The organism is Metabacillus dongyingensis (assembly GCF_019933155.2).
GTDB classification, from domain to species: Bacteria; Bacillota; Bacilli; order Bacillales; family Bacillaceae; genus Bacillus_P; species Bacillus_P dongyingensis.
The window spans coordinates 2,683,038-2,798,380 of record NZ_CP082944.1 but is presented as its reverse complement, the minus strand read 5'-3'; the positions used below and the strand labels follow the sequence as shown (position 1 = coordinate 2,798,380).

Annotated in this window: 109 protein-coding genes, 1 pseudogene, 5 riboswitches and 1 other annotated feature (2 of these 116 cut by a window edge); of the genes and pseudogenes, 94 read left to right on the top strand and 16 right to left on the bottom strand. The window is 38.3% G+C overall.

Features of this window, described 5'->3' with window-relative positions; genetic code table 11:
• The 4 genes from K8L98_RS13865 to K8L98_RS13850 form a co-directional block, all read left to right on the top strand.
• Nucleotides 1-94 carry the 3' portion of an STAS domain-containing protein gene (locus K8L98_RS13865; protein ID WP_223435525.1) on the top strand. Its footprint begins 689 nt before the window's first position, so only the last 94 of its 783 coding nucleotides appear in the window; the start codon falls outside the window, past its left edge; it ends in the stop codon at nt 92-94.
• A 177-nt stretch (nt 95-271) separates the two neighbouring features.
• Complete coding sequence (locus tag K8L98_RS13860; protein WP_223435523.1) at nt 272-2,059, top strand: S9 family peptidase; 1,788 nt, start codon at nt 272-274, stop codon at nt 2,057-2,059.
• 14 nt (nt 2,060-2,073) lie between these two features.
• A complete protein-coding gene (locus tag K8L98_RS13855; RefSeq protein ID WP_223435521.1) occupies nt 2,074-2,844 on the top strand; it encodes an SDR family oxidoreductase in 771 nt (256 codons plus the stop codon).
• A gap of 53 nt (nt 2,845-2,897) precedes the next feature.
• Entirely contained in the window at nt 2,898-4,055 is a 1,158-nt protein-coding gene (locus tag K8L98_RS13850) for a GNAT family N-acetyltransferase (RefSeq protein ID WP_223435519.1), read from the top strand.
• A gap of 44 nt (nt 4,056-4,099) precedes the next feature.
• On the opposite strand, the gene K8L98_RS13845 is transcribed toward K8L98_RS13850, so the two are convergent.
• Nucleotides 4,100-5,965: a terpene cyclase/mutase family protein gene (locus K8L98_RS13845; protein ID WP_223443431.1), complete on the bottom strand. Its 1,866-nt coding sequence runs from the start codon at nt 5,963-5,965 to the stop codon at nt 4,100-4,102.
• Between the two features lie 128 nt (nt 5,966-6,093).
• Here K8L98_RS13845 and K8L98_RS13840 point away from each other — a divergent pair, with 128 nt between their 5' ends.
• A complete protein-coding gene (locus K8L98_RS13840; protein ID WP_223435517.1) occupies nt 6,094-6,297 on the top strand; it encodes a DUF6501 family protein in 204 nt (67 codons plus the stop codon).
• A 200-nt stretch (nt 6,298-6,497) separates the two neighbouring features.
• On the opposite strand, the gene K8L98_RS13835 is transcribed toward K8L98_RS13840, so the two are convergent.
• Nucleotides 6,498-7,985: an aldehyde dehydrogenase family protein gene (locus K8L98_RS13835; protein WP_223435516.1), complete on the bottom strand. Its 1,488-nt coding sequence runs from the start codon at nt 7,983-7,985 to the stop codon at nt 6,498-6,500.
• A 204-nt stretch (nt 7,986-8,189) separates the two neighbouring features.
• Here K8L98_RS13835 and K8L98_RS13830 point away from each other — a divergent pair, with 204 nt between their 5' ends.
• The 8 genes from K8L98_RS13830 to K8L98_RS13795 all read left to right on the top strand — a co-directional run bounded on the left by K8L98_RS13830 (nt 8,190) and on the right by K8L98_RS13795 (nt 16,810).
• On the top strand, nt 8,190-8,954 hold the full coding sequence (locus K8L98_RS13830) for an aminoglycoside adenylyltransferase domain-containing protein (RefSeq protein WP_223435513.1): 765 nt from the start codon (nt 8,190-8,192) through the stop codon (nt 8,952-8,954).
• A 432-nt stretch (nt 8,955-9,386) separates the two neighbouring features.
• Nucleotides 9,387-10,238, top strand: coding sequence for a GRP family sugar transporter (locus K8L98_RS13825; RefSeq protein ID WP_223443429.1), 852 nt, complete (start codon nt 9,387-9,389; stop codon nt 10,236-10,238).
• A gap of 12 nt (nt 10,239-10,250) precedes the next feature.
• Entirely contained in the window at nt 10,251-11,036 is a 786-nt protein-coding gene (locus K8L98_RS13820; RefSeq protein WP_223435512.1) for a glucose-1-dehydrogenase, read from the top strand.
• Between the two features lie 302 nt (nt 11,037-11,338).
• A complete protein-coding gene (locus tag K8L98_RS13815; protein WP_223435511.1) occupies nt 11,339-11,827 on the top strand; it encodes a YhcN/YlaJ family sporulation lipoprotein in 489 nt (162 codons plus the stop codon).
• Between the two features lie 120 nt (nt 11,828-11,947).
• The gene (locus K8L98_RS13810) at nt 11,948-13,387 is read left to right on the top strand and encodes a phospholipase D family protein (protein ID WP_223435510.1); all 1,440 of its coding nucleotides are present in this window, start codon (nt 11,948-11,950) and stop codon (nt 13,385-13,387) included.
• A gap of 87 nt (nt 13,388-13,474) precedes the next feature.
• Nucleotides 13,475-14,323 carry a GNAT family N-acetyltransferase gene (locus tag K8L98_RS13805; RefSeq protein WP_223435509.1) on the top strand — a complete coding sequence of 283 codons (849 nt, stop codon included), beginning with the start codon at nt 13,475-13,477 and terminating at the stop codon, nt 14,321-14,323.
• Nucleotides 14,324-14,495: 172 nt separating this feature from the next.
• Nucleotides 14,496-15,815, top strand: a complete 1,320-nt coding sequence (locus tag K8L98_RS13800; RefSeq protein WP_223435507.1) for an FAD-dependent oxidoreductase — start codon at nt 14,496-14,498, stop codon at nt 15,813-15,815.
• Nucleotides 15,815-16,810 (top strand): class I SAM-dependent methyltransferase, encoded by a 996-nt coding sequence (locus K8L98_RS13795; protein WP_223435505.1) that lies wholly within the window; start codon nt 15,815-15,817, stop codon nt 16,808-16,810. The genes K8L98_RS13800 and K8L98_RS13795 overlap by 1 nt, the downstream gene beginning before the upstream one ends.
• A 143-nt stretch (nt 16,811-16,953) precedes the next feature.
• Here the strand turns inward: K8L98_RS13795 and K8L98_RS13790 are convergent, their stop codons facing one another.
• Nucleotides 16,954-18,126, bottom strand: coding sequence for an alanyl-tRNA editing protein (locus K8L98_RS13790; protein WP_223435504.1), 1,173 nt, complete (start codon nt 18,124-18,126; stop codon nt 16,954-16,956).
• Between the two features lie 259 nt (nt 18,127-18,385).
• Here K8L98_RS13790 and K8L98_RS13785 point away from each other — a divergent pair, with 259 nt between their 5' ends.
• The 3 genes from K8L98_RS13785 (at nt 18,386) to K8L98_RS13775 (ending at nt 20,633) form a co-directional block, all read left to right on the top strand.
• Nucleotides 18,386-19,051, top strand: a complete 666-nt coding sequence (locus K8L98_RS13785; RefSeq protein ID WP_223435502.1) for a cobalamin B12-binding domain-containing protein — start codon at nt 18,386-18,388, stop codon at nt 19,049-19,051.
• The gene (locus K8L98_RS13780) at nt 19,026-20,138 is read left to right on the top strand and encodes an ATP-binding protein (protein WP_223435499.1); all 1,113 of its coding nucleotides are present in this window, start codon (nt 19,026-19,028) and stop codon (nt 20,136-20,138) included. The genes K8L98_RS13785 and K8L98_RS13780 overlap by 26 nt, the downstream gene beginning before the upstream one ends.
• Nucleotides 20,139-20,423: 285 nt before the next feature.
• Nucleotides 20,424-20,633, top strand: a complete 210-nt coding sequence (locus K8L98_RS13775; protein ID WP_223435497.1) for a cold-inducible protein YdjO-related protein — start codon at nt 20,424-20,426, stop codon at nt 20,631-20,633.
• 16 nt (nt 20,634-20,649) lie between these two features.
• Here the strand turns inward: K8L98_RS13775 and K8L98_RS13770 are convergent, their stop codons facing one another.
• On the bottom strand, nt 20,650-21,303 hold the full coding sequence (locus K8L98_RS13770) for a hypothetical protein (protein WP_223435495.1): 654 nt from the start codon (nt 21,301-21,303) through the stop codon (nt 20,650-20,652).
• A gap of 255 nt (nt 21,304-21,558) precedes the next feature.
• Here K8L98_RS13770 and K8L98_RS13765 point away from each other — a divergent pair, with 255 nt between their 5' ends.
• Both K8L98_RS13765 and recQ read left to right on the top strand, forming a co-directional pair.
• Nucleotides 21,559-21,756 (top strand): cold-inducible protein YdjO-related protein, encoded by a 198-nt coding sequence (locus K8L98_RS13765; protein WP_223435494.1) that lies wholly within the window; start codon nt 21,559-21,561, stop codon nt 21,754-21,756.
• A 117-nt stretch (nt 21,757-21,873) separates the two neighbouring features.
• Nucleotides 21,874-23,997 carry a DNA helicase RecQ gene (gene recQ / locus K8L98_RS13760; RefSeq protein WP_223443425.1) on the top strand — a complete coding sequence of 708 codons (2,124 nt, stop codon included), beginning with the start codon at nt 21,874-21,876 and terminating at the stop codon, nt 23,995-23,997.
• 376 nt (nt 23,998-24,373) lie between these two features.
• Here the strand turns inward: recQ and pepF are convergent, their stop codons facing one another.
• Nucleotides 24,374-26,188: an oligoendopeptidase F gene (gene pepF, locus K8L98_RS13755; RefSeq protein ID WP_223435493.1), complete on the bottom strand. Its 1,815-nt coding sequence runs from the start codon at nt 26,186-26,188 to the stop codon at nt 24,374-24,376.
• Between the two features lie 191 nt (nt 26,189-26,379).
• Here pepF and K8L98_RS13750 point away from each other — a divergent pair, with 191 nt between their 5' ends.
• From K8L98_RS13750 to K8L98_RS13730, 5 genes are all read left to right on the top strand, one after another.
• Nucleotides 26,380-26,964 carry a YtxH domain-containing protein gene (locus K8L98_RS13750; RefSeq protein ID WP_223435488.1) on the top strand — a complete coding sequence of 195 codons (585 nt, stop codon included), beginning with the start codon at nt 26,380-26,382 and terminating at the stop codon, nt 26,962-26,964.
• 142 nt (nt 26,965-27,106) lie between these two features.
• The gene (locus K8L98_RS13745; RefSeq protein ID WP_223435486.1) at nt 27,107-27,880 is read left to right on the top strand and encodes an SDR family NAD(P)-dependent oxidoreductase; all 774 of its coding nucleotides are present in this window, start codon (nt 27,107-27,109) and stop codon (nt 27,878-27,880) included.
• Nucleotides 27,881-27,896: 16 nt separating this feature from the next.
• Complete coding sequence (locus tag K8L98_RS13740; RefSeq protein ID WP_223435485.1) at nt 27,897-28,205, top strand: antibiotic biosynthesis monooxygenase family protein; 309 nt, start codon at nt 27,897-27,899, stop codon at nt 28,203-28,205.
• Nucleotides 28,206-28,357: 152 nt separating this feature from the next.
• Entirely contained in the window at nt 28,358-29,179 is an 822-nt protein-coding gene (locus K8L98_RS13735; RefSeq protein ID WP_223435483.1) for a helix-turn-helix domain-containing protein, read from the top strand.
• 18 nt (nt 29,180-29,197) lie between these two features.
• Nucleotides 29,198-29,656, top strand: a complete 459-nt coding sequence (locus K8L98_RS13730) for a DinB family protein (protein ID WP_223435481.1) — start codon at nt 29,198-29,200, stop codon at nt 29,654-29,656.
• A gap of 88 nt (nt 29,657-29,744) precedes the next feature.
• Here the strand turns inward: K8L98_RS13730 and K8L98_RS13725 are convergent, their stop codons facing one another.
• From K8L98_RS13725 to K8L98_RS13710, 4 genes are read right to left on the bottom strand one after another with little or no spacing between them, the layout of a single operon-like run.
• Complete coding sequence (locus K8L98_RS13725; protein ID WP_243550969.1) at nt 29,745-30,617, bottom strand: energy-coupling factor ABC transporter ATP-binding protein; 873 nt, start codon at nt 30,615-30,617, stop codon at nt 29,745-29,747.
• Complete coding sequence (gene cbiQ / locus K8L98_RS13720; protein ID WP_223435474.1) at nt 30,610-31,395, bottom strand: cobalt ECF transporter T component CbiQ; 786 nt, start codon at nt 31,393-31,395, stop codon at nt 30,610-30,612. The genes K8L98_RS13725 and cbiQ overlap by 8 nt, the downstream gene beginning before the upstream one ends.
• A gap of 25 nt (nt 31,396-31,420) precedes the next feature.
• The gene (locus K8L98_RS13715; RefSeq protein ID WP_223435472.1) at nt 31,421-31,696 is read right to left on the bottom strand and encodes an energy-coupling factor ABC transporter substrate-binding protein; all 276 of its coding nucleotides are present in this window, start codon (nt 31,694-31,696) and stop codon (nt 31,421-31,423) included.
• Nucleotides 31,697-32,455, bottom strand: coding sequence for an energy-coupling factor ABC transporter permease (locus tag K8L98_RS13710; protein WP_223435471.1), 759 nt, complete (start codon nt 32,453-32,455; stop codon nt 31,697-31,699).
• A 147-nt stretch (nt 32,456-32,602) separates the two neighbouring features.
• A riboswitch (cobalamin riboswitch) is annotated at nt 32,603-32,794 on the bottom strand.
• 474 nt (nt 32,795-33,268) lie between these two features.
• Nucleotides 33,269-33,457, top strand: a riboswitch (cobalamin riboswitch).
• A gap of 125 nt (nt 33,458-33,582) precedes the next feature.
• Here K8L98_RS13710 and K8L98_RS13705 point away from each other — a divergent pair.
• The 37 genes from K8L98_RS13705 (at nt 33,583) to K8L98_RS13525 (ending at nt 71,312) form a co-directional block, all read left to right on the top strand.
• Nucleotides 33,583-33,957, top strand: a complete 375-nt coding sequence (locus K8L98_RS13705) for a (2Fe-2S) ferredoxin domain-containing protein (RefSeq protein WP_223435469.1) — start codon at nt 33,583-33,585, stop codon at nt 33,955-33,957.
• A gap of 346 nt (nt 33,958-34,303) precedes the next feature.
• A complete protein-coding gene (cobJ, locus tag K8L98_RS13700) occupies nt 34,304-35,926 on the top strand; it encodes a precorrin-3B C(17)-methyltransferase (RefSeq protein WP_223435467.1) in 1,623 nt (540 codons plus the stop codon).
• A gap of 22 nt (nt 35,927-35,948) precedes the next feature.
• On the top strand, nt 35,949-36,851 hold the full coding sequence (locus tag K8L98_RS13695; protein ID WP_223435465.1) for a sirohydrochlorin chelatase: 903 nt from the start codon (nt 35,949-35,951) through the stop codon (nt 36,849-36,851).
• The gene (cobK, locus tag K8L98_RS13690; protein ID WP_223435464.1) at nt 36,848-37,669 is read left to right on the top strand and encodes a precorrin-6A reductase; all 822 of its coding nucleotides are present in this window, start codon (nt 36,848-36,850) and stop codon (nt 37,667-37,669) included. The genes K8L98_RS13695 and cobK overlap by 4 nt, the downstream gene beginning before the upstream one ends.
• On the top strand, nt 37,647-38,294 hold the full coding sequence (locus K8L98_RS13685; RefSeq protein WP_223435463.1) for a precorrin-8X methylmutase: 648 nt from the start codon (nt 37,647-37,649) through the stop codon (nt 38,292-38,294). The genes cobK and K8L98_RS13685 overlap by 23 nt, the downstream gene beginning before the upstream one ends.
• A 3-nt stretch (nt 38,295-38,297) precedes the next feature.
• A complete protein-coding gene (locus K8L98_RS13680) occupies nt 38,298-39,416 on the top strand; it encodes a cobalt-precorrin-5B (C(1))-methyltransferase (protein ID WP_223435461.1) in 1,119 nt (372 codons plus the stop codon).
• Nucleotides 39,400-40,614 carry a precorrin-6y C5,15-methyltransferase (decarboxylating) subunit CbiE gene (gene cbiE / locus K8L98_RS13675; RefSeq protein ID WP_223435458.1) on the top strand — a complete coding sequence of 405 codons (1,215 nt, stop codon included), beginning with the start codon at nt 39,400-39,402 and terminating at the stop codon, nt 40,612-40,614. Before K8L98_RS13680 ends, cbiE begins: the two co-directional genes overlap by 17 nt.
• Nucleotides 40,611-41,312 (top strand): precorrin-2 C(20)-methyltransferase, encoded by a 702-nt coding sequence (gene cobI / locus K8L98_RS13670; RefSeq protein ID WP_223435457.1) that lies wholly within the window; start codon nt 40,611-40,613, stop codon nt 41,310-41,312. Before cbiE ends, cobI begins: the two co-directional genes overlap by 4 nt.
• Nucleotides 41,312-42,085 carry a precorrin-4 C(11)-methyltransferase gene (gene cobM / locus K8L98_RS13665; RefSeq protein ID WP_223435455.1) on the top strand — a complete coding sequence of 258 codons (774 nt, stop codon included), beginning with the start codon at nt 41,312-41,314 and terminating at the stop codon, nt 42,083-42,085. The genes cobI and cobM overlap by 1 nt, the downstream gene beginning before the upstream one ends.
• The gene (locus K8L98_RS13660; protein ID WP_223435454.1) at nt 42,082-43,206 is read left to right on the top strand and encodes a cobalt-precorrin 5A hydrolase; all 1,125 of its coding nucleotides are present in this window, start codon (nt 42,082-42,084) and stop codon (nt 43,204-43,206) included. Before cobM ends, K8L98_RS13660 begins: the two co-directional genes overlap by 4 nt.
• Before the next feature lie 15 nt (nt 43,207-43,221).
• On the top strand, nt 43,222-44,616 hold the full coding sequence (locus K8L98_RS13655; protein ID WP_223435452.1) for a cobyrinic acid a,c-diamide synthase CobB: 1,395 nt from the start codon (nt 43,222-43,224) through the stop codon (nt 44,614-44,616).
• Between the two features lie 252 nt (nt 44,617-44,868).
• Entirely contained in the window at nt 44,869-45,672 is an 804-nt protein-coding gene (cobA, locus tag K8L98_RS13650; RefSeq protein WP_223435451.1) for a uroporphyrinogen-III C-methyltransferase, read from the top strand.
• A complete protein-coding gene (locus K8L98_RS13645; RefSeq protein WP_223435450.1) occupies nt 45,660-46,229 on the top strand; it encodes a nitroreductase family protein in 570 nt (189 codons plus the stop codon). Before cobA ends, K8L98_RS13645 begins: the two co-directional genes overlap by 13 nt.
• Before the next feature lie 170 nt (nt 46,230-46,399).
• Nucleotides 46,400-47,266, top strand: a complete 867-nt coding sequence (locus K8L98_RS13640; protein ID WP_223435449.1) for a GHMP family kinase ATP-binding protein — start codon at nt 46,400-46,402, stop codon at nt 47,264-47,266.
• 94 nt (nt 47,267-47,360) lie between these two features.
• Nucleotides 47,361-48,017, top strand: a complete 657-nt coding sequence (bluB, locus tag K8L98_RS13635; protein WP_223435448.1) for a 5,6-dimethylbenzimidazole synthase — start codon at nt 47,361-47,363, stop codon at nt 48,015-48,017.
• 5 nt (nt 48,018-48,022) lie between these two features.
• A riboswitch (cobalamin riboswitch) is annotated at nt 48,023-48,183 on the top strand.
• A 126-nt stretch (nt 48,184-48,309) separates the two neighbouring features.
• A complete protein-coding gene (locus K8L98_RS13630; RefSeq protein WP_223435446.1) occupies nt 48,310-49,398 on the top strand; it encodes a FecCD family ABC transporter permease in 1,089 nt (362 codons plus the stop codon).
• 2 nt (nt 49,399-49,400) lie between these two features.
• The gene (locus tag K8L98_RS13625) at nt 49,401-50,183 is read left to right on the top strand and encodes a heme ABC transporter ATP-binding protein (protein ID WP_223435445.1); all 783 of its coding nucleotides are present in this window, start codon (nt 49,401-49,403) and stop codon (nt 50,181-50,183) included.
• Between the two features lie 41 nt (nt 50,184-50,224).
• Nucleotides 50,225-51,226 (top strand): ABC transporter substrate-binding protein, encoded by a 1,002-nt coding sequence (locus tag K8L98_RS13620; protein ID WP_223435444.1) that lies wholly within the window; start codon nt 50,225-50,227, stop codon nt 51,224-51,226.
• 121 nt (nt 51,227-51,347) lie between these two features.
• Entirely contained in the window at nt 51,348-51,707 is a 360-nt protein-coding gene (locus K8L98_RS13615) for a hypothetical protein (RefSeq protein ID WP_223435443.1), read from the top strand.
• On the top strand, nt 51,656-52,477 hold the full coding sequence (gene yidC / locus K8L98_RS13610) for a membrane protein insertase YidC (RefSeq protein ID WP_223435442.1): 822 nt from the start codon (nt 51,656-51,658) through the stop codon (nt 52,475-52,477). Before K8L98_RS13615 ends, yidC begins: the two co-directional genes overlap by 52 nt.
• Before the next feature lie 117 nt (nt 52,478-52,594).
• The gene (locus K8L98_RS13605; protein WP_223435441.1) at nt 52,595-53,254 is read left to right on the top strand and encodes a carboxylesterase family protein; all 660 of its coding nucleotides are present in this window, start codon (nt 52,595-52,597) and stop codon (nt 53,252-53,254) included.
• A 195-nt stretch (nt 53,255-53,449) separates the two neighbouring features.
• Nucleotides 53,450-53,716 (top strand): hypothetical protein, encoded by a 267-nt coding sequence (locus tag K8L98_RS13600; RefSeq protein ID WP_223435439.1) that lies wholly within the window; start codon nt 53,450-53,452, stop codon nt 53,714-53,716.
• 126 nt (nt 53,717-53,842) lie between these two features.
• Nucleotides 53,843-54,063, top strand: a binding site (T-box leader).
• Nucleotides 54,064-54,126: 63 nt separating this feature from the next.
• Entirely contained in the window at nt 54,127-55,485 is a 1,359-nt protein-coding gene (locus K8L98_RS13595) for a sodium-dependent transporter (RefSeq protein ID WP_223435435.1), read from the top strand.
• A gap of 68 nt (nt 55,486-55,553) precedes the next feature.
• The gene (locus tag K8L98_RS13590) at nt 55,554-56,177 is read left to right on the top strand and encodes a LysE family translocator (protein ID WP_223435434.1); all 624 of its coding nucleotides are present in this window, start codon (nt 55,554-55,556) and stop codon (nt 56,175-56,177) included.
• A 471-nt stretch (nt 56,178-56,648) separates the two neighbouring features.
• A riboswitch (TPP riboswitch) is annotated at nt 56,649-56,757 on the top strand.
• Between the two features lie 51 nt (nt 56,758-56,808).
• Nucleotides 56,809-57,627, top strand: a complete 819-nt coding sequence (gene thiM / locus K8L98_RS13585) for a hydroxyethylthiazole kinase (protein ID WP_223435433.1) — start codon at nt 56,809-56,811, stop codon at nt 57,625-57,627.
• A complete protein-coding gene (gene thiD / locus K8L98_RS13580; protein ID WP_223435432.1) occupies nt 57,614-58,435 on the top strand; it encodes a bifunctional hydroxymethylpyrimidine kinase/phosphomethylpyrimidine kinase in 822 nt (273 codons plus the stop codon). Before thiM ends, thiD begins: the two co-directional genes overlap by 14 nt.
• A complete protein-coding gene (thiE, locus tag K8L98_RS13575) occupies nt 58,425-59,069 on the top strand; it encodes a thiamine phosphate synthase (protein ID WP_223435430.1) in 645 nt (214 codons plus the stop codon). The genes thiD and thiE overlap by 11 nt, the downstream gene beginning before the upstream one ends.
• Before the next feature lie 465 nt (nt 59,070-59,534).
• A complete protein-coding gene (locus tag K8L98_RS13570) occupies nt 59,535-60,206 on the top strand; it encodes a GNAT family N-acetyltransferase (protein WP_338037043.1) in 672 nt (223 codons plus the stop codon).
• A complete protein-coding gene (locus K8L98_RS13565) occupies nt 60,184-61,146 on the top strand; it encodes an alpha/beta hydrolase (protein WP_223435429.1) in 963 nt (320 codons plus the stop codon). The genes K8L98_RS13570 and K8L98_RS13565 overlap by 23 nt, the downstream gene beginning before the upstream one ends.
• A 51-nt stretch (nt 61,147-61,197) precedes the next feature.
• Nucleotides 61,198-62,550, top strand: a complete 1,353-nt coding sequence (locus K8L98_RS13560; protein WP_223435428.1) for an aspartate aminotransferase family protein — start codon at nt 61,198-61,200, stop codon at nt 62,548-62,550.
• Nucleotides 62,551-62,553: 3 nt separating this feature from the next.
• Nucleotides 62,554-64,077 carry a pyridoxal phosphate-dependent decarboxylase family protein gene (locus K8L98_RS13555; protein WP_420828788.1) on the top strand — a complete coding sequence of 508 codons (1,524 nt, stop codon included), beginning with the start codon at nt 62,554-62,556 and terminating at the stop codon, nt 64,075-64,077.
• Nucleotides 64,064-65,854, top strand: a complete 1,791-nt coding sequence (locus K8L98_RS13550; RefSeq protein ID WP_223435424.1) for an IucA/IucC family protein — start codon at nt 64,064-64,066, stop codon at nt 65,852-65,854. Before K8L98_RS13555 ends, K8L98_RS13550 begins: the two co-directional genes overlap by 14 nt.
• Complete coding sequence (locus K8L98_RS13545; protein ID WP_223435423.1) at nt 65,851-66,402, top strand: GNAT family N-acetyltransferase; 552 nt, start codon at nt 65,851-65,853, stop codon at nt 66,400-66,402. Before K8L98_RS13550 ends, K8L98_RS13545 begins: the two co-directional genes overlap by 4 nt.
• Nucleotides 66,392-67,702: a lysine N(6)-hydroxylase/L-ornithine N(5)-oxygenase family protein gene (locus tag K8L98_RS13540; protein WP_223435422.1), complete on the top strand. Its 1,311-nt coding sequence runs from the start codon at nt 66,392-66,394 to the stop codon at nt 67,700-67,702. Before K8L98_RS13545 ends, K8L98_RS13540 begins: the two co-directional genes overlap by 11 nt.
• A gap of 13 nt (nt 67,703-67,715) precedes the next feature.
• A complete protein-coding gene (locus K8L98_RS13535; protein ID WP_223435421.1) occupies nt 67,716-69,500 on the top strand; it encodes an IucA/IucC family protein in 1,785 nt (594 codons plus the stop codon).
• A gap of 172 nt (nt 69,501-69,672) precedes the next feature.
• Nucleotides 69,673-70,443: a transcriptional regulator GlcR gene (locus tag K8L98_RS13530; RefSeq protein ID WP_223435420.1), complete on the top strand. Its 771-nt coding sequence runs from the start codon at nt 69,673-69,675 to the stop codon at nt 70,441-70,443.
• Nucleotides 70,443-71,312, top strand: a complete 870-nt coding sequence (locus K8L98_RS13525) for a Cof-type HAD-IIB family hydrolase (RefSeq protein ID WP_223443418.1) — start codon at nt 70,443-70,445, stop codon at nt 71,310-71,312. Before K8L98_RS13530 ends, K8L98_RS13525 begins: the two co-directional genes overlap by 1 nt.
• Nucleotides 71,313-71,349: 37 nt before the next feature.
• Here K8L98_RS13525 and K8L98_RS13520 read toward each other — a convergent pair whose 3' ends face one another.
• A complete protein-coding gene (locus K8L98_RS13520) occupies nt 71,350-71,910 on the bottom strand; it encodes a GNAT family N-acetyltransferase (RefSeq protein WP_223435419.1) in 561 nt (186 codons plus the stop codon).
• Between the two features lie 283 nt (nt 71,911-72,193).
• On the bottom strand, nt 72,194-73,462 hold the full coding sequence (locus K8L98_RS13515; RefSeq protein ID WP_223435417.1) for an ATP-binding protein: 1,269 nt from the start codon (nt 73,460-73,462) through the stop codon (nt 72,194-72,196).
• A 121-nt stretch (nt 73,463-73,583) separates the two neighbouring features.
• On the opposite strand from K8L98_RS13515, the gene K8L98_RS13510 reads away from it, so the two are divergent.
• Nucleotides 73,584-74,387 (top strand): GNAT family N-acetyltransferase, encoded by an 804-nt coding sequence (locus K8L98_RS13510; RefSeq protein WP_223435416.1) that lies wholly within the window; start codon nt 73,584-73,586, stop codon nt 74,385-74,387.
• Nucleotides 74,388-74,457: 70 nt separating this feature from the next.
• Nucleotides 74,458-74,661: riboswitch (cobalamin riboswitch) on the top strand.
• A gap of 150 nt (nt 74,662-74,811) precedes the next feature.
• The gene (gene metE / locus K8L98_RS13505; RefSeq protein ID WP_223435412.1) at nt 74,812-77,091 is read left to right on the top strand and encodes a 5-methyltetrahydropteroyltriglutamate--homocysteine S-methyltransferase; all 2,280 of its coding nucleotides are present in this window, start codon (nt 74,812-74,814) and stop codon (nt 77,089-77,091) included.
• 63 nt (nt 77,092-77,154) lie between these two features.
• On the opposite strand, the gene K8L98_RS13500 is transcribed toward metE, so the two are convergent.
• Nucleotides 77,155-78,648, bottom strand: a complete 1,494-nt coding sequence (locus K8L98_RS13500) for a peptide MFS transporter (RefSeq protein WP_223435411.1) — start codon at nt 78,646-78,648, stop codon at nt 77,155-77,157.
• A gap of 340 nt (nt 78,649-78,988) precedes the next feature.
• Between K8L98_RS13500 and K8L98_RS13495 the strand changes: the two genes are divergently transcribed.
• On the top strand, nt 78,989-79,597 hold the full coding sequence (locus K8L98_RS13495; protein WP_223435410.1) for a TetR/AcrR family transcriptional regulator: 609 nt from the start codon (nt 78,989-78,991) through the stop codon (nt 79,595-79,597).
• Between the two features lie 110 nt (nt 79,598-79,707).
• Here K8L98_RS13495 and K8L98_RS13490 read toward each other — a convergent pair whose 3' ends face one another.
• Complete coding sequence (locus K8L98_RS13490) at nt 79,708-80,970, bottom strand: 3D domain-containing protein (RefSeq protein ID WP_223435409.1); 1,263 nt, start codon at nt 80,968-80,970, stop codon at nt 79,708-79,710.
• A gap of 130 nt (nt 80,971-81,100) precedes the next feature.
• Nucleotides 81,101-82,327 (bottom strand): MFS transporter, encoded by a 1,227-nt coding sequence (locus K8L98_RS13485; protein WP_223435407.1) that lies wholly within the window; start codon nt 82,325-82,327, stop codon nt 81,101-81,103.
• Nucleotides 82,328-82,514: 187 nt separating this feature from the next.
• Between K8L98_RS13485 and K8L98_RS13480 the strand changes: the two genes are divergently transcribed.
• The 10 genes and pseudogenes from K8L98_RS13480 to K8L98_RS13440 all read left to right on the top strand — a co-directional run bounded on the left by K8L98_RS13480 (nt 82,515) and on the right by K8L98_RS13440 (nt 91,860).
• On the top strand, nt 82,515-83,876 hold the full coding sequence (locus tag K8L98_RS13480; protein ID WP_223435405.1) for an aspartate kinase: 1,362 nt from the start codon (nt 82,515-82,517) through the stop codon (nt 83,874-83,876).
• A 239-nt stretch (nt 83,877-84,115) separates the two neighbouring features.
• Complete coding sequence (locus K8L98_RS13475) at nt 84,116-85,036, top strand: 3-hydroxyacyl-CoA dehydrogenase family protein (RefSeq protein WP_223435404.1); 921 nt, start codon at nt 84,116-84,118, stop codon at nt 85,034-85,036.
• Nucleotides 85,037-85,080: 44 nt separating this feature from the next.
• Nucleotides 85,081-85,215 (top strand): annotated as a pseudogene (locus K8L98_RS26875) (iron-containing alcohol dehydrogenase); the annotation flags it as partial.
• A gap of 158 nt (nt 85,216-85,373) precedes the next feature.
• Nucleotides 85,374-87,596, top strand: a complete 2,223-nt coding sequence (locus tag K8L98_RS13470) for an AAA domain-containing protein (RefSeq protein WP_223435402.1) — start codon at nt 85,374-85,376, stop codon at nt 87,594-87,596.
• A 67-nt stretch (nt 87,597-87,663) separates the two neighbouring features.
• Entirely contained in the window at nt 87,664-87,813 is a 150-nt protein-coding gene (locus K8L98_RS13465) for a hypothetical protein (RefSeq protein ID WP_223435401.1), read from the top strand.
• A gap of 113 nt (nt 87,814-87,926) precedes the next feature.
• Nucleotides 87,927-89,351 carry an iron-containing alcohol dehydrogenase gene (locus tag K8L98_RS13460; RefSeq protein WP_223435400.1) on the top strand — a complete coding sequence of 475 codons (1,425 nt, stop codon included), beginning with the start codon at nt 87,927-87,929 and terminating at the stop codon, nt 89,349-89,351.
• Nucleotides 89,332-89,730, top strand: coding sequence for an acyl-CoA thioesterase (locus K8L98_RS13455; protein WP_223435399.1), 399 nt, complete (start codon nt 89,332-89,334; stop codon nt 89,728-89,730). The genes K8L98_RS13460 and K8L98_RS13455 overlap by 20 nt, the downstream gene beginning before the upstream one ends.
• Before the next feature lie 92 nt (nt 89,731-89,822).
• A complete protein-coding gene (locus tag K8L98_RS13450; RefSeq protein WP_223435398.1) occupies nt 89,823-90,998 on the top strand; it encodes an acyl-CoA dehydrogenase family protein in 1,176 nt (391 codons plus the stop codon).
• A 17-nt stretch (nt 90,999-91,015) separates the two neighbouring features.
• On the top strand, nt 91,016-91,465 hold the full coding sequence (locus K8L98_RS13445; protein ID WP_223435397.1) for a MaoC family dehydratase N-terminal domain-containing protein: 450 nt from the start codon (nt 91,016-91,018) through the stop codon (nt 91,463-91,465).
• Entirely contained in the window at nt 91,462-91,860 is a 399-nt protein-coding gene (locus K8L98_RS13440) for a MaoC/PaaZ C-terminal domain-containing protein (protein WP_223435395.1), read from the top strand. Before K8L98_RS13445 ends, K8L98_RS13440 begins: the two co-directional genes overlap by 4 nt.
• Nucleotides 91,861-91,922: 62 nt before the next feature.
• Here the strand turns inward: K8L98_RS13440 and K8L98_RS13435 are convergent, their stop codons facing one another.
• Nucleotides 91,923-92,303 (bottom strand): helix-turn-helix domain-containing protein, encoded by a 381-nt coding sequence (locus K8L98_RS13435; RefSeq protein WP_223435394.1) that lies wholly within the window; start codon nt 92,301-92,303, stop codon nt 91,923-91,925.
• Nucleotides 92,304-92,722: 419 nt separating this feature from the next.
• Here K8L98_RS13435 and K8L98_RS13430 point away from each other — a divergent pair, with 419 nt between their 5' ends.
• The 20 genes from K8L98_RS13430 (at nt 92,723) to K8L98_RS13335 (ending at nt 112,000) form a co-directional block, all read left to right on the top strand.
• The gene (locus tag K8L98_RS13430; protein WP_223435393.1) at nt 92,723-93,463 is read left to right on the top strand and encodes a YveK family protein; all 741 of its coding nucleotides are present in this window, start codon (nt 92,723-92,725) and stop codon (nt 93,461-93,463) included.
• Nucleotides 93,435-94,103: a CpsD/CapB family tyrosine-protein kinase gene (locus K8L98_RS13425; RefSeq protein ID WP_420828787.1), complete on the top strand. Its 669-nt coding sequence runs from the start codon at nt 93,435-93,437 to the stop codon at nt 94,101-94,103. Before K8L98_RS13430 ends, K8L98_RS13425 begins: the two co-directional genes overlap by 29 nt.
• 228 nt (nt 94,104-94,331) lie before the next feature.
• On the top strand, nt 94,332-94,508 hold the full coding sequence (locus K8L98_RS13420) for a hypothetical protein (protein ID WP_223435390.1): 177 nt from the start codon (nt 94,332-94,334) through the stop codon (nt 94,506-94,508).
• 4 nt (nt 94,509-94,512) lie between these two features.
• The gene (locus tag K8L98_RS13415; RefSeq protein WP_223435389.1) at nt 94,513-96,339 is read left to right on the top strand and encodes a polysaccharide biosynthesis protein; all 1,827 of its coding nucleotides are present in this window, start codon (nt 94,513-94,515) and stop codon (nt 96,337-96,339) included.
• 13 nt (nt 96,340-96,352) lie between these two features.
• On the top strand, nt 96,353-97,234 hold the full coding sequence (galU, locus tag K8L98_RS13410) for a UTP--glucose-1-phosphate uridylyltransferase GalU (RefSeq protein WP_223435388.1): 882 nt from the start codon (nt 96,353-96,355) through the stop codon (nt 97,232-97,234).
• A gap of 54 nt (nt 97,235-97,288) precedes the next feature.
• The gene (locus K8L98_RS13405) at nt 97,289-98,455 is read left to right on the top strand and encodes a glycosyltransferase family 4 protein (RefSeq protein WP_223435386.1); all 1,167 of its coding nucleotides are present in this window, start codon (nt 97,289-97,291) and stop codon (nt 98,453-98,455) included.
• Entirely contained in the window at nt 98,418-99,485 is a 1,068-nt protein-coding gene (locus K8L98_RS13400) for a glycosyltransferase (protein WP_223435385.1), read from the top strand. Before K8L98_RS13405 ends, K8L98_RS13400 begins: the two co-directional genes overlap by 38 nt.
• An 11-nt stretch (nt 99,486-99,496) precedes the next feature.
• Nucleotides 99,497-100,606, top strand: coding sequence for a glycosyltransferase family 1 protein (locus tag K8L98_RS13395; protein WP_223435384.1), 1,110 nt, complete (start codon nt 99,497-99,499; stop codon nt 100,604-100,606).
• Between the two features lie 3 nt (nt 100,607-100,609).
• Nucleotides 100,610-101,524, top strand: coding sequence for a glycosyltransferase family 2 protein (locus tag K8L98_RS13390; protein WP_223435383.1), 915 nt, complete (start codon nt 100,610-100,612; stop codon nt 101,522-101,524).
• Between the two features lie 13 nt (nt 101,525-101,537).
• The gene (locus K8L98_RS13385) at nt 101,538-102,608 is read left to right on the top strand and encodes an EpsG family protein (protein WP_223435381.1); all 1,071 of its coding nucleotides are present in this window, start codon (nt 101,538-101,540) and stop codon (nt 102,606-102,608) included.
• A gap of 136 nt (nt 102,609-102,744) precedes the next feature.
• On the top strand, nt 102,745-103,353 hold the full coding sequence (locus K8L98_RS13380) for a sugar transferase (protein WP_223435380.1): 609 nt from the start codon (nt 102,745-102,747) through the stop codon (nt 103,351-103,353).
• Entirely contained in the window at nt 103,350-103,967 is a 618-nt protein-coding gene (locus K8L98_RS13375) for an acetyltransferase (protein WP_223435379.1), read from the top strand. Before K8L98_RS13380 ends, K8L98_RS13375 begins: the two co-directional genes overlap by 4 nt.
• Nucleotides 103,968-103,985: 18 nt before the next feature.
• Nucleotides 103,986-105,152 (top strand): DegT/DnrJ/EryC1/StrS family aminotransferase, encoded by a 1,167-nt coding sequence (locus K8L98_RS13370; RefSeq protein ID WP_223435378.1) that lies wholly within the window; start codon nt 103,986-103,988, stop codon nt 105,150-105,152.
• The gene (locus tag K8L98_RS13365; protein ID WP_223435377.1) at nt 105,149-105,889 is read left to right on the top strand and encodes a glycosyltransferase family 32 protein; all 741 of its coding nucleotides are present in this window, start codon (nt 105,149-105,151) and stop codon (nt 105,887-105,889) included. The genes K8L98_RS13370 and K8L98_RS13365 overlap by 4 nt, the downstream gene beginning before the upstream one ends.
• 12 nt (nt 105,890-105,901) lie before the next feature.
• Entirely contained in the window at nt 105,902-106,855 is a 954-nt protein-coding gene (locus K8L98_RS13360; RefSeq protein WP_223435376.1) for a glycosyltransferase family 8 protein, read from the top strand.
• 24 nt (nt 106,856-106,879) lie between these two features.
• Nucleotides 106,880-108,112, top strand: coding sequence for a glycosyltransferase (locus tag K8L98_RS13355; protein WP_223435375.1), 1,233 nt, complete (start codon nt 106,880-106,882; stop codon nt 108,110-108,112).
• Nucleotides 108,109-108,429, top strand: coding sequence for a glycosyltransferase family protein (locus K8L98_RS13350; RefSeq protein WP_223435373.1), 321 nt, complete (start codon nt 108,109-108,111; stop codon nt 108,427-108,429). Before K8L98_RS13355 ends, K8L98_RS13350 begins: the two co-directional genes overlap by 4 nt.
• On the top strand, nt 108,384-109,238 hold the full coding sequence (locus K8L98_RS13345; RefSeq protein WP_338037042.1) for a polysaccharide pyruvyl transferase family protein: 855 nt from the start codon (nt 108,384-108,386) through the stop codon (nt 109,236-109,238). Before K8L98_RS13350 ends, K8L98_RS13345 begins: the two co-directional genes overlap by 46 nt.
• A complete protein-coding gene (locus K8L98_RS13340) occupies nt 109,235-110,416 on the top strand; it encodes a glycosyltransferase (RefSeq protein WP_338036972.1) in 1,182 nt (393 codons plus the stop codon). The genes K8L98_RS13345 and K8L98_RS13340 overlap by 4 nt, the downstream gene beginning before the upstream one ends.
• Nucleotides 110,417-110,761: 345 nt before the next feature.
• Nucleotides 110,762-112,000 (top strand): lipopolysaccharide biosynthesis protein, encoded by a 1,239-nt coding sequence (locus tag K8L98_RS13335; protein WP_223435371.1) that lies wholly within the window; start codon nt 110,762-110,764, stop codon nt 111,998-112,000.
• A gap of 113 nt (nt 112,001-112,113) precedes the next feature.
• Here the strand turns inward: K8L98_RS13335 and K8L98_RS13330 are convergent, their stop codons facing one another.
• Entirely contained in the window at nt 112,114-114,231 is a 2,118-nt protein-coding gene (locus K8L98_RS13330) for a right-handed parallel beta-helix repeat-containing protein (RefSeq protein ID WP_223435370.1), read from the bottom strand.
• A 297-nt stretch (nt 114,232-114,528) separates the two neighbouring features.
• Here K8L98_RS13330 and galE point away from each other — a divergent pair, with 297 nt between their 5' ends.
• Nucleotides 114,529-115,343 carry the 5' portion of a UDP-glucose 4-epimerase GalE gene (gene galE, locus K8L98_RS13325; protein ID WP_223435369.1) on the top strand. The gene runs 250 nt beyond the window's last position, so the window shows 815 of its 1,065 coding nt (coding positions 1-815); the start codon lies at nt 114,529-114,531; its stop codon lies beyond the right edge, outside the window.

The following is a 115,343-nucleotide window of genomic DNA, read 5'->3' as shown; positions in this document are numbered from 1 at the left end:
CGGCATATCGATTGACAATATTCAAACATTCTCTAACCTTCATACAGGTATTCAGTATGTAACAAAGAATGATCAGAAAGAACAGCGTCCATGACGCTGTTCTTTTATGTGAAACAAGTTAACATAATATTATTATGTTTTATTTTAGGTTAAAAAGCATATAAACTAGCTGTATCATTGGGGAATACCTATCTTTTTTAACTGAAAGAACAGGGAATTTCCTATTTCTGTAGAATAGGGTAATAGAATCAGTAAAAAAGGGGTGTTATACATGATTACATTTCAAAAGCCGGATGTCGAGCAGTTTTTAAAGGTGCTGACGATTCAGGATTTTACGGTTTCTCCAGATAAAAAACAGCTGGTGTTCAGCACAAATATCGGCGGCCATTTTAACTTATGGGCAATGGATTTGCCAAATCAGTATCCTTACCCGTTAACATCCATTAATCAAGCATGCGACAGTCTTTTATATAATAAAAAATCTAAATTTATTATGGCAGGATTTGATCAGGACGGAGATGAAAATTCGCAGCTGTATGCGCTTTCACCTAAAGGAGGTTCACAGGTTGCGGTGCGGTATGAAAAAGGTGAGCGTCACATGTTCCCGTTCTTTTCAAAAAATGGTGAATCCCTGTATTATACATCCACTAAAGATGGACACGATACCTATCTTGCAGCCTATCGGTATAATCTTACGGATGAATCCGAAGAAATTTTAATAGAGGGGACGGATACATCAGTCTATCTAATGGCCGTATCTCCTGAAGAGAAAAGCTTTGTTTATTCTAAAAACTACGGCAATACTTCTTCGTTATTGTTTGTGAAAATAGACGGGGAAGATGTTCTGGCTACACCTGAAAGTGCTCAGCAATTTACTCAAAGCGATCCTGTTTATACTTCTGAGCAAGAAATCTATTTTATTACAAACTATGAATCTGACTTTTCCTATTTGGCAAAATTTGATTTGGTCAAGCGGGAGTTTTCGAAGGTGCTTGATCTGAAAGGGAAAGATGCAAGTGCGCTAAAGTATGATGATGCTTTGCAAAAGATTTATGTGATAGCGGCTAAAGGGGTTAAAGATGTATTGATTTCTTATGATTTAATAGATCAATCACCTGAATTCATCGAGGTTCCAATTGACAGGATAAACAAAATTGAAGTAACAGAAGCTGGAGAACTTTTCATTCTCGGGCAATCAGCAACAATCCCTTTAAATATTTTCAGCAGAACCCCTTCGCAAAGCTGGGTGCAAATCACGAATCATGGTGTCACTGGAATGAGACCTGAAGATTTAGTTGAACCCGAAACGGTTACATATGCGTCGTTTGACGGACTGGAAATTGAAGCTTCCTTGTTTAGAGCTCATGCTGAAACAAGCAACGGGCATATGATTATCTGGCCCCATGGTGGTCCGCAGTCTGCTGAAACAAACTCATTCCGGGCTCTTTTTCAGTTTTTGCTGAACAGCGGCTGCAGTATTTTCGCACCTAACTTCAGAGGATCAACCCGTTACGGGCTTTCTTTCATGAAAATGGTAGAGGGAGAATGGGGGAATGGTCCGCGCCATGATATGATAGCGGGAATTGACTGGCTAATCGAACAAGGAATGGCCGATAAAGAGAAGCTTTTCTTGATGGGCGGAAGTTTTGGAGGGTATATGGCCCTTCTCCTTCACGGGCGTCATCCGGAATATTTTAAAGCTGTAGTCGATATATTTGGACCAAGCGATCTTTTCTCGTTTATCAACAGTGTGCCGGAATTCTGGAAGCCTGCTATGGATCAGTGGGTCGGAAATCCTGAGCGTGACCGTGAAAAACTGATTGATTTTTCTCCGATAACGCATTTAGAGGGAATGACAAAACCGATGCTCGTGATTCAGGGGGCAAACGATCCGCGTGTAGTTAAAGCAGAATCTGATAAAATTGTTGAAGCCCTGAGACAAAAGGGCCGGAAAGTAGACTACATGGTTTTAGAAGACGAGGGACACGGCTTTACCAAAAAAGAGAATGAAATTCTTGTTTATCGTGCAATCGCTGATTTTTTCAATCGTTACTTATAAGAGAAGGTGAATAGATGAAAAGCAGGAAAATTGCCATCGTGACGGGAGCAAGCAGACTTAAAGGTATTGGGGCAGCCATCTGCCTTGAGCTTGCTGAAGCCGGAACAGATATATTCTTTACTTACTACCGGCCATACGATGCAGAGCAGCCTTGGGGATCTAAAAATGAGGAAGCTGAAAAGCTGAAGTCTCAAATTGCAGCCTTAGGAGTGCGCTCGTCAAGTATGGAGCTGGATTTAACTAATACAGAATCTTTCCGCGTTTTGTTTAACCAAGTGGAGAAAATGCTTGGAGAACCGCCTATTCTTATTAATAATGCAGCATACTCTGCTGAAAATAATTTCGAGACGATTACATCTGAAAACCTCGATCTTCATTATTTCATGAATGTCCGTGCACCGCTTATGTTAAGTTCCGAATTTGCCAAACGGTTTCAGCAGGGCCGGGGAGGAAGAATTATTCATATGACATCCGGCCAATCCCAAGGGCCAATGCCCGGTGAGCTTGCATATGCCGCAACAAAAGCATGCATTCCGGATATGACCAAAACACTTGCATCTGAAGTTGGCAACAAAGGCATTACCGTGAATGCAGTGAATCCCGGTCCGACAGATACAGGGTGGATGACGGCTGATTTAAAAAAGGTTCTTATTGAAAAATTTCCAATGAATCGTATAGGGCAGCCTGAAGATGCTGCCCGTCTGGTTGCGTTTCTTGCAAGTGAGGCAGCTGAATGGATTACTGGGCAGACGATTCATTCCGAAGGTGGATTTTTAAGGTCCTGAAGGTAAGAGCGTATTTCGTAAAATAAGCAGAATGGATTAAGGAAGGGATACATATGACAGTAATCAAACTAACGAATGACCGATATCGCGAAGCATTGAAACTATCTGAATATGCGTTTCAATATAAAGTTCCTGAACAAAGCATTGAAAAAAGATTGGAGACAATGGAGAAGCATCATGAATTATTCGGTATTCTGGAAGGGGAAGAGCTTGCTGCTAAGCTTCACATGCTGCCCCTTGAGGTATACCTTGGTGAAACGAAATGGAAAATGGGCGGCATTGCTGGTGTTGCCACTTATCCGGAGCACCGCCGAAGCGGGTATGTGAAAGAAATGATCACCTTTCTTCTAGAATACATGAGAAAAGAGGGATTCAGTGTTTCCATGCTGCATCCATTTTCCGTGCCATTTTACAGGAAATACGGCTGGGAGCTTTTTTGCAGCCGATTAAAAGCTTCGTTAAAATCAGAAGATCTTGTCATGAAAAAGCAAGTGCAAGGGAAAATCAGACGCTTTCAAAAAGAGGCGCATTCTTCTCAAATCGAAGAAATATATGATCAATTTGCCAAGCAATTTTCAGGCATGCTCGTCCGTGAAACATCTTGGTGGCAGGCATCCATCTATGATGAACTTACTGCAGCTGTCTATTATAATGAGGCTGGAGAAGCTAAAGGTTATATGCTCTATGAAGTGAAAAAAGCTAAAATGACCGTTGAGGAGTTTGTTCCATTAACTACTGACGCCAGAATTGGGCTATGGAATTTCATTTGCCAGCATGACTCAATGATAAAAGAACTTGAGATCGCTACATACGAAAGCGACCCGTTATTTTTTTCGCTCAACGAACCGAGAATTAAAGCGGAAGTGACACCTTATTTTATGGTCCGGATCGTTGATGCCGAAAGTTTATTAAAGAATTATGATTTCGAGTGGTCAGCTGGGGTTTCTGAACTTGTCATTCATTTAAAAGATCAGCATGCTCCTTGGAATAATGGAACATATAAGATTAAGAACAAAGAAGTCAATAAGTTGAACGAATCAGAATCTGAGGGACTGTCGCTCGATATTAATACTCTGTCTGCGATGCTGTTTGGTTACAAACGGCCTGCTGATTTATATGAAATTGGCCAAATTGAAGGCGGGGAAGAAGCAATAAAAGGACTGGAAACGCTTATTCCCGCAAGAAAAGCTTTCTTTTATGACTTCTTTTAATAAGGATAAGAGCTGCGTTTGCAGCTCTTTTTTGCATGCAAGAGTTATCGCAGATTCCTATAATGACTCAAAGCAAGCAGCGGAAAAATCTTATTGTAGCTGTGATAATGAATATAAAATTGCTTTGGAAGCCCGATTCCTGTAGGATATACAGAGCTTTTTTCATCGAAAGGATCCATTAGGCGCTTTATGCCTCTTTGTATCACTGCGTCCTTTTTATCCAGCACACATAATAGGGCATCAAGAGCCCAGGCTGTTTGGGAGGGAGTACTGAAACTGAGCGGAATGTAGGTTTTCACTTCAGAACTTCTGCATGATTCGCCAAATCCTCCATCTTTATTTTGGATGCTCACTAACCATTTAACCGCTTTTACAATAGCAGGGTGAGAGTTTGATAAACCAGCTGCTTTAAGACCGGTAATCGCAGCCCAAGTTCCGTATATATAACATACTCCCCATCTGCCATACCAGGACCCGTTTCGTTCTTGATGCTGAACAAGCCAGGAAACCGCTGCATGAATTGAAGGATGGTTTTTCGTCAACCCTGCAAAATTTCCGAAGAATTCAAGGACACGTCCTGTCAGATCGGCAGTTGATGGATCTGTCGCTGCGTCTTTGGCATTTTCAAGAGGGATGGAAGCAAATATAGGATTATTGACATTTTTCTCAAATGCACCAAAACCCCCGTCACGATTTTGCATAGTCAGAAGCCAAGATGACCCTTTATTCCACGCTTCAAAATACAAGGAATTAGTAGCGGAGGGCTGAGTGATAGCACGCAGAACAGCAGCTGTGTCATCGTTGTCAGGATGATTGGTATTGATGTTAGAAAATCCCCAGCCGCCGGGAGATGAAGCTGGATTATGAATGCTCCAGTCCGCCATTTTCGTTTGCTGCCGCAATAGCAAATAGGAAGCAGCATTCATAATTAGTGAATCTTTATAAGGTACACCAGCTTTTTGCAGGCTATAGCTTAGAAGGGCAGTATCCCAAACCGTAGAAGTGGAATTTTCAAGCGTGATTATCTTGTCATCTTGATAGATGATCGATTTCAATCCTGAAACTGCCTGCATGATTTGGGCTGAGTTTTCTTTATACCCGAGCGCGAGAAGGGCGTAAATCATAAAAAATGTGGCGCTGGCATAGCTGAAAAGCGTTCCGTCTGATTCGATCCTCTGGAGCATATATTTTTCAGCAGCGTTCTCACCGGCTCTTTGAACATAGGATGGAAAAGAAAAAAATGACCGAATAGTTTCAATGAATAAACTGTGCTCTGTGCGATGGCTGTCTGAAAACGACAGCCAATCAATGGATTTTGGTTTTGAAACATGTAAATGCGATAGATTTATAGAATGGGGAGTACTGTGAATATATCGTTTATTCATCGCAAGAATCATCGGTATAAAATGGATTCTTGCATAGGAACTCAATTGATACATACTGACCGGGGAACCGGCTGGCTGCAGCAAATAGGCGAGCGGAAAGCGAAAATACTTAGGCCATGGATAAAGGCCGTTTACTGCCAAGAACCATTTTGTCATGAAATGAACATTAGCGAGTCCTCCTTGAGAGATAATATAAGATTCTGCCTTTTTCAGCGTGGAGTGTGATTTTTTATATAATCCTGTGAAAAGCAGGGCTGTATAAGCCTGAACAGTTGCTGTTAAATTGCCTTCTTTTTCATCTTCGTAAAGTTTCCATGTGCCTTCATCTGTCTGCAGATTTATCAGCCGATTTGACAGATTTTTAATTAAATCTTCATCATTATACTTGAGAGAACGAAGAAGAATTATCATAAATGCATCTGTCATTGGCCCGCCTTCAAAGCAAAAGCGCCATGAACCATCACTTTTTTGCATCTGCCTGAGCTCATCTGTCATCTTTTGGATTTGTTCTTTTAAAATGTTCATTGAAATCACTTCATTCACCTCATCTTTTTCAATCTATTCACGAAAAGGGGGTGTTATCACAGTAACGGTGTTCCGCACATGGTTTATATAGTATAATAAGGTCAAAATGCATAAAGGAGAATGCTGAAATGATTCATCAAGAATGGCTGAACAAAGAGACAATTAAAGTGGTAAGATGCAAACATACAAATGCAGAAAAATACATGGTAAACCGAGTTTTAACAGCCGGAAATACATATGAAGTGAAAAACGAAACAGAAGAGTTTTACTTTGTCATTGATAACAATGGAAAAGTGAGCGGGTTCTACAAGGATTATTTTGAAGAGAAGTAAACGATAAAAAAGCCATCTGATTTTGATCAGATGGCTTTTTGTCTGCACGCGTTAACCAGGCGGTTCCGCTTTTCTCATTGTCCAGCTCCACCTCCCAGCCCCTCGGCCAGAACAGATCCGCCAAAAAAGTCAAAAGCAGACTTTTCTGTCGGATCCTTATCTGTCTGTCGGGGCTAAACGGTCGGTTCCGCTTTTCTATTTTATCGCTGAAGGTTAATCCAAACACTCTTAACTTCTGTATAATTAGACAAAGCATAGGATCCCATTTCGCGTCCAATTCCGGATTGCTTGTAGCCGCCGAACGGCGAAGCAGCATCAAATGCGTTGTAGCAGTTGACCCAGACGGTTCCAGCTTTTAATTTGCTTGCTACATAATGGGCATTGGCAATATCCCGTGTCCATAATCCTGCAGCAAGACCAAATTCACTTTGATTTGCACGGTTAATGACTTCATCCAGATCATCATATGGCATAGCAGCAATAACCGGGCCGAAAATTTCTTCTCTTGCAATGGTCATTTCATCTTTAACTGCCGAGAAAATGGTAGGTGAGACGAAGTAGCCGTTTTCAGATGGAGATCCGCCGCCAGTTAAGATTTCAGCGCCTTCTTCTACACCTTTTTGAATATAATTCAGAACGCGGTTTTGCTGTTCATCGGATACGAGTGGCCCGATTTGCGTTTCCGGTTCAATACCTGCACCCTGGCGGATATTTTTTGCATGGGAAACCATGTCGGCCACAACGTTATCATAATGTTTCTTTTGGATGAAAACGCGCGATCCTGCACAGCATACTTGACCTTGGTTAAACATAACTCCAGTCAGAGCTCCAGGAACAGCAGCCGAGAGATCTGCGTCAGGAAGAATGATGTTAGGCGACTTTCCGCCAAGCTCAAGTGTTACGCGCTTAAGTGTTTTTGATGCTTTCTCCATGATCATTTTACCTACAGGTGTAGAACCTGTGAAAGCAATTTTGTCTACATCAGGATGCATAACAAGTGCATCTCCGGCTGTTTCACCGAAGCCCGGTACGATGTTGACTACTCCTTCAGGGAACCCTGCTTCTGCAATCAGCTCAGCTAAGTATAAAGCTGAAAGAGGCGTTTGTTCAGCCGGTTTCAGCACGACTGTACACCCAGTCGCAAGTGCAGCTCCCAATTTCCACATCGCCATTAGTAGAGGGAAGTTCCAAGGAATAATCTGTCCAACTACACCAAGGGCTTCATGTCTTGTGTAATTAAAAAATTGACCGCTTACCGGAATGGTTTGTCCGACAATTTTGGTTGACCAGCCTGCATAATATCTCATATGTTCAATTGCCAATGGAACATCAGCATTTGTTGTTTCATTAATCGGTTTTCCATTATCAAGCGTTTCAAGCTGAGCAAGCTCTTCTTTATTCGCTTCCATTAAATCAGCAAGCTTGTACATCAGTCTGCTTCGTTCAGCTGCGCTCATTTTAGACCATGGACCTGCATCAAATGCTTTTCTTGCAGCCTTAACAGCAAGATCGATATCAGCCTTGTCACCTTCATAAACGGATGCAAGCGTTTCGCCTGTGGCTGGGTTTGGAGTGTTAAACGTCTTTTTAGATACACTCTCTACAAATTCACCATTGATAAACAGCTTTTTCTTTCCCTGCAGAAATTTCGCCAGCTTTTCTCCAACTTTTAACGTAGCTTGACTCATGAAATCAGCCTCCTAAATGGTAGTGGTGAAAAAATATGTAGAAATCATGCTGAAGACGGGCAGACGGACTGCCAGTTATGATACTAAATTGTAAGCGATTACAATGAAAATAATATACTAAAAATTCATAATTTACAATATATAAGTCTTTATTATCTATTAAAATATGAATATGGCAAAAAGGGATAGGCTGAGGTGATAGAAATGAAATCATTGTTGAACGAGCTCATTGAGCTTTTTATAGAAGTTTGCAAAAACAACTTATCAGGAATCTATCTTCATGGATCGCTTGCGATGAATGGATTCAATAAAGAGGCAAGCGATGTGGATATTCTGACTGTTGTGAAGAGCTCAATGAAAATAGAGGAAAAACGAATGCTGTTGAACGGGCTCCAAACATTGAAATCCGAGTTGCCGGCTAAAGGGATAGAGCTCAGCGTCGTAACAAAAGACAGCATCCATCATTTTGACTATCCAACTCCTTATGAGTTTCATTTTTCAAAGGAGTATAAAGAACTTGATGCAGGGTTCGATTATGACTTAGCAGCCCATATGATGGTTGTCTTTCATAGAGGAAAATGTCTGTACGGAATGGGAATACAAAATCAATTTAAGCCAATGGATGAAAAGTATTATACAGATTCAATTTTACGTGATGTTTTAAATGCACCTATTAACGAAAATCCCTTATATTACACATTAAATCTTTGCCGCGTTCTCGCTTATTTAAAAGAAAAGAGAATCATGTCAAAAAAAGAGGGAGGGGAATGGGGTCTGGAGAATCTACCTGAACCGCATCGTGCCGCGGTTGATTTTTATTTGAAATTGTATACTAATAAGCAGACAGATCCGTGGCTGAAACCGTCCAATCAGGATATGATCATGTTTGCTGCGTTTATGGAAAGAGCGATAAATGGGTCAGGCATCCTTGAATCAGACAAGGTGCCTGTTTTTTTCTTGGATAGATAGAAACATGGTGAGAAAATAAATGAAATTTTCATATGTATCACATTCAAACTTCTCTAAGAAACTCTGCAGCTGTCCCTCACTGATCGAATCCAGTATTCCTGATATTTCAATCGGATAACGGTGACTTTGAAAAAAATCTCCAGCTCCGAATTCTTTAAAAATCTCTTCCATTATTATCATCCTTTCCAGCTACCAGTATGAAGAAAATACTCATTTTCTAAACATTAAAGTTTATGCTGGGCTTTTTAGTGGAAAGGTCTAAGAGATTCATGACGAAATGTGTTAATTTTTCAATCAGTAGGAAACCATAAAATTAAGAAGGGCAGCAGGCTCTTTTTTAAACATTGGTCTGCCTGATTCACCTGCTTATATAGTTTGATGCTCGCAGAAAATGGATACTCATATTACTTACACAGAAAGGAAATCATCATGATCGGTATACTTCTTGCATTAATTCCTGCTGTTGCCTGGGGAAGCCTTGTGCTTGTCAGTGTAAAGCTTGGAGGAAGTGCTTACAGTCAGACACTCGGCATAACCATTGGAGCTTTTTTATTCTCTCTGGTCATGTACTTTTTTTCAAACCCTGATTTAACACCTCTCGTCTGGTCTATCGGGATAGTCTCAGGGATTTTCTGGACCATTGGGCAATTAAATCAGCTTGCAAGCGTCAAACACATCGGCGTCTCTAAAACAGTGCCTATTTCTACAGGCATGCAGCTGATGGGCACAACTTTATTCGGTGTTCTTCTATTTAAAGAATGGGATACCAAAATGACAGTTATTCTTGGAATCATCGCTATTCTTTTAATTATTGGCGGTGTTGTTTTTACTTCAATCGGGCAAAAAGACGATAAAGATGCAGGCAAAAGCCTCAAAAAAGGATTACTGATTTTATTTATTTCTTCAATAGGATACATAGGATATGTCATAATCATCAGATATTTTGAAATTGACGGCTGGGCGGCTATTTTGCCCCAGGCAATCGGGATGGTTGCAGCTTCAGCAGCTTTAACAACGAGACATAAACCTTTTAATAAATTTGCATTCCGCAATATTTTGACGGGGTTAATGTGGGCTGCAGGAAATTTAGGATTGCTTCTCTCTCTTCAGAAAATCGGAGTGGCGACAAGCTTCTCCCTTTCGCAGACAGGAATCATTATTTCAACACTCGGAGGAATTTTCCTGCTTGGCGAAAAGAAAACAAAAAAACAAATTATTTTTGTCATAATCGGCTGTGTATTGATTATCGCAGGCGGAGTCTTACTTGGTTTTACAAAACGTTAGGAGGAATTAAACATGTATCCAAGTTTAAAAGGGAAAGTTGTGGCTGTTACAGGGGCTTCTTCAGGTCTTGGAAAAGCCATTGCACAGCGCTTTGCAGAAGAAGGTGCAAAGGTAGTGGTTAATTATTTAACAGAGGATGACAAACCGGAACTGGTCATTGATGAAATAAAAACAAAAGGAGGAGAGGCTTCTAAAATACAGGGAGATGTTTCACAAGAAGACGATGTAAAAAGGATCGTTCAGTTTGCTGTTGAAACCTACGGAACGCTTGATGTGATGGTGAACAATGCAGGTATTCAAGCTGAAATCCCGACTGAAGAGCTTTCACTAGATAACTGGAATAAAGTCATACAGACCAATTTAACCGGTGCTTTTCTGGGCAGCAGGGAAGCGATTAAACATATGCTGGACCACAATATTAAAGGTTGTGTTATTAACATGTCATCTGTCCATCAGCAGATTCCCTGGCCCCACTTCGCCCATTATGCTGCAAGCAAAGGAGGAATCAAGCTGCTGACTGAAACGCTGGCACTCGAGTACGCTTCTTCCGGAATTCGCGTAAATAATATCGCACCTGGAGCCATTGATACTCCAATCAATGCAGAGAAGTTTGCAGATCCTGAAGCAAAAAAAGATGTCATTGATCTTATCCCTATGGGGTATGTCGGAAAGCCTGAAGAGATTGCTGCGTGCGTAGCGTGGCTTGCATCATCAGAGGCAAGCTATGTAACGGGAATCACCCTGTATGCAGATGGCGGAATGACGAAATATCCAAGCTTCCAGGCCGGTAAAGGCTAAAAGCGAAAACCCGCATCTCAATGGATCTGCGGGTTTTCTGTGCTTTTTTCATTTCAGGTATTTCATACTGGGTGCAGAATCTATTTTTGCCGGACTGAATCCAAAGCTAGTGCAGCATATTACCTTAAACAGCTTTGCCCTTAAGTCCACACGTTTAAATCATTTAAACAGGGCATCTTATATGGAAAGAAAAAGAATATCACCTGCAAAAAATCAGCGATTAACAGAAAACGGCTAGTCTTTTTTTGCATAAATCCTTCATTTCAGCAAAAGATAATGGAAATGAATGGAGGTATGAAATTATGCAAAAAAGAAAGCTGTTAACTGGAGCGGGCCTTGCCATTTCCTTTTTGATAAGTGCAGGATGCGGAATGGATAACAATGCCCGTGAAAACGATAATCTCATGAACAATGACCTGAAAAATGTCACGTATGATGAACAAACAAATGAGCAGAATCAAATGGATATAGCGGATGATGCCGCAAAAAAGGTGGCTGATTTAGAAGAAATAAAATATGCGAACGTCATCGTTACAAACAATAATGCATATGCAGCAGTGGTGCTGGAAGGAGATCCTAAAGGGAAGCTTTCAAATGAAGTGAAGGATAAAGTAGCAGATCAAGTCAGATCAACAGACCGGGATATTAACAACGTATATGTCTCTGAAAACCCGGACTTTTTTGATCGTATGAAAGATTATGGGGACAAAATCCGAAGCGGAGAGCCGGTTGCCGGTCTTGGAGATGAATTTAACGAAATGATTAAGCGTGTTTTCCCGCAAGCAAAATAGTCAGAAGAAAACAGACCGGAGGATTGAATCAGGTCTGTTTTTTTTGGTTTAAAAAGGTTTTTCCTCACTTTAATTAGGGCATATAATGAAAGCTATGATCTATTTTTAGGAGGAGTCTTTTTGTCAGGTTTTCGTGTTTTAAGGCTGAAAAACAAACGGCCGCTGCTTATATTGCTTATTATTATTATTTTAACGGGCACGGTTATTTACCAGAGCTATAAACCTCTTCCGGAGAATATCTCCTATGAAGGAGATATTCACAAAGTAGAAGATGTGAAATTCTTATATGATTTAACTTACAAAATAGAAGGACGGGTAGAAGCGGATCAAATGATCTTTGATGCCGTTTTTAAAGCCATTGATGAAGCAGAAGAATTTATCGTCATCGATTTGTTCTTATTTAACGGTTACTATGATCGGGGGGAGACATACCCTAAAATCAGCAAAGAACTCTCGGATAGACTGCTGAAAAAGAAAAAAGCAAATCCGGAAATGGATATTGTTTTCATCACAGATGATATTAATACATCATATGGATCACATGCCTCCAAAGAATTAGAAGCTTTTAAAGATGCCGGCATTGATGTTGTCATGTCTGACATGGACGCACTGCGTGACTCAAACCCGCTATATTCCAGTGTTTGGCGAACCTTTTTCCAATGGTTTGGCCAGGCTGGTCCAGGCTGGCTTTCAAATCCTTTTGGCGATACGGCACCAGATATCCATATCAGATCTTATTTAAAGCTTTTCAATGTCAAGGCTAATCACAGGAAAGCAGTAGCAACCGAAAAAACTGCGATCGTTTCATCAGCTAACCCTCACGATGCGAGCGGTTATCATTCCAATGTGGCTTTTCAGGTGAACGGAAATGTCATTGCGGATGTGCTCGAATCAGAACAGGCAGTCTCTGATTATTCCGGAGGACCCAATCTGCCGGTGTATGAGAAAAAGAACGCTGAAAAGGGCAATATTAAGGTACAGGTGTTAACAGAAGGAAAAATTTATAAACATCTGCTCGAATCGATAAGAAATACAGAGAAAGACGATGAAATCTGGATCGGTATGTTTTACTTGGCAGACCGAAAAGTCATTGATTCCCTGGTTGCCGCGTCCAATCGCGGAGCAGAAATCAAAATGATTCTTGATCCGAATCAAAATGCTTTCGGCCAGGAGAAAATCGGTCTCCCGAACCGGCCTGTCGCAGAAGAACTCTTAGAAGATACAAATCAAAAAATAGAGGTTAGATGGTACAATACAACAAAAGAGCAGTATCATCCTAAAATGCTCTTTATAAAAAGCAAAGAAGAATCGACCATTATCAGCGGATCTGCCAACTTTACGAAACGGAACCTGGATGACCTGAATCTTGAAAATGATCTTAAGATTGCAGCGCCAGCTGATGAACCAGTCATGAAGGAAGTAGAAGGTTATTTTATCAAATTATGGACAAATGACGGTGCTGATTATACTCTGGATTTCGAAAAGTACAGAGATGACATGCCATTTATTAAGCGTGGGATCTATGCTATTCAAAAATTTTTCAGATTTACAACCTTTTAACTCCGGCAAAAAAGCCGGAGTTTTTTATTTTTTTTGCAGAGGAATTTCTAAAGCTGAAAGCTAATTATATAGCAGAGGTGAAATCAGATGAAACTGACAGAATACAGAGATAGAAGTCGATTTATTGAAATAGCGGAACCTTTTCTATTGAAAAAAGAAGCAGAAAATAACCTTATGCTGGGACTTATAGGAGCTTTTAAACGGACGATTCCTGCTGCAGATGTATATACTGCTGCGGTGGTTGAAGACGGAGAGCCAGCAATAACGATGCTGATGACACCTCCCCATAATTTGATCCTGTCTTTTAATGAGGATGGAATGACTGAGACAATTCTCTTAGAAACAGTACGCGCATTAGTTAAGAAAGGTTTACATATACCAGGTGTGGTCGGAGAGCGGAAATGGACAGAGGCATTCGCGAAAATTTGGTCGATCGAAACAGAGGGCAGAGCTGAAATTGTAATGGAACAAAAGATTTATCGTCTTCATGAAGTGGCTCAACGAAAACGCGGTGAAGGCAAATTTATTTTGGCAGAACTAGCCCATCTACCCCTCCTGACAGAATGGATGGTGGATTTTATGAATTATACAAACGAGCCTCCGATTACAGCGCTGCAGGCGGCAGGAAGAATGAAGCAGTTTATTGCAGAGAAATCAGTCTTCCTTTGGATGGCAGAAGGTAAACCTGTATCAATGGCAAAGAAATCGAGGACCACGAAAAATGGAATTTGCGTTTCGCTCGTCTATACTCCAGATGAATTCAGGGGCAATGGGTACGCAAGCAGCTGCGTTGCTGAGCTTAGCGAGCACTTGTTAAAAGATTTTTCCTTTTGCACGCTCTATACTGACCTCTCTAATCCAACATCAAACAGCATTTATCAAAAAATAGGGTATCAGCCAATTCAAGATTCGATCATGATTAGTTTTTCTTCGTAAAACAGGCGCTTTCTTTAGGAAAGCGTTTTTTATTGCCTTTTTATGAGAAAGCCTCCCATGCAAATTTGGGATTCAATTATTGCTGCAGACGATTAACTTTCACATAATTAGAGAGTTCTGCGGTTTCATTCTTTAACAGAAGTGGAAATGAAAGGGCAAAGGCGGTGAGTAGATGAAAACACAAGTTTTGGTTATCGGCGGCGGAGTAGGCGGTTTAACGGCTGCTTTGAAGCTTGCTAAATGCGGTATAGATGTATGTGTTGTTGAGCAGACAAAAGGTTCGGCGCACATGTATAAGGGAGAATTGCTGCAGCCGAAAAGCCTTGAAATTTTTCATCAGCTTGGAATTAATAAGCCGATTTTGAAAGCCGGGCATCAAATAAACGAAATTGAAATGAATGAAATGAAACGGAAAAACGGCAAGTATGTAAAGCTTGGAACAGCCACAATGCGATACAGCATCATTGAGAGCGAATACAATTATGCCCTCATGATTCCCCATGAAAGGCTTAAAGAAGTCCTGCTTGAAAAAGCGAAGGAATTTCCCGCTTTTCATTATATACAGCCGGCAAAATTTAAAGAATTCAAAAATCAGGCAGCGGTCGTTAGTAGCAATAAAGAAGAGTTTATCATTGAGGCCGATTATTATATTGGGGCTGAGGGACGGAGATCAAACGTCAGAAATGCCATGAATGTAAAATTAAATGAACACGAATATGATCATCATTTCTTAACAGTTACGTTTGAAAGGCCAGTGTCTATGACAGAGGGGAAAATCATATCTACACCGCATGCATTTCTCGGACTTTTTCCTCTTCCGAACAATGAAGTAAGAACGGTTTATCTCATTCAGTCAGGAGAATATCAATCGTTAAAAGAACGCGGCATTGAACACTTTCATAAGAAGTATATTGATTTGTGTCCGGAACTTGACGGATACGTAACAAATCTTAAGGAATGGAAAAAAATTCAGCTGATGATTCCGGTTCATTTTCATGCTGAGACCTATGTAAAAGGTAACATGGCCATAATTGGGGATTCTGCACACAGTGTTCATCCAATGGCAGGAGAGGGAATGAACCTTGCCATACAGGATGGAGATGTACTCGGTGAACTGCTTTGCTGGATGTACAAACATGATGAACACAGTCCTGTCAATTTAAAATGGTACGAAAAGGTCCGCAAATCCAGAGTGGATTTCATTTTAAATTTAAGCCATTTATCAGCACTTGCTTACTCCAAGCCGTTTCGTTATTTCGGATCGCTTAGAAATAGAAGCCTCAAACAGATGACAGAGGATGAAAAGCTTCACACAAAACAAATGCTGAATATTTCAGGACTAGGCATTTGGAAAGAGTCATTTTACGATCGTCTCGTCCAAATTGGCATGCTGCCTCCGAGAACCCTGCAGAATATTGAACTGCTGCATACAAGGTATATGTTTACGTATGAAAATGATTATCCATGGGAAGTGAAAGGGAGGTTTGGATAATGATCATTGATGAATACGTCCGCTTATTTAAAGCAAGAAGCTGGATGAAGCGCAATATGCCTTTTTTATACAGCTGGCACGCATATGTAGGGTATGAACTGGACTTGTTTGAAATCTTTAAATCACCTAAAACCATCGATGAAGTGGCGGCTAAACATTCATTAGAACTGGAGCTGCTCGAACGATGGGTTGAAGTGGGAATATCAATCAAATATTTAAAAGAAGTGTCCAAAAATCGTTTTAAGACTTCAAAAAGCTTCATGCTTCCTGACAGCAAAAGGGATCCTAAATCGGTCGGAATCCTCCTGAAGGAAATGATGGAGCTTCACATCCCGGCTCTATTAACCTACCCTTCGATCATGAAAACAGATGAAAGGCAAACATTTGACCATGAGCAGCACGGAACAACAGTAGCCCAGACATCTACTTTGCTTGAGCAGCTGGCTTATCCTAAGCTGATTCAGCTCGTGAAAAAGAATAAAGTACAGTCGATTGTCGACGCAGGGTGCGGGCATGGAGGCTACCTTCAAAAACTGTCGCATGCACTGCCAGATATAAAACTGACCGGGATCGAAATCAATGAAGAAGTAGCAATTGAGGCGGACAGGAGATGCAGATTAATTCCTAACATTTCAATCACATGTATGGATGTTGAAGAGTGGAGAGCAGCTGCTTCAGTGGATTTAATCATGATGAATAATTTACTGCATTATATATCTCCAGAAAAAAGAGTCAATGTGATTCGGAATTTAAGCATTTGCCTTTCCGGATGCGGGGTGATATCCATCATTACCCCGATAAGGAAACCTAAGCACGGCAAACAGTTTTCAAGTGTATTCAATAGTTTCTTTACTGCATTTGATAATCTTTATGCTTTACCTACAAAACAGGAGCTTTCTTCGATAGCGGATCAATCCAATATGAAACTGAAAAGCTTAAAACCCATCATTCGTGAAGGAGGCTGGTATTTTTGTACTTTCGTTAAGAAGAAGTGAAGCCTTCTGGCAGAAGGCAGAAGGCTTTTTTCAGAAATAATGAAAAGCAGGCTAAAATTAAAGCTTATCAATCAAGCATTCCTCTGCAGCGAATTTGGACTGCCGGGACATTGCGAGGATAGCCGCGTTTAAAAATAGACCCCTTATATAAGCTGGTCTATTTTTTCTTTTATTTGTAAAAAGAAGCGCTTTGTTTCGGAGTTATTATAAAATTTTGCCTGTGCCTGCTTTTCGCTTCCTCCGCCTTTTCCATCGAAGTCAGCAAGATTGGTTTTAAATAAGGTGCCAGCATGAACAGTGCCTTTCTGTGAGAAAAGAACACAGTTTTCGCTGATTGATGCAAGAAGAGCATAATCTTTTCCGTTTTCTAATAAACGGGCTGCAATCAATTGCAGCTCTTTTATAGTTTTCCTTTCAAATAGCCCATGACCCAACAGACCATTTTGTTCAAGTTCCATTTTTTCTGCAGTAAATGCTGCATTTTCTGCTCTCAGCTGCTCTGCTTCTTTTTGAATCAGCTTTGTTTCCTGATCCATTGCCTTTAATCTTGCAGCAATTTCATTCGTAGACGTTTGAAAAAACTGTCCTGCAAATTGAACGGTTTCTTGCATGTTCTGATAGTCCGAAAGAGCACGGAAACCGCATTTAAAATGCAGACGGATCATCCCTTTCTGTTTTTCGGTCTTAATAAGCTTAAGCATTCCGATTTCACCCGTGCGCTCAACATGTGTCCCGCAGCAGGCAGACGTATCAATTCCTTCTATTTGAACAATCCTGATCTTTTCTTTAACATCAGGCAGTTTTCTCAGCGGCAAATCGCGCAATTTATTTTCTTCAGCGAAAAACGTATGTATTTTTCGATTTTCAAAGATATATTGATTGCTTTTTTTCTCTATGAGCTTTATTTGCTCAGATGATAATAGAGGCGTCCTTAAATCAATTGTTACGGTGTCAGCTCCTAAGTGGAAGCTTTCTGTTTGATAATCAAATAATTCAAGACAGACAGCAGATAAGAGGTGCTGACCTGAATGATGCTGCATATGATCGATTCTCCGTTTGCTGTTTACTTTACAAGTGACTTCTTTTTCAGATGGAAAGCGAGAGACAATATGATAGATTTCTTCTCCGTCTTCTACAAGGCCTTCAATTGAAATAGATTCTATCCAGCCATGATCAGCAGGCTGTCCGCCGCCTTCGGGGTAAAAGGCGGTTTCCTTTAACTTTAACAGCTTTAAGCCGTTGCGTTCTTCTGTTTCCGTAATTGTTGTTTTCCACTCAAATGTTTTAGGGGAGGAATAAAATAATTTCTCATTCATTTAAAGCATCCTTTCCAAATCTTCTCTTATTTATTGTATCAAACTCTGGCTTTTCTCATAAGAGGGACAGGTTCAGGGGAATTTTTGAAATATTCGGCCTATGTATGAATATTTGTATCTAGTTGTCTAGTTATGTGTTACCCTTAAACTATAATGCCATTTACCGCACATTCTCTCTTGACAGCTGTTTTTGGGTAGATGAAAAGATGAAAACGATTGGTTGGTGATTTCTATGAATCCTGTTAAAGAGTTGAGTCAATTGTTTATCGATGGCGAACACATTCTTTCATGGAACTACTTAAACAGTATGATTAAAGAAGATACCACCAGTACTCAAGTGTATGGATTTCTATCAGATACCATGGACAATGTTTTACAATTGTGGGAAATGAATCGTGCGACTGTGGCGGATGAATATGTAGCAGCGGCTGTCTGCAAATCTATGATCACAAGTTATTACTATTTAAAAGTGGAACAATTACATAATGAACCTAATATACTATTGCCTGCAACAATGAAACCGCGCGTACTGCTGCTTTCTATGAAAAATGAAGAACATACGATAGGAATGATGATGACTTCTTTCTTATTTAAAGAGTATGGCTGGGAAGCAAGCTGTATCGAGTCAAATGTTTCAATGGATAATATTTGTCAGTATGCTGAGAAATGGAAGCCGGATGTGGTTGCTTTCTCGACTAGTGTAATTTTTAACATCCCGACTGTTATTCAATATATGGATGAACTGCAAAAACTGAATTACTCACCGACGATTATGCTTGGGGGTAATCTGACAAGCGATTTTGATCTCGATTATTACTGCCCTCCCAACACCGTGGTGATACAAAACATTGATCAGCTAGGCAGCTGGATTGAAAAATCTAACTCAAGGAATGATCGCCATGGAAATGCAATTAATCGCAAGTAAATATGACAAAATACCATTTCCTTATTTTCTGGTCGATCGAAAGCTTAAGATCGTATCAGTTTCAAAATGCACGTTTAATATCTTTGATGAGGAAAGCCATTTCCTCGATATAGTAGGAATTGGAAGCAAGAAAAAAGCAGCTAAGTTCATTTTGGACACGCCGTCCATTACTAAAATTGAACTGAATTTAAAAACGAAATCAAATCCGATGACATTATTTGATGTCTATATTCAATATGAGGGCAAAAACTTTATTCATATCTTTTGCATTGATAAAGAAGAAAGTGTTGATCAAATTTACCAGGCCGTTAAAACGCTTGAAGATGATTTGCTTTATGCCAACCATAATTTGCTTGAAAAGCAGGAGCAGCTCGAGAAATTACTTCAGCAGATGAAGGAGATGGCCATAAAGCAGGACAGCCTGGCAACGGTTGGACAAATTGCCGCAAGCATTGCCCATGAAATCAGTAATCCGCTTACTAGCGTAAAGGGTTTTCTGCAGCTGCTGAAGCCTCATTTAATCGAAATCGGAAAAGGTCATTATGCTGATGTAGCTTTAGAAGAATTAAATCGTGCAAACGATATCATCTATGAGTTTTTAAATACCTCTAAAGAGAAGAATAAAGACAGACAGCCCATTTTACTCAGAAAACTGATAAATGACATTATTCTGATTTTTAAAAGTGAAGCTATACTATCAAATTGTGAGCTGACTTACACTGTTAATGACCCTGAACTTATGATTACGGTTGATGTTAAGCAAATGAAACAAGTGCTGCTGAATATTGTTAAAAATGCGATGGAAGCCATTCAAATCAGTCATAAAAAAGATAATGGAATGATTGCAATTACAACCAGAATAGAAGACGGCCATGTTGTTATTCAGATTACAGACAATGGAATAGGAATGGGAAAGGAGACGGTAGATTCTCTCTTTAAACCATTCTTCACAACAAAGGAACAAGGAACAGGCATAGGTCTTGCTGTTTGTTTTGAAATCGTTAAGTCGAATAATGGCAGGATTGAAGTTGCAAGCGCAGAAGGTCAAGGGTCTGCCTTCAGCATTTCATTGCCTATTCATAAATAGTGCTAAAGCCGGATTGAATCATTCAATCCGGTTTTTTTATATGACTAAATCAGTATTAATTATGGCATAAATACTCCTGAAAAAGAAGCTGAAAATGCTAAGTAACCTGAAAAACATCAAATGATTGAATCGAAGATCATGAATCAAATTGCTTAGATGCACGGATGGAAATATGATTTCAGAGACATATTTCTAATAAGTTTCGATTCCAATTGAAAAAAGAAAAATGACATAAATATTTTTTAATTAAAAGGCGTATACTAAATAAAAAAAGGAGTTATGCTCATGTACTTTGCGAAAAAGGGTGCTGAAGAACCCGTTACAATTATTGAAGACACAACAGTATACGCTTGTGAATCGGAAGCTTGTAATGGCTGGATGAGAAAAGATTTTTCAACGGAAGATCTGGCATGCCCGATGTGCGGAAGTCAAATGTCAGAAGAAGTGCGTGAGCTGCCGCAGATAAAAATGGACTACAATCCTTTCAGTAAATAGAACAAAGGCTGCCGATTTAACCGGCAGCCTTCAGACTTTTTCTGTAAGTGATCCATAAAGAAAGAATGAAGATAAGTTCAAACGCATTAGTAGCTGCGGAGCTTGGTATGGGTAGAGATACGGCACTGCCAATCAGCATAATGACGACGCCATTCAGTATAATCGGCCATTTCGTTTTTCTCCAAATACTAAAGCTTGCAGCCAGAAGATACACAATCAAAACCAAAACCATAATTGGCGGTCCTGAACTATGTGCTGATGAGTAACGAAGGACACCATATTCATAGACAGGAGTTAAATTCAGAGAAAGTGTTTCTGTCACAATTTCAATAATCATAAGCAGTAAGGTAAGAACAAGAGCAAAATGATGGGATAAGCGTGATTCAGCCCACTTCACACCGAATGAATACGCCATATGCCAGCCGAAAAGAGCAAGTGCAGGGGTGAAAAGGGCGTGCGTCCAAAAACGAATCATACTGACCGATTTTAACAGTCCTCCTTCTCCAATTAATGATCCTAATGCAATAATCGCATTATCAATGATTAAACCGAGAGTAACGAGAAGCAAAATAATTCCCGGGATTGATGTATTTCTCCTAATTAAAAAGAATCCAAAGCCAAATAATATGAAGTATGCGAGTGTAAAGATCAGATATAAAATTGTGTCCATGATTTGCACTTCCTGAAACAATCTTAATTCATGGAGTCGATTCTCAGCAAATAGGAACATCTATTGACAAATGCAGTAAAAACGTATAAAATAATCAAGCAGTATTGCATTTAAATTCACTATTTATAAAGAGTCATCACACAAATGGGTACTTTTTATAATTGGTGAATTTTTTTCTTCCAGTTAACGTTTATGATTTTTCTAAAACTGTTTCAAGCTATATTCATTAATCAGAACCTGAGAGGAGAGTCATGAATGTATAGAAAAAAACCAGAAGATATCGTAACAGAGGAAACGAAAGTATGGATTTGCACGTCTGAGGAATGCAAAGGATGGGTTCGCGATAACTTTAAAAGCAGTGAAAGCGAAACACCTGTATGTCCGCTCTGCAAAAGTGAAATGAAAGCAAGCACTAAAGTGCTTGAGGTTATAAATAATCATAAAAAGTATTAAAAAACTCTATTTTAGAGTTTTTTTTATTTATACAAAATTCGATTTCAGCAAGAGGTATAGCTAATTTATGTCCGCGCATGTAAAATTGGATTACAGTTATTTTTCAGGAGGGATATTATTTTGTTACAACAAGCGAAAGAGCATTTGCAGCACTATTTTGGTTATTCATCATTCCGTCCGGGACAGGAAGAAATTATCAGCAGCGTTTTGAATGGAAATCATTCAGCAGGCATTATGCCGACTGGAGGCGGAAAGTCCATCTGCTATCAAATACCCGCACTCTTATTTTCTGGCATTACCCTCGTCATTTCTCCCCTTATTTCACTCATGAAAGATCAGGTGGACTCTCTTGATCAAGCAGGAATCCCTGCTACCTTCCTCAATAGCACACTCTCTCAAACAGAAACAAGTGCCAGGCTATTAGATTTAGCAGCAGGAAAGTATCGAATTTTATATGTTGCGCCTGAAAGATTGGAATCATCTTTGTTTTTAGAGCAGCTGCAAAAAATGAATGTTTCAATGGTTGCTGTTGATGAAGCCCACTGTATCTCCCAATGGGGTCATGATTTCCGGCCGAGCTATTTAAGAATAAAAGATTTAAAAACGGAGCTTAAATCAAATCCCGTTTTTCTGGCATTGACAGCTACAGCGACTCCAATTGTTAAAGAAGATATATGCACCTCACTTGGAATCCAAGAGCAATACACAACTGTAACAGGATTTGAGAGGGGAAATTTGTCATTCAATATAAGCAAAGGTGAAAACAGATACGACTTTATTGAAAGATACATAGCTAATAACAGCACCGAGTCAGGAATAATATACGCTGCTACAAGAAAAGAAGCAGATCACATATATGAGCGGCTTATTAAAAAAGGAATTCAAGCAGGGAGATATCACGGGGGGATGAGTGATGTGCAGCGCGGTCTGCAGCAGGACCTGTTCTTGAAGGATGATATTCTTGTAATGGTAGCTACCAATGCATTCGGCATGGGAATTGATAAATCAAATGTCAGATATGTCATTCACTATCAGCTTCCTAAAAATATGGAAAGCTATTACCAGGAGGCGGGGAGAGCGGGAAGAGATGGTTTAGACAGTGAATGCTTTCTGTTGTATTCCCCGCAGGATATTCAAATACAGCGTTATTTAATCGAACAATCTACCTTCCAGAAAGAAAGACAGCAGGCCGAGCTTGTTAAACTGCATCAAATGCGCGATTATTGTCATACAGAAGGGTGTCTTCAAGCATTTATTCTGAATTATTTTGGTGACAGTGAAGCTGAACCGTGCGGCAAATGCAGCAATTGCAGAGACGAGCGCATGCATGAGGATGTAACAAAAGAAGCGCAGATGGTTCTCTCATGTATGATCAGAATGGGGCAAAGATTCGGTAAAACCATGATCAGTCAGGTGCTGACGGGTTCTTCAAACAAAAAAGTGATCGATTTTAAATTTAATGAGCTTTCAACTTATGGCATCTTAAAACACCAGACAGCAAAAGAAGTCAGCGAATTTATTGATTTTCTTACATCTGAGCAGTATATTTCAATAACTGGCGGTCAATTCCCCGTTCTTGTAGTCGAAGAGAAGGGACTAGAGGTTCTAAAGGGCCATTTAGAAGTGCACCGAAAGGAAAAAATGCGTATTGTTGAAGCTGCAGCGAATGACGGGCTGTTCATGCAGCTTAAAGAACTGAGAAAGCAGCTTGCAACAGAGGAAAATGTTCCGCCATTTGTTATTTTCTCAGATAAATCCTTAAAGGATATGAGTGCCAAAATGCCGAAGTCACTGGAAGAATTTCTTGCAGTTCAGGGGGTTGGAGAAGCTAAACAGCAAAAGTATGGTGAAATTTTTATTGGGAAAATAACAGCATATGTTAACGAGAACCCTAATATTGAGCAGCCGGCTCAAACGCTGGTTCCTGTTAAAAAAGAGCGAAAAGAATCATCTCATCTGGACTCCCTGCAATTGTACAAAGAAGGTCTGAATGTAAATGAAATTGCTGAAAAAAGAGATTTGTCGGTGATTACAATTGAAAATCATTTACTTCGCTGTGCCAAAGAGGGACTTGACATTGATTTTGATGCCTGGATCCCAGCCAAGTATGAAATGCAAATCGAAGAGGCGATCCGGACACACGGCTATGGCCTGCTGAAGCCGCTGAAAGAAAGCCTTCCTGATGAGGTGACCTATTTTATGATTAAAGCGGCCATTGTAAGAAGAGAGCTGGTTCATTAAGGGAAGAACGATTTAGAGAAATAAGAAGACCAGCTGGAATTCCAGCTGGTCTTTATTTAAAAGTCAAAACTATATTACGAACTCCTAAATCAGGAATCAGTCTGCCTGCACTGACCAGTCGGTTCTGCTTTTCACTGTCCAGCTCCACCTCCTAGCCCCTCGGCCAGAACAAATCCCCCCCAAAAGTCAAGCCCGGACGTTTCGGGTGAATTCTTATCTGTCTTTCGGGTCTGATCAGTCGGTTCCGCTTTTCACTGTCCAGCTCCACCTCCTAGCCCCTCGGCCAGAACAAATCCCCCCAAAAAGTCAAACCCGGACTTTTCGGGTGAATTCTTATCTGTCTTTCGGGTCTGATCAGTCGGTTCCGCTTTTCTAGTTATTCATAACTTTTCTCCAGCTCATCAACAAGCGTGCCGACATATGCGACGGCTGTTCTGATGGCTTCAGGATTTGTCATATCCACGCCTGCATCTTTCAATAGATCCACTGGTTTTTTGGTTCCTCCAGCTTTTAACACCTCGATCCAGCGGTCTACTGCAGGTTTTCCTTCTTCATCTATCAATTGCGAGACCAAGGTTGATGCTGTCAGTCCAGCTGAGTACGTGTAAGGGTAGAGACCCATATAATAATGAGGCTGTCTCATCCAGGTTAATGAGGCTCCCTCATCAAATGTTACCGTGTCACCCCAAAAAGAGGAGAGAACATTCCCTTTAAGATCACAGAGCATTTTAGCTGTAATCGGCTGGCCTGTTTCGGCTGCTTCATAGACCCGGCGCTGGAATTCTCCTTCGAGTAAATGTGTAACAAAGTTATGATAATACGTTCCGAGGAGCTGAAGAATGACCCAGCGTCTCATTCGTTTATCCTCGGTCTTCTTAAGTAAATGCCTGCCAAGCAGCATTTCGTTTAATGTTGAAGGGGCCTCAACGAAATATGTTGAAGGTCTTGTATTCATAATGCGCTGATTTTTGTTTGCCAAATAGAAATGTCCTGCATGGCCAAGTTCATGTGCAAGTACAAATGCACCCCTCATCGTATCTTGCCACGTGATTAAAATATATGGATGCACACCGTAAGGGCTTGAACAGAATGCACCTGTTGATTTCCCTACATTATCCGCCAGATCAACCCATCGGTCTTCTAACGCTTTTTTCATAATTTCCGTATATTCAGGGCCCATTACTTCAAGTGCTTCCAGGATCACACTGCAAGCATCATTATAGGTCGTTTTAGGATTAAACTCTGTATCAAGCGGTGCCTTTAAATCACAAAAATGCAATTCTTCAAGCTGCAGGACTCTTTTTTTCAAGGCTGCAAACCTTCGCATATGGGGCGCTAGTTCCTTTTGAATAATAGAAAGCTGATTATGATACATCTCCTTTGTCACATGCTGGGGCTTAAGCAGCATGTCTGTTACTGAATTATACTTTCTCAATCGTGAAACCGTAATCTGTTTTTTCACCTCAGTAGCATAAGTGGCTGCAAAAGTGTTTTTATATTTTTTCAGTGTCATAACGAAAGAATCATATGCTTTTCTTCTTACAAATGTATTCGGCGTAAATTCATAGCGGTCTTCATAAAGTGCAAATGAATTCGGCAGCACATTCCCATTTTCGTCTTCAATTGTACCAAAATCCATATCAGCAGATTTACTTGTTTGATAGACTCGGTAAGGTGAACCGTGGACTTCTCCCAATGCTGCCAATACTTCTTCTGTTTCTTCTGACAGCTGATGAACTTTCGACTGGAGCAATTCATTTAATTTTATGCTGAATGCTGCTAATCCGCTTTGTTCCTTTATGTATGCATCAATGGTTCCGTCAGGAAGAGACAATAGTTCAGATTCTATAAAAGATAAATCTGCATTTGCTTTTGAATGAACGGCAGCAAACCTAGAGTAATTTCCTTGATGCTCGGGATTTGTTCCGTCTGCAGATTGCTGCAGGCTGATGTATGTTCCGGCTCTCACTATTTTTTTTGATAAATTTTCTTCGGCTTGAAGGCATTCCAATAGAGAGTTTGCACCGTCACCGAGCTTCCCTCTATATTTTCTGATTTGTGCGGCGTCCCGTTCAATGGTCGTTAATTCTGACTCCCAATCCTGATGTGTTTCAAACAAATCTTCTAAATTCCATGTCAGTTCTGCAGGCACTTCACTGCGATATAAACGTTTTTCAATCGTTTTTTCCAATGGACATTCCCTCCAAAACGAATATTGGTCTTTCGTGTTCCTAAGTAATTATACATCTTCTAAGAAAATATGAACAGATTATTCCAAATTATTAAAAATATTAAAAAAGATGTTAAATTAATAGGTTTCATTTTAGCAGGAAGGTGGGTATGTATGGAGTATGACATTAACTAAACAGGAGGATTAATACAATGACAATCTATAATTCGAACCAAAACAATACACTGGGATCAGAACCAGCACCAGCAGAAATTTCGAAGACTGAAATTAGTATTGCAAAAAAAGACAAAGATAAAAATAACAGCAAGCTTGTAAAGGGAATTTTAGCAGGTGCAGTTATAGGCGGACTAGTCACCCTATTTGACCGTAAAACCCGAAATCAAGTGAAAGACTCAGCTGTTAATTTGAAGGATTCATCTGTTGATGTTTTTACACAGGTAAAAGAAAATCCAGGTGAAGTCAAAAATCAAATGGTATCACAATTTAAAAGTGCAGCAGATTCATTAAAAGATGCAATCAATGAGGCAAAAAAACTCTATGACCGTTTAAATGAAGATGTTATGGATAACGTGAATGACGTCGTTCAAATTTCAAATGATACACTTTCTACAGCTAAAGACGCACAAAAAGATCTGGCATCAATCGGCTCAAAGGTAAAAGAAGCTGGCAGTGAGTTAACTGGAGGATCTGAAACAAATCGTTCTGCTTCTGAAAAAGCACCAAAAACACCAACAACTCATACTTCCATTCCAGGAAGCAATGTTGGAAAATTTTAATAGCATTAAGAGCGGACAAATGTCTGCTCTTTTTTTGTTTTTTAAAATCAGCAATTTTCTATTGAAAGAGTTACTTTATTAAACAGAAAAATCGGAACTTTATGATAAAATAAGAGATATTTCATTGAAAGCAGGGATTAGCATGTATTTACCATCATTTCACTTGAAAAACAAACTTGCCGTTATAACAGGAGCAGGACGGGGAATTGGAAGAGCATTAGCCATTGGATATGCAGAAGCTGGAGCAGATGTTGTACTGCTTTCCAGAACAGAAGCAGATCTTCTTGAAGTTGCAGGCGAAATTAAAGCAATGGGGCAAAAAGCTTTTCCGATTGTCACCGACGTGACGGATAAAGACAGTATAAATCAGGCATTTGAGCAAATAAAAAAGATCAATCCAGCCATAGATATTTTAATCAATAATGCCGGAATGAATATTCGGTCTAAAGCATTTGATGTAACAGAGGAAGAATGGGAAACGATTATGAATACAAATTTGAAATCTGCTTTTTTTATGTCACAGAAAGCGGGAGAGCTGATGAAACAACAGGGAAATGGCGGCAGAATCATTAATATTTCTTCCGTTGCAGGACATACTGCCTTGCGTACAGGTGTCGTCTATGCCCAGACAAAAGCGGCGATGATTCAAATGACTAAAGTATTGGCTTTTGAATGGGGGCAGCATAATATTGCCGTTAACTCTGTTGGTCCATGGTATTTTGAAACACCTCTAACCGAAAAAATATTGAGCGACGAAAAATATGTATCTGACATTTTAGCTGTCACCCCGTTAAAAAGAATTGGCCAGCTGCCTGAACTTGTCGGACCAGCTGTATTTTTGGGATCTGATGCTGCAAGTTACATTACAGGCCAAACGTTATTTGTTGATGGCGGCATGACCATACAAGGTTTTTAGAAAGGAGTTATAAACTTTGGATACATATGCAGTTATTTTCACATCACAGCGATCGGATAAGGATGCTGCCGGTTATGAAAAAATGGCTGAAGCCATGGAAGAATATGCCAAAAAACAGCCTGGTTTTCTTCACATGGAGAGTGTGAGAGGGCCCGATGGATTCGGAATCACCATTTCCTATTGGCATTCTCTTGATGCCATAAAAGAATGGAAGCAGCACACCCAGCATCAGAGTGCACAGAAAGCTGGAAAAGAAAAATGGTACTCAGATTATAAAGTGGAAATTTGTAAAATCGAGAAAGAATACTCCATGCAAAAAGAGTAATTATTAAAATCCTGATAAGCAGAAAATGCCGAAAAACGCATGAATACATAGGATGATGACTTTATTTTAGAACCTTTGTCGACTTGCAGGAATCCTCTTATGTCCGCCTCGAATGATATAGCAACAAAAAATTAGAAAAGGCGGGGTTTTAAGTGGGGAAAACATTAAATATTTCAAAGGTTGCTTCATTGCTTGGGGAATCTTCTTATATTTTAAAAATGTGGGAACTGGAATTCTCAGCATTTCTGGAAATCGAGAGGGATCATAAAAATGCACGTGTGTATTCACCGGAAAATATTGAGGTGCTCCGTAAAATTAAGCACTTAAAAGACAGTCAGCTTGACCACGAAACAATTATCCAAATGCTGAACATGAACGGGAAATCTGAGGCTGCTGCAGCAAAGGCTGATACTGATATGGAACTTTCAGCAAAGAAAAATATAAAAGTTGCGCTTGAGGAAATCTTTAACTTAATCGAAGAAAAAGGGAAACAGGATATGTCTATTTTGGAGCTGAAAATGGATCAGCTGGAGCTGACGCTGATTGATGAAATGAAGAGAACGGTCAAGCAGGAGCTTGATGCGCATTCCAAAACTCAGCTGAGTGCAGCAAAAGGACAATTCTCGGCGCTTCATAATAAGCTCAATGAACAATCTAAAGTTCAGCTGAGTACTGCAAAGGGACAATTTTCAGCCCTTCATAATAAGCTTAATGAACAATCTAAAGTTCAGCTGAGTGCTGCAAAAGGACAATTCTCCGCGCTTCATGATAAGCTTGATGTGATCCATGAAACGTCAAGCAATGAAAGGAATATGTATCAAGAAGAAATCAGATACGAACGGGAGCTTGCCAAAAAGCATATTGAAATTCGCGAGCAAAAGTTTCTTGCGTTTGTTCAGCAGCATCAAAAATCGAGAGATGAACGCAAATACGGTCTTTCTATGCTGAAGCAGTTCATGGGATTTGCTAAATAACTTGCCGGAGGCCATTTAATGAATTCAAAATTAATCAACCATTTTCTATCACACCGAGCTGTAACACTGGAATTAATATCAAAAATGCAGCATGATAACCCTGAATTTAAACCTGCAGAAACATCCATGACGACAGAAAAACTGATTACGCACATGCTGACTTCGATGTACAAATTTACAGCTGTAGTGAAAGCAGGAAATGCACAGCCGCTCATGCAGGAAGCTGAAATAACGGAAACGAACCTGCTGAAACTTGCGGAACTCTATACGGAACAAACGGTGCAGATCCTTGAATCGTTAACAGAGGAAGAGTTAAATCAAGTCATTGATTTAACAGATGTATTCGGATTCAAAATTCCAGGGACCGCTCTAATTAAAATGGGAATTGAGCATGAAGTAAATCATAAAGGAAATCTATTTGTTTATGCTCGCTTGCTTGGACATACAGAACTGCCGATGTATATTAAGAAAAATTAAAGAAAAGCATTCGATGTCCCTGAACATCGAATGCTTTTTAATTAAATAAATAAAGGTAAATCAGACCTATTAACGTGACCCTGTCAAATTAGCATTTATTTAATGTACTCATTATTTCAACTAACTCTTTTTTGGATTTAGGATAATTTTTGTGTGAAAGAATTTTTGTTTCAGCAAGGTTTTCAAAAATCTCCATTACCCAAGGCTTTTCTAAATGACTTTGTTGGATTGCTTCTGCATTTTGAAATACTTCTGCAGGAGAACCATGCGCAATAATCTTTCCGTTATTTAAGATAATGACTTCATCGGCCCATTCATAAGCAAGATCAACATTATGAGTAGATAGTAATATCGTACGGTTTTTATTGTTCCAATTTTGCAATAACTCCATAATTTTCATAGAATAATAGGGATCAAGTCCTGCAGTTGGCTCGTCCAATATCATTAACTCTGGATTCATTGCAATAATTCCTGCAAATGCAACCCGTTTCTTCTGACCAATACTTAAAAAATGAGGTGGTTTATCTTTTAAAGTTTCCGTTTCAGTTAAAACCATTGCCTCGTTAACTGTTTTTTCTAGCTCTTCAGGATTTAGCCCTAAATTCTTAGGGCCAAATTTAATATCTTCATAAACACTTGATGAAAAAAGCTGTGTCTCAGGATTTTGAAAAACGATTCCTGCCTGTTTACGAATTTGCCGGATCTCTTTGCGTGTATATGTTATTTTTTTATCTTTAAATTTAATGGAACCGGCCGTTGGTTTTAAAATTCCATTAAGAAGCAAGAATAATGTTGATTTTCCAGCTCCATTATTGCCTATTAAGGCAATCTTTTTCCCATGTTCAATGGAAAATGAAATATCTTTTAAGGCAATAGTTCCATCTGGATATTTATATGTAACATTTTCAAATGAAAGAATTGGTGATCTCACTGGTGTAGCCCCTTTTACATTTTCATTCAATAATCTGTGTTATAAAGGTTATTGCCAAAAGTGCTGCAATGGAAACAGTAATTCCTGCGCAGTGAAATCGATTATACGTCACATTCAATTCCACTTCATACAAACCCTCATCTCCGCCGCGGCTGTCTATTGCTATTTGCAATTCTCTGGCAGAACGTATCGATTTAATAAAGAGACTAACGATAAGTTGTGCGATAGAAGTGATCCAAACTCTATAACTTTGATAACCAAGCCTGCTGGATTGGGAAAGATAGATTTCATGCATCTTATCCAACAGTACAAAGATAAAACGATAAGTCAATCCCACTAATTCTATAAAAAGAGTCGGCAGGTTTACTTTTTTTAATACCCATATCAACTGGGGAAGAGTTGTTGTCAAAATCAGGAAGTACAAACAGCTCACACTTGCTAAGGCAGTTGCAGCGAGATGATAGGCCTGATTGATGCTATATGGGCTAACATATAGTTGCCATGATCCCATTTGAATACTCCATATTGCATTTATTCTTTCACCATTCGCAGGAGCAATTGAAACTAAAATGGCAATTATGCTGGAAAACAGAAAAAAAGAAGGAAACAGAAGAAGCTTTATATAATGATAAAAAGGTATTTTCGCACCAAAAACAATACCTACACTCATCAAAATAAATGTTAGACAAGCAATACATATATTCTTTGTAATGATCGTAAATAGTAAATAAGCAAAAGCAAACCCAACTTTCTCAACTGGATGAACATCTTTTAATGCACTAGTATAAGCATAATCATCGATTTTCAACATTAGGATCCCTTGTTTCTGCCATTTATTTAGAGGAATATTTTTTCCTGGCCCGGCCAAATCCGATTACATAACCAATGACAATCGCACCAGCAGCAGCCTGTAAAGAAAATAGTAAACTTTCAATTTCACCGCTTGGCGGCTCCCAAATTGTACTGAACCAAGGCTCATAAGCAGGTGCAATTTCCTCAATTAATTCTTCTGCTTGACCGTCAGCCCCGCTAAATTCAGCATCTTTTTGGAGATATAAAGGAATAATTGCCAACACAATAACGAATAAAAACAAAATGAAATTTTTCATTTACCTAACCTCCTTAACAGCAGGCAGTTGATTTAATTCGGGCATATTATATTTTTGTAGCAAATTCATAACAATAACCGTTAATAATCCTTCACTAATTGCTAACGGAATTTGAGTAAAGGCAAAGATGGCTGCAAATTTTGAAAAAGATGCTGTAAATCCGCCCACTTCAGCTGGAAATGCTAGAGCTAATTGGACTGAAGTAACTAAGTATGTACCTAAATCTCCCAGCATAGCTGCCAGAAAAACAGCAACCGCAAACGATATCTTCCCTTTAATGCTGATCTTAAAGATTGCATATGCTAACAACGGACCTGCGACTGCCATCGAAAAAGCATTTGCACCTAAGGTTGTCAAACCGCCGTGCGCTAATAACAATGACTGAAATAATAGCACGATCGTACCCAATACACTCATTGCTGCAGGTCCAAACAATATGGCTCCTAAACCTGCTCCAGTTGGGTGAGAGCAACTGCCTGTTACTGAGGGAATCTTTAAGGCAGATAATACAAACGCAAAAGCAGCAGACAGGCCAAGCATTGTTTTCAATTCAGGGTTTTCTTTAAGCTTCTTACGTATAGAACGCAAGCCGGCAAGTATGAAGGGAAGTGTTGCAGCCCACCAAAAAACCGCCCAGCCAAAAGGCAAAAAACCTTCCATGATATGCATAGCATAAGCATCTTCGTACGAATTCAGCCAAAAATAACTTGTTAATCCCAGCACCATGATTAGTGACACCTGCCATGATTTTTTATTCATCTTCAATCTCCCTTAAAATTAGTAGCGTTCAAATAAAAAAAGCATTTAAACCCACTAGAGTTTAAATGCTTACAAGACAATTGTCAGCCCGTCACACAGACACAGCAATATCCTTTCGCACACACCTCCCTATTTCCCGTAGGTCACATTATGTTCTTTATACAGGCAGGTCTCCTGACTCATCTTCATTGTTTCCTGCGTCTTCCCGCTTTTTATAAAAAGCAGTGACAATATGCAGGTCACTCAGACTTACAGTGGCGGGAACCGTGTCGGACTTACACCGAGCTTCCCTTTTAAGCTATACATTCTCAATGTACAGCACCTGTTAAGATTGATTAATTTGTCTATACCTTACTATAAGGTTTAGCAGTTGTCTATTTATTTTTCTATGATTTAGCATGATCAAAAGAGGTATTTATGTCCTTTTTTATCCAACTATATGCATAAATAGGTTTCATATTTTTATAATAAATGTTTTTTCATACACGAGAAGGATCTTAATATATCTAATTCTGTCTCGATCATTAATTTTAGGAGTGTCCACCTCAACTCACAGAATAATAATGTAGAGGCGCTGAGTTTCATAAATTTAGTATTAAAGTTTCTTTTGCTTCAAGGGAATGGTGAAACGAATAGCAGGGGAAATGGCTTATTTTAATGTGATTTAGCGCTTCCGTTTTATCCGCCAAAATAATTGGACGGATTTTTTTGTTGTCCGATTTTTTAAAAAGTAGTTTGCTAATTTCTGAATTCTTGTTTAATATGAATATCGAAATAGACAAATTTATGAAATAATAACATTAAGAATAATAATTAAATAATTAAAAGATAGGTTCAAAAATCTTACCAAGATTTTGATTAAAAGGGAAGTACGGTGAAAAGCCGTCGCGGTACCCGCCACTGTAATGGGGAGCTTATTGCAAATGTCACTGATAATATTCGGGAAGACGCAATAAAGCAATGAACCTTAGTCAGGAGACCTGCCTATCTTTTACGCATACCCACGGGCTTATGGGTAGATGTGTAGTAGAAAATGCTATGTTCTTTTGCTATGTATTTTTTGTGCACCTCTATCTATTAGGGGTGCATTTTTATTTTTCAAAAAATAATGGACTGGAAGTGCTAAAATGACAACTTGGAATTTGAGGGAAACGAAACATCATGTATTAATTTGCAATGGCAGCAGCTGTATGAGGAAAGGAGGCGAGGAGGTTACGCAGGCGATTAGGGAGGAAGTCACAAATATGAATCTTGATACCTTGATACATACGACACGAACCCGCTGTAACGGAAGATGCAAGGATGCTTGTGTTGTAATTGTGTATCCTGAAGGAACATGGTACAAGGCGATTACTCCGGAAATTGGAAGTAAAATCGTACAGAAACATTTGGCTGGAAAAGAAATTTTAGAAGAAGCCGTTATTTACAAATATGATCAACAAGGTTTTGCTGCTCCGGAAAACACAGAGTGTGTAGCCGGAATATCCAAACCAATAAAATAAAGCCGTTAATTTGTCATCCTTTGAGATTCCTGAATAGCAGCATGAATTTGATGGGGAATTAGCATAGATAGAGTATCAGGTATACCTTGGGAACTTATGCTGGATAAAAAATTCTCAAACAACTTTACATAAACGGGTACTCGTTGTTGGTTCACTTATTATATTTAAAATTTTTCGTCAACACGAAGAACAAATCAATTGAAAAAAGGTTATGAATCCGGAATTGTCCTGCTGCGGCAAGAATGCCATTTATGTCTGGATATGATCGAAACTGATTAATCTTGGAAACGTTTAGTTTAGAGTCAGGCAGTTTATGTTGGCTGATAGTTTGAAAGGAGGAGCAAACGTGCGGGGAAAGTTACTTGTAATTGGTTTTGGACCTGGAAGTTTTGAACATATGACAAATAGAGCTCAGGAAGCCATACAAGAGAGCGATTATATCATTGGTTATAAAACATATGTTGAGTTAATAGAAAATCTCTTGACCGATCAGAAAATTATTAGTACAGGAATGTCCGAGGAAGTAAGTCGTGCTCAAGCGGCTGTCCGTCTTGCTGAAGAAGGATATAAAGTTGCAGTCATTTCCAGTGGTGATGCAGGTGTTTATGGGATGGCAGGCCTGGTCTATGAAGTATTAATTGATAAAGGGTGGAAAGAAGAAACAGGTGTAAGTGTCGAGGTGATCCCTGGTATATCAGCCATTAATTCCTGTGCTTCTCTTCTTGGTGCACCAATCATGCATGATGCATGCACGATTAGTTTAAGTGATCATTTAACTCCATGGGATCTAATTGAAAAACGAATTGAAGCGGCCGCACAAGCTGATTTTGTTGTAGCTCTGTATAACCCAAAGAGTGGACGCCGCACAAGACAAATTCAAGAGGCACAAAGGATATTATTACAATATCGATCACCCGATACACCAGTTGGGCTGGTGAAGAGTGCATATCGTGAGAGCGAAAAGATTGTGACAACCGATCTTGCACATATGCTTGATTACGATATCGGTATGCTGACGACTGTAGTTATTGGGAATTCATCTACGTTTTTTTATGATAATAAAATGATTACACCAAGGGGGTATCAAAGGAAGTATACATTAAATACAACTGAACAAAGATTAAAACCGCATGAACGCTTAAGACATGAAAATGAACCATGGGCACTCCATAAAGGCAAGAATGAAACTGATCATAGTACTGAAGTAAAAACTATAGACGGTATTGCTGCTTCCTTACAATTAGCTCTAGAAGCTCTTAGTAAAGTTGAAGGTGAACCTAAAAGGATTCTGGAAAACGAGACTGTTAATAATCCAGTAGTATCGATTTTTGAATTAGCCGTAAGTCCAGGAATCGCAAATAAGAAGTTTACACCAGACCAAATGATAACTCTCGCTGAGGTAGTCGGAGATGAGGGGACAATGGAATACACCCCGCACCATCAAATATATTTAAAAATTCCAACTGCGAGTCCTGAGGTCATTACTCAAAAATTAAGAAGTGTAGGTTTCCTATTAGAACCTATTGGTGATGTTTTTCAGCTGAAAGCTTGTGATTTCTGCGAAGGCGAGAAAAAGGATTCCATCCCTCATGCTGAAGAGTTACATCAAAAGCTAAGCGGACTTGAATTGCCTAAAGAGCTGAAGCTTGGCTTCAATGGCTGCGGTATGGCGTGCTTTGGTGCAGTAAACGAGGACATTGGAATTGTTTATAGAAAAGGAAAGTTTGATTTGTTTTTGGGAGCGAAAACGGTAGGAAGAACAGCTCATGCAGGACAGCCTGTGGCGGAAGGTATTGAGCCAGATAAACTAGTGGAGATTATTGAAAATATTATATACGAGTATAAAGAGAAAGGTCATCCGAATGAAAGGTTCTTTAAGTACTTTAAACGTGTCGGGAAAATTCAGGGCTATACCTATAGAGACATGACACCGAAGATAGAAATTGAACCAGCTCCATGCGGAGACTAATTAGAGGATAGGGGAGAAATATATGAAAGCTGTTTTACTAGTTGGACACGGAAGCCGGGATTCAGAAGGAAATGAGCAGGTAAGAAAAACAATAGAAGATTTAAAGCCGCAGCTCGACCGGGAGCTATTAATTGAAACGTGCTTCTTAGAGTTTGAAACACCTACAATTGAACAAGGCATTCAAACATGTATTGAAAAAGGGGCAACAAGTGTTTTTATTATTCCAATGATGTTATTAGCAGCTGGACATTCAAAGATTCATATACCAGCAGCCATTGATGAAGCAAAAGTAAAATATCCAGAGGTTCACTTTACATACGGAAGACCATTCGGAATTCACGAGGAAACGGTAGAAATTTGTAAAGATCGTTTAGAAGAAGCGGACGGGAACATAACCGAACCTGAACACAACACGGCAGTAATTTTGCTGGGTCGAGGCGGCAGCGATCCAGATGCGAATAGTGATTTATATAAAATTGCTCGCTTACTATGGGAAAAATTAAATTATAGGTTAGTAGAGCCGGCATTTATGGGTGTAACGGATCCATTAATTAAAGAAGGTGTAGAGCGCTGCATTAAATTAGGTGCGAAAAAAATTATTATACTACCATACTTTTTGTTCACCGGTATATTAATTAAGCGTCTTGAAAATATGATGGAAGAATTCGGAAATGAACATCCGGGTATTGATTTTAAGCTTGCGGGATATTTCGGGTTTCACTCTAGATTAAAAACAATTTTAAAAGACAGAATTGAAGAATCATTACAAGGTGACGTGAAAATGAATTGTGATACGTGTTTATACCGCATTGAAGCGATGGAGCATATTGATCATCACCACCACCACCATCACGACCACGATCATGATCATGACCATCATCAGCATGAGCACCACAACCATCATCATGAGGCACAAAAACTATGATTCTATTTTTAGCTGGAACCAGTGATGCAAGAGCGTTAGCCATAAAGATAAAAGAGGCTGGATACAGACTGCTGACAACTGTAGTTACTGAAAATGCCGGAATGGAAATGAGGAAGGCTGGACTAGATGTTTATGTTGGCCGTCTAACCAGTGAGGATTTTGTGAGAGTTATTAGAGAACAAGGATTTAATGCGGTTGTCGATGCGAGCCACCCATTTGCGGAAGAAGCAAGTAAAAATGCTCTATTAGGAGCGAAAGAAGCTGATATACCATACATCCGCTATGAACGTGAATCACAATCCTATGAAAATAACGGAATAACATTGGTCGACAGCTATGAGGAAGCAGCAGAAATAGCAGCTGAAAAAAAGGGAGTTATTATGCTCACTACAGGAAGCAAGACCTTGCAGACATTTACTCAGAAACTTCTAAATCAGCCTGACACTCGTGTGATTGCCCGGATGCTGCCAAGAAAAGATAATATGGAGAAATGTGAGCAGTTGGGACTGCCGCAAAAAGACATCGTTGCCATACAAGGTCCTTTTACAAAGGAGTTTAATCTTGCGCTTTACAAGCAATATGGAGTTACAACAATGATTACAAAGGAAAGCGGAAAAGCAGGGTCTGTTGATGAAAAATTAGAAGCTGCAATCGAACTTGGCATTGAAACGATCATGATAAAGAGACCAAAGATTAATTATGGAAATGCTTATTCGGATTTTTCGGATATCCTGGCACATATAAATAAAATTCTAAATAACCCAAAAATAAATGGAGACATTGGAGGAAATGAAGATGGATTTTCGTACGGAATTTAAGCCTTTAACTGTACAGCCTCAAGAAATTGAGGGATTGAGTTTTAACATGATAGATTCAGAGTTTGGTGAACATGCTTTTACAGAACAGCAGTACAAGATTGTTCAGCGGGTTGTTCATGCTTCTGCTGATTTCGAATTGGGACATAGTATGCTTTTTCATGACGACGCCATCAAAGCAGGGATAAATGCCATCCGAAATGGGGAACAGGTTTATGCGGATGTTCAAATGATATTAAGTGGAGTCAGTAAAGGGAGAATTGAAAAACATGGCGGAAGCGTGAATGTTTATATTTCCGATCAAGATGTAATGGAAGAAGCAAAACGATTAAATACAACTCGTGCAATCATTTCAGTGCGGAAAGCAATTAAGCAATTTGATGGCGGGATTTTTGCAATCGGGAATGCTCCAACTGCATTATTGGAATTAATTCGACTTATTAAAGAAGGAGAAGCAAAACCAAGTTTAGTCATCGGGCTTCCAGTAGGATTTGTTTCAGCTCCTGAATCAAAAGAAGAGTTAGCAAAATTAGATGTACCTTTTATTACAAATATAGGCAGAAAAGGCGGTAGTACGATTACAGTTGCGGCTCTAAATGCAATCTCTCTTCTAGCTGAAAAGGATTAAACGATGGATGGAAAAGCAAAAAAGAAAGATAAAAAGGAGATGCGCTCTGGATATACAACGGGCGCATGCGCAACGGCTACAACGAAAGCTGCATTAATTGCATTAATTACAGGTGAACCCCAGGCTGAAGCAACGATTTTTTTGCCAGTCGGGAAATTTGCAACCTTTGAAATGGAAAGCTGCATCGTTGAGCCTGGTCTAGCTGAAGCCGGAACAATTAAAGATGCTGGTGATGATCCAGATGCGACACATGGTGCTTTAATTAAAGCTGCTGTTTCTTGGTGTGAAAAACCTGGTATCACCCTTGATGGCGGTGTTGGTGTTGGCCGAGTTACAAAAGAAGGACTCCCAGTACCGGTCGGTGAAGCTGCAATAAACCCGGTACCGCGGAAAATGATTTACGAAACTGCTGAAGAAGTACTATCCTCCCATGGACTAATAAGAGGGATCAAAATTATTATTTCTGTTCCTGATGGTGAAAAAATGGCAGAAAAAACGCTCAATAAGCGACTTGGAATAATCGGCGGGATTTCAATATTAGGGACTAGAGGAACTGTTATACCATTTTCTAGTTCTGCATATATGGCAAGCATCGTGCAAGCCATAAGTGTGGCACGGGCAAGTAAGTGTGATCACGCAGTAATAACCACTGGAGGCCGAAGTGAAAAATTCGGGATCAAACAATATCCTGACCTTGCAGAAGAGGCATTTGTTGAAATGGGTGATTTCGTAGGCTTTACCTTAAAACAATGTAAACGTCAGGGGATTAAGAAAGTATCTTTGGTTGGAATGATGGGAAAATTCTCAAAAGTAGCACAAGGTGTCATGATGGTTCATTCCAAAAGTGCACCCGTTGATTTTAACTTTTTAGCAAATGTGGCTTCTGAAGCAGGTGTTAAAGATCAACAGCTGATCCAAACAATTCGACAAGCTAATACTGCGTCACAAGTAGGTGATCTCATGCTTGAGCTTGGTTATCATGACTTTTTTACGATTCTTTGTGACTATTGCTGCACAGCTGGATTAAAAGAAGTTGGCGGCGGAATTTCGATTGAAACAAGTTTGTACTCCATGAAGGGGACGTTACTTGGAAAGGCAGGGAAAAATGACAAAGAAGGTTAAGCTAATTGGAATAGGTGATGATGGAAAACAGAGTCTTCTTCCTATCTATGAAAAATGGATTTATGAGAGTGAAATACTAGTAGGAGGGGAAAGGCAGTTATCTTTCTTCAAAGATTATCAAGGTGAAAAAGTTACCATCAAAGGTAGTTTACCTTCGCTAGTTGCATATTTGAGCAAAGAAACTAAGAGAATTGTCGTTTTAGCATCTGGTGATCCTTTATTTTATGGAATTGGCAGTTATTTAGCCAAGAAGCTTGATGTCGAAATTTATCCTTATATAAGCTCGGTCCAGCTGGCATTTGCAAGAATGAATGAAAGCTGGCAGGATGCCTATGTATTAAGCGTTCATGGGAGAAGCATGAAAGGACTGGTCCAACGAATACATGGGCGTAAAAAAGTAGCGCTGCTTACTGATGCTAAAAATACCCCTTCTGAAATTGCCCGATATTTACTTTCATTTAATATGAATGAGTACAGGGCATTTGTGGCTGAAAATCTGGGTGGTGAAAATGAACGCTGTGCTTTTTACGAACTTGAAGAAATGGAGAACCTTGAATTTTCGCCGCTTAACGTGGTCGTTCTGCAAAAGATTTCTGAGAGTAAAACGTGGCAGTTTGGGATTGATGATGATGAGTTTTATCAAAGAAAGCCAGAAAAGGGATTACTGACAAAAAAAGAAATCCGGACCATCAGCCTAAGTGAATTAAAGCTAACAGAAAGCAGCATTGTTTGGGATATTGGAACATGTACTGGTTCTGTTGCAATTGAAGCTTGTTTAATTGCAAAAGAAGGACAGGTTTTTGCGATTGAAAAAAATGAACATGACCTTGAAAATTGCCGGTTAAATATGGCGAAATTCCATACAGATTTTACTGTAATTCAAGGAAAAGCACCAAATCATCTAGAGGAATTTCCAGATCCTGATGCGATCTTTATTGGCGGAACTGCTGGGAGTATGGAGGATATTTTGACTGTTTGTTGTTCGCGTTTAAAAAAAGGCGGACGAATTGTGTTAAATGCAGTAACAATTGAAAATTTAATGCAAGCTGTTGATGGATTTAAAAGCAAAGGGTTTGAAACAAAAATTACACTTGCTCAGATTTCCAGGAGTAAACCGATTTTAAACCTCACACGATTTGATGCATTAAATCCGATCTATATTATTACCGCACAGCATACGGAAGGGGAACAACCATGATAGGAACATTATACGGTTTAGGTGTAGGTCCTGGTGATCCGGAGCTTCTGACAGTAAAAGCTTTTCGAAAGCTTAAGGAATCTCCAGTGATCGCATACCCTAAAAAAAGAAAAGGCAGCAAAAGCTATGCCCAGCGAATTATTGATGTGTACATAACGCCAGGAGAAAAAGAGATGTTAGGTCTTGTTTTTCCAATGACAAAGGACCCTGACATACTTGAACGTGAATGGTCAAAAACAGTGGATCTTGTCTGGGAAAAGCTAAAGGCAGGCAAAGATGTCGCGTTTGTTACCGAGGGTGATCCCCTTTTATACAGTACATTTATTCATATGATGAACCTTGTAAAGGTCCGCTATCCCGAAGTGAACATTCAAACGGTGCCTGGGATTTCATCCATTAATGGTGCAGCTTCAAGACTTGGTATTGCACTTGCAGAAGGGGATGACCATGTCGCGATCATTCCTGCAAGAGATGACTATGAAGCTATGAAAAAAGCAATCATTGAAAACGACTGCATCATTTTTATCAAGGTCGCGAAAGTCATGGATCTCATGCTAAAGATCCTGCGGGAACTGGATTTACTGAACAAAGCTTCTGTTGTGACAAAGGTAACTTCCGATGAGGAAATTATATGGGACATTCAGGAGCTGGATCGAGCAGAATTGGAATATTTAACATTAATGGTGGTGAGAAAATAATGCAAATAACAATTATAGGTGCAGGCCCGGGCGACCCGGAATTAATTACTGTAAAAGGATTAAAGTTACTTCAAGAAGCCGATGTTGTACTGTATGCTGATTCATTGGTAAGCACGGACCTGATAGAACAGGCAAAACCTGAAGCTGAGATTATCAAGACTGCAGGAATGCATCTGGATGAAATGGTTGAGATCATGGTGGATCGAGTTCAAGAAGGAAAAAAGGTAGTGCGCGTCCATACTGGAGACCCAGCCGTTTACGGAGCAATCATGGAGCAAATTGCCATTTTAAACAAGAAAGACGTAAGAGTTGAAATTATCCCGGGAGTCAGCTCAGTCTTTGCCTCTGCAGCAGCCTTAGGTGCTGAACTGACGATCCCTGAACTGACCCAAACAGTGATTCTCACACGAGCTGAAGGACGTACACCTGTACCTGAAGCTGAGAAGCTGAGAGATTTAGCGAAACACCATTGTACAGTTGCTTTGTTTTTAAGTGCTACGCTTACAAAGAAGATTGTCAAAGAATTTCTCGATGCAGGCTGGAGAAAGGATACACCAGTCGGGGTGGTCTATAAAGCATCATGGCCGGATCAAAAAATAGTAAGATCAACCCTCGAACACCTTGATGAAGATATGCGTGCCAACGGAATACGAAAACAAGCGATGATTTTAGCGGGGTGGGCACTAGATAAGGATATTCATCAAAAAGATTTTAGGTCAAAGCTCTATGACAAAGCCTTCACACATGGATTTCGAAAAGGAGTGAAAGAATGACACTCGTCTTGGAAGAGGGAAGAAACGTATCGCTTGAACAAAAAGGAACATATGCCATTGTAGCGATTACAAAGCACGGTGTTGAACTGGCTCGCAACTTGCATACGAAATTTCATCAGACAGATTTATTTTATATGAGTAAATTTGAGAGAGGTGATGAAGATCGAAGAAATATTTCTCTTTTCGAAGGGAATGTGCGGCTTCTTCTTCCATCACTCTTTCAATCATATAAAGGAATCATCATGATCATTTCATTAGGTGCTGTCGTACGTATGATTGCACCTCTTTTAAAAGATAAAAAAACAGATCCGGCTGTTGTCGTTATTGATGACAAAGGGAAGCATGCTATCAGTGTGTTATCCGGGCATCTGGGAGGGGCAAACGAGTTAACTAAGGAAGTCGCTGATTTACTAGGTGCAGCACCTGTAATTACAACCGCATCTGACGTTCAAAAAACGATTCCTGTCGATCTATTTGGGAGTAAGTTTGGCTGGGTTTGGGAAAGTGCCGAAAAATTAACTCCTGTCAGTGCATCAGTCGTAAATGAAGAACATGTTGCTGTTATTCAGGAATCCGGAGAAAAAGAATGGTGGAATTACGATAGCCCTCTTCCGGAAACAATTAAAGTCTATCAATCGATTGAAGAAGCAATTCATGCTAAACCGAATGCGGCACTCGTTGTTACTCATAGAAAATTAAACAAGAATGAAGAAGCAATCTTACATAACGGTGTTCTTTACCGCCCTAAAGTCATTGTTCTTGGTATTGGCTGTAATAGAGGTACTTCAATGGAAGAAATCGATCAAGTCATTCATGAAACACTAAATGAGCTGCATTTTTCGATTAAAAGTGTTAAAGCTATTTGCTCTATTGATCTTAAAAAAGATGAAGAAGGGATAATCGCTGTATCTCAAAAAAATAACTGGGAATTTAAATGTTATTCATCAGAAGAATTAAATCGTGTTCAAATTGCAGAACCTTCTGAGACAGTGTTTAAATTTACTGGCGCCTATGGAGTTAGTGAGCCTGCTGCCCGTTTGTACAGCGGTGCAGAATCTCTGTCGATTTGCAAGAAGAAATCAGGCAATGTAACAATCTCCGTAGCAGTCATTTCCTTTTAGAGAGGTGGATTTTAGGTGGCAGAACGAAGAATCGTGATTGCTGGTACCGGAAGCGGTGTCGGCAAAACAACCTTAACAATTGGGTTAATGTCCGCATTAATTAAAAGAGGGTTGACTGTTCAAGGATTCAAATGCGGACCAGATTATATTGATCCATCCTATCATACCGCTGTAACAAATCGGGTTGCCCGTAATTTGGATAGTTGGATGTTATCAAAAGATACAGTTGTTGATATTTTTACACATGGAAGCCGTGGAGCGGACATTTCAATTATAGAAGGAGTTATGGGCTTTTTTGACGGAAAAAACCCGAAAACGAATCAAGGAAGTACTGCAGAGATTAGTATGATAACGGGAACGCCTGTTTTGCTGGTTGTAAATTGTGCCAGTATGGCCAGAAGTGCAGCTGCCATTGTCAAGGGATTCCAACTGTTCGCTGATGGCCCTAGGATTGAAGGAGTTATAGCCAACAAAGTTGGAAGCGAAGGACACTTTAAACTGGTAAAGACTGCAATAGAACAAGAATGTCAGGTTCCTGTTATCGGCTATTTAGGGCGTGAGCTTGATATTGAAATACCAGAGAGACATCTTGGACTTATTCCTTCTATTGAAAGAGGAGATCTTGATCCTTTTTTTGATAGATTAGGAGAGCTTGTTCTTGAAACTGTTGACATTGATAAATTACTTGAAATATCTTTAGCTTCGCCGCTGAATAAAAACGAAGCATCTGCGCTTTTTGAAAAAAAAGCAGAAAAAACGGTTAAAATTGCGGTAGCAAAAGATGCAGCTTTTAATTTTTATTATCCTGAGAACTTAGAAATCCTGGAGTCTTACGGTGCTGAAATTGTTTATTTCTCGCCATTGTCTGACGAAGCATTGCCAGCTGGTGTCAATGGACTTTATCTAGGCGGAGGTTTTCCTGAAGAATTCGCTCCTGCTCTCTCAAATAATCATATCGCAAAAGACTCCATAAAACAGGCGATTGAGCAAGGATTACCAACACTTGCCGAATGTGGAGGCTTTATGTACCTGACAGATTCAATCGAAGCAACCAATAGAATCAGCTACCCAATGGCAGGAGTTATTTCCGGCGATGTAAAAATGCAATCAAAACGAGCTGCATTAGGCTACAGAGAAATTAACGGTCGAAAAAATAATTTTCTAATCGGTGAGAATGAAAAAGCAAAAGGTCATGAATTTCATTATTCAACCTTCCATTCTGAAAATGAAATAGAGTATGCATATGAAACCAAAGGGATGCGCGGTACGAAGAAAGAAGGTTATTTAAAACATAACCTGGTAGCAGGGTATACCCATTTTCATTTTGCTTCTTGTTCTGAAATGGTAATGAATTGGATAGAGAAGTGCAAGGAAATTAAAGCCATGAGTAAAGGTGCTCAATCATTTTAAAATAGGTTACGGCAATACCAACCATCAGAAGGAAAAAGATCGCGTCATCCTGTATCCAAAAATATCGAAATTTACATAGAAAGAGAAGCTCCAGTTTCTACGTCACCCATTCCATGTAAAAGGTTACTGGATTCATATGGGGAATCAAAGCTTTATATCAATCTTGCTCCACTCAATTTAGAATGTCGAAAAGGAAGAGTTCTAATAAAGGACTATGACTATAGAGAAAAAAGAAAGAAGTGAGAAATGATCATGACAAAAGGATATGTTTATCTTGTCGGGGCAGGACCGGGAGATCCGAAATTAATTACAGTTTATGGTTTGGAGTGCATCCAAAAATCTGACGTGATTTTATATGATCGATTAGTAAATAAAGAGCTATTAAATCATGCCAAAAACGATGCGGAATTTATTTTTTGCGGAAAGCTTCCCGGAAAACATGAACTTATACAAGAACAAATTCATGAGCTTTTAGTTCAGTACGCCCTGAAAGGGAAAACGGTGACACGTTTAAAAGGAGGAGACCCATGTGTATTTGGACGTGTTGGGGAAGAAGCTGAGGTCCTGGCTGCAAATGGTATAAAATATGAAATTGTGCCTGGCATTACATCAGGCATCGCCGCGCCTGCCTACGCTGGAATTCCGGTTACTCACAGGGACCATGCCTCTTCCTTTGCAATTGTTACAGGTCATGGCCGCGCTGAAAAGGAAGAGGACCATCTGAATTGGCCAGCCCTTGCTCAGGGAATTGATACAATTGCTTTTTACATGGGAGTAGGAAACTTGCCTTATATTTGCAAAAAGTTAATCGAAAATGGAAAAAGTCAGGAAACCCCGGTAGCCGTTATCCAATGGGGGACAACTGAAAAACAGAAAACAGTCACAGGGAGCCTGAATACGATTGAAAAAGAGGCGGAGCTTGCACAAATAAAGCATCCTGCAATCATCCTTGTCGGTGGTGTGGTGAAGTTAAGGGAGAAAATAAAGTGGTTTGAAGAGCTGGAATTATTAAAAGACAATGATAAAAAAAAGGAGGGGGCAGCGTGTCAATCATAACGGAATTAAAAAGCCGCAGGGCAATACGCGACTATCGTGATCAAGCCGTAGAAGACGAAAAGATTAAGGAATTACTGGAAATAGCAACTTGGGCTCCAAACGATCGGATGAGAGAGCCGTGGGGTTTTTATGTCATAAGAGGTGAAGCTAAAAAAAGGTATGAGAAGCTGGCAGAAGAGTTTTTGCAAGAACGTTTTCCAACAAAACCGAATTTAGTACTAAGTTCCCTCAAAGTATTAAAGAACACACCGGTACATATCGTTGTTACTTCTGACATCGTTCCTGAGGATGAAGAAGCGTCCCGAGATAATGAATATGCGGTATGCTGTGCGATTCATTCAATGTGGCTGGCCGCGAAGGATCTGGGATTAGGATTTGTGTGGCGGACAAGAGGCGTGGGGCTTGTTCATGATAAACGGATGTATCAGTTCATTGGTGCGCCTGAGAATAAGAAGATAATAGGGAATATATTTATTGGGTATCCAGATGAAGAGGCTTTAAAGAAGATGAAGACTTCCGCAAGAACATCCTTTGAAGAAAAAACGGTTTGGTTATAGAAAGAAGAGACAATTTTAAGGAAGAACCAACAGGCTGAACCCAATTCTACAATAAGGCAGTCTCTTGTTAGGGAGAAAATAGAGCAAAACCTCCCATCTATTTAAGCGATGTAGATATGTATTTTTGTATCCTTTAATAGTTTGGCTGATGGGAAAAAGGGGTTTTTGGCATGAAGGTGGGAATAGGAAGGTGCAATGGTACGTTTGGCGAACTTGTTCAAGGCGTTTTATGTGAACGCCCATTTTTAATATCGCTGCCTATACCAATTTTAAAGAGCAACGCTGTTTTTATTCCTCATAACAAGATGGGTGAGATTACTGGATCACTCTCAAATACAAAAGCGGTAGAGGCATGCAAAAAGGTGTTTCAATGGTTTGATTTAAAAGGCGGAGGGCATTTGGAGGTTAACTCGAATATTCCGAGGGGTAAAGGATTGGCCAGTAGTTCAGCTGATGTTGTTGCGGCAATGAAGGCTGTTGCGGATAGTTATTCCATACCCTTGTCAGAAGAGGTCATCTCACGGATTTCCAGTGAGATTGAGCCTACTGATGGTGTTATGTATAAAGAGGTGGTTGCATACGACTACATTCATGGACAATTAATAGAGACGCTAGGTCCTTTACCATCCTTCGTTTTGATCGGAATGGATTTAGGAGGAACAATTAATACGCTTGAATTTAACAGACAGCCCAAACGATATAGCAAGGAGGATCAAGCCGTTTTCTCAAAGGCATATGATTTGGTTAAATTAGGAATAGAATTTCAGGATTTGTCTTTTGTTTGTCAAGCAGCGACACTAAGCGCCAGTATAAACCAAAAAATATTGCCAAAACGTTATTTTAGTGAATTTAAAAGCTTTGCTTTAAAGTACGATGGAGGACTTATCATCGCTCACAGCGGCACTGTTCTAGGGGTTTTATTGAATCCGTCTTTTGAGAATATTGGCGAAATTGCAGAAACAATTTCTAAACGTATTATCCAGTTGAGCAATCAGCCTAACATGAAACCTTTCTATTATTTTCATAGATCAGACTGATTAGACTGACTTAATAATTGACAATGAAGTTTTGCGGGATTCCGGAAAATGTAAGATAGTGAAAACTTTTTAGAAAATAGAGGAGAGAAATTTTATGTTTTCTAAAGAAGAAAAAGAATCTGTTTATAAAGTGATTTACAAGAGAAGAGATATTCGAAGCTTTCTGTCTGTCCCTATTTCTAAAGATATTATACATAGAATATTAAACGCTGCTCACCATGCACCTTCAGTTGGATTTATGCAGCCTTGGAATTTCATAATCATTTCATCTGAAAAAATAAAAGAAAAATTAGCTTGGGCAGCAGACAAGGAAAGACGAGCATTAGCTATTCATTATGATGGAGAAAGAGAAACAAGATTTCTTGGTTTAAAAGTAGAAGGTATAAAAGAAGCTCCAATCACAATATGTGTAACTTGCGACCCAGCAAGAGGAGGTTCACATGTATTAGGGAGAAATTCAATTCCTGAAACAGATATTCTTTCAACAGCCTGTGCCATTCAAAATATGTGGCTGGCAGCTTGTGCTGAAGGGCTTGCCTTAGGGTGGGTAAGTTTTTATAAAAAGAATGATATTCGTGACATTTTAGATATCCCTCTTCATATAGATCCTATCGCTCTTCTATCTATTGGTTATACGGATGAATATCCGGAGAAACCTATTTTAGAATTAGCTAATTGGGAAAAAAGGCATCCTTTAGAACAGCTTATCTATGAAAATAAATGGGGGGAAAACAAACATCAGGGTGATTGAAACAATAATTATTTAGAAGTGAAGGTGTCCTAAGGTGGACTTAATAGGGAAATGTGGTGTGAATCCAGAACTTCCCCGCGCACTGTTAAATGGTTTTATTTTATAGGAAGTGCTTAAAGCAGGGTGATGCATAAGTCAGGAGATCTGCCTTTATTATTACTGCGGGAATGGAGAGAGTGCTTTTAAGTGTATCCTTTTTCTCGTTTTAGTTTAAGTTCGCTCATGGTTTAGGTGGGCGTTTTTTATTTGTCTTAATTTCTGCATTTCGAATCAGAGGAGCGTTTTTTGAAGAATGGAGTTGATTTCTATTAATAGTCATAAGCAGGAAGCCATTGGGGGTTACAAACATATAAGCATTGTTATGCTCTTAGTCATTGCTCTTATCACAGTAGTAACGATTGCAGTGATGGTTGGTCCTGTTTCAATTCATCCGGCAACATTTTGGAAAATCATAGCTTATAAAATTCCAATTTTACAAGAATGGATTCCTGTCACATGGTCTAAAGCAGAAGAGAATATCATTTGGAACATTCGTTTTCCAAGAGTGATATTAGGAGTAATTGTAGGCGCCGGGTTAACTATCGCTGGTACAACAATACAAGCTTTGGTTCGGAATTCGTTAGCGGATCCCTATATACTAGGAGTTTCATCGGGTGCATCTGTTGGGGCTACACTAGTCATTATCTTTGGTGCGTTTTCAATGTTTGGACAATATGCATTATCACTTGCTGCATTTTTAGGCTCGCTTCTTTCAGTTGTTCTGGTTTTTCTACTGTCGCAAGTCGGGGGAAGAATTTCAACTGAACGTCTCCTATTAGCTGGAATTTCAGTTTCTATGATTCTATCTGCATTTACAAGCTTCATCGTCATTTCTGCACCTCGTCAAGAAGGGATAAGGGATGCGTTGTTTTGGATGATGGGAAGCTTGGCAGGAGCAAACTGGAAGCACATACCTATACCTTTTGTAATAACAGTTATTGTTTTTATTTTCATTTGGAGCCAGTATCGCTATATGAATTTGCTCTTAATGGGGGAAGAGGCAGCTGTTACTTTAGGGTTGAACGTAGAAGTATTTCGAAAAATATTAATTTTAGTTACTGCACTACTAACAGGGGTTTTAGTTGCTGTCAGTGGAGCCATTGGTTTTATCGGATTAATGATTCCTCATATTGTTCGTCTCATCCTTGGATCTGACCATAAAATGCATATCCCCATCAGTGCTTTAATGGGGTCTGTATTTCTTGTGATGGCTGATTTATTTGCAAGACTTATCATTGCTCCCGAGGAAATGCCAATTGGGATCGTAACAGCTCTTTGCGGTGCTCCATTTTTTATTTGGCTTTTACGCAAGAGTTCATATTCATTTGGAGGAGGGGGCTAAGCATGGATGTTTCAATAAAAGATATTTCAGCTTCTATTGGAAAACGAAAAGTACTTAAAGAAGTTAATCTGAATATTCATTCTGGTGAAGTAGCAGGTATTATTGGTCCAAACGGAAGCGGTAAATCCACTTTATTAAAAAATATGTCTCGTGTGATAAGACCAGATGCTGGTGTTATCACTCTTTCAGGTGAATATATAGATAAAATGTCTTCCCGTAAGTTATCACAGCACCTCGCTATTGTCAGTCAGGAATCACCTGTCACATTTGATTTCACAGTAAGAGAAATTGTATTGATGGGCCGTTCCCCTCACAAAGGCTTTCTTAAAGCAGATACAAAACATGATGAAGACATTATAGACCTGGCCTTAGAAAAGGTTGGAATGCAGGAATTCAAACAGCGGAGTTTTTCTTCATTATCTGGCGGTGAAAAACAACGGGTCATGATTGCAAGAGCTCTTGCACAAGAAGCCAAGGTACTCTTACTTGATGAACCAACCAATCATTTAGATGTACATCATCAAATACAAATTATGGATTTAGTTCAGAAGCTGAAAAACATTACTGTTATTGCAGCATTACATGATTTAAATCTAGCTGCTTATTACTGTGATCGTATATTTGTTATGCACCAAGGAGAAATTGCAGCTTACGGCTCCCCAGAAGAAGTACTGACAAAACAATTATTAAAGGAAATCTTCAGAGTTAATGCAGATATCAATATACATCCATTAACAAAAAAGACACATATTACTTTTTTGTCGGAGAGTCTTTTATATGACTAGATTTCAGAAAAAACATTGTTATAGGAAAAGGAGAGGAAAAAATGAAATTTAAAATAGATAAAATACGAATGGGATTAATGGTTTGTATGCTTCTTTTTATTTCTGGCTGCAATCAACAAACGGAAGTGATCGGAGAACAAGAGAACACCGATATAGCACAAGAAGAAACTGAAAATGAAGTTATAGAAATTAATAATCTGGATCGTAAAATTCAGTTTAGAGAAGCTCCAAAAAGAGCTGTAAGTTTAAATCAGCATATTACTGAAATTATGCTGGCACTTGGACTCGAAGATTCAATGGCAGGAACTGCATATTTAGATGATGAAATTTTACCGGAGCTGAAGGAAAAATACGAAAAGGTTCCTATCCTTGCTGATGAATATCCGAGTCAGGAAGTTTTATTAAAAGCAGAACCTGATTTTGTATATGCAGGCTGGGAAAGTGCATATAAAGAAGAAGCGGTTGGTTCTATAGAGGAACTAGAGAGTTTTGGTATTAAAGCATATCTTCATGAATCGTCAAATATAGTAGCACCTACCATGGATGATGTATTTTCTGACATCAGCAATATAGGAAAAATCTTTCGAGTGGAAGACAGAGCTGAAGAATTAATCACTGCCATTAAGACCGATATGAACGATATCGAAACGAAATTAGGCAACATCGAAGATCCAGTTAACGTATTTGTTTATGATAGCGGTGAAAAAGAGCCATTTACTTCTGCTCAAAACTTTTTAAATAATATTATCACTCTTGCTGGGGGACACAATATTTTTAGCGATATTGAAAAAGGCTGGGCAAGCGTAACTTGGGAAGAGGTTGTGAAACGAAATCCTGAAGTGATTGTCATTATGGACTATGGAAATACGACAGTGGAACAAAAGAAAGCTTATTTGTTAGCACATCCTGCTCTTCAAGATGTATCAGCTATCAAAAACAAGCGTTTTGTGGTTCTTCCGCTAACTGCAGGTGCAGAGGGAATTCGCGGCCCTCAAGCACTTAATACATTAGCAAGGGCATTTTATCCTGAGAAATTTGAGTAAAAAAGGGAGTAAATGATTGTTGGATAATAAACAATGTGGCGTGCCATGGTATTGTCATCCTCTTTCTTTTTCCTATTTATAAGTATATACTGAGAGTATGAAAAGGAGGTGAATGCAGCAGATGATCTTAGAATTTACACATGATTTGGCGCCATATTTATCGCTGTTAAGCTTATTCTTTACTGTAGCAGCCATGTTTGCTTTCGGCTACTTGCTGAATCAATCATTAAAGAAGCATCCTTCTTTAAAGGCGGTCATGAAAAAAGAGCAGGAGAATCAATTTTCCCCGCAGCGGATGCAAAATGAAACAAATGCTATTTCACTTTGGATTACCATGCAAATGAGGCAGTATGATTCAGGTGATGATGTACCATCTACTATCTTTCTTGGAAGTTTAGCTCAAAATGGAAAACACCAAGGAGGATTTAAATGGAAAAGAAAGCTGCATTCATTTCACGGAAAACATTACTCATACTGTTAGGAATTACACTGCTGATTTTACTGAGCGGCTGCCAGCAGGCAAATGGAAACATTCAGGATATTACAGGCCAGACACCTGGTTTTTTTAATCACTATTTTGTGTATCCCTTCTCTGTATTGCTTACAACATTTGCGGACTGGTTTCAAGGAAGCTACGGATTTTCAATTATCCTTGTCACGCTGCTGATCCGATTCGTGCTTCTGCCTTTTGCTTTAAAGCAGTCAAAAGATCAGATGCATATGAAAGGCAAGATGGAAAAAGCACAGCCTGAATTAAAAGCACTGCAGGAAAAAATGAAAAAAGCAAAAGATGCTGAAACAAAGTCGAAGCTTCAGCAGGAAACGATGAAGATTTATCAAAAGCATAATATTAACCCGCTGGCTACTTTGGGAGGGTGCTTGCCGCTTCTCATACAGCTGCCGTTTCTGACAGGCTTTTATTATGCCATTCAAAGAACTCCTGAAATCGCAGAGCATTCGTTTTTATGGTTCAATCTGGGCAGTCCTGATTTAACATTGACCCTTCTAGCTGCCGGGATCTATTTTTTACAGTCAAGGGTTTCATTAATTGGTCTTGATGAGGCGCAGAGAAAGCAAATGGCGATGTTCAGCTATCTGTCGCCAATCATGATTGGCGTATTTTCTCTGACAGCACCTGCTGCACTGCCCCTATACTGGACGATCGGCGGAATCTTTGTCATCCTTCAAACATTGCTTACAAAGAAGCTATTTCAAGCAGAACCAAGCTCATTATCAATGGCTAAATCATAACACCCAGGGCCAATTCCAAGTGAATTGGCCTTTTTTGCTGCTTAAAAAAAGGGTTTGCTGCTTATCAGGCAGAATGTAATAGAGGATATAAATGAAAACTACTAAAGGAGTAACAAGATGAAGTCAGATGTGTTTCAAAAAACAATCACAAAAGTAATAGATGTCAATCTGTCCTACCTTTTAAAACTTCCAGCTGGATATGAAAAAGGAACGGGAGAGGTACCTCTTGTTTTATTTCTTCACGGAGCCGGTGAACGGGGAACAGATCCAAAGCTTGTAAAAAAAATAGGACTGCCGGAAGTCGTTGATAAAGGAGACTTTCCGTTTATTCTCCTTGCACCTCAGTGTCCAATTTCCACTGCAGGGAGAGCAAATTGGATCATGGAATTAGATGGTGTGTCTGCACTTTTAAAAGAGGTTATTGAAACGCATCGCGTCGACCTCAAGCGAATATATTTAACAGGTATGAGCATGGGAGCTTATGGGGCTTTTGAGCTTGCATCAAGGATGCCTGATCTATTTGCTGCACTAGCGCCTATTTGCGGGGGAGGCTGCCCTGAAAAAGCAGATCGGTTAAAAGAAATTCCAACATGGATCTTTCATGGGGAAAGAGACGATGTTATCCCAATCAGGGAAAGCTTGGATATGGTGAATGCTATTAAAACTGCGGGAGGGAATGTAATGTTTACTTCTTATCCTGAAGCAGGTCATGACTCATGGACAGCTGCCTACAATGATCCTGAGTTTTTTTCATGGCTTCTGAAGCAAAGTAAATAAAAAAGGAGACGCTGTAAAAACAGTCGTCTCCTTGCGTTTTGAGGCGAAAAACCACATGACCACATTCATGTGTGCGGAAAACCGCATGTCCTTCGGCTTACACAAATCAGCTCATCGCTCTAGTAATATACCATTTAAACCATCTGTACACAAGCTTTTTTTATGAAAATAAATGCTGATTGGAGGTAAAGCTTTATGAATTTAAAAAAATTCACGAAAGATTTTAAAGAATTCTCATTGGAACATGGCTGGAAAGTCGTGATGCATAAGGAACACGAGCTTTTCAGAAGCAAGGATAAATATGCGATTATTGATGCCGAAGATGATGTGCTCTTAAAGTTTTACCTTGAAAATGAGGATGTCGTTTGCTTTAAAAAAACCATTTGGAATTTGGACTGTAAGATAAATAGCGCTACAAAAGTAATTACCGTTTTTAATGAACCGGAAGTTTTTGATGAATAGTATCCCTTCATTGATTGGATTCTTTTCTGCGAAACAGCAGCTGAAAAGTCGATTATCCTTTTTTAAAAATACAATTTATGTTGACAAGCGCAATCTCAGATGTTTAAATTATCTATAAATTAATGGAACGTAACGTTGATGGGAAGCAAAGTAATCTTATTGTCACTGTTTTAGAGAGCTGATGGTTGGTGGGAATCAGTACATACAAAAAAGATGAATTTCGGTCCCTGAGTTTTAATTTCGACCTATTGGAAGGGATTAACGGGTTGTCCCGATATAGACTTCAGAGCCGGAGAATAATTTTATTCTCAACTAGGGTGGTACCGCGATGAATAGTCGCCCCTATATTTTTATAGGGGCGGCTTTTTTGCGTTTTCATTAATAATACAGAAATTTTAAAGAGGTGCAACATGAAGGAAAATCAGCAGTGGTCATCAAAACTAGGATTTATTTTATCTGCAGCAGGATCTGCAATCGGACTTGGAGCGATTTGGAAATTCCCTTATATCGCAGGGGTAAGCGGCGGGGGTGCTTTCTTTTTCATTTTCCTGTTGTTCACGATCCTGCTTGGATTGCCTTTACTGCTTGCAGAGTTTGCAATCGGGCGAAGCACACAAAGTGATGCGATTGAATCTTATAAAAAAATTGCACCGGATTCAAAATGGTATTCTATTGGATACCTGGGCATGATAACATGCTTTGTTTTGCTCTCCTTTTATAGTGTCATTGGCGGATGGATCATTTTATATTTAGTTAAAGCGATATCAGGAGAACTGAATGGACTTAATCAGCAGCAGTTTGGGGAGTTATTTGGTGCTACGATTTCTAATCCGCTGCTTAGCGTTGGAGCTCACCTTGTATTTATGATCATAACCATTGCCGTTGTTGCAAAGGGTGTGCAAAATGGGATTGAACGTACAAGCAAATTTATGATGCCGGCCTTATTTCTATTATTTATAGTGCTGATATTCCGTTCCATTACACTAGAAGGTGCAATGGAAGGTGTACAATTTTTATTTTATCCTGACTTTTCAAAATTAACTTCTGAGGCCATTCTTGCAGCACTTGGACAATCCTTTTTCACACTAAGTGTGGGTGTTTCAGTAATGCTTACCTATAGTTCATACTTGCCGAAGGATTCAAATTTGCCGCAATCAGCGATTTCGATTGTAGGTATGAATATCTTTATAGTTGTTATGGCAGGATTAGCTATTTTCCCGGGAGTTTTTACATTTGGACTGAAGCCCGATGCTGGGCCTGTCTTGTTATTTAATGTTCTGCCGACCGTTTTTAATCAAATGGCATTTGGAATGATATTCTTTGTTGCCTTCCTGCTGCTTTTCTTATTTGCTTCATTAACATCAGCGTTTTCCATGCTTGAAATTATCGTTTCTGTAATTGCTAAAGGTGATGCTAATAAACGGATTAAGTGGTCCTGGATCATTGGACTGACTATATTCGCAGTTGGAGTGCCATCTGCCTTATCATTCGGAATCTGGAGTGACGTAAGCATTTTCGGAAAATCAATTTTTGATGCAGCCGATTATTTGGTCAGCAACATTTTGATGCCGATTGGCGCTCTGCTGATCTCCATCTTTGTTCCTTTGAAAATGAAAAAATCCATGCTTTACTCAGAACTTGCTAACGGTTCGTCTTTATCTAAAGGGCTCTTTAACACTTGGTTCTTTTTAATGAGATATGTAGCTCCAATTGCTATTTTCCTTGTTTTGCTGGATGTTTTAGGAATCTGGAAACTGCTTTCCCGTTAAATTAGGCTCTATCAAGCTTTCCCTCCATATGTTAAAATAGGTAAAATTCAGAATGGAGGGTGATAAGCTTGGAGCACTTATCATTATTTATCATCATGTCGATCTTATTAATTTTATTGCCTGGACCTGATACAGCCATCGCTACTAAGAATACAATCACTGGCGGGCGGGCAGGAGGAATGAAAACAGTGTTCGGGGCTTTGACAGCACTTTTAATTCATACTTTTGCAGCTGTGTTAGGTTTATCAGCACTTATTGTCAAATCAGCTTTTCTCTTTTCAATCCTGAAGTACGCGGGAGCTTGCTACCTCATTTATTTAGGCCTTAAATCTTTATGGACTTTAAAAAAACCGGGCAGAATACAAGATAGAGAAGAACAAAAGCCTGAAGCAAAGCAAGTCAGCTGTTATCAGCAGGGATTTTTGACAAATCTCCTAAACCCTAAGGTAGCTGTTTTCTTTTTAACCTTTTTGCCTCAATTTTTGGAGCCGGGATCAAATACTTTTACACAGTTTATGATCATGGGATTAACATACACCTTTCTTACTTTTATTTGGTTTATTATTTATATTTATTTGATTCATCAATTGAGTGCTTTCATGAAGAAGCCAGCTGTACAAAATTGGATGGAAGGCATTACCGGTGCAGTACTCATTGGATTTGGCATAAAATTAGCATTGGAAAGAAAGTAAAGACATCAGATATGATGTCTTTTTTATTTTGGCTGCTGATCTTGCCTACTTTGAAAAATACTATTAGCACAAATAGGAATCAATAAACCAGGAAAGCTGGGTTCTTATTATTTGATTCACATAAATGAACCTGGAAAGGAATAATAATCCATTCCTGACAAATCGGCTCTAAAATTGAGGAAATAAAAATGATAATACAGTCTAATGTCTGAATCACAAGAAGCTTATGAGAAAAGAACTTGGTGATTGCCCGTTTTGAGTGCCTCATAGATTTTCTCCGAGTATGATTCCTGCATATAAAAATTGGACTTGAAATTGTGCCTTTATACATTCATTTGCCATTTCAGTTTGGGATTCCAATCATACTTATTTTCATTTTATTGATAAAAACAAAAGTGATGGAGAAAAAAAACAGCTGCTTAATGGTTGCAAATCCAGTGTCAGAAGAGTAGACTTTGAATCATAAAATAAAATAATGAAAACGGGAGCTTGTGGAATCAGGCTGAGAGTACGGCTATCTGCCGTAGACCGAATGAACCTGTTGGATAATGCCAGCGCAGGGATGTGATTCAGGGATACATATGAGCACTTTGCCGCGGCAGAGTGCTCTTTATTATGGGGAGGAAAAAATATGATAGAGCCTAAAACGATTTATGCGATTCTAGAAAAAGTAAGAAAAGAAAAACCTCTGGTGCACAATATTACAAACGTTGTGGTAACGAATTTTACAGCAAATGGCCTGTTAGCAATCGGAGCATCGCCGGTCATGGCTTACGCCAAGGAAGAAGTGGCGGATATGGCGAAAATTGCTGGGGCACTCGTATTAAATATTGGCACCTTAAACGAAGAAAATGTAGAAGCGATGCTGCTTGCAGGGAAATCTGCCAATAAGCATGGCGTGCCAGTCATTTTTGATCCGGTTGGTGCAGGCGCAACAAAATACCGTACTGAAACAGCACAAAAAATCGTAAAGGAACTGGAGATCACTGCAGTTAGAGGGAATGCTGCTGAAGTGGCAAATGTCGTTGGGGAGAGCTGGTCGATAAAAGGAGTCGACTCCGGTGACGGCGAAGGTGACATAATCGAACTTGCTGTAAAAGCTGCAAAGCAGTTAAACACTATTGCGGTCATTACAGGAAAACAGGATATTGTTTCAGATGGAGAAACAACATATATATGCAAAAATGGTCATTCTCTATTAACTAAAGTAACAGGTGCAGGCTGCTTGCTCACCTCTGTTATCGGCGCATTTTGCGCTGTTGAAAAAGATTATGTTCGTGCTTCTGCTGCAGCATTAGCGGTTTACGGGAGTGCTGCAGAACTTGCAGCTGAAGGAATTGAAGGTCCCGGAAGCTTTCAAATCGAGTTTTTAAACAATCTTTATACCATTTCAGCTGATAATATTCAAAAACTTTCTGCGCTTGAGGAGGTCAGCCATGTCAATCTCTAAAGCACTGACAATTGCAGGCTCTGACAGCGGAGGCGGAGCAGGAATTCAGGCGGATTTAAAAACGTTTCAGGAATTGAATGTATACGGAATGTCTGCCATTACAGCGGTTACCGCTCAAAACACACTAGGTGTACATGGTGTGTTTCCATTAACAGCGGACGCGGTTGTGCAGCAGATTGAAGCGATTGGCTCAGACATTGGAGCTGATGCCATTAAAACCGGAATGCTTTTTAATAGTGAAATTATTGAAGCTGTTTCTGAACAAATAAAGAGGTTCAATTGGAGCAAAGTGATTGTAGATCCCGTCATGATAGCCAAAGGCGGTGCTTCATTATTGCAGGATGAAGCAGTAGAAGCATTGAAAAATCATTTGCTTCCGCTTGCTTTGGTCGTTACTCCCAACATTCCAGAAGCTGAAGTGCTGACGGGTTTGAACATTCTCAATCTTGATGATCGTCAGACTGCTGCCAAAATCCTGCATTCTTTTGGCGTGAAAAATGTTGTGATTAAGGGAGGTCATGCTGAAAACGAGGAACAGTTAGTAGATTTGTTATTTGATGGAACAGAGTTCAGCTATTTTACAAGTGAACGTATTCATACAAAAAATACACACGGAACCGGCTGTACCTTCGCAGCTGCCATTACAGCCGAGATCGCAAAAGGAAAGTCAATTTATCATTCGGCAGAAACCGCCGTTGCGTTCATCCGGGAAGCGATAAAAGAAGATCTTAAATTAGGACAGGGCCATGGACCTACAAATCATTGGGCTTATCAAAAGAAAAAGAGGGGACCTTTGCATGTGGAATGAGGAAGTGCGCGCGAAACTCCAGCTTTATTTTATTATGGGCAGCACAAACTGTACGGAAGACCCTGAAAAAGTCCTGTTCCAAGCAATTAGCGGAGGCATATCTATGTTTCAGTTCCGGGAAAAAGGAACGGATGCTTTAACAGGCAGCGAAAAAAAGAACCTGGCAAGAAAACTGCAGCAGCTTTGTAAGGACCATGGAATACCATTTATCATAAATGATGACATTGAACTAGCTCTTGCACTAAATGCAGATGGAGTTCATATCGGACAGGATGATGAAGATGCCGGAGCAGTAAGAAAGATTTTAGGCGAGGGGAAAATTGTAGGTGTCTCAGCCCATACCCTTGCAGAGGTAGAGAAGGCAATCGAGGATGGAGCCGATTATATCGGAGCAGGGCCTATTTACCCTACGCGTACAAAAACAGATGCAAAGCCTGTTAAGGGGACTTCTCTTCTTGAAGAAGTAAGAAACTGCGGCATTTTGATTCCAATCGTAGGAATTGGTGGCATTACAGCTGAAAATGCGCGTGCAGTTATTGAAGCAGGTGCCGACGGGGTCTCGGTAATTACATCGATAAGTCTTGCAGAAGATGTCTATAAAAGTGCGGCTGCTTTGAAGAAATCTGTATCTTGAATAGGAGAATAAAAGAAAACGTGCAAATCTTGATGATCATTTGCACGTTTTCTTAATGTTTGGATTTTTTAACGGCGATCCAGCTCAATTTTTTTTTGGTTCTTCTGTAAATCTCTCATGAATACTAGATTACTGGCAAAAATAAGGCGGTTCAGAAGGATTCAGAGAAAATACATAGAATAAAAGATGATGAAGTTCCCTGAATTTAATATAATAATATTATGTAAACTATAGCGGGTAAAATGATTAAGTACTTAAACCATAAAGAATACTGCACAGCAGAAAAGAGGACAGATTAAATTCTGTTCTTTTTTTATGAATAAAAGTATAGGTATGATGTGCTAGAATTTATTCTTATTTCAAAAAAATGCATAGGCAGGAATGACTGATTTTTCAGAAGTCATTGACATTGATAATCATTTTCAATTAATATTCATGTGTACTCACTGACAAGACAGTAAGGAGCTGAATCATATAGAAAACGTATATGAATTTGAAGCCATCATAGAAGACGGAGAGTTAAACCAAACTATTTCTCTTCGGCAGGTCAAAATAACAGATTTTCAGATTTTATTCAGCTGGATGCATCAGCCGCATATCGCGCCGTTCTGGAAGCTGAATGTAAGTGAAGAAGAGTTTAAGGCTTATTTAGAACGCACCGTTAAAGCAGAGCACAAACGGGTTTTTCTATGTTTTTTAGATGACAGGCCAGCTGGCTATTTGATTGCGTATTCTATCCAGCATGATTCAATAAGGAACTATTATCAAGCTGAAACAGGTGATCTTGGAATGCATTTATTAATTGGGCCAAGGGAGCTTTTGAATAAAGAGCATGGCTTAATGATTGTGAGGGCAATGACTGCATTTCTTATGAAAAAATACGGATCAAGCAGAATCATTGGCGAACCTGATATAAGAAACAGGATCGTCATTCCAATTTTAAAAGAAATTGGCGGATATGTTGCGGATACCATTTTGCTTCCTCATAAAAGAGCGGCACTCGTTATTGGTGAAAAGACTCGTTTTAATGATTATATGTCAAACAAGAATGTAAACTTTATTAAGCTTCCAAGTGAAGATAAGGATCTATTAAATGAAAAGGCAGGAGCGTTATGTGAAAACCCATCTCCCAATTGATGAAGATATGAAAGAGCTGCTGGATAAAATAGGTGCTAGAATGGCTGAACTCAAACATCCTCCATTAAGCGACTTATCTGCTGAGCAGTCACGGTATTTTTATAAAGAAGCACGAACATTCTTTCAAAAGATAGAAATGAATGACATGATGATTTACAACGAAAAAATCGAATCAGCTGATCATCAAATTCCTGTAAGGATTTATCAGCCTGCATCAGCGGAAATGCTGCCAGTATTGGTATTTATGCATGGCGGCGGGTGGGTTTTTGGAGATCTCGACAGTGCCGATTCTATGTGCAGGTATCTTGCAAAGCACGCGAATTGTCTGATTGTATCCGTCGGTTACCGGCTTGCACCAGAGCACCCGTTTCCTGCGGCGCTTATGGATGTTCTTGCCGTTTCAGAGTGGGCGCCTCAAAACATATCTAAATGGAATGGTGATCCAGCCCAACTTGCAATTGGGGGAGAATCTTCCGGGGCAAACCTTGCAGCTGCAGCTGTACATTGGCTGAAGGATCAAGGAAAGCAAGCATTTACAATGCAGTGTTTACTCACTCCTGTATTGAATCACAATTTTTACACGGAATCTTATCAATCGGGCTATTCATTTAATCTGACGAAAGAGAAAATGGAATGGTTTTGGAATCATTATTTAAGCAATCAGGAACAGGGGAAAAATCCATATGCATCGCCGCTGCTTGCAATAAATTCTGCCGATTTGCCTCCCGCAATGATTGTGACTGTTGAATACGATCCGTTAAGAGATGAAGGGAAACAATATGCTGAAAAACTTGAAAATTCAGGAGTTCCTGTCACATATTTGTACTATGAACAGTTAGTACACAGCTTTCCAAATATGATTGGACAAGTAAACAGGGCGGATCTTGCGATGATAGATTTGACAAACCAGCTTAAAATTTTGCTGAGAAAAAATTTTTAATTTTTTTAAATGAGAATGATAATTATTTTCAAATAAGAAAGGTGATTATTTATGCTAACAAATGAATTTTATTTAAGCAGCCAGCGCAAGAGAGAATCAAATGCAAGATCTTATCCGCGCAGAATTCCAATTGCGATCAGTGAGGCAGAAGGGATTTATGTGAAGGATGTTGAGAATAAAACCTACATAGATTGCTTGGCAGGAGCAGGTACTCTTGCACTTGGACATAATCATCCTGTTGTTATAGAAGCGATGGAAAATGTGATAAAAGGCAAGCGTCCGCTTCATACGCTGGATATTACTACTCCAATGAAAGAGGAGTTTGTAGAGGAGCTGTTTGACGCTCTTCCGAAAAAATTTGCTGAACATGCAAAAATCCAATTTTGCGGACCATCAGGATCAGATGCTGTTGAGGCAGCTATGAAACTTGTGAAAACAGCAACCGGCAGAGGAGGCATGCTTTCTTTCCAAGGCGGATATCACGGCATGACAAATGGCTCTCTTAGTCTGATGGGCAACCTTGGTCCTAAAAGCAAAATACCCAATTTAATGTCAGACGTGCACTTCCTGCCTTATCCCTACTCATACCGCTGCCCATTTGGTATTGGTGGAGAAGAAGGGGCAGCAATCGGCTCTACATTTATTGAGCGCACTCTGAACGATCCTGAATCCGGTATTGTGAAACCCGCAGGCATGATGATGGAAATCGTGCAAGGTGAGGGAGGAGCCATTCCAGCTCCTGATGAATGGGTAAGACAAGTACGGAATATTACAAAAGAACAGCAAATTCCTCTCATCATCGATGAAGTGCAGACAGGATTTGGACGCACCGGAAAAATGTTTGCCTTTGAACATGCAGACATCAATCCTGATGTTGTTGTTCTTTCAAAAGCAATCGGCGGAACCCTTCCTTTAGCGGTTGTTGTCTATCATAAAGATCTTGATCAATGGGAACCGGGAGCACATTCAGGCACATTCCGCGGAAATCAGATCGCGATTGCAGCCGGAACAGCAACAATGAAATTTATTAAGCAGGAAAAGCTTGATGAACAGGCAGCTCTGCTTGGAGAATTTTTAATGCTACGTTTAAAACAGATGAAGCAAGAAGTATCGTCTATTGGAGATGTTCGTGGATTAGGACTGATGGTTGGCGCTGAAATTGTAGATAAAACAGCATCTGCAGATTCCATAGGAAGTTATCCTTCTCATCCGAAGCTCGCAAAGCTTATTCAGCAGGAATGCTTCAAACGGGGTCTTATCCTTGAGCTTGGCGGACGCTTCGGCAGCGTGGTCCGTTTCTTGCCGCCGCTGATTATTACAAGAGAACAGCTTGACACAGTTTGTGACATATTCTTCGATTCTGTTAAAGCTGCAGAAAGAACGCTCAGCCCAAGTTTAGTTTAGGATGTGGATCATTTGACAGCCATTCAGGAAAAAACAGCCTTTGAGCATTTGTTTTTATCAAATTATGAATCAAGTTTAAAAAATTATGAATCTCAAATGACTTATGCGATGAACTGCGTTAAAAGGATAATGATGTCACAAAATCCCTACAGCGGGATGACTCCTTTGGATGTGAAGAAAGAATTAGATCAACACTTTCCGGTCTTTCATCCTAAAATGAATCAAAATCAGCAAGCAGTATTTGAAAAACTTACGGATATCACTTCAAATACCATTCATGTCAGCCATCCGTTAACTGCTGCTCATCTTCACTGCCCGCCAATGATTCCCGGGTTAGCGGCTGAAGCCGTTATTTCCGGATTAAATCAATCGATGGATTCATGGGATCAAAGCGGTGCAGCTACAATGGTTGAGCAGTATGTAATGAATGGACTGTGCGGGATGTTCCAGCTGCCGGACGGAGACGGTGTGATGACAAGCGGGGGAACGCAGTCCAATTTAATGGGCCTCCTGCTTGCAAGGGAACGCGCTGCCTTAAAGTTTTGGGGATGGAATATTAAAAAGCAGGGTCTTCCGAAAGAACTGCATCGTCTGAAAATTCTATGCTCCGAAGCAGCTCATTTTTCTGTCCAGCAGGCAGCCTCGATATTAGGCTTAGGCGAAGATTCTGTTGTATTAGTTAAAGCGGATGAAAAGTACCGCATGTGTATGGAAGACTTGGCTGCATGCCTGTACAATCTGAAAGAAAATGGAGAATTGCCTTTTGCGCTGATCGGCACTGCAGGTACAACAGACTTTGGCAGCATCGATCCGCTGGAGGAAATGAGCAGCCTGGCTAAAGATTATGACCTGTGGTTTCATGCAGATGCTGCTTATGGAGGCGGGCTTGTCTTAACAGATACCCATAAGCATAAACTCGCAGGTTTAGAGAAAGCAGATTCCATTACAGTAGATTTTCATAAAATGTTTTATCAGCCAATCAGCTGCGGAGCTTTTCTTGTGAAAAATCGGGAGTCATTTTCGTTTATCAGGCATCATGCTGATTATTTGAATCCAATTGAAGACGAGGAAGATGACATCCCGAATTTAGTCTTCAAATCCATTCAGACAACCAGACGCTTTGATGCACTAAAGCCGTTTCTCTCTTTTCAATTAGTCGGAAAAGAGGAATGGGCAGAAATGATTGATCATACGCTGCTTCTAGCACAGGAAACGTTTGAGCTCCTGAAAAAAGAGCGTGAGTTCAGCGTCTATCATCAGCCCGAACTGAGCACAGTTGTTTTCAGATACATGGGGACAGGCATTCTCACGCATGAGAAGCTCAATCAGCTAAACTATCAAATTCGGGAAATTCTACTGAAAAATGGAGAAGTGATCATAGCCCGGACAAAGGTGGACGGCGATGCCTGCCTGAAATTCACCTTTTTGAATCCATTAACAAAAATGGCTGAAGTTAAAAAAATCATAAGAAGAATGAAAGAAATTGGCGAAGATGAAACAAGGAGGCTGCAGTATGAACAAACTTGAAGCAATGGCTCTTGCTGAAAAAGCAACTCTTCAAAGCTATTTAAATTGCTTTCTGCGGGAGACAAACAGCGGGAATCTAAGTGCGGATGCACCTGAAGAATTAAGAAAGAAGCACAGCGGCAATTGGATTCATGTTATTTTACAACATCAAAATTCCTGTCTTTATATCCCGGCAGGCTATCTATCTGAGACAGGACGTCACTTGTTAGACTGCCCAGTGTACTGTGATAATGAGGAAATCAATTACATAACATGCATTGAAAAAACGCTGAAAGAACTGGGTGAAAATGCTTCATCAGCTGAAAAAAATGAAGAATTGCTTTTGCGTGTCAAACAAAGCTGTGAATCCATGGCTCAATTTCTTGAAGAGCGTTCAGATGATGAAGAAGAACTTTATCAAACCTCATTTGATTTTATTGCAGCAGAGCAGTCCCTTTTATTTGGACATTTGCTTCATCCGACACCAAAAAGCAGACAGGGAATGACAGAATCAGATATTAAGGTGTATTCACCAGAATTAAAAGGAGCATTTCCGCTGCATTATTTTAGAGCTCATGCTGAATCCATTTATTCAAAGTCAACAATGCCAAAGTCGGCAATTGAACTTATAAAGCAGCTTGTCAAGGATGACCCGGAGATCAGTGCTGAGTTTAAAGAGAAGTACGCAGGAAAGGATGAATACGCACTTCTTCCAATTCATCCGTGGCAAGCTGAGTATTTGCTGAAAGACTCAGCTGTTCAAGAATTCATTCAAGAAGGCATGCTTGAAAATTTAGGTCAGCATGGACAGGCATTTTATGCAACTTCATCCTTGCGAACGGTCTATCATCCAGATGTTGCCTTTATGCTGAAGTTTTCACTTAACATTAAAATCACAAATTCTGTCCGGGTGAACCTATTAAAAGAACTTGAACGCGGAGCTGAAGTGAAAGAATTGATGGACACACAGCTTGGAAGTGAGTTATCTGAACAATTTCCTGATTTTAATATCATTCACGATCCTGCATTTATTACATTAAAGCTGCACGATCAGAAAGAGTCAGGTTTTGAAGTCATTCTCAGGGAAAATCCTTTTTATAAAAGGAGTGCGGAACAAGCAACCGCTCTTGTTGCCCTCTGTCAGGACGGAATGCTGCCGCAATCTTCAAGACTTGCAAGCATCGTTCGTGACCTTTCAAAAAAGGAAAAACGAACAACTGAAGAAATAAGCGCAGACTGGCTGAAACGCTATTTGGCGATTTCATTAAAGCCGATTCTTTGGCTTTATTTTGAAAAGGGCATTGCGCTTGAAGCACATCAGCAAAACAGTGTCGTTCAGCTGGAAAATGGATATCCAGCGCGATTTTTTTATAGAGACAATCAGGGATTTTACTTTTGCGAATCCAAAAAGAATGAATTAAATTCGTATCTTCCGGGAATCGGTTTAAAAAGTGAAACGGTATGTTCAGATGCAGTTGCAGATGAACGGCTGCGCTACTATTTCTTTTTCAATCATTTATTCGGACTTGTGAATGCCTTTGGAACGGCAAACCTGGCAGATGAGAAAAATCTTCTTCAACTTATTCGGGAGGAATTGGAAAAGCAGTCCATTCCTGCAGCTCATCCATCGCTTTTGCTTAAAACCCTGCTGGAAAACAAGACCTTGCCCTGCAAAGCGAATCTATTAACTAGATTTCATGATTTAGATGAACTGGTTGGGCCGCTTGAAACACAGTCTGTTTATGTTCAAGTGCATAATCCTTTATTTACAAAGAAGGAGGTCTTTGCATCAAAATGAGTCAGCTAGAGACCGGTTTATCTATAACATTTCGAAAGGCAGACTTTGAAAAAGATGCTGCCATGCTTCATAAGTGGCATCACGAACCGCACGTTATTCCTTATTGGAATCAAGATTATCCTTTCAGCCAATATACGAAGCATCTGAAAAAACTTTTGGCGGATGATCATCAAACGCTGTGGATCGGGCATCTGAACGGTGAGGCAATGAGCTATTGGGAAACGTATTGGGCAAGTGCTGACATCATTGGAGATTATTATGCAGCAGAGCCTTATGATCAGGGTGTTCATTTGCTGATTGGTGATCCTTTTTACCTTGGTAAAGGTCTTTCTCTGCCAATGCTCCGTGAAATCATGAAACAGATGTTTACTGACGAGCGGACACAGAGGATAGTCGCCGAGCCTGACAGCCGAAACAAGAAAATGATTCATGTTTTCAAAAAATGCGGATTCTTTCCGCAAAAGGAAATTCAGCTGCCTGATAAAAAAGCACTTTTCATGATATGTGAAAGAGAAGATTTTGAATGGGGGCTAAAGAATGATTTATGACGTAATAGGAGTAGGCCTTGGACCATTTAATCTTGGAATGGCAGCATTGCTTGAGGATGTAAAAGATGTGGACGCGCTCTTTTTTGATCAAAAGCCCCAGTTTAATTGGCATGAGGGACTTTTAATGGAAGGGACCACCTTGCAGGTGCCATTTTTGGCAGACGCAGTTTCAATGGTCAATCCAATAAGCAAATACAGCTTTCTGAATTATCTTCATCATCAAAAAAGACTTTACCATTTCTACTTCCTGGAATCGTTCCATATTCCGCGCAGAGAGTATAATCACTATCTGCAATGGGTGGCTGAAGAACTTGAAAGCTGCAGATTCGGAAAAAGAGTTGCCGATGTTCTGCAGCATGCTGAAGGTTATGAAGTCCTTGTAGAAGATGTTCTCACAGGGGAAATGGAACGCTTTACTGCCCGGCATGTAGTCCTTGGCATGGGAAGTGCTCCAAATATTCCAGATTGGTCAGCGAAAGGAAAATCTGAAAGCCTTTTTCACTCTGCTCAATTTTTGCATAAGAAAAAAGAGTGTTTAAATGCTGATGCTGTCACCGTCATTGGTTCTGGTCAAAGTGCGGCGGAAATTTTTCTGGAGATGCTGAAGGAACAAAATGAACAAGGCTATCAATTAAATTGGCTCACACGAACAGACGGATTTTTCCCGATGGAGTATTCAAAGCTTGGACTTGAGCATTTTTCGCCTGACTATACGGAGTACTTTTACAGACTTCCACAGGCATTAAAGGATACGGTCGTGCCAAAACAGGACTCCTTATATAAAGGAATAAGTGCTGATACAATTGCTGAAATCTATGATCTTTTATATGAAAGAACGATTGCGGGACAAAGACCTGATGTTCATCTCCTGGCCAAAACGGCAGTTATTGATATTGAGATTACTTGTTCAGACTTAAACCTGCAATGCCATCAATGGGAGCAGGGAGAAGCATTTAATCTGCATTCGGATATCGTCATCGCAGCAACCGGCTATAAAACAGTTTGGCCAAGCGCTTTTGAAAACTTATCAAATCTTATGAAATGGGACAGCAGCAATCGTCCTGTTATATCAAAAGACTATGAAATAGAGCTGCAGGAAAAAAGGGAAAACAAAATCTTTATTCAAAACGGAGAAATGCATACTCATGGGGTAGGTGCACCGGATCTTGGACTAGGTGCTTACCGGAATGCAAAGATTATCAATCAGCTTGCTCACAGAAAAGTGTTTGACCTTCCAGAAAAAAATGTCTTTCAGCATTTTGGTGCAGGCCATCTTGTCCGCAGCAAACAAACAGTTTAGGAGAGTGATTGAGATGACGGTTGAACAAAAGTGGAATGCAGATCATTGGAAGAAAGCGAGCAGACGGCTGCTTGCTAAAATGATATCTGAGTTTTTATACGAAGAAATGATTCATGCCGAAAAAAAGGATGGCAAACATATTCTGTGCTTTGACAGCGGAATATCCTACCGGTTTCTTGCTGAAGAAAGGCTGATGGACAGTTATTGGGTTGATGAGCATTCGATCGAAACAAATAAACATGGCTCATGGGCAGAAGCTGTGAACCCCATTGAGTTTTTATTGGAACTGCAAAAGGAAATTAAAATAAAACCTTTTACAGCTGCCTATTTAATAGAAGAATATAAACGCACGTTACTTGCTGATACCCACATAATAGCCAATCAGCAAAACAGGTCAACAGCGGATTTAACGGATCTGGACTATGCAGAGCTTGAAGGGGAGATGACAGGTCATCCCTGGATTACCTACAACAAAGGGCGTATTGGATTCTCCTATTCGGACTATTTGCAATATGCGCCCGAACAAAAGCAGCAGACAACGCTTGTCTGGATTGCCGTCTCAAAGGAGTGGGGGACGTTCCATTCAACCAAAGAAGTAGAGTATGAACGTTTAATAGAAAGTGAGATCGGGGAATCAGCAATAAGAGAATTTAATTTGAAACTAATAAATGAAGGACAGCAGCCTCAAAACTTTTTCTTTATGCCAGTCCACGAGTGGCAATGGAATCACGTTATTGTTCCGCTGTTTTCTGAAGAACTATTTGAGCAGCGCATCATCTGCCTTGGCAGAGGAGAGGATCAATACCTGCCGCAGCAGTCTATCAGGACATTTGTCAATATGAATCATAAGAAGAAGCATCATGTAAAGCTGCCAATGAGTATTTTGAATACACTAGTCTACAGGGGACTGCCGTCTGAGCGGGTGGTGCTGGCACCGGAGATTACAGCTCATATTCAAGGAATCCGGGATAACGATTCATTTCTGAGAGATCGATGCCGGGTCATTCTTCCTGGAGAAGTGGCGAGCATGAATTACCATCATCCTGATTACGTTAAACTTGAAGGTGCACCCTATCAATTTATGGAGATGCTTGGAGTCATTTGGCGAGAAAGCATGTATTCATTCTTAGACGAAGGCGAACAGGCCATTACTCTTGCCGCCCTATTATATGAAGGGGAGGACGGGAAATCGTATACACTGGAATTGATAGAAAAGTCCGGGCTCAGCGTGGAAGAATGGACAAAGCAGCTGTTTGATGTCCTCTTGCCGCCGCTTCTTCATTATCTTTATCAATACGGAACCGTATTTTCTCCCCATGGACAAAATACAGTTGTCATTTTAAAAGACTGCATACCCCACAGACTGGCTGTTAAAGACTTTGTGGATGATGTAAATATCAGCGACCAGCCGCTTCCTGAGCTGAATGCCATTTCGGCAGAGCTTAAAAACGTACTGAGAAGCGAAGCGCCTGAAGGGTTATGCCAATTTATTTTCACTGGATTATTTGTCTGCCATTTCAGGTATTTAGCTGATATCCTGCATAGGAAAGCAGACTTTGATGAAACGAAGTTTTGGAATAAGCTAAGGGAATCGATCCTCTCGTATCAAGCTCAGTTTCCAGAGCTGAAAGAACGGTTTCTGCTCTTTGACCTCCTGCGGCCAACGTTTAAAAAGCTCTGTCTTAACCGCAATCGGATGATTGAGTATGGATACGGAGACGGAGATGACCGGCCGCATGCTTCAGAGTTTGGAAAAGTGAGAAACCCGTTAGCAATCGAAGAAAGAGTCATTGTATAGAAGAGGCCAAAGCGGTCTCTTCTTTTTTTATGCATAATACTTATAAACCGGCATAAAATACTTACATATCATTATAAAAACTTGAATAGTAAGTGAATATCGATTATAATCACTTATAACAACTTATATCCCATGTTATTGTAGAAACATTTCTGAAAGTTAGGTGGGCATTTTGTACCAAGAAGAACGCTTAATCTCTATTCTTGACTATTTAAAAGAAAACAAACGAATTACGGCAGATCAAATATGTTCGCTTTATGATGTATCCAAAGATACTGCCAGGCGTGATCTCGTAAAGCTTGAAGAACAAAAACTGATTATTAGAACAAGAGGCGGGGCCATTTTGCCAAGCTCGCACACCGAAATCAAAGACTATCAAAACCGCCTGCAAACGGTGTCTTATGAAAAAGAATTAATCGGCAAAAAAGCTGCCAGTCTGATCCGGGAAGGAGACAGAATCATTTTAGACGCCTCCACTACTGTTCAGGCTTGTGCAGAATTTATAGATGTTAAAAATGCAGCCATTATTACGAATTCCATTAATCAGGCCGATATTTTATCAACAAAGCCTGGCATTCATATTCATCTTCTTGGGGGAGAACTTCAAAAGGAGCATCGTTTTTTATATGGATCATCAGTGGTGGAAAAACTATCAAAATATCAGGTTGATAAAGTGTTTATTGGGGTTGTTGGCATTTCTGAGAGAGGGCTGTCCATCGCTCATGAAGAAGATGGAATGGTTAAGCGGAAAATGATCAGCCAGGCAAATCAAGTTATCGCACTTGCTGATCATTCAAAGCTCGGACTTACTGATTTTTTCCTTTATGCAGATCTTCACGAAATCGATTTGCTTATAACAGATAAAGAACCGGATAAAGCATTCAGAGACTTGCTTGATAAACATAATGTGGAATTGCTTGTGGCAGAGGAGGAAATGGAATGATCAAATTAATCGCAATAGATCTTGATGGAACGCTATTAAACAGTGCAAATAAAATCAGCGCAGAAAATTTGAAAGCAATTAAATCTGCTCAAAAAGAGGGCATAGAAGTGGTCGTTGCTACTGGCAGAGCACATTTTGATGTAGTAGAAATTTTTAAGGATACAGGTGTAAAAACATGGATTATAGCTGCAAATGGAGCTACGATTCATAATCCTGAGGGGGTATTATTTCATTCACAGCCAATGGAAAATGAAACAGCAGCTGCTGCGCTTCAATTTTTGGAACAGAATCATTACTACTATGAGGTGTTTGGCTGTGATGCCATCTATACTCCTCAAAGCGGAAGAGAGCTAATAAATATTGAGATTGACCGGGTCGAAAGTGCAAATCCGGATGCGGACCGCGCTCTGCTTCTGCAGGCTGCTGCAAAACAATACAGCCAGACAGGTTTTAAGTTCGTTGAATCGTATAAGGACATTCTAAATCAAACTTTGGATATCTATAATATTCTCGCTTTTTCTTTTCATCAGGAAAAGCTTGATGCAGGCTGGGAGAAATTTAAAGACATAGATAATATCACTTTGGTTACATCAGCTGCACACAACTTTGAAATTGAGCATAAGCTTGCATCTAAAGGGATTGCTCTTCAAAAACTGTCTGCCCATCTTGGCTTTGAACTGATTGACACTGCAGCCATCGGTGACAGCATGAATGACAAATCGATGCTTGAAATAGCAGGAAAAAGTATTGCAATGGGGAATGCCCGTCCGGAAATTAAAGCCATCTGCAAGGATATTACTCTTACAAATGATCAAGACGGGGTAGAGCTTGCGATTAAACGGATGATGGATGCGAAGCAGCAAGTGTGAAAGAAAAGGCCGGTCTCAACTTTGAGACCGGCCTTTTCTATGCCATGAAATGATCATTATTTATAAAATAAACAAGATGATCTGTCCATTCGTTATTTTCATAAAGAAACCCTTTGCGCAGGCACTCAAACTCCATCCCCACACTTTCGGCCAGCTTTACAGATGGGTGGTTATCAAGATTGATGTGCGCCTCAATACGGTGATAGTTCAATTGATCAAACGCAAGACCGATGGCCGCTTTAACAGCTTCTTTTCCGTAACCCATTCTCCAGAATTGATTATGAATGGTATAACCCATGCGGGCCCATTGAAAATCATCACGGAGCAATGTTGAGAAATCGACATATCCGACATGCATTCCATCTGCTAACCTGAATACACCGAAAACATATGCTTTGTCTTCATTGATGAGCTGTTGATGTTTGCCGGTGAACGCAGCAAACCACTCTTCCGTGCAAACACTCATATCAAGTCTGCCTTCGTCGTATTTGTGCTGTTTAGGCCACCTGTTTATATATGCTGAAAGCCATGTTCGATAATCAGATGCCTGATAAGGGCGGATGATCAGGCGGACTGATTTTGTATAATAGTTGGCCAACGAATATCCCTCTCTCTTTTTTATGACCTGAAAATTTGATTCAGCTGTATTATTTTTCTATCTTTAAATGATCAGGTTGTACTAATCGTCTTAGGAGAATGGTATGAAACGAGATAATGAGCTTTTAATCCGAATATGCAGAAAGAAACCGCAGCACTTACTCTAAAAAACTCATTCAACACATTCTCTGCAAAAATAGAATTGCTGCCGGCCGAATCAATAACTCTCAGCACCAGGAATTCAGATTTTCTGTACATTTTACCCCGGGCCTGTTTGCAGGGAGTCAGTACTGCTGGCTAACGCTCAGTTTCAAATAGATAGGCAGAAAAATTGTAAATGATGTACCGGCACCAGGCTGGCTTTTCACATAAATATGGCCGTTCATTGCTTTAATAATGCTGAAAGATACCATCATACCAAGGCCGGTTCCATTCGATTTAGTAGAGAAATAGGGTTCCCCAAGCCTCAGAACCTGATCATCCGTCATTCCTTTACCATAGTCAGATATCACGATTTTGATATGAGCGTCTTCCTTTATAGTTGAAATTTCTATTAAACCGCCAGCAGAATAAGATTCTATACCATTTTTAAGAATATTTATCAGTGATTGCTTAAGCTTTAAAGGATCTCCAAGAACTAAGATGTCATCAGAACTGAAGTTTTCATTAAACTGCACATTTTCCATTTGTGCAAGAGGTGACATGACGTTGATGCAGTTCCTAAGTTCAGTATGGATCTCAATTGGATGATTATTTTCAGCTTCAGGTCTTGCAAATGTCAGATAATCTTTGATAATGTTAGTCGCTCGATCCAACTCGTTTAACGAAATTTCTATGTATTCTTCCTTTTTTTCCTGGCTGATATCTTCTTCTCGAAGCAGCTGCAGAAAGCCTTTTGTCGTCGTCAGCGGATTGCGGACTTCATGTGATATGCTTGCCGCTAAGTGACTGACCACTTCAAGTTTTTCTGCTTTAATCACACGTTTCAGCAAATAAAAGTTTTGGACAATTGTTTCAAAAAGAATCGTTCCTATGACAGCTGCAAATATATGGAGGATAATAAGTTCAATATAAGATTCCAGTTGAAAAAAAGCTCCATAAATCATTTCAATGTGAAGGATTGAAAAAATCAAAGACGTCAGCACGATGGCTGCAACAAGAATTAATTTCTTTCTGAGTCTGCTTTTTAAATAATAGGATGAAAGCATTGGCACGAAAAGAACAAGAATGCCAGCCATCACAATAGTCGGATAGATGCCGTTTCCCCCAATAAGCAGCCGGGTCACAGCGGTAACGGCAAATAAAAAGAATCCGAGAGGATATCCTCCGTACAACAGTCCCATTACATAGGGTATTCGCCTGAAGTCAAAGAAAAAATCATCTTCAATCATAAACGGGTACAGCATGCTTAAAATAATCGCAAGTGCCGGCAAAATAGCAAAAAGCCACTTATTTCTTTTTTTATTCGTTTCTTTTCTCATATATAACAGCTGTATAATCAACAGCGGGGAAAAAACGAGTAAAAAATTCAGTAAAACATCCTTCATTCCCATGCAGTTCTCACCTTATCCGCAAAAGTATTAAAAAACTTCACTATTAAAATATATATCAAATTTACTAGTGAATGTTAGAATATTCTAAAAGACTTTAAATTTTTTTGTCAGGAGAAAAGTAATGAGCAAACAACAAATGCAAATTAAGTTAATGGTTAAAAAAGAATACGATCTGGCAGCAGAATTTTTGCGGACCGATTTGGAATTGAATGCCCTAATCATTGAGGACTTGACCGAAGAACATATGATGGTTTACGGAGGTTATCTTAATACGCATTTGAACGCCATTTTAATGATTTATCCTGAAAAAATTTATTACTACAGCCCCGATATTAATTTCCCATTAGGAGAATTTGCATTGATCATACGGGAAACCGGCATCAGGAAAATTGTCGGAAAAAAAGAATTGGTCGAAGAGTTTAAATGTCACTTTCAAATGGATCTCGAAAGTGATTCGTTTATGCTCAGATATGAAGGAAGCAAAGATTTTCAGGCAAGCAAGGGTGTTAAAATGATTACTAGTCTTGAAGAATGCCGAAAACTATACGATTTGTTCATGAATGTCGATGAGTATAAAATGATTGGACCAAATGAAGACTTTTTTGCAAATGATCACTTTCAAAACATAGAATCAGGAAAGCTGAATGTATTCTACAAGGCAGTAGAAGGAACAATGGTTTCAACCGCAGGAGTGTTTATTGAAAGCTCCCGCACTGCCATTATAGTTGGTGTAGCTACACCGCCGGTTCATCGTCGGAAAGGATATGCTTCTGAAGTGATTCGTGCCATATGCCAGAAGCTTGCAAATGAAGAAAAGGCCATTTATTTGTTTTATAATAATCCAGATGCAGGAAAGCTATATAAACAGCTTGGATTTTATGAGGCTGCAAAATGGAAAGTCCTTGGAATCTCAGCACACTCTTAATATTATGCTTGCATGAAAACGAAACTTCAGCTATGCTTAGAAACAATTGTTAATGAATTTTAAAAATTTAATATTTTTACAAGCGATAGGTGCTAATTACAAGAGTACATTTCTGTATTAGCTTAAAAGGGAAGCTCGGTGAAAATCCGACGCGGTCGCGCCACTGTAATGGGGAGAATTCTATAAAAGTCCACTGTTTTTCTACTGAAAAATGGGAAGGGAATAGAATACAATGAACCTGAGTCAGGAGACCTGCCTATCGTATGCACTTCATGCCTACGCGGAATAGGGAGGGTGATGCGATATGTTGAAACCGGTCTTGTGTCTCAACTCAAGTTAGCTTAGTCCATCAAACTCTCTTCTTTCAAGAGAGTTTTTTTCATGCACCGAAAGTTGAGAAACGATAAGAAACGGGGGAGAGGCAATGAGCATTAAGAATTCAAACTTAGGTTATCCGAGAATCGGAGAAAAAAGAGAGTGGAAAAAGACGTTAGAATCATTCTGGAAAGGCGATTTAACTGAACAGCAATTTGAACAGAAGATGAAAGAGATCAGGCTTTCACATTTGCAGAAGCAGTTGGACAAAGGTATTGATCTAATCCCGATTGGTGACTTCACCTATTATGATCATATACTGGATACAGCTATTATGTTTGGTCTTCTTCCGGAGAGGTTCCGGACTCAAGATGCAAATTCCCTCCAGACCTACTTTAATATTGCAAGAGGCAGCAGTGAGCAAGTGGCGGCTGAAATGACAAAATGGTTTAACACGAATTATCATTATATTGTACCGGAACTGGGTCAGGCAGAGCCAAGACTGACCGAAAACCGTCTTTTGCATCTTTATCTTGAAGCAAAAGAAGAGCTCGGCATAAACGGTAAGCCTGTTATTGTCGGTCCGCTTACCTTAGTTGCTTTATCAAAAGGCGAAAATAAAGACCAAGTAATTCAGAAATTAATTCCTTTATACGTTCAGGTGCTTCAGGAGCTTGCAGATGCCGGCGCTGAGTGGATACAGATTGATGAACCGGTGTTTGTGACATCGAATGCAAATGGTGCATTATTTTCAAAAGCTAAAGAAATTTACGGAACAATCAGAAGAGAGACGGAAAATACAAAGCTGCTGATTCAAACTTATTTTGAAAGTGTTGAGCAATACGAGGATCTGGTCAGCCTCCCCGTTGATGGCATTGGACTCGATTTTGTTCATGACAGCGGTGTATCGCTTAGAAAGTTGAAAACGGCAGGATTTCCAAAGGACAAAGTTCTGGCTGCAGGGGTCATTGATGGACGTAATGTGTGGAAGGCAAGTCTGCAAAAGACCGTGAAGCTTGTCCACACTATTTTGGAAGCTGTTGACCGGGACCGGCTGATTCTTCAGCCTTCATGCAGTCTAATTCATGTGCCGGTGACTGCAGAAAATGAACAGCAGTTAGATCCTCTTGTAAAAGATGCCTTATCTTTTGCGGATGAGAAGCTTTACGAACTGAGTGTATTAACGAATTTTATTAACTTTGAAACTGAAGCAGAGGTGCTTAAAGAATATGATTCAGCTACTGATCAGTTATCATCATCAAAGCTGAGAAACCAAAGTGCTGTTCAGGATGCGATGAATCAGCTGGATTCCTTTTCAACAGAGAGAGCGGAAGCTGGTCTGCGGAGAAAACAGCAAAACAAACGGTTCAGCCTTCCATTGCTGCCAACAACAACAATCGGCAGCTTTCCGCAAACAAAAGAGGTTCGGGCACAGCGCCTTAAATGGAAAAAAGGCGAACTGACTGAAGAGCAATACAGTATTTATATAGAAGAAGAAATAAGAAAATGGATTGAAATTCAGGAAAATCTTGAGCTGGACGTTCTGGTGCATGGAGAATTTGAAAGGACGGACATGGTGGAGTTCTTTGGAGAAAAATTATCAGGTATAGCAATTACGACTTTTGGCTGGGTGCAATCCTATGGCTCGCGCTGCGTCAGACCGCCAGTTATATATGGAGATGTTTTACTTGAAGAGCCAATGACAGTAAAAGAAACCGTTTTTGCTCAAAGTCTTTCTGAAAAACCTGTAAAAGGGATGCTGACAGGTCCTGTCACGATTTTAAACTGGTCATTTGTTCGAAATGATCTCCCGAAATCAAGTGTCCTTAATCAATTATCACTCTGCATCCGAAAAGAAGTTGAGGCACTTGAACAAGCTGGTATTGCGATGATACAAGTAGATGAGCCGGCACTCCGGGAAGGCCTGCCTCTTAAATCGGAGAAATGGGATAAGTATATAAAAGATACGGTGACGGCATTTAAGCGGTCTACAGCTTCCGTCCAGCCGGATACACAAATTCATACACATATGTGCTATTCGAATTTTGAAGATATTATCGAAGCGATTGATGCATTAGATGCAGATGTCATTTCAATTGAAACTTCAAGAAGTCATGGTGAACTCATCCATTCATTTGAGAAATATTCATATGAGAAAGGGATTGGATTAGGCGTATACGATATTCACAGCCCAAGGGTCCCTGCAGAAAAAGAGCTCGTTATGAATATTGAAAGAGCCCTGCAGGTTTTAGATCCGGAACTTTTTTGGGTCAATCCTGACTGCGGGCTGAAGACAAGAGGAGTCACGGAAACGATTGCAGCATTAAAAGTGATGGTGTCAGCCGCAAAAAGCTGCAGAGAAAAAGCAAGCGAGGCTGCGACTGTATAATTTTCACCAGTTTAATCAAAAAACAAGCCTGTTCCTAAATAGGGAACAGGCTTGTTCGTAATCTTAGCGGACACCTTTCATGTAGCTTTGAATTTTAGGAGAAAGAATTAGCATCAAAAATCCTAAAAGTACAGCTATACCGCCAATGATACCAAAATAGAGAATTTCAGTTTCGGGTTTATAGAATTTAACAATTTGAGCGTTAATAGCTTGAGCAGATGCACTTGTCAGGAACCAAAGACTCATTGTCTGTGCTGAGAATGCAGCCGGAGCAAGCTTTGTTGTTGTAGATAAACCAACAGGTGACAGGCAAAGCTCTCCGAGTACAACCAGGAAGAAGCTGAGTATTAGCCAAATCGGGTTAGCAAGTGAATCTGTTCCGTTCACGTAAGCAGGAATTATCATGATCAAAAATGATAAACCTGCAAAAAACAAACCAAATGCAAATTTTTTCGATGTAGATGGCTGACGATTGCCAAGTTTAATCCAAAGCCATGCAAACACCGGCGCCAAGAAGACAACGAATAATGGATTTAACGATTGAAATAATGATGATGGAATTTCAAAACCGCCAAATTTTAATTGTGTTCGAGTATCAGCGTATGCTCCAAGAATCGTAGCTCCTTGTTCCTGTATCGCCCAGAAAACCATTGCCGCGATGAACAGTGGAATATAAGCAATAAGGCGAGAGCGTTCAACATCTGTTGACTTAGGACTGCGGTACATCACAATGAAGTAAACCGTTGGAATTAATATACCTAAAATACTGATTAAGAAAGTAAATCTTTCTATCGTCAGATAGCCGGTTGAAATGGATATAGCTCCTAAAATTCCGATAACAGCTATACCAATAGCCAATCTTCCGAAAACTTTATTTCTTTCAGAAGGAGTAAGCGGGTTTGGAACTGCTGATCCAGCCAATCCAAGATTTTTCTTTTTAGTCAGCAAGAAGACGATTAATCCTAAGGCCATACCAATTGCAGCAAATCCAAAACCTAAGTGGAAATTGTATTTTTGACCTACAGTACCAACAATAATTGGAGCCAGCAGACCGCCTAAGTTGATTCCCATGTAGAAAATGCTGAATCCTGAATCGCGGCGATTATCATCTTTGCTGTATAGATCACCCACAATATTCGAAATATTCGGTTTAAGCAACCCGGTACCGATTACAATGAAGAACATTGACACGAAAAATGCAGCAATGCTTCCAGGGAAAGCAAGAATAATATGACCAAGCATAATAAGGACTCCGCCATAAAAAACGGTACGTGTATTTCCAAGTAACCTGTCGGATATCCAGCCTCCGATGATTCCGGACATATAAACAAGAGATCCGTAGATGGACATAATGGAAAGAGCAGTAGTCTGATCAAGTCCAAGTCCGCCATCTTTCATGGAATAATACATATAATACAGAAGAATAGCTCTCATCCCATAATAAGAAAAGCGCTCCCAAAATTCTGTGAAGAATAGCGTGAACAATCCTTTAGGATGACCGAAAAAACCTTTTTGCGGTACACTTTGTACAATTTTGTCTTTATCAATCGATGACATGATACAAGAATCCTCCTTTTTACCATGTATAATAATACTACTATTAAAATTGAATTGTCAAAAAAAATCGGCAAAAATGCTAGATGAATTATTTTTTTAATATAATTTTACAAAAATGACATGAAAAAACAGGGCTTGCGTGCAGCTCTGTTTTTTCTGTCTATTTCTTTAAGTTCTATAATTAAAGAAAAAAATTACCTTGGGTCTATGCATTTCGTATGATCAGAGATAGCTGCTGACATTAATTGCGTTAATCAGTCTTCAATCAGCAAAAGGAGACTTAATTCTACTTTACAAACCACCGGTCTGTTTTTAAAATGTAGAAAGGAGGCGTCGAATTATGAAGCAATTTGAAAGAAGAGTGCGCTCAGAGAAGGCATTGCTTGAAGCTGCATCTGCATTGATTAAGGAAGTGGGCTGCGCCAAAACCACCCTTTCAGAAATCATGGAGAGAACAGGCCTGTCAAAGGGAGCCATCTATCATTATATTAAAAGCAAAGATGAGCTATTCGCTAAAGTGCTTGAAGCGAGGATTCATGAAACAAATGAAAAATTCTTTGAAAAAATGGGGAAGAGCAAAGAGGATATGACGGACCCTATCGATGTTTTATCAGAGAGTTTCGAAGCAATCAATCATCCAAAAGATGTCGTGAATCAAATCCTGTTATACTTTATCGGCAGGAATGAACAAAAAAAAGCAAAGGAAGCTCTCCGTGAATTTGATCAATGGATGTTTGAGTTTTCAAAGCTCTGGATTGTATCAGGTCAAAAGAACGGAGTGATCAGCGAGCAGATTGATGCCAATCAGACAGCTGAACTTTTTGTCCTGATGTCTTCAGGGTTTAGAATGAGAAACGTCCACAGCGGATCAAATTATGAGTTTAATACCTGTCAGTTTACAGCTATGATGAAGGATTTGTTTAGGAAAGACCCTGTTCTTTTGAAATAATCTTTATATTGAAATTATTTTACGCTTTTGGATTATAAGAATCGGTACGTCCATCAAATCTTATAAAATCAAAAAAAAAGAGAACACATTGTTCTCTTTTTTTGATTCTATTAATCTAATACTTCGACTTTTACCGTTTTACGGCCCCATTTCCTGGCTTCTGCACTAGTAGGCATCAAAACATCTATTTTATGATTGACGATTGCACCGCCTGTATCACCTGCAATAGCAACTCCATAACCTTCAACCCAGACTTTCTTGCCCAGAGGAATGATTTTTGGATCAACAGCAATGAGTTTCATATTTGGATTTTCTTTAATATTTATTCCAATGGCCGTATAGTCGCTGGCCGTATCTTCATGGCTGTAAGCAGTAGCAGTTACATAGAAGATTTTGCTTTCATCTTTTTCTTCTTTTGGAGGCTCGTTGGCAGCGGGTTTACCAGCAGATACAGGTTTGGCTGCTGCAGCTTCTTTCTTTTTCACTGCTGCAGCTTTGGCAATTGCCGCTTCCTTTGCTTTTGCCGCTTCTGCACGGGCGTTAGCTTCAGCAAGAAGAGCTGCCTGCTCTTTCTTTTTCGCTGCGGCAATACTTGCGGCCCGTGCAATTGCCGCTTCCTGTTCTTTTTTAATGCTTGCTTCAATTGATTTCATTTGAGCCTGTAGAGCTGATTTTTCCTGTTCAGCAAGGGTCACTTCTGTTGAAATTTTTTGATATTCAGCTTGAAGGGCAGTCATTTTCTTTTGTCTGTTCAGCATTGCTTCTTCAAGCTTGGCACCGCTTGATGCTAATGTTTGCTTCTGTTCAGTCAGCAGAACCTCTTGTCTGTCAATCTCTTTTTTATCTTCTTCGATTTTCTTTAAATCAGCCTGCTGCTGCTCTAAAATGTCATTATCAGCATTTAGGAGAGTGGCAACTGCTCCAATTCTCTCAAATAAGTTCGAAACACTTTCCGCATTAACTAATGTATGAATGACAATATCAGCGTGATCATTCTCCTGAAGGGCTACAAGCCTTGCATGCATGATTTCCTCACGGCTTAATACCTTGTCCTGAAGTGCAACAATTTCTATTTTCTTTTCATCGATTAATTGATTTGTCTTTTTAATCTTTTCTTGAATGGAGGCGTATTCTTTTTCATTTTTTACAACAAGAGCTTCCATGTTCTGAAGTTCGTTTTCCATTTTCTGTACAGCGGTATGTACTGCTTGCTTTTGTTTTTCTTTTTGATTCAGCACTTCCTGATTTTGGTCAAGCTGCTTCTCAGCTTTATGCAAGGTGTCCTGATTCGTTTGCGCTAGGGCAGTGTTATAGCTTGATAGAGTAACAAAACCAACAGAAAGCGCGGCAATCATACGCATTGAAAATCTCATAAAACAACCCCTTTCTTGTAGTTTAGTTATACCACAAAAGAGGGGCCTTTTAGATTACAAATCTGTTAAATCATTCAATATGCGACAAATTAATGAAAATAATCCATGACAAATCGTCAAAGGCTGTCGGTTATTGCTGCCACTCTTTTAAGGTTTGATCTGTGGGGAGCAGGTAAGCAAGTGCTCCTAAAATCGGCAGACAAGCGATGCCTGTCATTACAGATGTTAATCCAAAAGCGTCAATCAATGAGCCTAAAGCAACAGAACCAATTGCCCCCATTCCAAATGCGAGCCCGACTGTCAAACCGGACATTGTGCCAATCTTTCCCGGAATGAGCTCTTGGGCATAAACAACAGTTACAGAAAAGCTTGAACTTAATATAAAACCAATTGCAGCGATCAGCGGATATGCCGCTATTGGACCTGCAAACGGCAAAATGAGGGCAAAAGGCGCTGTAGCAAGCAGGGAATAAAGGATAATCGTACGTTTGCCGAAACGGTCTGCCAAAGGCCCCCCTGCAAAGGTTCCAAGTGCACCCATGACAAGAAAGATAAAGATATAAACCTGTGACTGGGCAATACTTAAATCATACTTTTCAATCACATAGAACGTGTAAAAATTTGAAATGGCACTTCCATACCATGAACGTGCAAAAACGAGAAATACGATAACGGCTAATGCAGAAAAAATGGCTTTCGTCAGTTTTACCTCTTTTTTCTTAGTGCCATTTTTCTTTTCTTCTCTTCTAATATCTGAAAGTTTTAATGTGTACCAGTTTGCTATATAAATAAGGAAAATAACTGCAAGAGCTGCTGCAATAGTGAACCAAATCGCGCCAAACTGCCCGAATGGAACGAGAATGAGCGCTGTAATCAGCGGAGCAGATGAAGATCCTGTATTTCCTCCGACTTGATAAATTGACTGCGCGAGGCCGCGTCTTTCTCCAGCTGCTAAATATGCCACTCTTGACCCTTCAGGATGAAAGACCGCAGAACCTAGTCCAATGAAAAAGACACTTAATAAGATCATTGAAAAAGAAGGAGCAAATGAAAGGCCGACAATTCCGATTAAGCTGCTCGTAAGCCCGATAGGCAGGGCATAGGGCATTGGTTTTTTATCTGTATACCAGCCGACAACCGGCTGCAGGACAGAGGAAACCATATTGAGCGTAAAGGCAATAAGGCCAAGCTGGGTAAACGTGAGCCCCATCGTATTTTCAAGAATCGGAAACATCGCAGGGATAACGGATTGAATTGAATCGTTTAATAAATGACATAAACCAATGATGAAAAGGATGTTGTAAATAGTCGGAGACGGTTTTGAAACCGGTTTTTTTAATGAAGCTGCGTTTTCCATTTTATGAGTCCTTTCTCAACTGAATATTTCGATAGACGAAAAGTATTTTACCACAAAATGAGTGGTAAGAAATCAAAAAATTCAAATAAAAAATGCTTTTGCACAAGAAAGCCTTGAATGTTCATGTAAAAAGAGTAAAATAGACTTTAAAATTTACCTGAAAATTTAATTATTAGGGGTTGTTCGCATGAAAGTGGTTAAGTTTGGAGGAAGTTCGTTAGCATCGGGAAATCAGGTTAAAAAGGTATTTGATATCGTCACATCTGACCCTGATCGAAAAGTGGTCGTTGTGTCAGCGCCCGGCAAACGGTATGCAGAAGATCGCAAGGTGACGGATCTTTTAATTGAACTTGGCGAAAGGTCTTTGCGAGGGGAAAGAGCACCCGAATATTTGACTGCTGTTATTGCCCGGTATTCTCAAGTGGCAGAAGAGCTGAAATTGCCGGCTGAAATCGTTTCCAAAATCGAAAATGATCTTATTGAACTGCTTGATGCAGATAAGACTCGGCAAGACCGATACATAGACGCAATAAAAGCAAGCGGAGAAGACAGCAATGCAAAGCTGATTGCTGAATATTTTAAAAGCAGAGGCATTGAAGCATCTTATATAAATCCAAAAGATGCAGGGCTGTTTGTAGAAGAAACTTGCGGAACAGCACAAGTTCTGAAAAAATCTTACGAAAATCTGAAAGCTTTAAGGGAACTTCCCGGCATTCTTATTTTTCCAGGATTCTTTGGCTACAACGAAGCAGGAGAAGTTGTGACGTTTTCGCGAAGCGGCTCAGATATTACCGGATCCATCCTTGCAAATGGAACAGGAGCAGACCTATACGAAAATTTCACGGATGTGGATGCGGTTTATTCAGTTAATCCTAATGTGGTTCCAAATCCAAAAGAAATCCGCGAGCTTACCTACCGGGAAATGCGTGAGCTTTCTTATGCCGGATTCTCTGTTTTTCACGATGAAGCGCTGATTCCTGCTTTTGAGGCCGGTATTCCTGTTCACATTAAGAATACAAATAATCCGGAAGCTGCAGGCACCAGAATTGTGAACGAAAGAAAAAATACGAATGGACCTGTTATCGGCATTGCCAGCGATGATGATTTCTGCAGTATCTATGTAAATAGATATTTAATGAATAAAGAAATTGGATTCGGACGAAAATTGCTCTCAATTTTAGAGGATTTCGGGTTAACCTATGAGCACAGTCCATCTGGAATCGATGATCTAAGCATTATTCTGAGGCAAAAACAAATGAATGCTGAGACTGAAGAGCTTATTTTAGAGCGGATCCGCACAGACCTGAAGCCGGATGAGGTGACAGTGGAACATAATCTGTCTCTAATTATGATGGTGGGGGAAGGCATGCGCCATAATATCGGCACAGCAGCCCGTGCTTCAAAAGCTCTCGCAGAAGCAGGCGTCAATATCGAAATGATCAACCAGGGATCATCAGAAGTCAGCATGATGTTTGGTGTAAAAGAAGCTCAGGAAAAAAAAGCTGTTCAGGCACTTTATGAGGAATTTTTTGTAAGCGTTTATGCATAATTAAAGGGAGCACTGCTGGATTAGAGGCAGTGCTTTTTTATTGATTTGGAGCTGAAGTCTCTGCGGGTTATTTATTACTGGAAATAATCATATCGAAATCCCTCCATTTTTTATCGAAAACTCTCATTTGTCGAGCAAACCCTCTAATGGTGACATCAGTACTTAACTGACAATTTTTATCGAACTGCGATATAATGATGGAATATACCGATAATTCGGAAATAAGGAGGAAGCTGAGTTTGATTAAGAAGGTTGCTGTTATTGGATCTGGAACAATGGGGCACGGCATTGCCCAGTTATTTGCTGCTGCTCACTGTCCGGTGACGATTTATGATTTAAGAGCAGAATTATTAACGAAAGCTCGACGAATGATTATTCAGAATTTAGAGGTAATGAAAAAGGAATCTTACATAAACAGTGATGAACAAAAAGCAACGCTGGAAATGCTCTCTTATTCAACGGACCTTAGCGAAGCTGTTCATGACGCTGATCTGATTATTGAAGCAATTCCTGAGGTGCTTGAGTTTAAGCTGCAGTTATTTAAATTGCTCGAACCGATGATAAGTTCAACTGCAATTGTCGCATCCAACACTTCTACATTTCCGATTACAAAACTTGCTGAAGAGTGCCCTTTTTCTGAGCGCTTGCTCATCACCCATTTCTTTAATCCTGCTCATTTAGTCAAACTGGTTGAAGTAGTTAAACATGAGCACACTCTGCCATGGGCAGTAGAAGAAGTTAGCCATCTTTTAAAAGCTGCAGGCAAGAAAGTTGTCATTCTTAATAAGGACATTCCGGGTTTTATTGCGAACCGCCTGCAGGCTGCAGTAGTCAGGGAAGCTTTTTATCTGCTTGAAGAAGGCATCGCGGATGCAGATGACATTGATAAGGTCATGTCTGAAGGACCCGGCATGAGATGGGCCTTGAACGGACCTCTGCGGATTGCAGACATGGGAGGGCTTGATATTTGGGAAAAGGTAACCGGAAATTTGTTCCCGGAACTCGACTGCAGCACGGAAGCTCCGCGGTTTATTGTGGAAAGCGTCAAGCAGGGGAATCTGGGTTCAAAAACCGGCAAGGGTATTTATGAATATAGCGGCACAGGAGAAGGGAACTTAGACATCAGGGATAAACAGCTGATTCACTTGCTTAAAATGTAAGCGTTTTACAGAATGGAGAAAGATCAGATTGAATTCATTTGCTGGTACTTGCGGCAAATGGCGGGTATATCGGGATTATTTTGGAGGCAAAAAAATAGCCGTGCATCCCCCCGGTTCCTTTGATTGCGATTACGACTACAGCAGGTTCAGGCTCTGAAGCAACAGACGTAACCATCATAGTTGAAAATTATATAATGGAGAACGAGGAAAAAAGTGGTCATACAGCGCTGGTTCAATTAACATGACGGCAAGGTGAAAATATTGTATAGTTAAAAGCTCAGACAGGCAGGCTCAGGATATACGGGCTTGCCTCTTTCATTGAACGGAGCAGATTACCTTGATTACAACGAAAACCTATATAAAAGAATGGCAGCAGGCCCTTCAAATTGAAATCGGCTATTTAAAGAAATATGGGAGCACGAAATACCGTGTTGCAAATGGACATCTATTATCAGCTGGGTTTACTTACTATTTTGAGAGCAGCGGCAGTCTGAAAATTCCCGTTGGATCCTCAGTCAAATTAGAATGGGACGGAGTAAAGCACAAAGGAAGAGTCCTCTCTTCAGAAGGACAAAGCATCATTCTATCTTTTGAAAGATCGTTTGGAGATCTCATTCATGAGGCTTTTCTTTTCCACGACCCGTGGGAACTGCTTGAGGAACTAATTGCAAGGCTTGATGACATGAAAAAAAGCAAGATTAAGAGGGCCAGAATCAAAAAGCTGATGGATCCCTCGATGCCTCCAAAACATCCGTCAGAGAAAGGGAAAAGCTCAGTCCATGAATTGTTTATAAGGTCAAAATACAATCCGGTCACTTTCGTTTGGGGACCTCCCGGCACGGGGAAAACCTATACTCTTGCAAGAACAGCAGCCAATCATTATTTTAAAGGAAAACGTGTGCTGATTCTGTCACACAGCAACAGTGCTGTGGATGTATTAATGAAGGAAATCGCAGTTTTTATTCATAAAAAGGAGAAATTTATTGAAGGGGAACTGCTGCGCTATGGTACTGGGAGCGCTGACACGGCCTTTCCTGTACCCCTTACAACAAGTGAACTCCTTCTGCAGAAAGACCCTGCATTATCAAAGGACAGATATCAGCTTCTCGATGAAAGAAAGCTCTTAAAAAAGGATTTATCGGATTCATTCAGCAAGCGGGATTCCAATCAGCTGCTTGATCTTGAAACAAGAATCAGCAGAGTCCTTGAGAAAATACGCAAGCAGGAATCTGAATTTGTAAAAGAAGCATTTATAGTTGGAACAACACTTGCTAAAGCAGCAAGTGATTCAAACATATATGAAGACGAATTTGACGTTGTTATTGTCGATGAGACAAGCATGGCTTACGTACCGCAGGCAGCGTTTGCTGCATCGCTTGGCCGGCGGGTGATTCTGTGCGGGGACTTTAAACAGCTGCCGCCTATTGCCTCTTCTCGTCATGAACTCGTTGAAAAATGGCTGAAAGAAGATATTTTCATCCGCTCAGGTGTTTCAGACATCAAACAAGATTTACATCCGCAAATGCTTCTCTTGAAAGAACAGCGAAGAATGCATCCGGAAATCTCTGCATTTACCAATCAATATGTTTATCAAAATCAAGTAGGCGACCATGAAAGTGTCAAAAAAAGCAGAAATCAGCTTGTAATAAGAACTCCTTTTCCCAACAGAGCATCCATTTTGCTGGATGCAAGTTATACTGGCGAGCATTGTATAAAAGAAAGGACGTCGCATTCCAAGTTTAATTTGTGGCATCTGCTGCTTTCATTTCAAAGCATCCACGAATCCTATCTCTCTGGTGTAAGATCAATCGGCTATGTGACACCATACCGGGCACAGGCTTCTCTGATGCAGCAGCTTTTAGGTGATTTATATGAAGAAGAACTCCTGAATGCAGATATTCTTGCAGCAACCGTCCATAAATTTCAGGGCAGCGAGCGGGATGTGATGATTTTTGACAGTGTTGACAGTTTTCCGGAGAATCGTGCCGGAATGCTGACTGCGGGTAAGGACAGTGAAAGACTTATCAATGTTGCCATTACAAGGACTAAGGGAAAATTCATACATGTCAGCAATACAGACTTTATCCGTAAAAACGTATACCGCAGCAAAGCACTCAGACAGCTAGTGGATCATCAGGAGAAAAATCATCAGTCCGTCACTCATCAGCATATTGGAAAATGGATTCAGCACCATCATCCAAAATTGAAATGGATGCACGCTCTAAAACAGGAACCACTATTTGAAGACATCTGTTCTGCCAAGCGACGGATCATTCTTTCACTGCCGAAATCTATGAGTCTTGAAAAGGATTTGACCAATGTCCTGAAGAATGCTGGGCATGGAATCACTCTTTCGGTTATATCTGACAGTAAGCCGGTGTTTAAATGTACTTGGATTCAAGAAAATCTGCCATTCCCATTTGTTATCATTGATGACCAAATATTATGGCTCGGACAGCCATTTGAAGGAGCAAACAGAGTGCAGCCTCCGTATGTAGCTGCGAGGCTGTATTCCCCAAAAACCGTTCAGCATTTTCTGACACAGCTCTCCTTTTCATAAAAAGAGGAAGATCGGCCATTTTCTCGAATAAGTAGTGTTGATAAAAGAATGAAGAAGGGGGAACAGAATGGAGTACAGGTTATTTCCCGCTGCTGATTCAGATAAGGCAATCGAAAATTTAGTGCAATGTTACATCTATGATTTCACTGAATTTAACAATGACAAAGTTAACGGACAAGGCAGATTCAATGATTATCCTTATTTCGAAAACTACTGAACTGAAGAAGGGCGATTTCCTTATCTGATCAATGTAAAGGATGGTATGCAGGTTTTGTCTATGTAAGGTACGATGCATCTGAAGAGCATTTTTCGATGGCGGAGTTTTTCATCATGAAAAAATTTCGGCGATCAGGTCTCGGTAAAAAAATTGCCAACAATGTTTTTCAGATGTATAGCAGGAAATGGGAAATATTTCAAATTGAAAGGAATAAACCTGCTCAAAGCTTTTGGAGAAAGGTAATTGAAGAATATACAGCAGGGGATTATACAGAGCGTATGGTAAATGAACCGTGTCATTCAAACTTTTTGTTCCAAAGAACTGGAGGGAGCTTTGTGAAAACGTTCAGATCACCCAATAAAATTGTAACTGGTGAAGGATCTATTCAAAATCTTCTTCACCTTATTAATGAATATCACGCTTCTAAAGTTTTTATTTTTGCCGATCCAATTTTAATCCAACTTGGAGTTCTTTCTCCAATCGAACAGACGCTTGAAGAAAATAAAATCCAAATCGAATGCTATACAGAAATTCAGCCTGAACCGCAAGTTTCTATTGGTGATGGTGCAGTCAAAGCTCTCAGGAACTCAGGAGCTGATCTTGTCATTGGCATAGGCGGCGGCAGCTGTCTTGATATAGCTAAAGCTGCATCCGTTCTTGCAAAAAATGAAGGCACAATTGCGGATTTTTTAAATTTATCAGGAACAAAAATACTGTCAGAACGGGGATTGCCTAAAATCATGATCCCGACAACATCAGGCACCGGTGCAGAAATGACGGATATAGCCGTTTTTTCATTAGAAGAAACAAAGGATGTCATTACTCATGACTATTTGCTAGCAGATGCCGTCATCATAGATCCGGAATTAACTTATTCTCTGCCGCCGCGAGTAACGGCTGCAAGCGGGATTGATGCACTGACACATGCGATTGAATCCTTTTTATCCATTAATGCCACGGTTATTACAGATACTCTGGCATTAGAAGCAATAGAAAAAATTGCTTCTAGTATCGGCACAGCAGTCTGGCAGGGCGCAAACCGCGAAGCCCGGAGCAGTATGTCATGGGGAAGTATGCTTGCGGGACTCAGTTTTTTTAATGCGGGTGTCGCCGGTGTACATGCTTTAGCTTACCCGCTAGGGGGCTTATTTAAAGTTTCACATGGAGAATCAAATGCTGTGCTGCTTCCATATGTCCTTGACTATATTTTGCCGTCCTGCTTACATAAAATGACGATTCTTGCTTCTTCGCTGGGTATTGAGAGAAACGGCAAAAGCGATCGTGAGTTCGCGCAGTCAGCCGTTTTAGAAATTAGAAATCTGATGGAAGATGTTGGCCTGCCCCATACTCTTCAAGAATATGGCATTACTGAAGAGGATATTGAAAAATTAGCGGCGGGCGGCATCAAGCAAACAAGACTGCTTGCAAGAAGTCCAAGAGCCTTTCAGCTCAAGGATGTGAAACAAGTCTACCATGCAGCCCTATACGGAACGTTAAAGGCAGAGGGAGTGATGAAGCATGTTCCATACAACAATTGAACCGCGAGTTTCCGAAACAGATGGGGTCGGCCATATCAACAATACAACAGTGCCAGTCTGGTTTGAAGCAGGAAGAAATCAGCTCTTTGCTTTATTCAATCCTGAATGGTCTTTTAAGGACTGGAAAATGATTATTTTAAACATGAATGTCGATTTTATCAGCCAAATTTATTACGGCAAAGAAGTCGAAGTCTATTCCTGGGTGAAAAGAATCGGAAACACAAGCTTAGAGCTTTATGAAGAAATTCATCAGGGCGGGGAATTATGCGCAAAAGGGACAGCTATCTATGTGCATTATAATGTTCATGAAAAAAAATCAGAACGCATTCCGGACGCCATTAGACTGGAATTACAGAACCATCTCTATACAAACATGTAAGTTTTCAAAATTAAAGCTTGTTTTTTCTGAAATTTCAAAATACACTAGTAACATACCAACTGGTTAGTATTTTAAAGGATGGAGTGAATGTTATGCATTTGCGTTTAACAGATGAGCAGAGAATGGTTCAAAAAACAATCCGTAAATTTGTTGAAAATGAATTAATGCCACTTGAAAATACCGTTCTTAGAAATGAATTAGAAGGAAAGCCAAGTCTTTCAAAAGAAAAAATGCACGAGCTTCAGCAAAAGGCGAAGCAGTCCGGCTTTTGGGGCATTAACACACCTGAAGAATACGGCGGTGCAGATATCGGGCAGATGATGCTTGCCATTGTGCAAATGGAAGTATCCAAAACATTCGTTCCGTTCCGCTTTGGCGGCTCAGCAGACAACATTCTCTATTATGCAAATGAAGAACAAAAGGAAAAGTATTTAATTCCTACAATTAATGGCGACAAAAAATCCTGTTTTGCAATGACAGAACCGGCAGCAGGATCTGATACAAGAAATATTCAGATGACAGCAGTAAAAGACGGCAGCGAATGGGTCCTAAATGGTGAAAAAACGTTTATTACAGGCGGAAATGAAGCTGATTTTGTTATGGTTATTGCGATAACAGATAAAGAAAAGCACAGGTCAACAGGCCGTGACGGCGTCACATGTTTCATCGTTGACCGGGATATGGGATGGACGTCTGAATATATTCATACAATGGGCGAGTGGGGACCGGCCAGCTTATTTTTCGATGGAGTCCGCGTGCCTGAAGAAAACATTCTCGGTGAATTGCACGGCGGGTATAAACTCGGGCTCGAATGGATCGGTTTTGCAAGATGGATCGTTGGGGCAACAGCTGTCGGAGCAGCCGAACGCCTGCTGCAGATGGCCATTGATTATTCAAAAGAACGCGAAACATTCGGAAGGCCGATCGCTGACCGTCAAGCCATTCAATGGCAAATTGCAGACTCAGCAACTGAAATTGAAGCTGCAAAATGGCTTGTCCTAAATGCTGCGTTCACGCTTGATCAAGGTGAGGACAACCGCCACTTGGCATCAATGGCCAAACTATACGGCTCTAATATGGGGAATCGTGTTGTTGACCGCGTTCTCCAAATCCATGGCGGAATGGGCTATACAAGAGAACTTCCGATTGAACGCTGGTATCGTGAGGCCCGCCTCTGGAGAATTTATGACGGAACAGATGAAATTCAGCGCTTAATTCTTTCCCGCAATCTTTTAAAAGGAAATGTCAAAATCGGACAATTCATCTAAAAAAGGAGGCGAAACCCATGTTCAAACACTTAATTGGAAGCGCTTCCGGAAAAGTAAAGAACTCTATTGAGAAGGGAACAGTCAGAAAATTTGCTGTAGCGATCGGAGATGAGAACCCTCTTTTCATAGATGAGGCAGCCGGAGCCCGTTCAAAATACAAGCGGAATCTGGCACCGCCAACCTTTCCCGTTACCCTGAGCTACGGCACAATTGAAGGATTGAAGCTGCCGTCTAAAGGTCTGATACATGGTGAACAGTCGTTTCATTATGAAAAACCGCTTTTAGTAGGCGATACCGTCTATTGCTCTTCTAAACTTGTAAACTACAGGGAGAGAAAAGGGAGCGGGGGAAGCATGGGCATGCTCACTATTGAGAGACTGGGAGAGACAGAAGAAGGAGATTTGATTTTTTCAATGAAACAAGTCGTTATTATAAATGAAGCAGTCAGAAAGGTGATGAACGTATGACAATTGCTGATTTTCGGTTGGGTGATCCCTTAAAGGACATCACACTTCCGCCTGTCTCAAAACTGGATCTCATCAAATATGCTGGAGCTTCAGGCGACTACAACCCAATTCACACCATTGACGAAGAAGCAGAAAAAGCAGGTCTGCCGGGCATCATTGCACACGGCATGTGGACAATGGGCAGCCTGTCTAAACTCTTTTCTCCGTTCTATGAGGAAGGCTTTATAGAAGCTTATACGATCCGGTTTAAAGGAATGGTTTTCCTGGGTGATGTGCTGACTCATCAGGCGGATCTTTATGAGATGAACGATGAATCTGCAAAGTTTCATGTGAGGGCTGTTAATCAGGATGGGACAGAGGTTGCTAAGGGGGATGTTGTATTTAGAAGGATATAATAAATAAGCCTCTTATCCTGAGGATGAGAGGTCTTCTTTATTAGAACTGAAGAAAACATGTTTTATTTGGAACCATGAGTCTTATCATCAATAATAAATTCAGATATCTGTTTTTTTCCATGTTTCCACTTTTTGAATTTGGCATATTCCTGAAAATTTTTAAATTCCTCTTTACTTAGTCCATCCGCAATTGCTTTGTTCAATAACTCCCGCCATTCATCATCAATGTTTTCATTAAAATGATCCCTTTCATACCCCAGAAGATATTCTAAATCAACCTCCAGAGTCATTGAAATTTTCTGCAAAAACTGCAGCGACGGGTTTTTTTGGATGTTTCGTTCAATATAACTTAAATAAGATTTGGAAACTCCAGCAAGCTCAGCAAGCTCACTAATTGAATACCCCTTTTCCTGTCTTAACTCCCGTAAGCGATCACCAACCATTTCTTGTCTCCTTAATCAGCCAATTCTGATAAAATAGTAACTTGCTCTTTCATTATAAGGAACATATCGTTCTTTATAAAATATCAAAATTGTGTGATTAAGCGAGTATTAGTGAGTAATCAAGAGATTTTTGTTCTTTTTAACGAAAAAACAAAGAATTTTGACGGTTTTTACAATTAGGTAAAATAGCATACATTAATAACAGCTCATATTATCGAAAACAAGATAATTGTCAGTATAAGAAGAAAACAAAAATAGAATGATAGAATATATTTGAAGAATTCATAATAATATAGAACTATCTGCTTGACACGTTCTTTATAAAGAACTAAAATAAAGAACATATTAGAAAATCGAATCTCTTTTTATTTACTATCAATGTTCTTTATGAAGAACTCTTATTTTGAAAGGTGGAACCTATGAAAAATCATAATTTTCATGATGACCCTTTGATCTCTGGAAAAGAAAAGGAAATCGATCTTAAAGAAATTTTTACAGTAATTAAAAGGCGTTTTTGGATGATTGCAGTGATTACGCTGCTGACCACTATGTTTGCAGGTTTTTACAGTTATTTTTATACGAACCCTTTGTTTGCCACCTCTACCCGCATTACAATCAATACTACTGCAGAAACAATAAACACACTGAACGTCATTATAAAGGATCCAGCTGTTCTTGAGAAAGTGGCAGCAAAACTGGATTTGAAACGTTCAGGGGAAGCACTCAGCGGCCAGATCAATGCTGAAACAATAGGAAGCTCACAAGTTATCAATATTTCAGTGATAGACTCAGATCCTGTGCTGGCGGCTAAAATTGCTAATACCACAGCTGAAATCTTTAAAGATGAAATTCCTGGGTTTATCGTCATTGATGGCATGGAGATATTAGCTAAGGCCAAGCCGAACTATTACCCTATCAATGAAAATCATTCCAGATACATTATGATGGGGGTTATCGCAGGAATCATCATTGGAGTCGGCCTTGTTTTCTTGCTTGATTCACTGGATGACAGTATCCGCAGCAAGAGAGAGGTAGAAGAGATTTTTGATGCGCCAATTCTGGGTGCTGTTTCAAAAATGTCAAAGCGGAATACAACAAAAGGAAATGTAAAAAAGAAACAGCACTTAAGGAGTGAAACTTTTGGTTCAAAATCCATTTAACACGGTTCCGCCAAGAAAAAAAAGCTTAATTTCTTACTTCAATCCAAACAGCCTGATTTCAGATCAGTATCGGACGATTTTGACAAATCTGCAATTTGCTTCTATTGATCAAAAGTATCGCTCCCTTCTCATTACCTCTCCGGGATATGGAGAAGGTAAGTCCACCACTGTCACCAATCTTGCGGTTTCATTTGCCCTTCAGGGAGAAAAAGTACTGCTGATTGACGGTGATTTAAGAAAGCCTGCCATACATAATGCATTTAAACTTGAAAATACCGTTGGACTAACAAATGTTTTAATCGGAAATGCCGTTTTAAGTGAAGCGATTCACCAAACAGAGATAGGAAGGCTGGCTATTTTAACAAGCGGATCGATTCCGCATAATCCTTCCGAAATCATAGCATCTCAGGCAATGAGAGACTTGATGGCCAAACTGCATGATCAATACGATTTGATCTTGTTTGACTGTCCGCCCGTTCTTGATGTGGTTGATACGAAAATCTTAGCCAATGAATGTGATGGAATAGTACTGGTCGTTAATAACGGCAAAACAGATAAAGAAGAAGCGCTGGAAGCAAACAAAATCCTGTCAGCCTCAAGAGCATCACTGCTTGGTATCGTGCTCAACGAATATAAATAAAAAAATTTACAAAATTCGTTCTTGATTAAGAATATCTGGTAATGTCTCCTATCCATTATCAATGGAGGCACTCGATCATGCTGTGGGCCTTGAAAGCCTTAGACGCGAGTCGTCGGTAGTGTGATGTGAGGAGGGGTTAAATGCCCCAATTCATATAAATTTTAACTTTATGTTTTTTCAAAAGAGCATAAAGTTAAGATTTATATCAAAGAAAAGGGAGTGCTATTCTTGAATCCATTTGATCATTACCCGAAATCATTGAAGAAAATGGTTCGCTATATTAAGCAGGATGCAAGCTTAGAGCAGCTGAATGAAATAAAAAAACTCATCGATGTTTCCATTTATAAAAGATCGCTGATTCTTTCAAAAGGGACCGAAAGAAAAAAAGAGTTCGCAGGAGGCTGAGCTGATGACCTACAATCGAAGGCTGTCATTATTAATAATAGTTGATTCAATTATCGTTCTTTCTGCCATCTTCTTCAGCCGCTTCCTTCTAGAGGCAGATCTGCATGTTCTTACAATCCCATTAGTCATCAGCTCACTCACCTTATTAATCAGTCATCATATTTTTTCTTTCATATATAAGCTTTATAACAAGGCCTGGGAATACGCGAGCATCGGGGAACTACTTATTATTTTTAAAGCCATAACTTACTCAATCGCTGCAACTGCTGTCATGCAGCAGCTGGTTGAAACTGAAATTCATTTCAGACTGCTGGCAGTAACCTGGATGATTCATATGCTTTTGATAGGAGGCTCTCGTTTTTGCTGGAGAATGATCCGTGATACATACATAAGCAAATCAAGCAACAAGAAAAGAACCTTAATAATTGGTGCAGGCTCAGCTGGAACTATGGTCGCAAGACAGCTGAAAAAAAGTGCAGATACAGATATGTATCCAGTTGCTTTTATTGATGATAATGTCCACAAACAGAAACTTGATATTCTTGGCATTCCGGTTATAGGCGGGGTAAGTGCAATTGAAGAAAAAGTACGTGAGTTTGAAATTGATAATATTATCATAGCCATTCCATCTTTAAGCAAAAAAGGATTACAGAATATTTTTAATGAATGTCTTAAGACAAAAGCGAAAACGCAAATCATTCCCATGCTTGAAGATTTAATTACCGGAAAAGTTTCTGTCAATCAAATCCGGGAAGTCCGTGTAGAGGATCTTTTAGGACGCAAGCCTGTTGAACTTGACATTGAAAGCATTTCTGAAAACATTTCAGGAAAAACCGTTCTCGTAACAGGGGCTGGAGGATCCATCGGCTCCGAAATATGCAGACAGATTACAAAGTTTAAACCAAACAAGCTGATTCTTTTGGGTCACGGGGAAAATAGCATTTACTCCATCGAAATGGAGCTGAGAGCAGAAGCAGAAAAATATCAAATCGAACTTGTAACCGAAATTGCGGATCTTCAGGATGAGAAAAAAATGTTTGAAGTCATGGGCAGACATCAGCCCTACATTGTGTACCATGCAGCCGCCCATAAACATGTACCGCTGATGGAACGAAATCCAGAAGAAGCTGTAAAAAACAATGTTATTGGCACACGTAATGCTGCCAGTGCTGCGAGATGGGCCAACGTTGAGATCTTTGTCATGGTTTCAACGGATAAAGCTGTAAATCCCACTAGCGTCATGGGTGCAACTAAAAAACTTGCTGAAATGCTGGTTCAGCACTTTGACCAAATTAGCAAGACAAAATTTGTAGCTGTCCGCTTTGGAAATGTTTTAGGAAGCAGAGGCAGCGTGATACCGCTTTTTAAGAAGCAAATTGAAAAAGGCGGTCCCGTAACAATTACGCATCCGGATATGGTCCGTTATTTTATGACCATTCCAGAAGCTTCAAGGCTTGTCTTGCAAGCCGGAGCACTCGCACGGGGAGGAGAGATCTTTGTTCTTGATATGGGCGAACCTGTCAAAATTATTGATCTTGCTAAAAATCTAATAAAAATGTCTGGGCACTCTCTTGACGACATTGAAATAGAAGTCACTGGCATGAGGCCTGGCGAAAAACTGTTTGAAGAATTGCTTAAAGATGATGAAGTACATGAACAGCAAGTGTATCCGAAAATTTACGTAGGGAAAACAGCTACTCTTTATATAGAAGAAATCCAACATATCATCGATACATTTTCTGAAATGGAGAAAAACGAATTGCGCGAACAGCTGTTAGATCTCGCCAATCATCGTGTTCCTGTTAGCGAGCTATTGTCGATACCTAGTTAAAAGGAGATTACTTATGAAAGTCAAAAAGGCTATTATTCCAGCAGCAGGACTTGGCACAAGATTTCTGCCAGCCACAAAAGCGATGCCGAAAGAAATGCTTCCGATAGTAGATAAACCAACGATTCAGTACATTGTCGAAGAAGCAGTAGAATCAGGCATTGAAGACATTATCATTGTAACAGGTAAAGGAAAAAGAGCGATTGAAGACCACTTTGACAACTCATTTGAACTCGAACAAAACCTTTTAGAGAAGGGTAAACTAGAGTTATTAAATGAAGTTCAAAAGTCTTCCAAACTCGTGGATATTCATTATATTCGTCAAAAAGAGCCAAAAGGACTTGGGCACGCGATCTGGTGTGCACGCAAATTTATCGGAAATGAACCATTCGCTGTGTTACTCGGTGATGATATTGTCGCAGCAGAAAAACCTTGTCTAAAACAAATGATCGAACAATATGAACGCTATAATGCCTCAATTATTGGCGTGCAGCATGTATCTGACGAAGAGGTATCCAGATATGGAATCGTAGATGGCGCGAAAATAAGTGACCGCTTTTACAATGTGAACCATTTAGTAGAAAAGCCGAAGATGGAAGAAGCACCTTCTAATTTAGCCATCCTGGGCAGATATATTTTAAGTCCAAGAATCTTTGATCTATTAAACAATCAAAAGCCAGGAGCAGGCGGAGAAATCCAGCTTACAGATGCCATCGCCGCTCTTAATCAGATAGAAGCCGTTTTTGCCTATGACTTTGAAGGCATCCGCTATGATGTAGGTGAAAAACTCGGCTTCATCAAAACAACCATTGAATTCGCTCTTAAACATAGCGAACTGAAATACGATTTGCTTCATTACTTATCAAATCTAATGGAAAAAGAATTCTCCAAAAAATAATGAACGAAAACACTCGTGCAATTGAGTGTTTTTTGTTCGAGCAGGGTGATAAAAATGCCTGACAAAGTGCTTTTTACGGCAACAGTTGATTACCACTTTAAAAGCTTTCATCTACCAATACTAAAATGGTTTAAAGAACAGGGCTGGGAAGTTCATGTAGCTGCACTTGGGAATATTGAACTTCCATACGTTGACCAGAAATACAACCTGCCCATTCAACGGTCACCATTTAATAGTAGAAACTCGGTTGCATACAGTCGATTAAAAGACATCATTAATGAAAATAACTACGGTATCATTCACTGCCATACACCTGTTGGAGGAGTTCTTACCCGGCTGGCTGCAAGAAAAGCAAGAACAAAAGGCACAAAAGTCATCTATACGGCACACGGCTTTCACTTTTGCAAAGGTGCGCCGCTTCAAAATTGGCTGACTTTTTACCCAATCGAAAAATGGCTTTCAGCTTATACGGATTGTCTGATTACGATTAATGAAGAAGATTATCTTCTGGCAATGGATCGGCGATTTGCAGCTGGAAAAGTTGAACACGTTCATGGAGTAGGGGTAGACACTGAAAAGTTCAAACCGATTTCGGAAAATGAAAAAATGAAAAGAAGAAAAACATTCGGAATGGAGCAAGATGACTTCATTTTGTTCTACGCAGCAGAGTTTAACAAGAATAAGAACCAGCAATTTTTGCTGCATGCCATGTCTCGATTAAAAGATAATCTCCCAAACGCTAAACTTCTCCTGGCTGGGGAAGGAGCTCTTTTAGAAGAATGTAAACAGCTTGCTAAAACGCTCAGTATCGAGCAAATGGTTCATTTCTTGGGATTCAGAAAAGATATTGATTCCATCTTGCCAATGTGTGATTTAGCAGTAGGATCTAGTCTTCGTGAAGGACTGCCGGTCAATATTATGGAGGCTATGGCCTGCGGGCTGCCTGTTGTTGCTACTGAGAACCGTGGGCATAGGGAGCTTGTGGTGGATGGGGTGAATGGATATCTTATTAAAAATCAAGAAGTTGAACTGTTATCAAGAAAAATCAATGACGTCGCCAAATCAAAAAGATTACTCGGGAATTTAGGATTAATGAGTATTAAAAAAATAAAAAAATATGAATTATTAAGTGTCAATTATGAACTTTCAGAAATCTACTCCAGATACATGTTGAGGGATACCAATGAAACCAAAGATCAGTATAATCGTGCCTATATATAATGTAGAAAAATATTTATCCAGATGCTTGGATAGTCTTCTTTTTCAGACATTTAAAGATTTTGAGATTATAGCCATCAATGATGGTTCAACAGATTCAAGCGGAAGTATTTTAGATGAATATGCTAAAAAACATAATGAAATTGTTGCTATACACAAAAAAAATAATGGAGTATCTTCAGCACGAAATGATGGATTGCAAAAGGCAAAGGGAGCATATATAGGATTTGTTGATCCGGATGATTGGATTGAAGAAAGAATGTACGAAGTCCTTTATCTAACTGCAGAACAAGAACAAGCTGACATCGTCATGTGTTCGTACATTCGTGAATTTGAAACACATTCAAGAGAGAAGAATTTTAATGAAGCTGACAAAAGTAAATATATAGATGAGGAATTGAAAACGAAAATACTAAGAAGATTAATTGGACCGATTGAAAAAGAGGTATCAAATCCAGAATATCTGGATGCCTGGGGGACAGTTTGGTCGAAGCTTTATAAATCTGAACTGATTAAACAAAATAAACTGGAATTTGTAGATCTAAAAGAAATAGGAAGCAATGAAGACACATTGTTCAATATTCAAGTTTTTTATCATGCAAATTCTTTTGTATTTCTTAATCAGCCTCTATATCACTACTGGCGCGTGAACGAGACATCTGTTACATCAACATATAATAAGAAATTGGTTCATCAATTTGGAACACTTTATACTAAAATGGAAGACTTCCTTCAAGAAAAAAAACTCAGCGGAGAGTTTCAAACAGCATTAGCGAACAGAATCAGCATAAATACACTTGGATTAGGATTGAATACCATCAGCAGAGGAAACTCAAACTCAATCATAAAAAAAATAATCGAATTAAATCAAGTTTTAAAAAGCAAGCATATAAAACGTTCATTGAACCAATTCGACATGCAGCACTGTCCAATTGTTTGGAAAACGTTTTTTTTCTTTGCAAAAAACCGCATTGCATTAGGATTATTTATGATGTTAACATCCATAGAATTTCTAAGAAAAACGGTGCGTTAGGAGGGAATAAGATGAAACCGATGCGTGTTTTGCAGGTAGTTACTATCATGAATCGCGGTGGTCTTGAGACGATGCTGATGAATTATTACAGGCAAATGGACAGGAACAAGATTCAATTCGATTTTATGGTGCACCGTGTGGAAAGAGGCCATTATGACGATGAAATTGAAAGTTTAGGCGGACATATATATCGAATGCCACCAATACGTCCTGGAAATTATAGAAAATACTTTCATTCATTAAAAGATTTCTTTGCAAAGAATAGAGATTATAAAGTTGTCCATGCTCACAACAATGAAAACAGCAGTTTTGTTTTAAGAGAAGCAAAAAAGGCAGGGGTACCAAGCAGAATTGCTCATAGTCATTTAAGTGATTTAGGAATTGATCTGAAACTGCCATTTCGCCTTTATGCCCGATATTATATGAAAGATAATCCAACACAATTTTTTGCCTGCTCTAAAAAAGCGGGTCAATGGCTTTTCGGAAAGAGGAATGATATTACGGTTCTCAACAACGCAGTAAACGTGAATGACTTTAGTTTTAATCAAGAAGTAAGATCTGAAATACGAAAGGATCTAAACATTGATGATCAGTTAGTAATAGGTCATATAGGAAGATTCAATAAACAAAAAAACCATGATTTTTTAATCGAAGTGTTTAAATCTATCCACGACAGAATGCCTAACTCTCTTCTGCTTTTAGCAGGTGAAGGCCATTTACGTCTTTCCATAGAAGATAAAGTGAAAAGACTTGGTCTTTCAGAAAATGTCCATTTCCTTGGAGTTCGCAAAGATGTACAAAAACTGATGCAGGCTATGGACGTATTTCTTTTTCCATCATTATTCGAAGGTTTGCCGGTTGTTTTAGTAGAAGCACAAGCAGCAGGCCTAAAGTCGTTTGTTTCAAATACGGTTACAGAAGAAACAAATGTTACTGGACAGCTAGAGTTTTTAAGTCTTAAAGATCCATCTGAAAGCTGGGCAAATAAGATTTTATCAGCCACATATGAACATAAAAACACTTTAAAAATCTTACGTGAAAAGGGTTATGATACTTCAACCATGTCACATTGGCTAACAGAATTCTACTTTAATCAATCTAGTAAAGAAGTGGAGGTATAATCTTTGAAACCAACCTTAACAGTCTTTACACCTACTTATAATCGCGCCTACACTCTGCATCTATGTTATGAAAGTCTAATGAGACAAACAAGCAAAGATTTTGTTTGGCTCATCATTGACGATGGATCTTCAGACGGTACAAGCGAATTAGTAAAAAAGTGGCAGAATATAAACGCAGTTCCCATCATTTACCACTATCAAGAAAATCAAGGAATGCATGGAGCACATAATGCAGCATACGAAAGAATCGATACAGAATTAAACGTGTGTATTGATTCTGATGATTACATGGCAGATGAAGCGGTTGAAAAAATCGTTCAATTCTGGAAAAAATACGGAAGTGAAAAATTTGCAGGAATTGTTGGTCTTGATGCCACTCCACTAGGAGAAATTATTGGCACAAAAATGCCTGATCATTTGAATGAGTCTACACTTTCTGGCCTCTATGCAAAGCATAAGGTAAAAGGAGATAAGAAATTAGTATACAGAACAGAACTTACAACAAAAACACCTCCTTATCCAATCTTCCCAGGTGAAAAATATTGCCCTTTAAGCTACAAGTATCTTCTCATTGACCAAATGAATCCATTACTTATCATGAATGAAATTTTGTGTCATGTGGAGTACTTACCTGATGGCTCGAGTTTGAATATGATTAATCAATACAAAAGAAATCCTAATGGATTTGCATTTTTCAGGAGAATTGGCATTCAATTTTCACCGACCTGGAAAGATAGGTTCAGAGAATCGGTACATTATGTTTCAAGCAGTCTAATGATTAAGAATAAACGATTTTTATTTGACTCACCTAAAAAATGTTTAACTTTACTGGCAACACCATTAGGAATACTATTATATTTTTATTTAACTAATACAGATAAAAGAACAGTAATAAATAATAGGTATCCTGGTTGTTGAAAGGAATTTATTTATGACAATAATGTGGATAAACCTAACAGTGGTATATGTGCTTTCGTTTCTAGCTAGATATTTTTCAAGACCGATTTATTATGAATTTCATTATGTAAGACATAATAAAATATTAATATTTTTAGCTATTACTTCATTAGTACTGGTTTCAGGACTTAGAAATAATATTGGTGATACCTACTTTTACTTAGACAGTTATTCGAATAGCGATTTCACCTGGGAAGATATCAAATCTAAAAAAGACCCTGGATTTAATGTTTTACAAATGATTTTAAAAATCATATCAGAAGATCCTCAATTCCTTTTATTGGTAACAGCGCTAATAACTAATTTATTAATTGGCATCACATTATATAAATATTCAAGAATGGTAGAATTGAGTTTTTATGTCTATATTACATACGGAATGTATATTGTTTCAATGAATGGAATTAGACAGTTTTTAGCTGCCTCGTTAATTTTTATAGCAACAAAATATCTATTAGATGGTAATTTTAGAAAGTATGCTATTTTTGTAATAATTTCTTCTACAATTCATCAAAGTGCATTGGTACTTCTACCAATTTATTTTATAGTGCGAAGAGAAGCTTGGACAAAGATTACATTTATTTTATTAGGACTTGCAATTTTTATTGTAGTTGGATTTAATCAGTTTTCTGAAATGCTTTTTGCATCCTTAGAAAATACTCAGTACAGTCACTATAGTTCTTTTGAAGAGGGGGGTGCAAATAAAATAAGAGTAATTGTAGATTCTGTCCCTGTTATTATAGCTTTTTTAGGACGTGAAAAATTAAAAAGGCTTTGGCCGAAAAGTGACATAATAGTAAATTTATCAATTATTAATTTAATTTTCATGATTATAGCTACTCAAAATTGGATATTTGCTAGATTTAATATTTATTTTAGTTTGTACAATCTGATTTTAATATCTTGGATTATTTATTTATTTAATGCCAGTAACAGAAAATTTGTTTACTATTCCTTAATTATTAGTTATTTAATTTATTTTTATTATGAACATGTGATTTCATTAAATATACTCTATCAAAGTGATTATATTTTCTTTTTTTAAGTAATACATGTTTATAATCTATCCCGTTAATTCTTTTATAAAATAATTGTTGACATAGTATAATTGATTTGAAAATGTATATAGAAATTTCAATAAAAACATTCTATTTTATTAATTAAGTAGAAGAGGTGTCACAGTGAAACGTATTTTTGATTTTTTAATATCATTCATTCTTTTTATTCTAATTTTTCCAATTTTACTTACCATTGCAATTCTTATTAGAATTAAATTAGGTTCGCCAATATTTTTTATACAACAACGTCCTGGCTTACATGGAAAGCCTTTTTATTTCTATAAATTTAGAACCATGACAGATGAAAAAAATGATCAGGGTGAATTGTTACCTGATATATTTAGGTTAACTAATTTTGGTAAGTTTTTAAGAAAATATAGTTTAGATGAATTTCCTCAACTTATAAATGTCATAAAAGGCGATATTAGTTTAGTAGGTCCAAGACCATTATTAATGGAATATTTACCTTTATACTCAAAAGAACAATTAAAACGCCACCTTGTAAGACCTGGTATAACAGGGTGGGCACAAGTAAACGGAAGAAATAGTGTTACTTGGGAAACGAAATTCGAACTAGATGTTTGGTATGTCAATAATCGTTCATTCTTAATAGATATAAAGATACTATATTTAACTATAATCAAGGTAATAAAGTCACAAGATATTAATCAGGAAGGTTATGCAACTGTAGAAAAATTCAAGGGATCACAAATTAGCGAGCGTTCCTCATGAATATAGTGATTATTGGTGAAGGTGGGCATAGTAAAGTAGTAAAAGACATCATTCTTTCCATTGGAAAATTTAATATTTTGGCATTCTTAGATGATAAATATGATCAAATGTTAATATCTGATCATATTTTTTATGGTCCAATATCCGCTTACAAATACTTAATCAAAAATTATATGGATATTAAATTCATAATAGCGATAGGAAATAATGAAATAAGAAAAAAAATCACAACACAACTGGATGTTGATGATGATTTTTATACTTCCTTTATTCATCCTTCAGCTATTGTGAGTTCAAGTGTAAAGCTTGGAATAGGTACCGTCGTAATGGCAAATGCAGTTATTAATGCTGAATCAAATATTGGTGATCATGTCATCATTAACACAGGAGCAATAATAGAGCATGAAAATCAAATAGGAAAATTCTCTCATGTTTCTCCTAGAGGAACTTTAACTGGTAATGTGAAAATTGGTGAAGGAGTTCATATCGGAGCGGGAGCTACTATAATTCCAAATGTTTTTATCGGTGAGTGGTCTGTCATTGGGGCAGGTGCAACAGTTGTGAAGTCCATTCCCTCATATAAAACTGCAATTGGAGTACCTGCGAAATATTAAAAACTCAGGAGGTGTACAATGATCCAAGATACTTTACAAAAAAGAATATACCTTTCTCCTCCACATATGAGTGGAAATGAAATGAAATATATTAATGACGCGTTTGAAACTAATTGGATTGCACCATTAGGCCCAAATGTAGATGCTTTCGAAAAAGAGATAGCAAAATATGTAGGAGTCAGTGAAGCTGTTGCCGTAAGTTCAGGTACTGCAGCTATTCATCTGGCTCTTTCTTTATTAGATGTACAAAAAGGAGATTATGTGTTTTGTTCCACTTTAACATTTGTAGCAAGTGCTAATCCAATTCTTTATCAAGGTGCAATCCCGGTTTTTATAGATTCTGAGCCGGAAACTTGGAATATGTCACCTCAAGCACTTAAAAGAGCATTAGTTGCATCATCGGTTGACGGAAAGTTGCCTAAAGCAGTAATTGTGGTAAATCTATATGGGCAAATTGCAAAAATGGATGAAATAATTTCCTTATGTAACCATTATAAAGTACCAATAATTGAAGATGCAGCTGAATCACTTGGCTCAATTTATAAAGGTAAGGCTAGTGGGTCATTTGGAAAGTTTGGGGTTTTTTCATTTAATGGAAACAAAATTATCACTACTTCTGGCGGGGGAATGCTTGTTTCTGATGATGTTGAAGCTATAAAAAAAGCTAGATTTTTGGCAACACAAGCAAAAGATCCTGCACCTCATTACGAACATAGTTCAATCGGGTTTAATTATAGAATGAGTAATATACTTGCTGGTATTGGAAGGGCGCAATTAGAAGTATTGGAAGAAAGAGTGCAAACAAGAAGGATTCTATTTGATAGATACAAAAAAGAATTAAGTTCAATACCAGGTATTCAATTTATGTCTGAATTAGAACAAACAGTATCTAATCGCTGGCTTTCGGTATTTACTATTAAAGGGAAAGAAACACTTCATTCAATACAATATATAATAAGTAGTCTTTCAGAAAAGAATATTGAAGCGCGTAATGTATGGAAACCGCTGCATAGGCAGCCTCTTTTTAAAGGAAATAAATATTTTCCACATAATGAAAATGATAGCATTTCTGATCGTTTATTTAAATTTGGGATTTGTTTACCATCTGGATCTAACATGTTAGAAGAAGAACAAGATAGAGTTATTAATTGTTTGAAAAAAGCATTGATGGAGACCATAATATGAGAAATAATCAAAGGATTCCCAAAATAATTCATTATTGTTGGTTTGGAGGAAATGAAAAACCACACTTTGTAAAGAAATGTTTAAAAAGCTGGCACGAAAGGTTACCTGGCTATGAAATTAAAGAGTGGAATGAACAAAACTTTGATATGCAAAGCAATACATATCTAAGAGAAGCATATGAATCGAAAAAGTTTGCTTTTGTAAGTGATTATGTGAGAGTCCATGTTTTATATCATTTTGGAGGTATATACTTAGACACTGATGTTGAAGTTTTTAAATCTTTCGATGATCTTTTACATCATGAATCGTTTTGGGGATTTGAGCAAGAAAATTATATTGCTACCAGTACAATAGGCACTGCTAAGAATAATCAGTTAATAAAGGTATTTCTGGATTCATACAGTGGTAAAAAGTTTAAAAATGAAGATGGAACATTCGATCAACTAACAAACGTTGCTATCGTTTCAAAACTATTAAAAAATAAGGGATTGATGTTAAATGGACACTATCAAGAATTAGAAGATTTAGGTGTGTTTTACCCTCAAACCTATTTTTCTCCATTTGATTATATAAATTACAGAAAGATTATTACAGAAAATACTTATGCAATGCATCATTTCTATAAAAGTTGGTTGCCTTTAAGAGTTAGATTAAAAAGTAATATAAAAAAACTAGTTGCAAATATCATCGGTGGAGAAAATATACTGAAATTGAGGAAATTATTATCATTATTATAAGGAGGAAAAACAATGAATTTAAACGTTGTGTATTCAAGCGATAATAACTATGCACAGCATGTAGGAGTATCTATGCTATCTCTATTTGAAAATAATAGAGATTTCAATAATATTAATATTTATCTTATTGATAATAACATTTTGTTAGATAATAAAAAAAAACTTATGGAAATTTGTGAAAATTATAAGAGAAATATTATATTTATTGATTTTAATAATGTTTCAAAAAAATTAAACCTAGATATAGGAAACTCAATTTCAATAAATTCTTACGCTAGATTGTTTATTCCGAGCCTTATTAATTTTAATATAGATAAAATTTTATATTTAGACTGCGACTCTATTGTTAATACTTGTTTAAAACAATTATGGAATATTGATATTAATGATTATTACGTTGCTGGTGTATGTGACACTGTAAGTAATTCTACTAAAACAAGAATTAACTTGGAAATAAATAAACCATATATTAATGCTGGTATGCTATTAATTAATTTAAAGAAATGGAAGGAAGATTTTGTTGAAAGAAAATTTATAGATTTTATAGCTTCATACAATGGTCAAGTATTTCATCATGATCAAGGAACGATCAACGGTGTGTTAAACGAAAATATCTTAATTTTACATCCAAAGTATAATGCTATGACTACTTTCTTTACTATGGCTAGAAATGAAATAATGCAATTCTACGGTTTAAAAGAATATTACAGTGAGTCCGAGCTAAATGAAGCGAAAGAAAATCCTGTATTCGTGCATTATACTCCTGCATTTGTAAATAGACCTTGGATTAAAGGCTGTAAACATCCTCTAGTATTTAAATATAAAAAATATTTAGATATGACTCCTTGGAGGGGTTCTTCTAATATCAAAGATAATAGAAGTATAATAGACAAAATAATTGCTTTTATATACAATAATCTTCCATTTAAAATGGCTAATGGCATATGCAATTTAATTTTAAAGTAAAAGGTTGGGTATAGGAGATGTTTTATGAAACGAAAAATTCTTATTAGTATGTATTCATTAAATATCGGCGGGGCAGAAAGAAGTCTAATTGGATTACTCGAAAGCATTAATTATAATAAGTTTGAAGTTGATTTATTCCTTTATCGACATGAGGGTGAATTCATAAAATTCTTACCGAATGAAGTTAACTTATTGCCCGAAATTAAGCAATATTCCACTTTCGAAAGACCAATTAAGGACATAATTCTAGAAGGGCATATCTATTTAGGTATGGCAAGGGTTTTAGCAAAGCTAAAAGCTAAAATCAAAAACAGAGGGGTAAAGAAAGATCAAAAAACATATAAACAAATGCAGTATGTTTGGCACTATTCCATGCTAATGTTGCCACATTTAAAAGAAGTATATGATGTTGGAATAAGTTTTCTTGGACCACATAATTTCATGGTACAAAAAGTATTTGCGAAAGTGAAATTAGGCTGGAATCATACAGATTATTTTACCACTGTAAACCCTGATATAAAAATGGATGAAAGAATTTGGCAAGGGTTAGATTGTATTGTGAATGTTTCCAAAGATTGTGAAGGATCTTTCCTAAAAGTATTTCCTAATCTATCTCATAAAACAACTTTTTTAGAAAATATTATTTCACCAACATTTGTAAAAGAACAATCAAAATTAAACAGTGGAAATGAAATGCCAAATGAAGATATTTTTAAAATTTGCTCAGTAGGCAGGTTTTCTAAAGCAAAAGGGTTCGATATGGCTGTATTAGCTTGTAAAAACCTAGTAGAATTAGGCATAAACATAAAATGGTATATAGTAGGATACGGTGGGGAAGAAGAAAATATTAGAAAGTTAGTAAAAAAATATAACTTAGAAGACAAATTCATCTTACTAGGTAAAAAAATAAATCCGTACCCATATATAAAACGATGTGATATTTATTGTCAACCTTCTAGGTATGAGGGTAAGGCTGTGACAGTAAGGGAAGCTCAAATACTTGGAAAACCAGTTCTTATTACTAATTATCCTACAGCTAAAAGCCAACTTGATAATGGATTTGATGGGGTTATTTGTGAATTATCTATTCAAGGTATAGTGGATGGGATTAGAAAATTATATATGGATTCAAAATTAAGGGATGAGCTATCAAAAAATTGTCTCAAAAATGATTACGGCAATATGGCAGAAGTAAATAAATTATATAATTTAATAGATCAATATGAAAAAAGTTTTGATAAGAAGGTGATAGTATGAAAATTTGTACTATAACATGTCACGATGTTTATAACCACGGTGCATCTTTACAGGCTTATGGTTTAATGACATATTTACAAAATTCTGGATATCAAACAGAAATTATTGATTACAAACCAGAATATTTAAGTAATCATTATAATTTATTGCATATTAGTAATCCAAAGTTTAATAAAAATATTATTACAAAATTAATTTACCTGACTATTAAACTACCAGGCAGAATTAATGGATTGAAAAGAAAAAAGAAATTTGATCTGTTTACTTCTAAATATTTGAATATTACAAAAAAAGATTTACTAGTAATGAAGAAATAAGAAAAGAATTACCTGTAGCGGACGCTTATATTTGTGGTAGTGATCAAATTTGGAATTGCTTACACTTAAATGGAAAAGATCCTGCGTTTTATTTAGACTTTGCTCCCAATAATAAAATTAAGTTTTCTTATGCAGCAAGTTTTGCAACTGACTCAATACCAGATAAATATAAGTCCTATATTAAGTCAAGAATTGAAGTCTTCGATGGTATTGGTATTAGAGAAAAAAGTGGTGTTGAGATAGTAAAGAAAATGGGTATAAAAAATGCTGTAAATGTTGTTGATCCAGTTTTCTTATTAAATGAAGAGGATTGGAATAAAGTTGGAATTAAAGAAATTCAAGATAAATATATACTTATTTATGATTTTGATAACAGTAAATTAATTAAGAAGATAGCAAAACAAATAAGTGAAGAAAGAGGTTATAAAATTTATTCGATAAATCAAAGTAGACTTAAATATGCTGATAAGTACTTTGTTTTTGAAGGCCCGGAAATGTTTGTTTCTCTTATAAAAAATGCACAATATGTAATATCAAATTCATTTCATGCAGCTGTTTTTTCTATAATTTACGAAAAGGATTTTGTTATTGTTAATAGAAAAGAAGATATAAATACAAGAATGAGAGATTTATTAGAAGATTTAAACCTTAATGAAAGATTAGTGGGTGAAACTTTTTCACTAAATAAGTTACTTGAAAAAATTGATTACACAGAAAGTAAAGAAATACTATTTAGAAAGATACATTTTTCTAAAAGCTATTTGAATGACATATTAACTAAAAACACAAAGGTGAAGAACATATTATGAGAAAGATTTTATTTGTAATTGATTCTTTAAATAGTGGAGGGGCCGAAAAAAGTCTAATATCACTGTTATCAATACTTAACTTTAAAAAGTTCAAAGTTGATTTACTAATGTTCAAACCTGAAGGTCTTTATTTACCGCTTTTACCAAAAGATGTTAATGTTTTATCCCCTTCAGAAATTTATAGTAGTCAAGCAAGAGGTATTAAAACCTTAATTAAAGGTGGTAATTTTAAAGAACTATTTATAAAAATAAAAACTTCTGTTTTCCTTAGAAATCCATATTTCAAAAAAAAATACCATACCTCTCAGATAAGTTGGAAATCTCACTCAAAAAGCATTTTTCAAATTGATCAAAGATACGATGTCGCTATTGCGTATAGTCAAGGGATTCCAACTTATTTCGTTGCAGAAAAAGTAAAAGCAGATAAAAAAGTATGCTGGATAAATACTGATTATAAAGTAGCTAAATATAACAAAAAATTTGATGAAAAATACTATGTACAATATGAAAATATTGTAGCTGTTTCTGATATTAATAAAAAGGTTTTTACAGATGAGATGCCCGCTTTAAAGGGGAAAACTTGCGTAATATATGACATCTTATCACCAAACTTAATAAAAACAATGGCTTTAGAGGAGGGAGGTTTTCAAGACAATTTCGACGGTTTAAGAATTTTAACAATTGGAAGATTAGTTGATCTTAAAGGCTTTGATTTAGCAATAGAAGCTTCCTATAGATTGAAAAAACAAGGATACAATTTTAAATGGTATGTAATAGGTGAAGGAAGTCTAAAATCTAAACTAAATAAAATGGTTAAAGAATTTAATCTAGAAGATACCTTTATATTCTTAGGCACCTACCAAAATCCTTACGTTTTTTTAAAGCAATGCGATATTTATGTACAACCATCTAGATTTGAAGGGTTTGGATTAGCGATAGCAGAGGCTAGAATTTTAGAAAAACCGATAGTAGCCACTAATTTTACCGTAGTTCACAATCAGCTTGTAGATGGTGAAAATGGATTGATTGTTAATATGAATTCAGAAGACATATCCAATGGAATAATAAATATAATTGAAGATAAATGCTTAAGAAATAAATTATATTTAAGATTAAAGTGTGAGAGTGTAGGCACGGAAAATGAAATTCTAAAAGTATACTCATTAATAGAATCATGATAAAAAAGAAGGTGTATTAAAATTAGGGAGAGAAAGGCAACAATAAATGTACTAGTTAATATTCTAACTGTTATATTAGGATTTTTACCTGCATTCATAGTTAGAAAGTCATTTCTGGATGAGCTAGGGAATGAATTTTTAGGTTTAAGTTCTCTCTATACTAATATAATTGGTATATTATCTATTGTTGAATTAGGTATTGGCACGGCTATAATTTATTCTCTATATAAACCTTTTGCTGATAATGATAGAAATAAAGTAAAAGGTTATTTAAATTATTTTTCAAAATTTTATAAAACCGTAGGAATTATTATTTTTATATTAGGGTTAATGATTATCCCGTTTTTGAATACATTTATTAAAAATGATATAGATATAAATGATGCAAGAATGTTTTTTTTACTATTAATAATTGATACAGTTATTGGATACTTTCTATCCTATAAACTATGTATTATTAATGTGGCACAAGAAGGCTATAAAATTTCAATTGCTGCCACGCTATCAAAACTGATGATATCAGGATTACAATATTTAATGCTAGAATTTTTTCCAAGCTACTATTTATACTTATTAATTCAGCTCACTATTAATTTTATTTATCTGGTATTAATGAATTATTATGTGAATAATAAATATAATTGGCTAAAAACAACTAATGGAGTTATTAATATTGAAGAAAAAAAATTGTTAACTAAAAATATTAAAGCTCTATTCCTGCACAAAATTGGTGGAGTTTTAGTAATGGGTACGGACAATATTATTATTTCTTACTATATAAGTTTGAGTATAGTAGGTATTATAAATAGTTATTTTATGGTTATAGGTGCTCTTCAAACAATTATTTCTTCAGCAATTTCTGGGGTAACTGCAAGTATTGGAAATTTATTGACCGAAGGTAAAACGGAAAATAGTTACAATGTCCATAAAAAATTATTTTTTATGAGTTTTTGGGTTGTATCATTTGTAACTATTTCTCTATCAAATACGATTTTACAATTTGTTCAATTATGGTTAGGAGAAGATCAAAAAATAGATAATTTCACTCTAAGCATAATATTAATTAATTTTTATTTTATTTTAATGAGAGGATCTGTAGAGAGATTTAAAGAAGGTGGAGGTATTTACTATCAAGATAGGTATGCACCACTATTTGAATTAACCATAAACCTTCTAGCATCTGTAACACTTGTTAATATAATAGGTTTACCTGGTGTATTTATTGGAACATTGCTAAGTAATTTACTTGTGATTTTTTGGGTTAAACCTAAAATGGTTTATAAATATGTGTTTAATAAGAAATTAAGTAAATATTTTTTAATGTATTTTAAATACTTATTTATTGGTATATTTCCATTAATTATTACTCACATAATTACCAGTTCTTTAAAAGAAATAATTAATATTTATGCATTTTTAGCTAATTGCTTTATTAATGTATTGATAATAAATTTATTTTATCTCCTTTTATTTAGAAAAAGTGATGAATTTTTATATTTTAAGAAGTTAACTATAGAAGTTTTAAATAGGATAAAGGTTTTTATTTGTAATAAAAAAACTAAAATCAATCTCACTATAAGATAATTGATTTTAGTTTTTATTTAATGTTATATATTATTTTTCTATAAATAAACATTAAAATTTTATATTAATATATACGGTATGATACTTGAATCTTGCTGATAGTCTTTAGTAAATTAACTAATATTAATGTTAGTACCGAAAACGGGTTTTGATAATTGAGAAGTAAATGTAACATTCTCTTTTAAAGTGAAATTATTAATAATATTATCATTAATAACAGCTGTTAATGGTGGTACTGTATTATTATTGTTACTGTCCCTTAGTGCACCAAACAAGTCTAATCTTGCATTTGTACCACTATCACAGTTGAAATAATTTCCATTTACAATTAACTGTTTCTCAGCATAAATAGTAAATCCTCTCAATAAGACTATTGCTCGAGGTATATTTATTACGTTATTTTGAAAAAATACTTTGTCAAAAAGTGTTAACCTTAAAAATTCCGACCTATCCAAGCCTGATACGGTAGAGTTTTTATCAATAAGGACTCTATTGTTCGTTATTACAGCAGTTGAATTAATTCCTTTCCCTTCTATTCTAAAATAAACATCCCGGACATTATTATTTGTCATAGAGAACTTATTAGCTTTAGCCCAAAAACCATAATAATTTGTTTTATCTTGCCTTCCCACAAAGGTGTTATTTTCTAGTATTAATTCATTAACTTCGTAAACTGATTCTCCTAAACTGACCTTTGTATTAAATGTATTGTTAACAAATACTAATTTATTTTTAGACCAATCGCCAGCATGAGCTTCACTTCTAAAGTAATACCATTTACAATTAACATTAAATTCACATGAATCAAAAATAAGTGACCCTTTTCTTAATAACCAAGACCATCCTTCATCTATTTTATTAAAATTAAATCTGCAATTTCTAAATTGAGTTGTTAAATAGTTATCTGACTGCAATATAAAATTCATATTATCAAAAATAGAATTTTCATAAATAGAATTCCCTGAAAGATAGGCTTGAGATTCTGAGAAATGATCATAGCGGAAAGCTACAAATGTTCCATCTCCTCCAGCAAGAGAACTGCCAGTACCCTGAGCTCCATTGTATTCATTATATTGCGAGATATAGTTTTCACCTCTAGCACCACCAAAACTAACTGTATTATTAAATTTGTTCATTTCTACAAGGACATTTCTTGCGCTAATAACCACAATATCACCGTTTTTATTATCATGAAAATAGTTGTTTCTAATTGTTATGTTTTGATTTAAATTGTAGCCATCTTCAAGGTCAATACCATATCCAGGAGCAGCGCCACCAATTCTTGAAATTTCGCAATTCTCAATGTTTATATATTGACCACCACCTACAATACCTAATGTTCTGCAATCATGAATAAAGCAATTAATTATGTTTACACCACTAGAAAAAGCATCTGAACGAATAGTGGTTGTGCTTGTACCTATTGTACTGATATCTTCCATATATGATAATTTAAATTTTGACGCACCTTCTGGAATAGAAGTTAAATAAAAAGGTTCAAAAGTTCTTCGATTAATTTTACCTAAAAAGAAATTTTTATTATCAAAGAAATAAGCTGAAACCATCTTTTTTGTTAAGTCAATACCATTACCATAATCACCATAACCATTACCACATATCATAAAATATCCTTGCTGCTGAATAAGGCTATTAGATAATTGATAGAACTTGTTACTCCTCACCCAGTTGTTGTTTGTAATAGGATTACCAGAGGCATCAAAGGTACCAGATTCTAATTCGGATAGATATACCCAATATGCGTGATGGTATTTTGATCCAACAGAGATTCCATATCCAGTAGTTTCTTTAATTTCAACACTATCAATTTTTATATTTTTACTATAGCCAATATTAATTCCTGTTCCCCATTCATGCGTACCCGGAATTGTTTGATAATCATGTGTACTCTTATCCCCCTCAATTATTCCACCAATAAGGGTAACATTTCTCTTGTTTTCAATATTTAAGATAAGATATTTTTGATATCCGTTAGTTTCTTTCTTTATTAAACATCCAAATAAATCCAAAGTAAAATCATTAACCAGTTCAATCTTATTATCTTTATCTATTAAGTATTGGCCACTTGGTAATTTGCAATGGTTAAAACCATTATCTTTAGCCCACAAAAGTGCACTATTAATACCTTTTGTTGAATTAATAGCATCTGTACCATTATTTTTAATACCCCAACGATCAAGTTCAATAACATAAATTGCGTCTGAATTTATCATAGTATTTTTCCTTCCCATTAATAATATAAACAGTTATTTATTACTATATTAAATTCAGTTATTTATCTAATTGCTTGGACGAAATGGTAAGAGTATAAAATTTTTATAATACTGATTGATTATAGATAATAAGAAGTGTAAAATAATATTTGTTCATTATTAAGAACTATCGTAGGTTGGATGATATAGATTTATTATCAGCTTTTTTATATTTATTATAAAAATCGTAATGCTCTAAACTAAAAATGTTCTTTATTGAGAATTCACCATTTTTTAATAGATAGGGAGTTGAAAGAAATGGCAATCTTAGTTACAGGCGGTTCAGGCTATATAGGGTCTCATACATGTGTTGAATTGTTGAACGCAGGATATGACATTATTATTATTGATAATTTATCTAATTCAAATAAAATCTCACTAAGCAGAATCAAAGAAATTACTGGAAAAGATTTTAAATTTTATTACTTAGATTTATTAGACAGAGATGCATTACAATCTGTTTTTATTGAAAATCATATTGAAGCTGTAATTCATTTAGCTGGGCTTAAAGCTGTAGGAGAATCAGTAGAAATGCCGCTGCATTATTATCACAACAATATTACAGGTTCTGTTATTCTATTTGAATTGATGGAAAAGTTCGGAGTAAGAAATCTGGTATTCAGTTCATCAGCAACCGTGTACGGTACGCAAGAACATGTTCCACTTACAGAGAAATTACCTCTTGCAGCAACCAATCCATATGGCAGAACCAAATTGATGATTGAGGAGATATTGAGAGATATATATGTGTCAAACAATAAATGGAGCATAGCACTCCTGCGGTACTTTAATCCTGTTGGTGCTCATCCAAGTGGCCAAATAGGTGAAGATCCAAATGGTATTCCAAATAATTTAGTTCCTTACATTACACAAGTTGCAATAGGAAAGAGGAAAGAGATAAACGTCTTTGGTAATGATTATGATACCCATGATGGAACAGGAATAAGAGATTTTATACATGTTGTTGATCTTGCAGCAGGTCATATAAAAGCCCTTGAAAAGGTAATGTCATCTGTAGGTGTAAGTGCCTATAATCTTGGAACTGGTAAAGGTTATAGTGTATTGGAAATGAT

Coding starts and splice junctions, on each gene's coding strand:
- K8L98_RS13860 (WP_223435523.1), top strand. CDS start 272: ATGATTACATTTCAAAAGCCGGATGTCGAGCAGTTTTTAAAGGTGCTG.
- K8L98_RS13855 (WP_223435521.1), top strand. CDS start 2,074: ATGAAAAGCAGGAAAATTGCCATCGTGACGGGAGCAAGCAGACTTAAA.
- K8L98_RS13850 (WP_223435519.1), top strand. CDS start 2,898: ATGACAGTAATCAAACTAACGAATGACCGATATCGCGAAGCATTGAAA.
- K8L98_RS13845 (WP_223443431.1), bottom strand. CDS start 5,965: ATGAACATTTTAAAAGAACAAATCCAAAAGATGACAGATGAGCTCAGG.
- K8L98_RS13840 (WP_223435517.1), top strand. CDS start 6,094: ATGATTCATCAAGAATGGCTGAACAAAGAGACAATTAAAGTGGTAAGA.
- K8L98_RS13835 (WP_223435516.1), bottom strand. CDS start 7,985: ATGAGTCAAGCTACGTTAAAAGTTGGAGAAAAGCTGGCGAAATTTCTG.
- K8L98_RS13830 (WP_223435513.1), top strand. CDS start 8,190: ATGAAATCATTGTTGAACGAGCTCATTGAGCTTTTTATAGAAGTTTGC.
- K8L98_RS13820 (WP_223435512.1), top strand. CDS start 10,251: ATGTATCCAAGTTTAAAAGGGAAAGTTGTGGCTGTTACAGGGGCTTCT.
- K8L98_RS13815 (WP_223435511.1), top strand. CDS start 11,339: ATGCAAAAAAGAAAGCTGTTAACTGGAGCGGGCCTTGCCATTTCCTTT.
- K8L98_RS13805 (WP_223435509.1), top strand. CDS start 13,475: ATGAAACTGACAGAATACAGAGATAGAAGTCGATTTATTGAAATAGCG.
- K8L98_RS13800 (WP_223435507.1), top strand. CDS start 14,496: ATGAAAACACAAGTTTTGGTTATCGGCGGCGGAGTAGGCGGTTTAACG.
- K8L98_RS13795 (WP_223435505.1), top strand. CDS start 15,815: ATGATCATTGATGAATACGTCCGCTTATTTAAAGCAAGAAGCTGGATG.
- K8L98_RS13790 (WP_223435504.1), bottom strand. CDS start 18,126: ATGAATGAGAAATTATTTTATTCCTCCCCTAAAACATTTGAGTGGAAA.
- K8L98_RS13780 (WP_223435499.1), top strand. CDS start 19,026: ATGGAAATGCAATTAATCGCAAGTAAATATGACAAAATACCATTTCCT.
- K8L98_RS13775 (WP_223435497.1), top strand. CDS start 20,424: ATGTACTTTGCGAAAAAGGGTGCTGAAGAACCCGTTACAATTATTGAA.
- K8L98_RS13770 (WP_223435495.1), bottom strand. CDS start 21,303: ATGGACACAATTTTATATCTGATCTTTACACTCGCATACTTCATATTA.
- K8L98_RS13765 (WP_223435494.1), top strand. CDS start 21,559: ATGTATAGAAAAAAACCAGAAGATATCGTAACAGAGGAAACGAAAGTA.
- K8L98_RS13750 (WP_223435488.1), top strand. CDS start 26,380: ATGACAATCTATAATTCGAACCAAAACAATACACTGGGATCAGAACCA.
- K8L98_RS13745 (WP_223435486.1), top strand. CDS start 27,107: ATGTATTTACCATCATTTCACTTGAAAAACAAACTTGCCGTTATAACA.
- K8L98_RS13730 (WP_223435481.1), top strand. CDS start 29,198: ATGAATTCAAAATTAATCAACCATTTTCTATCACACCGAGCTGTAACA.
- K8L98_RS13715 (WP_223435472.1), bottom strand. CDS start 31,696: ATGAAAAATTTCATTTTGTTTTTATTCGTTATTGTGTTGGCAATTATT.
- K8L98_RS13710 (WP_223435471.1), bottom strand. CDS start 32,455: ATGAATAAAAAATCATGGCAGGTGTCACTAATCATGGTGCTGGGATTA.
- K8L98_RS13705 (WP_223435469.1), top strand. CDS start 33,583: ATGACAACTTGGAATTTGAGGGAAACGAAACATCATGTATTAATTTGC.
- K8L98_RS13695 (WP_223435465.1), top strand. CDS start 35,949: ATGAAAGCTGTTTTACTAGTTGGACACGGAAGCCGGGATTCAGAAGGA.
- cobK (WP_223435464.1), top strand. CDS start 36,848: ATGATTCTATTTTTAGCTGGAACCAGTGATGCAAGAGCGTTAGCCATA.
- K8L98_RS13685 (WP_223435463.1), top strand. CDS start 37,647: ATGGATTTTCGTACGGAATTTAAGCCTTTAACTGTACAGCCTCAAGAA.
- K8L98_RS13680 (WP_223435461.1), top strand. CDS start 38,298: ATGGATGGAAAAGCAAAAAAGAAAGATAAAAAGGAGATGCGCTCTGGA.
- cbiE (WP_223435458.1), top strand. CDS start 39,400: ATGACAAAGAAGGTTAAGCTAATTGGAATAGGTGATGATGGAAAACAG.
- cobI (WP_223435457.1), top strand. CDS start 40,611: ATGATAGGAACATTATACGGTTTAGGTGTAGGTCCTGGTGATCCGGAG.
- cobM (WP_223435455.1), top strand. CDS start 41,312: ATGCAAATAACAATTATAGGTGCAGGCCCGGGCGACCCGGAATTAATT.
- K8L98_RS13660 (WP_223435454.1), top strand. CDS start 42,082: ATGACACTCGTCTTGGAAGAGGGAAGAAACGTATCGCTTGAACAAAAA.
- cobA (WP_223435451.1), top strand. CDS start 44,869: ATGACAAAAGGATATGTTTATCTTGTCGGGGCAGGACCGGGAGATCCG.
- K8L98_RS13640 (WP_223435449.1), top strand. CDS start 46,400: ATGAAGGTGGGAATAGGAAGGTGCAATGGTACGTTTGGCGAACTTGTT.
- bluB (WP_223435448.1), top strand. CDS start 47,361: ATGTTTTCTAAAGAAGAAAAAGAATCTGTTTATAAAGTGATTTACAAG.
- K8L98_RS13630 (WP_223435446.1), top strand. CDS start 48,310: ATGGAGTTGATTTCTATTAATAGTCATAAGCAGGAAGCCATTGGGGGT.
- K8L98_RS13625 (WP_223435445.1), top strand. CDS start 49,401: ATGGATGTTTCAATAAAAGATATTTCAGCTTCTATTGGAAAACGAAAA.
- K8L98_RS13620 (WP_223435444.1), top strand. CDS start 50,225: ATGAAATTTAAAATAGATAAAATACGAATGGGATTAATGGTTTGTATG.
- K8L98_RS13615 (WP_223435443.1), top strand. CDS start 51,348: ATGATCTTAGAATTTACACATGATTTGGCGCCATATTTATCGCTGTTA.
- yidC (WP_223435442.1), top strand. CDS start 51,656: ATGGAAAAGAAAGCTGCATTCATTTCACGGAAAACATTACTCATACTG.
- K8L98_RS13605 (WP_223435441.1), top strand. CDS start 52,595: ATGAAGTCAGATGTGTTTCAAAAAACAATCACAAAAGTAATAGATGTC.
- K8L98_RS13600 (WP_223435439.1), top strand. CDS start 53,450: ATGAATTTAAAAAAATTCACGAAAGATTTTAAAGAATTCTCATTGGAA.
- K8L98_RS13595 (WP_223435435.1), top strand. CDS start 54,127: ATGAAGGAAAATCAGCAGTGGTCATCAAAACTAGGATTTATTTTATCT.
- thiM (WP_223435433.1), top strand. CDS start 56,809: ATGATAGAGCCTAAAACGATTTATGCGATTCTAGAAAAAGTAAGAAAA.
- thiD (WP_223435432.1), top strand. CDS start 57,614: ATGTCAATCTCTAAAGCACTGACAATTGCAGGCTCTGACAGCGGAGGC.
- thiE (WP_223435430.1), top strand. CDS start 58,425: ATGTGGAATGAGGAAGTGCGCGCGAAACTCCAGCTTTATTTTATTATG.
- K8L98_RS13560 (WP_223435428.1), top strand. CDS start 61,198: ATGCTAACAAATGAATTTTATTTAAGCAGCCAGCGCAAGAGAGAATCA.
- K8L98_RS13550 (WP_223435424.1), top strand. CDS start 64,064: ATGAACAAACTTGAAGCAATGGCTCTTGCTGAAAAAGCAACTCTTCAA.
- K8L98_RS13545 (WP_223435423.1), top strand. CDS start 65,851: ATGAGTCAGCTAGAGACCGGTTTATCTATAACATTTCGAAAGGCAGAC.
- K8L98_RS13540 (WP_223435422.1), top strand. CDS start 66,392: ATGATTTATGACGTAATAGGAGTAGGCCTTGGACCATTTAATCTTGGA.
- K8L98_RS13535 (WP_223435421.1), top strand. CDS start 67,716: ATGACGGTTGAACAAAAGTGGAATGCAGATCATTGGAAGAAAGCGAGC.
- K8L98_RS13515 (WP_223435417.1), bottom strand. CDS start 73,462: ATGGGAATGAAGGATGTTTTACTGAATTTTTTACTCGTTTTTTCCCCG.
- K8L98_RS13510 (WP_223435416.1), top strand. CDS start 73,584: ATGAGCAAACAACAAATGCAAATTAAGTTAATGGTTAAAAAAGAATAC.
- metE (WP_223435412.1), top strand. CDS start 74,812: ATGAGCATTAAGAATTCAAACTTAGGTTATCCGAGAATCGGAGAAAAA.
- K8L98_RS13500 (WP_223435411.1), bottom strand. CDS start 78,648: ATGTCATCGATTGATAAAGACAAAATTGTACAAAGTGTACCGCAAAAA.
- K8L98_RS13495 (WP_223435410.1), top strand. CDS start 78,989: ATGAAGCAATTTGAAAGAAGAGTGCGCTCAGAGAAGGCATTGCTTGAA.
- K8L98_RS13490 (WP_223435409.1), bottom strand. CDS start 80,970: ATGAGATTTTCAATGCGTATGATTGCCGCGCTTTCTGTTGGTTTTGTT.
- K8L98_RS13485 (WP_223435407.1), bottom strand. CDS start 82,327: ATGGAAAACGCAGCTTCATTAAAAAAACCGGTTTCAAAACCGTCTCCG.
- K8L98_RS13480 (WP_223435405.1), top strand. CDS start 82,515: ATGAAAGTGGTTAAGTTTGGAGGAAGTTCGTTAGCATCGGGAAATCAG.
- K8L98_RS13465 (WP_223435401.1), top strand. CDS start 87,664: ATGGAGTACAGGTTATTTCCCGCTGCTGATTCAGATAAGGCAATCGAA.
- K8L98_RS13460 (WP_223435400.1), top strand. CDS start 87,927: ATGAAAAAATTTCGGCGATCAGGTCTCGGTAAAAAAATTGCCAACAAT.
- K8L98_RS13455 (WP_223435399.1), top strand. CDS start 89,332: ATGTTCCATACAACAATTGAACCGCGAGTTTCCGAAACAGATGGGGTC.
- K8L98_RS13450 (WP_223435398.1), top strand. CDS start 89,823: ATGCATTTGCGTTTAACAGATGAGCAGAGAATGGTTCAAAAAACAATC.
- K8L98_RS13445 (WP_223435397.1), top strand. CDS start 91,016: ATGTTCAAACACTTAATTGGAAGCGCTTCCGGAAAAGTAAAGAACTCT.
- K8L98_RS13440 (WP_223435395.1), top strand. CDS start 91,462: ATGACAATTGCTGATTTTCGGTTGGGTGATCCCTTAAAGGACATCACA.
- K8L98_RS13435 (WP_223435394.1), bottom strand. CDS start 92,303: ATGGTTGGTGATCGCTTACGGGAGTTAAGACAGGAAAAGGGGTATTCA.
- K8L98_RS13430 (WP_223435393.1), top strand. CDS start 92,723: ATGAAAAATCATAATTTTCATGATGACCCTTTGATCTCTGGAAAAGAA.
- K8L98_RS13415 (WP_223435389.1), top strand. CDS start 94,513: ATGACCTACAATCGAAGGCTGTCATTATTAATAATAGTTGATTCAATT.
- galU (WP_223435388.1), top strand. CDS start 96,353: ATGAAAGTCAAAAAGGCTATTATTCCAGCAGCAGGACTTGGCACAAGA.
- K8L98_RS13405 (WP_223435386.1), top strand. CDS start 97,289: ATGCCTGACAAAGTGCTTTTTACGGCAACAGTTGATTACCACTTTAAA.
- K8L98_RS13400 (WP_223435385.1), top strand. CDS start 98,418: ATGAAACCAAAGATCAGTATAATCGTGCCTATATATAATGTAGAAAAA.
- K8L98_RS13395 (WP_223435384.1), top strand. CDS start 99,497: ATGAAACCGATGCGTGTTTTGCAGGTAGTTACTATCATGAATCGCGGT.
- K8L98_RS13385 (WP_223435381.1), top strand. CDS start 101,538: ATGACAATAATGTGGATAAACCTAACAGTGGTATATGTGCTTTCGTTT.
- K8L98_RS13375 (WP_223435379.1), top strand. CDS start 103,350: ATGAATATAGTGATTATTGGTGAAGGTGGGCATAGTAAAGTAGTAAAA.
- K8L98_RS13370 (WP_223435378.1), top strand. CDS start 103,986: ATGATCCAAGATACTTTACAAAAAAGAATATACCTTTCTCCTCCACAT.
- K8L98_RS13365 (WP_223435377.1), top strand. CDS start 105,149: ATGAGAAATAATCAAAGGATTCCCAAAATAATTCATTATTGTTGGTTT.
- K8L98_RS13360 (WP_223435376.1), top strand. CDS start 105,902: ATGAATTTAAACGTTGTGTATTCAAGCGATAATAACTATGCACAGCAT.
- K8L98_RS13355 (WP_223435375.1), top strand. CDS start 106,880: ATGAAACGAAAAATTCTTATTAGTATGTATTCATTAAATATCGGCGGG.
- K8L98_RS13350 (WP_223435373.1), top strand. CDS start 108,109: ATGAAAATTTGTACTATAACATGTCACGATGTTTATAACCACGGTGCA.
- K8L98_RS13340 (WP_338036972.1), top strand. CDS start 109,235: ATGAGAAAGATTTTATTTGTAATTGATTCTTTAAATAGTGGAGGGGCC.
- K8L98_RS13330 (WP_223435370.1), bottom strand. CDS start 114,231: ATGATAAATTCAGACGCAATTTATGTTATTGAACTTGATCGTTGGGGT.